This is a genomic window from Streptomyces gottesmaniae (assembly GCF_031845845.1).
Lineage (GTDB): Bacteria > Actinomycetota > Actinomycetes > Streptomycetales > Streptomycetaceae > Streptomyces > Streptomyces akebiae.
Genome location: NZ_JAVRFJ010000017.1, coordinates 57365 through 172707 on the forward strand (window position 1 = coordinate 57365; position 115343 = coordinate 172707).

Annotated in this window: 95 protein-coding genes, 1 tRNA gene and 4 pseudogenes (1 of these 100 cut by a window edge); 49 read left to right on the forward strand and 51 right to left on the reverse strand. The window is 70.8% G+C overall.

Annotation, left to right across the window (positions count from 1 at the left end; genetic code table 11):
* On the forward strand, positions 1-4380 hold the 3' portion of the coding sequence (locus tag RM704_RS20385; protein WP_078937428.1) for a polymorphic toxin-type HINT domain-containing protein. It extends 2484 nt beyond the left edge of the window; the window shows 4380 of its 6864 coding nt (coding positions 2485-6864); its start codon lies off the left edge, out of view; its stop codon occupies positions 4378-4380.
* Positions 4381-4653, forward strand: a complete 273-nt coding sequence (locus RM704_RS20390; RefSeq protein ID WP_033531330.1) for a hypothetical protein — start codon at positions 4381-4383, stop codon at positions 4651-4653.
* 355 nt (positions 4654-5008) lie between these two features.
* On the opposite strand, the gene RM704_RS20405 is transcribed toward RM704_RS20390, so the two are convergent.
* From RM704_RS20405 to RM704_RS20415, 3 genes and pseudogenes are all read right to left on the reverse strand, one after another.
* A complete protein-coding gene (locus RM704_RS20405) occupies positions 5009-5746 on the reverse strand; it encodes a transposase family protein (protein WP_438828931.1) in 738 nt (245 codons plus the stop codon).
* 29 nt (positions 5747-5775) lie between these two features.
* A pseudogene (locus tag RM704_RS20410) lies at positions 5776-6048 on the reverse strand (hypothetical protein); the annotation flags it as partial.
* A gap of 52 nt (positions 6049-6100) precedes the next feature.
* Positions 6101-6505 (reverse strand): ATP-binding protein, encoded by a 405-nt coding sequence (locus RM704_RS20415; protein ID WP_033531331.1) that lies wholly within the window; start codon positions 6503-6505, stop codon positions 6101-6103.
* 201 nt (positions 6506-6706) lie between these two features.
* Here RM704_RS20415 and RM704_RS20420 point away from each other — a divergent pair.
* The 5 genes and pseudogenes from RM704_RS20420 to RM704_RS20440 all read left to right on the forward strand — a co-directional run bounded on the left by RM704_RS20420 (position 6707) and on the right by RM704_RS20440 (position 12068).
* A pseudogene (locus RM704_RS20420) lies at positions 6707-7543 on the forward strand (helix-turn-helix domain-containing protein).
* An 8-nt stretch (positions 7544-7551) separates the two neighbouring features.
* The gene (locus RM704_RS20425) at positions 7552-7743 is read left to right on the forward strand and encodes a DUF397 domain-containing protein (protein WP_033531332.1); all 192 of its coding nucleotides are present in this window, start codon (positions 7552-7554) and stop codon (positions 7741-7743) included.
* A gap of 28 nt (positions 7744-7771) precedes the next feature.
* Complete coding sequence (locus RM704_RS20430; RefSeq protein ID WP_033531333.1) at positions 7772-8197, forward strand: VOC family protein; 426 nt, start codon at positions 7772-7774, stop codon at positions 8195-8197.
* Between the two features lie 80 nt (positions 8198-8277).
* Positions 8278-10539 carry an SF1B family DNA helicase RecD2 gene (gene recD2, locus RM704_RS20435; RefSeq protein WP_033531334.1) on the forward strand — a complete coding sequence of 754 codons (2262 nt, stop codon included), beginning with the start codon at positions 8278-8280 and terminating at the stop codon, positions 10537-10539.
* A gap of 239 nt (positions 10540-10778) precedes the next feature.
* On the forward strand, positions 10779-12068 hold the full coding sequence (locus RM704_RS20440) for a citrate synthase (protein WP_033531335.1): 1290 nt from the start codon (positions 10779-10781) through the stop codon (positions 12066-12068).
* A 778-nt stretch (positions 12069-12846) separates the two neighbouring features.
* Here the strand turns inward: RM704_RS20440 and RM704_RS20445 are convergent.
* From RM704_RS20445 to RM704_RS20455, 3 genes are all read right to left on the reverse strand, one after another.
* Positions 12847-15135 carry a heavy metal translocating P-type ATPase gene (locus RM704_RS20445; protein ID WP_033531336.1) on the reverse strand — a complete coding sequence of 763 codons (2289 nt, stop codon included), beginning with the start codon at positions 15133-15135 and terminating at the stop codon, positions 12847-12849.
* A 37-nt stretch (positions 15136-15172) separates the two neighbouring features.
* Positions 15173-15412, reverse strand: coding sequence for a heavy-metal-associated domain-containing protein (locus RM704_RS20450; protein ID WP_033531337.1), 240 nt, complete (start codon positions 15410-15412; stop codon positions 15173-15175).
* 143 nt (positions 15413-15555) lie between these two features.
* A complete protein-coding gene (locus RM704_RS20455) occupies positions 15556-16137 on the reverse strand; it encodes a TetR/AcrR family transcriptional regulator (RefSeq protein WP_052146463.1) in 582 nt (193 codons plus the stop codon).
* Between the two features lie 359 nt (positions 16138-16496).
* Between RM704_RS20455 and RM704_RS20460 the strand changes: the two genes are divergently transcribed.
* Both RM704_RS20460 and RM704_RS20465 read left to right on the forward strand, forming a co-directional pair.
* Positions 16497-18731, forward strand: coding sequence for an MMPL family transporter (locus RM704_RS20460; protein WP_033531338.1), 2235 nt, complete (start codon positions 16497-16499; stop codon positions 18729-18731).
* A gap of 142 nt (positions 18732-18873) precedes the next feature.
* Positions 18874-19917, forward strand: a complete 1044-nt coding sequence (locus RM704_RS20465) for a zinc-dependent alcohol dehydrogenase family protein (RefSeq protein ID WP_033531339.1) — start codon at positions 18874-18876, stop codon at positions 19915-19917.
* A gap of 41 nt (positions 19918-19958) precedes the next feature.
* Here the strand turns inward: RM704_RS20465 and RM704_RS20470 are convergent, their stop codons facing one another.
* From RM704_RS20470 to RM704_RS20480, 3 genes are all read right to left on the reverse strand, one after another.
* Entirely contained in the window at positions 19959-20534 is a 576-nt protein-coding gene (locus RM704_RS20470) for a GNAT family N-acetyltransferase (protein WP_033531340.1), read from the reverse strand.
* Between the two features lie 69 nt (positions 20535-20603).
* Positions 20604-20807, reverse strand: coding sequence for a helix-turn-helix transcriptional regulator (locus RM704_RS20475; RefSeq protein ID WP_033531341.1), 204 nt, complete (start codon positions 20805-20807; stop codon positions 20604-20606).
* 348 nt (positions 20808-21155) lie between these two features.
* The gene (locus RM704_RS20480) at positions 21156-22073 is read right to left on the reverse strand and encodes a sugar phosphate isomerase/epimerase family protein (protein WP_033531342.1); all 918 of its coding nucleotides are present in this window, start codon (positions 22071-22073) and stop codon (positions 21156-21158) included.
* 125 nt (positions 22074-22198) lie between these two features.
* Between RM704_RS20480 and iolC the strand changes: the two genes are divergently transcribed.
* The 5 genes from iolC to mmsA are packed head-to-tail and all read left to right on the forward strand — an operon-like array spanning position 22199 to position 28344.
* The gene (iolC, locus tag RM704_RS20485; protein WP_033531343.1) at positions 22199-23149 is read left to right on the forward strand and encodes a 5-dehydro-2-deoxygluconokinase; all 951 of its coding nucleotides are present in this window, start codon (positions 22199-22201) and stop codon (positions 23147-23149) included.
* A gap of 44 nt (positions 23150-23193) precedes the next feature.
* The gene (locus tag RM704_RS20490; RefSeq protein ID WP_033531418.1) at positions 23194-24066 is read left to right on the forward strand and encodes a Cgl0159 family (beta/alpha)8-fold protein; all 873 of its coding nucleotides are present in this window, start codon (positions 23194-23196) and stop codon (positions 24064-24066) included.
* A gap of 6 nt (positions 24067-24072) precedes the next feature.
* Entirely contained in the window at positions 24073-24921 is an 849-nt protein-coding gene (iolB, locus tag RM704_RS20495; protein ID WP_033531344.1) for a 5-deoxy-glucuronate isomerase, read from the forward strand.
* The gene (gene iolD, locus RM704_RS20500; RefSeq protein WP_033531345.1) at positions 24918-26825 is read left to right on the forward strand and encodes a 3D-(3,5/4)-trihydroxycyclohexane-1,2-dione acylhydrolase (decyclizing); all 1908 of its coding nucleotides are present in this window, start codon (positions 24918-24920) and stop codon (positions 26823-26825) included. Before iolB ends, iolD begins: the two co-directional genes overlap by 4 nt.
* A gap of 16 nt (positions 26826-26841) precedes the next feature.
* A complete protein-coding gene (gene mmsA, locus RM704_RS20505) occupies positions 26842-28344 on the forward strand; it encodes a CoA-acylating methylmalonate-semialdehyde dehydrogenase (RefSeq protein WP_033531346.1) in 1503 nt (500 codons plus the stop codon).
* Between the two features lie 56 nt (positions 28345-28400).
* Here mmsA and RM704_RS20510 read toward each other — a convergent pair whose 3' ends face one another.
* Positions 28401-28871, reverse strand: coding sequence for a hypothetical protein (locus RM704_RS20510; RefSeq protein WP_033531347.1), 471 nt, complete (start codon positions 28869-28871; stop codon positions 28401-28403).
* A 244-nt stretch (positions 28872-29115) separates the two neighbouring features.
* On the opposite strand from RM704_RS20510, the gene RM704_RS20515 reads away from it, so the two are divergent.
* The 4 genes from RM704_RS20515 (at position 29116) to RM704_RS20530 (ending at position 36508) form a co-directional block, all read left to right on the forward strand.
* Positions 29116-31764, forward strand: coding sequence for an alpha/beta fold hydrolase (locus RM704_RS20515; RefSeq protein ID WP_033531348.1), 2649 nt, complete (start codon positions 29116-29118; stop codon positions 31762-31764).
* Positions 31761-32672 (forward strand): ABC transporter permease, encoded by a 912-nt coding sequence (locus RM704_RS20520; RefSeq protein WP_033531349.1) that lies wholly within the window; start codon positions 31761-31763, stop codon positions 32670-32672. The genes RM704_RS20515 and RM704_RS20520 overlap by 4 nt, the downstream gene beginning before the upstream one ends.
* Positions 32673-32831: 159 nt before the next feature.
* Positions 32832-34460: a vWA domain-containing protein gene (locus RM704_RS20525; protein WP_311590972.1), complete on the forward strand. Its 1629-nt coding sequence runs from the start codon at positions 32832-32834 to the stop codon at positions 34458-34460.
* A 122-nt stretch (positions 34461-34582) separates the two neighbouring features.
* Entirely contained in the window at positions 34583-36508 is a 1926-nt protein-coding gene (locus RM704_RS20530; RefSeq protein ID WP_033531350.1) for an AMP-dependent synthetase/ligase, read from the forward strand.
* A gap of 92 nt (positions 36509-36600) precedes the next feature.
* Here the strand turns inward: RM704_RS20530 and RM704_RS20535 are convergent, their stop codons facing one another.
* Both RM704_RS20535 and RM704_RS20540 read right to left on the reverse strand, forming a co-directional pair.
* Positions 36601-37017 carry a rodlin gene (locus RM704_RS20535; RefSeq protein WP_033531351.1) on the reverse strand — a complete coding sequence of 139 codons (417 nt, stop codon included), beginning with the start codon at positions 37015-37017 and terminating at the stop codon, positions 36601-36603.
* Between the two features lie 216 nt (positions 37018-37233).
* Positions 37234-37647 (reverse strand): rodlin, encoded by a 414-nt coding sequence (locus RM704_RS20540; RefSeq protein ID WP_033531352.1) that lies wholly within the window; start codon positions 37645-37647, stop codon positions 37234-37236.
* Positions 37648-37900: 253 nt separating this feature from the next.
* On the opposite strand from RM704_RS20540, the gene RM704_RS20545 reads away from it, so the two are divergent.
* The 3 genes from RM704_RS20545 (at position 37901) to RM704_RS20555 (ending at position 40019) form a co-directional block, all read left to right on the forward strand.
* The gene (locus tag RM704_RS20545) at positions 37901-38320 is read left to right on the forward strand and encodes a rodlin (protein WP_033531353.1); all 420 of its coding nucleotides are present in this window, start codon (positions 37901-37903) and stop codon (positions 38318-38320) included.
* A 248-nt stretch (positions 38321-38568) separates the two neighbouring features.
* Positions 38569-38826 carry a chaplin gene (locus RM704_RS20550; protein WP_033531354.1) on the forward strand — a complete coding sequence of 86 codons (258 nt, stop codon included), beginning with the start codon at positions 38569-38571 and terminating at the stop codon, positions 38824-38826.
* A 110-nt stretch (positions 38827-38936) separates the two neighbouring features.
* Positions 38937-40019 carry a chaplin gene (locus RM704_RS20555; RefSeq protein WP_033531355.1) on the forward strand — a complete coding sequence of 361 codons (1083 nt, stop codon included), beginning with the start codon at positions 38937-38939 and terminating at the stop codon, positions 40017-40019.
* A gap of 60 nt (positions 40020-40079) precedes the next feature.
* Here the strand turns inward: RM704_RS20555 and RM704_RS20560 are convergent, their stop codons facing one another.
* Positions 40080-41339: an NAD(P)-binding domain-containing protein gene (locus RM704_RS20560; RefSeq protein ID WP_033531356.1), complete on the reverse strand. Its 1260-nt coding sequence runs from the start codon at positions 41337-41339 to the stop codon at positions 40080-40082.
* The gene (locus tag RM704_RS20565) at positions 41339-42640 is read right to left on the reverse strand and encodes a carboxylate--amine ligase (RefSeq protein ID WP_311591002.1); all 1302 of its coding nucleotides are present in this window, start codon (positions 42638-42640) and stop codon (positions 41339-41341) included. Before RM704_RS20565 ends, RM704_RS20560 begins: the two co-directional genes overlap by 1 nt.
* A gap of 179 nt (positions 42641-42819) precedes the next feature.
* On the opposite strand from RM704_RS20565, the gene RM704_RS20570 reads away from it, so the two are divergent.
* Positions 42820-44190, forward strand: a complete 1371-nt coding sequence (locus tag RM704_RS20570) for a glycoside hydrolase family 26 protein (RefSeq protein WP_192829819.1) — start codon at positions 42820-42822, stop codon at positions 44188-44190.
* A gap of 22 nt (positions 44191-44212) precedes the next feature.
* Here the strand turns inward: RM704_RS20570 and RM704_RS20575 are convergent, their stop codons facing one another.
* From RM704_RS20575 to RM704_RS20615, 9 genes are all read right to left on the reverse strand, one after another.
* On the reverse strand, positions 44213-45442 hold the full coding sequence (locus tag RM704_RS20575) for a GNAT family N-acetyltransferase (protein WP_311591004.1): 1230 nt from the start codon (positions 45440-45442) through the stop codon (positions 44213-44215).
* 14 nt (positions 45443-45456) lie between these two features.
* Positions 45457-46125, reverse strand: coding sequence for a YveK family protein (locus RM704_RS20580; RefSeq protein ID WP_033531358.1), 669 nt, complete (start codon positions 46123-46125; stop codon positions 45457-45459).
* Positions 46122-47270: a glycosyltransferase gene (locus RM704_RS20585; RefSeq protein WP_033531359.1), complete on the reverse strand. Its 1149-nt coding sequence runs from the start codon at positions 47268-47270 to the stop codon at positions 46122-46124. Before RM704_RS20585 ends, RM704_RS20580 begins: the two co-directional genes overlap by 4 nt.
* A gap of 7 nt (positions 47271-47277) precedes the next feature.
* A complete protein-coding gene (locus RM704_RS20590; protein WP_033531421.1) occupies positions 47278-47970 on the reverse strand; it encodes a polysaccharide deacetylase family protein in 693 nt (230 codons plus the stop codon).
* 106 nt (positions 47971-48076) lie between these two features.
* Positions 48077-49903 (reverse strand): murein biosynthesis integral membrane protein MurJ, encoded by a 1827-nt coding sequence (murJ, locus tag RM704_RS20595; RefSeq protein WP_311590977.1) that lies wholly within the window; start codon positions 49901-49903, stop codon positions 48077-48079.
* Positions 49900-51318, reverse strand: coding sequence for an O-antigen ligase family protein (locus RM704_RS20600; RefSeq protein ID WP_311590978.1), 1419 nt, complete (start codon positions 51316-51318; stop codon positions 49900-49902). Before RM704_RS20600 ends, murJ begins: the two co-directional genes overlap by 4 nt.
* 2 nt (positions 51319-51320) lie before the next feature.
* Positions 51321-52781: an exopolysaccharide biosynthesis polyprenyl glycosylphosphotransferase gene (locus RM704_RS20605; RefSeq protein ID WP_033531361.1), complete on the reverse strand. Its 1461-nt coding sequence runs from the start codon at positions 52779-52781 to the stop codon at positions 51321-51323.
* Entirely contained in the window at positions 52778-53950 is a 1173-nt protein-coding gene (locus tag RM704_RS20610; RefSeq protein ID WP_033531362.1) for a glycosyltransferase, read from the reverse strand. Before RM704_RS20610 ends, RM704_RS20605 begins: the two co-directional genes overlap by 4 nt.
* Before the next feature lie 39 nt (positions 53951-53989).
* Positions 53990-55165 (reverse strand): hypothetical protein, encoded by a 1176-nt coding sequence (locus RM704_RS20615; RefSeq protein WP_033531363.1) that lies wholly within the window; start codon positions 55163-55165, stop codon positions 53990-53992.
* Positions 55166-55464: 299 nt separating this feature from the next.
* Between RM704_RS20615 and RM704_RS20620 the strand changes: the two genes are divergently transcribed.
* The 8 genes from RM704_RS20620 (at position 55465) to RM704_RS20655 (ending at position 60610) form a co-directional block, all read left to right on the forward strand.
* Positions 55465-55704 carry a chaplin gene (locus RM704_RS20620; protein WP_033531364.1) on the forward strand — a complete coding sequence of 80 codons (240 nt, stop codon included), beginning with the start codon at positions 55465-55467 and terminating at the stop codon, positions 55702-55704.
* 190 nt (positions 55705-55894) lie between these two features.
* The gene (locus RM704_RS20625; RefSeq protein ID WP_033531365.1) at positions 55895-56707 is read left to right on the forward strand and encodes a hypothetical protein; all 813 of its coding nucleotides are present in this window, start codon (positions 55895-55897) and stop codon (positions 56705-56707) included.
* 152 nt (positions 56708-56859) lie between these two features.
* Positions 56860-57150 carry a hypothetical protein gene (locus RM704_RS20630; RefSeq protein ID WP_033531366.1) on the forward strand — a complete coding sequence of 97 codons (291 nt, stop codon included), beginning with the start codon at positions 56860-56862 and terminating at the stop codon, positions 57148-57150.
* A gap of 192 nt (positions 57151-57342) precedes the next feature.
* Complete coding sequence (locus RM704_RS20635; RefSeq protein ID WP_033531367.1) at positions 57343-57840, forward strand: DUF5949 family protein; 498 nt, start codon at positions 57343-57345, stop codon at positions 57838-57840.
* Positions 57840-58499, forward strand: coding sequence for a vitamin K epoxide reductase family protein (locus RM704_RS20640; protein WP_438828932.1), 660 nt, complete (start codon positions 57840-57842; stop codon positions 58497-58499). The genes RM704_RS20635 and RM704_RS20640 overlap by 1 nt, the downstream gene beginning before the upstream one ends.
* A gap of 190 nt (positions 58500-58689) precedes the next feature.
* Complete coding sequence (locus tag RM704_RS20645; RefSeq protein ID WP_033531369.1) at positions 58690-59196, forward strand: hypothetical protein; 507 nt, start codon at positions 58690-58692, stop codon at positions 59194-59196.
* 93 nt (positions 59197-59289) lie between these two features.
* Complete coding sequence (locus tag RM704_RS20650; protein WP_033531370.1) at positions 59290-59760, forward strand: tyrosinase family oxidase copper chaperone; 471 nt, start codon at positions 59290-59292, stop codon at positions 59758-59760.
* Positions 59744-60610, forward strand: a complete 867-nt coding sequence (locus RM704_RS20655; protein ID WP_033531371.1) for a tyrosinase family protein — start codon at positions 59744-59746, stop codon at positions 60608-60610. Before RM704_RS20650 ends, RM704_RS20655 begins: the two co-directional genes overlap by 17 nt.
* A gap of 147 nt (positions 60611-60757) precedes the next feature.
* Here RM704_RS20655 and RM704_RS20660 read toward each other — a convergent pair whose 3' ends face one another.
* Positions 60758-61054, reverse strand: a complete 297-nt coding sequence (locus RM704_RS20660; protein WP_192829820.1) for a chaplin — start codon at positions 61052-61054, stop codon at positions 60758-60760.
* A gap of 312 nt (positions 61055-61366) precedes the next feature.
* Between RM704_RS20660 and RM704_RS20665 the strand changes: the two are divergent.
* A pseudogene (locus tag RM704_RS20665) lies at positions 61367-61642 on the forward strand (DUF2087 domain-containing protein); the annotation flags it as partial.
* Positions 61643-61920: 278 nt separating this feature from the next.
* Here the strand turns inward: RM704_RS20665 and RM704_RS20670 are convergent.
* Entirely contained in the window at positions 61921-62385 is a 465-nt protein-coding gene (locus RM704_RS20670; protein ID WP_311590983.1) for a hypothetical protein, read from the reverse strand.
* 595 nt (positions 62386-62980) lie between these two features.
* Here RM704_RS20670 and RM704_RS20675 point away from each other — a divergent pair.
* On the forward strand, positions 62981-63934 hold the full coding sequence (locus RM704_RS20675) for a pentapeptide repeat-containing protein (protein WP_052146456.1): 954 nt from the start codon (positions 62981-62983) through the stop codon (positions 63932-63934).
* Between the two features lie 5 nt (positions 63935-63939).
* On the opposite strand, the pseudogene RM704_RS20680 reads toward RM704_RS20675, so the two are convergent.
* The 3 genes and pseudogenes from RM704_RS20680 to RM704_RS20690 all read right to left on the reverse strand — a co-directional run.
* A pseudogene (locus tag RM704_RS20680) lies at positions 63940-64133 on the reverse strand (UTRA domain-containing protein); the annotation flags it as partial.
* 44 nt (positions 64134-64177) lie between these two features.
* On the reverse strand, positions 64178-64555 hold the full coding sequence (locus tag RM704_RS45600) for a DUF4760 domain-containing protein (protein ID WP_438828934.1): 378 nt from the start codon (positions 64553-64555) through the stop codon (positions 64178-64180).
* A 498-nt stretch (positions 64556-65053) separates the two neighbouring features.
* Positions 65054-65629, reverse strand: coding sequence for a hypothetical protein (locus tag RM704_RS20690; RefSeq protein ID WP_157856802.1), 576 nt, complete (start codon positions 65627-65629; stop codon positions 65054-65056).
* A 1010-nt stretch (positions 65630-66639) separates the two neighbouring features.
* Between RM704_RS20690 and RM704_RS20695 the strand changes: the two genes are divergently transcribed.
* The 3 genes from RM704_RS20695 (at position 66640) to RM704_RS20705 (ending at position 69287) form a co-directional block, all read left to right on the forward strand.
* On the forward strand, positions 66640-66870 hold the full coding sequence (locus tag RM704_RS20695) for a hypothetical protein (RefSeq protein ID WP_311590984.1): 231 nt from the start codon (positions 66640-66642) through the stop codon (positions 66868-66870).
* A gap of 383 nt (positions 66871-67253) precedes the next feature.
* Complete coding sequence (locus RM704_RS20700) at positions 67254-68504, forward strand: TerD family protein (protein ID WP_033526437.1); 1251 nt, start codon at positions 67254-67256, stop codon at positions 68502-68504.
* A gap of 336 nt (positions 68505-68840) precedes the next feature.
* The gene (locus RM704_RS20705; RefSeq protein WP_311590986.1) at positions 68841-69287 is read left to right on the forward strand and encodes a hypothetical protein; all 447 of its coding nucleotides are present in this window, start codon (positions 68841-68843) and stop codon (positions 69285-69287) included.
* A gap of 175 nt (positions 69288-69462) precedes the next feature.
* Here RM704_RS20705 and RM704_RS20710 read toward each other — a convergent pair.
* Positions 69463-69535 (reverse strand) — tRNA-Arg (locus RM704_RS20710).
* A 271-nt stretch (positions 69536-69806) separates the two neighbouring features.
* On the opposite strand from RM704_RS20710, the gene RM704_RS20715 reads away from it, so the two are divergent.
* The 7 genes from RM704_RS20715 (at position 69807) to RM704_RS20745 (ending at position 79227) form a co-directional block, all read left to right on the forward strand.
* On the forward strand, positions 69807-71483 hold the full coding sequence (locus RM704_RS20715) for a dynamin family protein (RefSeq protein WP_052145946.1): 1677 nt from the start codon (positions 69807-69809) through the stop codon (positions 71481-71483).
* Positions 71484-71662: 179 nt separating this feature from the next.
* Entirely contained in the window at positions 71663-73762 is a 2100-nt protein-coding gene (locus tag RM704_RS20720; RefSeq protein ID WP_438828935.1) for a YfjP family GTPase, read from the forward strand.
* Between the two features lie 204 nt (positions 73763-73966).
* Positions 73967-74446: a single-stranded DNA-binding protein gene (locus RM704_RS20725; protein WP_033526433.1), complete on the forward strand. Its 480-nt coding sequence runs from the start codon at positions 73967-73969 to the stop codon at positions 74444-74446.
* 331 nt (positions 74447-74777) lie between these two features.
* Positions 74778-76211: a Cys-Gln thioester bond-forming surface protein gene (locus RM704_RS20730; protein WP_078937043.1), complete on the forward strand. Its 1434-nt coding sequence runs from the start codon at positions 74778-74780 to the stop codon at positions 76209-76211.
* 245 nt (positions 76212-76456) lie between these two features.
* Positions 76457-78121 carry an energy-dependent translational throttle protein EttA gene (ettA, locus tag RM704_RS20735; protein WP_078937042.1) on the forward strand — a complete coding sequence of 555 codons (1665 nt, stop codon included), beginning with the start codon at positions 76457-76459 and terminating at the stop codon, positions 78119-78121.
* Between the two features lie 6 nt (positions 78122-78127).
* Entirely contained in the window at positions 78128-78538 is a 411-nt protein-coding gene (locus RM704_RS20740; RefSeq protein WP_033526432.1) for an acyl-CoA thioesterase, read from the forward strand.
* Entirely contained in the window at positions 78535-79227 is a 693-nt protein-coding gene (locus RM704_RS20745) for a DUF8010 domain-containing protein (RefSeq protein WP_033526431.1), read from the forward strand. Before RM704_RS20740 ends, RM704_RS20745 begins: the two co-directional genes overlap by 4 nt.
* A 99-nt stretch (positions 79228-79326) precedes the next feature.
* Here RM704_RS20745 and RM704_RS20750 read toward each other — a convergent pair whose 3' ends face one another.
* The gene (locus tag RM704_RS20750; protein WP_033526430.1) at positions 79327-79740 is read right to left on the reverse strand and encodes a globin; all 414 of its coding nucleotides are present in this window, start codon (positions 79738-79740) and stop codon (positions 79327-79329) included.
* A 124-nt stretch (positions 79741-79864) separates the two neighbouring features.
* Here RM704_RS20750 and RM704_RS20755 point away from each other — a divergent pair, with 124 nt between their 5' ends.
* Positions 79865-80845, forward strand: a complete 981-nt coding sequence (locus tag RM704_RS20755) for a methyltransferase domain-containing protein (RefSeq protein ID WP_033526429.1) — start codon at positions 79865-79867, stop codon at positions 80843-80845.
* 97 nt (positions 80846-80942) lie between these two features.
* Here the strand turns inward: RM704_RS20755 and RM704_RS20760 are convergent, their stop codons facing one another.
* The 15 genes from RM704_RS20760 to RM704_RS20830 form a co-directional block, all read right to left on the reverse strand.
* Positions 80943-82733, reverse strand: a complete 1791-nt coding sequence (locus RM704_RS20760) for an FHA domain-containing protein (protein ID WP_078937041.1) — start codon at positions 82731-82733, stop codon at positions 80943-80945.
* A gap of 146 nt (positions 82734-82879) precedes the next feature.
* A complete protein-coding gene (locus tag RM704_RS20765; RefSeq protein ID WP_033526427.1) occupies positions 82880-84226 on the reverse strand; it encodes a vWA domain-containing protein in 1347 nt (448 codons plus the stop codon).
* Between the two features lie 142 nt (positions 84227-84368).
* Entirely contained in the window at positions 84369-85688 is a 1320-nt protein-coding gene (locus RM704_RS20770; RefSeq protein WP_033526426.1) for a PP2C family protein-serine/threonine phosphatase, read from the reverse strand.
* The gene (locus RM704_RS20775) at positions 85689-88496 is read right to left on the reverse strand and encodes a serine/threonine-protein kinase (protein WP_063774466.1); all 2808 of its coding nucleotides are present in this window, start codon (positions 88494-88496) and stop codon (positions 85689-85691) included. It lies immediately after the preceding gene.
* Complete coding sequence (locus RM704_RS20780) at positions 88493-89818, reverse strand: hypothetical protein (RefSeq protein WP_033526424.1); 1326 nt, start codon at positions 89816-89818, stop codon at positions 88493-88495. Before RM704_RS20780 ends, RM704_RS20775 begins: the two co-directional genes overlap by 4 nt.
* A gap of 67 nt (positions 89819-89885) precedes the next feature.
* The gene (locus tag RM704_RS20785; protein WP_311590989.1) at positions 89886-90920 is read right to left on the reverse strand and encodes a glutamate ABC transporter substrate-binding protein; all 1035 of its coding nucleotides are present in this window, start codon (positions 90918-90920) and stop codon (positions 89886-89888) included.
* 35 nt (positions 90921-90955) lie between these two features.
* Positions 90956-92440: a GlnX family signal transduction membrane protein gene (locus RM704_RS20790; RefSeq protein ID WP_192829617.1), complete on the reverse strand. Its 1485-nt coding sequence runs from the start codon at positions 92438-92440 to the stop codon at positions 90956-90958.
* A 275-nt stretch (positions 92441-92715) separates the two neighbouring features.
* Positions 92716-93672, reverse strand: a complete 957-nt coding sequence (locus RM704_RS20795) for an N-acetylglucosamine kinase (RefSeq protein WP_033526444.1) — start codon at positions 93670-93672, stop codon at positions 92716-92718.
* Positions 93673-93758: 86 nt separating this feature from the next.
* Positions 93759-95024 (reverse strand): 6-phospho-beta-glucosidase, encoded by a 1266-nt coding sequence (locus RM704_RS20800; protein WP_033526421.1) that lies wholly within the window; start codon positions 95022-95024, stop codon positions 93759-93761.
* 7 nt (positions 95025-95031) lie between these two features.
* Complete coding sequence (locus RM704_RS20805) at positions 95032-95931, reverse strand: carbohydrate ABC transporter permease (RefSeq protein WP_033526420.1); 900 nt, start codon at positions 95929-95931, stop codon at positions 95032-95034.
* Positions 95928-96872 carry a carbohydrate ABC transporter permease gene (locus RM704_RS20810; RefSeq protein ID WP_033526419.1) on the reverse strand — a complete coding sequence of 315 codons (945 nt, stop codon included), beginning with the start codon at positions 96870-96872 and terminating at the stop codon, positions 95928-95930. The genes RM704_RS20805 and RM704_RS20810 overlap by 4 nt, the downstream gene beginning before the upstream one ends.
* A gap of 6 nt (positions 96873-96878) precedes the next feature.
* Positions 96879-98216: an ABC transporter substrate-binding protein gene (locus RM704_RS20815; protein ID WP_033526418.1), complete on the reverse strand. Its 1338-nt coding sequence runs from the start codon at positions 98214-98216 to the stop codon at positions 96879-96881.
* Positions 98217-98376: 160 nt separating this feature from the next.
* Positions 98377-99621, reverse strand: a complete 1245-nt coding sequence (locus RM704_RS20820; RefSeq protein WP_033526417.1) for an ROK family transcriptional regulator — start codon at positions 99619-99621, stop codon at positions 98377-98379.
* 156 nt (positions 99622-99777) lie between these two features.
* Positions 99778-100611, reverse strand: a complete 834-nt coding sequence (locus tag RM704_RS20825) for a hypothetical protein (protein WP_033526443.1) — start codon at positions 100609-100611, stop codon at positions 99778-99780.
* Between the two features lie 281 nt (positions 100612-100892).
* Positions 100893-101429 (reverse strand): HNH endonuclease, encoded by a 537-nt coding sequence (locus RM704_RS20830; RefSeq protein WP_033526416.1) that lies wholly within the window; start codon positions 101427-101429, stop codon positions 100893-100895.
* Positions 101430-101742: 313 nt separating this feature from the next.
* Here RM704_RS20830 and RM704_RS20835 point away from each other — a divergent pair, with 313 nt between their 5' ends.
* Complete coding sequence (locus RM704_RS20835) at positions 101743-102837, forward strand: mechanosensitive ion channel family protein (protein WP_033526415.1); 1095 nt, start codon at positions 101743-101745, stop codon at positions 102835-102837.
* A gap of 165 nt (positions 102838-103002) precedes the next feature.
* Here the strand turns inward: RM704_RS20835 and RM704_RS20840 are convergent, their stop codons facing one another.
* From RM704_RS20840 to RM704_RS20850, 3 genes are read right to left on the reverse strand one after another with little or no spacing between them, the layout of a single operon-like run.
* A complete protein-coding gene (locus RM704_RS20840) occupies positions 103003-104361 on the reverse strand; it encodes a hypothetical protein (protein ID WP_033526414.1) in 1359 nt (452 codons plus the stop codon).
* The gene (locus tag RM704_RS20845) at positions 104358-105071 is read right to left on the reverse strand and encodes an ABC transporter ATP-binding protein (protein WP_033526413.1); all 714 of its coding nucleotides are present in this window, start codon (positions 105069-105071) and stop codon (positions 104358-104360) included. Before RM704_RS20845 ends, RM704_RS20840 begins: the two co-directional genes overlap by 4 nt.
* A complete protein-coding gene (locus RM704_RS20850) occupies positions 105068-105601 on the reverse strand; it encodes a PadR family transcriptional regulator (RefSeq protein WP_033526412.1) in 534 nt (177 codons plus the stop codon). Before RM704_RS20850 ends, RM704_RS20845 begins: the two co-directional genes overlap by 4 nt.
* Positions 105602-105785: 184 nt before the next feature.
* Between RM704_RS20850 and RM704_RS20855 the strand changes: the two genes are divergently transcribed.
* The 3 genes from RM704_RS20855 (at position 105786) to RM704_RS20865 (ending at position 108585) form a co-directional block, all read left to right on the forward strand.
* Entirely contained in the window at positions 105786-106022 is a 237-nt protein-coding gene (locus RM704_RS20855) for a hypothetical protein (RefSeq protein ID WP_033526411.1), read from the forward strand.
* Positions 106023-108149, forward strand: coding sequence for a 4-alpha-glucanotransferase (gene malQ / locus RM704_RS20860; RefSeq protein WP_311590993.1), 2127 nt, complete (start codon positions 106023-106025; stop codon positions 108147-108149).
* A 184-nt stretch (positions 108150-108333) separates the two neighbouring features.
* Complete coding sequence (locus RM704_RS20865) at positions 108334-108585, forward strand: hypothetical protein (protein WP_033526410.1); 252 nt, start codon at positions 108334-108336, stop codon at positions 108583-108585.
* Between the two features lie 106 nt (positions 108586-108691).
* Here RM704_RS20865 and RM704_RS20870 read toward each other — a convergent pair whose 3' ends face one another.
* Positions 108692-109300: a TetR/AcrR family transcriptional regulator gene (locus RM704_RS20870; protein ID WP_033526409.1), complete on the reverse strand. Its 609-nt coding sequence runs from the start codon at positions 109298-109300 to the stop codon at positions 108692-108694.
* Between the two features lie 109 nt (positions 109301-109409).
* Between RM704_RS20870 and RM704_RS20875 the strand changes: the two genes are divergently transcribed.
* The gene (locus RM704_RS20875; protein WP_078937040.1) at positions 109410-110981 is read left to right on the forward strand and encodes an FAD-dependent monooxygenase; all 1572 of its coding nucleotides are present in this window, start codon (positions 109410-109412) and stop codon (positions 110979-110981) included.
* Between the two features lie 19 nt (positions 110982-111000).
* Here RM704_RS20875 and RM704_RS20880 read toward each other — a convergent pair whose 3' ends face one another.
* On the reverse strand, positions 111001-111519 hold the full coding sequence (locus RM704_RS20880) for a MarR family winged helix-turn-helix transcriptional regulator (protein ID WP_033526408.1): 519 nt from the start codon (positions 111517-111519) through the stop codon (positions 111001-111003).
* 142 nt (positions 111520-111661) lie between these two features.
* Between RM704_RS20880 and RM704_RS20885 the strand changes: the two genes are divergently transcribed.
* The gene (locus RM704_RS20885) at positions 111662-112651 is read left to right on the forward strand and encodes an EamA family transporter (protein WP_033526407.1); all 990 of its coding nucleotides are present in this window, start codon (positions 111662-111664) and stop codon (positions 112649-112651) included.
* Between the two features lie 65 nt (positions 112652-112716).
* On the opposite strand, the gene pepN is transcribed toward RM704_RS20885, so the two are convergent.
* Positions 112717-115332, reverse strand: coding sequence for an aminopeptidase N (gene pepN, locus RM704_RS20890; protein ID WP_033526406.1), 2616 nt, complete (start codon positions 115330-115332; stop codon positions 112717-112719).
* Positions 115333-115343 lie beyond the last annotated feature (11 nt).

The window sequence follows — 115343 nt, forward strand, 5'->3', positions numbered from 1 at the left end:
GACGGCGACCGCACCTCCAAGACCGACCCGACCGCCACCCGCTCCGTGACCGTCGACGACGGCGACAGCGGCCGCCCGCCGGTCACCGACCACGCCTGGCTCAACGGCCAGGTGCTGGAAACCAGTAACCGAGACGGCTCGGGCCAGTCCCACAGGCGCATCTGGCACGAGTACTGGACCTACAACACCGCCCAGTACGACGGCCTGCCCGACGCCCGCTTCGTACGCGAATCCAAGACCACCACCCAGGAGTTGACCTCCACGGGATGGCGCGAGCACGTCGTCAAGGACGAGTACGACACCGCAGAGCCCGCCAGCACCACATACGGCCTGCCGCTGCGCACCAACGACTGGGGCCTGTCCGACACCGACGACAACCGTTGCACCACCTACGGCCGCGCCTACAACACCGACTACTTCCCCGACTCGCCCGTGCAGCGCTGGATGGTGCTGCCCGACGAGACCCGACACTACGCCGCCGACTGCGCCGCCCGAGCCTCCTCCAACCAGGACGCCTACACCGTCACCCTCTACGACGGCGCGACCTCGGTGGACACCAACAAGCCCGGCGACGGCAACCCGACGACGGTGCGCAAGTACACCAACGCCACCAACTACCGCGAAACCAGGGCCTCCTTCGACCAGGCCGGCCGGCAGCTCACCGCCACCGACGGCAAGCAGAACACCACCACCACGACCTACCAGCCGGCGACGTCCTGGCCCGTCAACGGCGTGAAGGTCACCTCACCCGACCCCGACGGCACGGGACCCGGCACACCCCACTCCACCACCACCTGGTACTCCCGCCTGTGGGGTACCCCCTACCGGATCCAAGATCCCAACAACCGGACCACCCGCATCGTCCACGACTCCGTCGGCCGCACCGCGCAGGTCTTCCAGCCCTCCAGGATCGCCGCCTACCCCGACGGCACACCGTCGATCGCGTTCGAGTACACGCTCACCACAGCTGACAACAGCGAAGGCGTGCCCGACCTGGTCTCCACGGTTCCTCCGAAGGTCACCACCAAGACGCTCGTCGATTCCAGCGGCAAGACACAGACCGCCTACACCTACCTCGACGGCTTGGGGCGCACCCGGGAAACACAGGTCCCGGCACCCACCGGGACGGGACGCACGGTCGTCTCCACCCGTTACGACACCTCGGGCAACGTCACCGGGACCAGCGCACCCTTCTACAACTCCGCCACCGCCGGCTCCGGCATGGTCCTGCCGACCGTGGACACCCTTCCCTCCTACACGGACCTGCTGATCGACTTCGCCGGCCGCACCACCGAGTCGCGGATCACTGTGAAGGGCCAGCCCCAGGCGCAGGGCCAGACGATCACCAACTACCACGGTGACTACACCACCACAGTGCCCGCCGTCGGTGAGCGCACCAACACCTACACCGACGTCTTCGGGCAGGTCAGCCGGGTCGTGGAGTTCGGCCCGTCGACGTACTCAACCACCTACGAGTACACCCGCAGCGGGAAGCTGTCGAAAATCACGGACTCCAAGGGCAACGTCACCACCTACACCTACAACTGGCTCGGCGAGCGCAACGGCGGCAAGGACCCCGACTCCGACCCCAACGGCATCGCCGCCACCACCTACGACGCCAACGGCAACATAGCGACGTCCAAGGACGGCAACGGCACCGTCCTGACCCACACCTACGACAATCTCAACCGCCCGCTCACCGTGCAGAACGGGTCGACGGTCCTGACCCGCACCACCTATGACACCGCCCCGGGCGGCATCGGGGAGCTGGCCACCGCCACGTCCTATGCGGGCAGCCACGCCTACACCACCGCCGTCAACTCCTACGACGCCGACGGCAATGTGCAGGAGACGCAGACCACCGTTCCCGCCGACGGCTCCGGCCTGCAGGGCACCTACGCAACAGGCTTCACCTACAACGCCGCCGGTCAGCAGACCAGCGTGACCTACCCCGCCGCCGGAGGTCTGCCGACAGAGACGGTCACCACCCAGTACGACGCCTTCGGCAACCCCGAAAAGCTCACGAGCAGCCTGAACAACACCGTCTACGTCGACTCCACGGGCTTCGACAGCCTGGGCCGCCTGACCGACCGCACGTACGGCACCACCGCCACCACAGGAACCACAGCCCGCCGCGTCTACACCTACGACGACGCCAACGGCACCGGCTGGCTCAAGAACATCACCACGACCACCAGCACCAAGGGAACCGTCCAGAACGACGACTACCTTCGCGACAACGCCGGGCAAGTCACCGACCTGGCCGACCGGATCACCGGCCAGCACCAGTGCTCCACCTTCGACGAGCTCAACCGGCTTTCACGCGCCTGGACCACGGCCGCGACCGGCGGCTGCGCCGGCCCCTTCACTCCCGACCTCACGACCGGTAAGAACCCCTACCAGCTCGACTACTCCTACGACGGCATCGGCAACCTGCAGAAGGTCACCAGCACCACGGCCACCGGCAGCAGCGTCCGCGACTACGCCTACCCCGGCTACTCCGCCGACCAGTCCACCTACACCCCCGGCGCTCCGCGCCCGCACGCCGTCACCACGGTCAAGACACCGGCCGGCACGGACAGCTACACCTACGACGACGCCGGCCGGATGAAGAGCCGCACCGTCGCAGGAGCCACGACCAACTTCGTCTGGAACGAACGCCACCAGATATCCGCCACAAGCGGAGCCGTGACCGCCAGCTACGTCTACGACGCGGCAGGCGCAGTCCTCCTGCGCAAGTCGGCCACCGAAATCGTGCTCTACCTCGCAGGCCAGGAGATCCACAAGACCCCCGGAGCCGACCCGAGAGCCACCCGCTACTACGGCGCGGGCACCGCAACCGTGGCCACCCGCACCGCGACGAGCACCAGCAGCAAGCTGACCTGGCTCCTGTCCGACAACCAGGCATCGACCCAGCTGACCGTCGACACTTCTACGGGCACGGCCGAGCGCCGCCGCTACCTTCCCTTCGGCGCCCAGAACGGCGACACCGATCTACCGGCCGCCACCGACCGCGGCTTCCTCGGCAAACCCGAGGACGACGCCACCGGCCTGTCCATCCTCGGCGCCCGCATGTACGACCCCCAGCTCGGCCGATTCCTCAGCCCGGACCCGCTGGTCACGCCCTACGCACCACAGAACCTCAGCTCTTACTCCTACTCGGTCAACAACCCCGTTGCCTTCAGCGACCCGACGGGACTGCGTCCCGACGGCGCTTGCGGCGGTGCCAGTTCCTCCTGCAACGGAGGAACGGAGACATGGACCCAGACCAACGGCGAGTGGACCTGGAACTATGAGCGGGCGGTGACCAGCCTCAACACGGGTGCCACCACCTACAGCACCATCAGCTACACGTTCGGCAGTGGTACCAGCCACTCCAGCCGCACGGTCGCGCCACCGGCGCCCGAGAGCATCGGATCGACGAGCACCACGAAGAGCCCGTCGGCCTGGGCCATGGCCCTTGACGTGGGCAAGGCCCTCCTGCTTCCGGACACCGAGGAATGGGAGGCCTGCGCCAAGGACATCGGGTTCAATTCTCACTGCGGGTGGGCCCTCACGGACCTGCCTTGGCTCAAGGCCGGGAAGCTCTTGAAGCTGAAGAAGCTTGACGACGTAGTCGACTGCACAAGGTGCTTCCTGGCGGGGACCGATGTGCTCATGGCCGACGGCTCCACGAAGAACATCGAGGACGTCGAAGTCGGCGACGAAGTTCTTGCGACCGACCCGGATACGGGCGAAACAGCACCGCGGGAAGTGACGCGCCTCATCGTCACGGAGGACGACAAGCACTTCAACGAGCTGTCGATCGCCACGGACGAGGGCATCGAAAAGATCACGGCGACCCACGAGCACCCGTTCTGGTCGCCCTCACAGAAGCACTGGGTCGACGCCCAGGACCTCAAGCCCGGCATGACCCTCCTCACCGATGACCGCGACACCGTCATCGTCACCCACAACCGCTCGTACATGCAGCACGCCACCACGTACAACCTCACGGTGGATGACCTGCACACGTACTATGTGTTGGCGGGCGAGACGCCGGTTCTGGTTCATAACTCCGGTCCGGGGTGTGGATCCGTGTGGCTCGATTCGAACAGGGTGCCTCATCATTTCAAACATGCTGCCGACTTCGGGATCACTGCGAAGGAGAGCAAGGCGAGCAAGCAGGCATTCGTGAACGCCTTGGAAGGCTTCGTTAAGGATCCAGGGAACGTTCAGATCGCGGGAACGTATCGCGGGACCCCTGCCCGGCACTATGTGGATCTCAATACCGGTCGTCACGTCTCGGTGGACATTGATTCGGGTGAGATGCTGGGAGCCTGGAAATCGGATGTGAATTCAGACCAGTTCTGGTACCTGACCATGCAAGGGAAGCTGTAAATGGCGACGTTGGAACCCTTCTTGGTGCTTGCGGAGGCTGTATCCGAAGGGCGAATCTCTCCCTCAGAGTTCTCCCTTGTCTGCCTTCCCCTGTACAAGGGGTATGGCGGCCCGTATCCGACAGCCGAGCAGTATGAGGCGGCAACAGATCTCTTCTATGTCGCGCACGACTACGACTCAGCTGGTATCGGTATGCCTGACCTGCTGAACGGTGACCAGGTTCGACTGAAGGCGGCTGATATCGCGCGGCGAATGCGGATGCTCCTGCAGTAGCCAGATTCGAACAAGTCGCGTTGGCAGAGGAATGGGTGGGTCCCCCGGCTCGGAGGCCGGGGGGCCCACCCATGGTTGTTTGACGGCAACGCTGACGGCAACGTCAGCGGACGATGCCTGCCGAGGGCGGCGGCTCTTCGGAGTCCTCGTCCTCGGCCAACATGCTGCCCAGAGTGTCGAAGGTCGTGGAAGCGGATGCGCCGGAGTCCGGCCTTGCGGAGGAGCGTGGTGAAGGTGCGGGTGATGTTGGTCGGGTCGATCGGTCCGCCCTGGGGAGTGGTGAACACGTGCCCGTTGTGCTGCCACGTGGTGCCTGCAGCCTCACGCTCGCGCTGCTGCTGTTCGTGGTGGAGCTTCAGCGACTGGAGGCAGCGGTTGGGAGGGCGATGCGGCACAGCCGGTCAGCAGGGTGACTCGCCACAGTTCGAGCCGGTCCCGGAAGCCGTCCGGGTACCTCGCCTTGGTCCGGGCAGGCCCTGCAGGCGGCCGGACCGGGTGCGAGCCGACATCCGGGGCGTTTGCGGTGCGGGACGACGAGCCCGGTGTTGATGTACGCGCCGTCGCCGAGGACGGTCACCCCTTCGCAGTGCCGGGCCAAGCCGGAGTCGCGCCAGGCCTTCGCGTCAGCGGTGTTGCCGGGCACCGGGCGGGCCGCGGCGACGGCGAGCTTGGTGTCGGCATAGATGATGACCTGCACGTTCGCCGAGAACCGGTAGTTGCGTGAAGACGCCCCGGTCTTCCGGTCACGGACAGGGATGAGGGTGCCGTCCACGATCCACAGCCGTTCCACCGCGTTTGCCGGACGGGCTGCCGGCTCGATGGCCGGCAGCGGCCGCAGCCGTTGGATGACCCGGCACACCGTCGCAGGCGAGCATCCGAACAGCGGGGCGAGCTGCCGCATGGTGAGGTTCGTGCGGTAGTACACGGCGACCAGCAGCACACGGTCGGCCAGCGGCAGGCACCACGGACGGCCGCCACCGGGCCCGTTCCTGCCCCGTTCACGGACCACCTTCAGCAGCCGCTCGAACTGCCGCATCCGCAGTCCCGTGAACGTCTCCACCCACAACGGCTGAGCCCTCAACACCCCACGCATGCAAGGGAAATGCCCGCTTCGCAGCCTTCTGCAACACGCTTTAGCCGGAGGCGCAGTCGCATGCAGTACGTGCAGCCCGGCCGCCAGAAGACGACGGGTCGGCCGTCGACCGCGCTGCGGCGTTGTGCCTCTTGCGCGGCGATGGACTTCGGGAAGATCAGGGGCGAGTTCACGCCTGCGAGCGCCAGGAATGCCGGCAGGAGCGCTGCGGCTGTGCCGGGGTTCCCGTTGACCATCTGCGCAGTCACGACGGCTGAGCCGCAGAGCACGAGCAGCATCGGCAGGATCCAGGCGCGCATCATGGTGACGCAGCCTATCGACGAGTCGAACTGCTTCCCGTCTCCCAAGGACGCCCTACGCCGCCGCCAGCTCGCACCACACGTATTTGCCCGGTTCGCCGAACCTGGCCGACGGCATCCACCCCCAGTACCTCGTGCAGGCCACGACAAGCCCCAGCCCCCGCCCGCTCTCCCGCTCGCCCACCCGCTCCAGCGGCTGTGGCGGTTGCGGCGGTTCGGGATCGGCGTCCCACGCCCCGATCCAGACCACGCCCTCCGCCGACCGCCGCACCCGGAGTGCGGCGGGGCCCTTCGTGTGCCGTACGGCGTTGGAGACGAGCTCGGTCGCGAGCAACTCCGCCGTGTCCACCAGCCCGATGAGACCGTGCATGGTGAGGATCAGCCGCAGGGTGCGACGGCAGATGGTGACGGCTCTGAGGTCGTTGGGGATCTGGAGGGTGTAGTCCCAGGTTTCGGGCATGGGTTGTCAACTCCGTTGGCTGAGGGGGGATTGAGGCGCGGTGGCATTGCCGGCGCCGTCGTGGCAGGACGGGGCGGTGCGCTTCCGTAGCGTGTTCGTGGTGTCACCGAAAGTAGATCTAAATTTAGGGACGCGGCAAGTCGATCCCGTAATCTGCCACCGAACGAGTCGCGCCTGCGGGCGCCTTAGGAGGGCCATTCGATGGTGAAGAGGCGCGAGCCAACGGCACGTCAGATGCGCCTGGCGACGGAGTTGCGCAGGCTTCGCGAGGCGGCAGGGCTTTCCTCGCGTAAGGCGGCCTCACTGCTCGGCGTGAGCCCTGCCCAGATCACTCATATCGAGTCCGCGCTCGCGGGAGTGAGCGAGCTGAGGCTCCGCCGTCTCGCGTCCCATTACGCCTGCACGGACGAGGAGTTCATCGATGCCTTGGTCGCGATGGCCACCGATCGCACACGGGGCTGGTGGGAGGAGTACCGGGGCCTGCTGCCCACGCCGTTCCTCGACCTCTCCGAGCTGGAACATCACGCCCGGTTTCAACGCCACGTGGCGATCCTCTACGTACCGGGTCTGTTGCAGACCGAGGACTACTCGCGTGCCGTGTTCTCGTCCAGGCTGCCCGAACTCACCAGCGAGGAGATCTAGTTGCGCATCCAGCATCGAAAGGCGCGCCAACAGTTCACCATCCCGTACGAGGCGGTGATCCATGAGGCGGCACTCCGGATCAGAGTCAGCGACCGTGGCACATCGCGGGCCCAGCTGGCCCGGCTTGTCGAGCTCTCCGAAGCGGATCACGTCACCATGCGCGTCATCCCCTTCGATCTGGACGGCTTTGCCAGTGCCGCGGGCACGATGACGTACGTGGGCGGGCCCCTGCCCAAGCTGGACACCGTGGTCCGCGATGCGCTTCACGGCTCGGCCTTCATCGATTCCGACGCCCAGCTCAACATCTACCGAACGAGCTTTCGTAAAGTTGAGGACGTGTCACTCGACCCTGAACGGTCGCGTGAGTTCATTCACAGACTGGCGAAGGAGCTGTGAGGAACCCCATGGACAACTGGCGTAAGTCGTCCTACTCGGGCCCCGGAGACGGCAACGAGTGCGTGGAGATCGCGACGAGCCCCACCCACATAGCCGTCCGCGATTCAAAAACCCCCACCACCCGCACCCTCACCTTCCCCGTGCCGGCCTTCACCGCGTTCATCGATGCCCTCAAGAGGCCGACAAGGGTTACGCAGTGACCTTCACCCCCACTACAGTCGACCGGCCATGCCTGATCTCCTCGGAATCAACCATGTGACCCTCTCCACGGCCGACCTCGACCGGCTCGTGACGTATTACACGGAGTTGCTCGGAGCGACGCTCGCGTTCGAGCGCGCCGCGACCCCTGCTGATCCTCGGGTCGCAGTCGTCGATGTCGGCGGAGACGACCACCTGATGATCGTCGAAACCGCTGACGCCCCCACCACCGATCTCGACCCCTTGGGCCGGGCGGGATGGGGACTGCGCGTGGCGACCCACCGACAACTGTGTGAGGTCCGCGAGCAGATCCTGGACGCCGGATGGCCGGTCGGACAGATCGAGACACTGCCCACCCAGTGGACGATGACGGCGCGCGATCCCGACGGACGCCCTGTGGATGTTCGGGCCCATCGCCCCCGCACCGCGGCATCGCCGCCCCCGACCGCTGGTTGACGGCAACTCCGGGGCGCCGGCGCCTCTGTCCGCGGATCAAGTGCCTCCGCCCTGTCACACCTCCCCGGTACCGTCGGATCATGGCTCAACAGGCGGGGAACCCCCCGGGGGAACGACGGCTGGCGGTGCTGGAAGGCGTCCTGGAACGCATCACGTACGCCAACGAGGACAACGGCTACACGGTCGCGCGCGTGGACACCGGCCGGGGTGGCGGCGACCTCCTCACCGTCGTGGGCGCGCTGCTCGGCGCCCAGGTCGGCGAATCCCTGCGTATGGAGGGCCGCTGGGGGTCCCATCCGCAGTACGGCAAGCAGTTCACCGTCGAGAACTACACGACCGTCCTCCCGGCCACCGTCCAGGGCATCCGCCGCTACCTCGGCTCCGGCCTGGTCAAGGGCATCGGCCCGATCTTCGCCGACCGGATCACCCAGCACTTCGGCCTGGACACCCTCCAGATCATCGAGGAGGAGCCGAAGCGCCTCATCGAGGTCCCCGGCCTCGGCCCCAAACGCACCAAGAAGATCGCCGACGCCTGGGAGGAACAGAAGGCGATCAAGGAGGTCATGCTCTTCCTCCAGACCGTCGAGGTGTCCACGTCCATCGCGGTCCGCATCTACAAGAAGTACGGCGACGCCTCGATCGGGGTCGTGAAGAACCAGCCGTACCGCCTCGCCTCCGACGTCTGGGGCATCGGCTTCCTCACCGCCGACAAGATCGCCCAGTCCGTCGGCATCCCCCACGACAGCCCGGAGCGCGTCAAGGCGGGCCTGCAGTACGCCCTTTCGCAGGCCACCGACCAGGGCAACTGCTACCTCCCGGAGGAGCGCCTGATCGCCGACGCGGTCAAGCTGCTCCAGGTCGACACGGGCCTGGTCATCGAGTGCCTGGCCGAACTGGCGCAGCCCGACGAGGAATCCGGCGAGCCCGGCGTCGTACGGGAGAAGGTCCCCGGCCCCGACCCCGGCTCGGACCCGGTCACCGCCATCTACCTCGTCCCCTTCCACCGCGCCGAACTCTCCCTCTCCGCGCAGCTGTTGCGCCTGCTGCGCACGGACCAGGACCGTATGCCCGGCTTCCACGACGTGGCCTGGGACAAGGCGCTGGCCTGGCTGAAGGGGCGTACGGGCACGGAGCTGGCCCCGGAGCAGGAAGCCGCCGTACGCCTCGCGCTGACGAAGAAGGTGGCCGTGCTCACCGGCGGTCCCGGCTGCGGCAAGTCCTTCACGGTCCGCTCGATCGTGGAGCTGGCCCGCGCCAAGAAGGCGAAGGTCGTCCTCGCCGCCCCCACCGGCCGGGCCGCCAAGCGCCTCGCCGAGCTGACCGGCGCCGAGGCCTCCACCGTCCACCGCCTGCTGGAGCTGAAGCCCGGCGGCGACGCGGCGTACGACAAGGACCGCCCCTTGGACGCCGATCTGGTGGTCGTCGACGAGGCCTCCATGCTGGACCTCCTCCTCGCCAACAAGCTGGTGAAGGCGGTGCCTCCCGGCGCCCACCTCCTCTTCGTCGGCGATGTGGACCAGTTGCCCAGCGTCGGCGCCGGCGAGGTCCTCCGCGACCTGCTGGCCGACGGCAGCCCCGTCCCCGCCGTCCGCCTCACCAAGGTCTTCCGCCAGGCCCAGCAGTCGGGCGTGGTGACCAACGCGCACCGGATCAACTCCGGGCAGCACCCGGTCACCGACGGCATGAAGGACTTCTTCCTCTTCGTCGAGGACGACACGGAGGAGGCCGGGCGGCTCACGGTCGACGTGGCGGCCCGTCGTATCCCGGCCAGGTTCGGGCTCGACCCGCGCCGGGACGTCCAGGTGCTGGCGCCCATGCACCGCGGCCCGGCCGGCGCGGGCAACCTCAACGGGCTGCTCCAGCAGGCCATCACCCCCGCCCGCCCCGACCTGGCCGAGAAGCGGTTCGGCGGCCGGGTCTTCCGCGTCGGCGACAAGGTCACCCAGATTCGCAACAATTACGAGAAGGGCGAGAACGGTGTCTTCAACGGCACCGTCGGCGTCGTCACCGCGCTCGACCCGGTCGACCAGCGGCTGACGGTCCTCACCGACGAGGACGAGGAGGTGGCGTACGAGTTCGACGAACTGGACGAGCTGGCGCACGCCTACGCGGTGACGATCCACCGGTCCCAGGGCAGCGAGTACCCGACCGTGGTGATCCCGGTCACCACCGGTGCCTGGATGATGCTCCAGCGCAACCTTTTGTATACGGCGGTGACCAGGGCGAAGAAGCTCGTCGTCCTCGTCGGCTCCCGCAAGGCGATCGGCCAGGCGGTCCGCACGGTCTCGGCGGGACGCAGGTGCACGGCCCTCGACTTCCGGCTCGCGCCACGGCCACTGTGAGTACCTCTCGTGAAGGCGCGTCGCCCCGTGAGTGAAATTTGATCGATCAAACGAGTCGTAAAGGTCACACAGCCCTTCCAGATGTCGGACGGAGGGGGCAGGATGAGCAAGTTGGCGGCACTGAGTGCCGCCGATGGGCCCGATGGTCGACCCCGAGTGCACTCTCCAGAGCCAATTGGGGGATGGTAGAGACAGTCAGGGCACCTCGAAGAAGAGGCACTACGTCGGTGAGGGATGACGTGAGCGACAACTCTGTAGTACTGCGGTACGGCGACGGCGAGTACACCTACCCGGTGATCGACAGCACCGTCGGCGACAAGGGCTTCGACATCGGGAAGCTCCGGGCCCAGACCGGTCTGGTCACCCTGGACAGCGGCTACGGGAACACCGCTGCCTATAAATCCGCCATCACCTATCTCGACGGTGAGCAGGGCATCCTCCGGTACCGCGGCTACCCGATCGAGCAGCTGGCCGAGCGCTCCACCTTCCTGGAGGTGGCGTACCTGCTGATCAACGGTGAGCTTCCGACCGTCGACGAGCTCTCCACGTTCCAGAACGAGATCACGCAGCACACCCTGCTGCACGAGGACGTCAAGAACTTCTACCGGGGCTTCCCTCGGGACGCCCACCCGATGGCGATGCTCTCCTCCGTGGTCAGCGCCCTGTCGACGTTCTACCAGGACAGCCACAACCCGTTCGACGAGCGGCAGCGCAACCTCTCCACGATCCGCCTGCTCGCCAAGCTGCCGACCATCGCGGCGTACGCGTACAAGAAGTCGATCGGTCACCCGTTCGTCTACCCGCGCAACGACCTCGGTTACGTCGAGAACTTCCTGCGCATGACCTTCTCGGTCCCGGCCCAGGAGTACGACCTCGACCCGGTCGTCGTCTCCGCGCTCGACAAGCTGCTGATCCTGCACGCGGACCACGAGCAGAACTGTTCGACCTCCACGGTCCGACTGGTCGGCTCCTCGCAGGCGAACATGTTCGCCTCGATCTCCGCCGGCATCTCCGCGCTCTGGGGCCCGCTGCACGGCGGCGCCAACCAGTCCGTGCTGGAGATGCTGGAGGGCATCCAGGCGAACGGCGGCGATGTCGACTCCTTCATCCGCAAGGTGAAGAACAAGGAGGACGGCGTCCGCCTGATGGGCTTCGGCCACCGGGTCTACAAGTCCTTCGACCCGCGCGCCAAGATCATCAAGGCTGCCGCGCACGACGTCCTCTCGGCCCTCGGCAAGTCCGACGAGCTGCTGGACATCGCGCTGAAGCTGGAGGAGCACGCGCTCTCCGACGACTACTTCGTCTCGCGCAACCTCTACCCGAACGTGGACTTCTACACGGGTCTGATCTACCGCGCCATGGGCTTCCCGACCGAGATGTTCACGGTCCTCTTCGCCCTCGGCCGCCTCCCGGGCTGGATCGCCCAGTGGCACGAGATGATCAAGGAGCCCGGCTCCCGCATCGGCCGCCCGCGCCAGATCTACACGGGCGTCGTCGAGCGCGACTTCGTCCCGGTCGAGGCCCGCTGAACGACCGAGTACCTGTAGGACCTGTAGCAGCAGAGGGGCCCGTACGGAGAGCCGTCCGTACGGGCCCCTCCGCTGTACCTCGCCGGTCCCGTCACGCGCAGTCCCGCTACGTGCCTCGCTACAGCAGAGGGCGCCCTACAGCGAGTGAGCCGAAGGGGCGCGCCTGTGTCGAGAAGTCGAGCGCGCGGAGGCCCGAAGGGTCGAGCACGATCGGCTTCTCGACACAGGCTGAAGCGCCCCGGAGGCGAACCGAGCCAAAAAATAGGAGAAGGCGCCCTGCAACGCTGGTCCCCCCACGGGCCGGCGAGCAGGGCGCCTTCCCATGTCCCGGTGCGGATTCCCCCCACGGGATCCGGCCGGGCGTCTGGTGGGCACAGCGCCTGAATCGCTGAGCTCGACGAGCAGAACTCGTCGTCCTACCTGTATGCATCTGTGGTGCGGCGGTGTGCGGTCTGCCGGGACGCGTACGTACGGGAGGGCCGCTCAAAGCTCCCCGGTGCACGTGCCCCGGCAACGCAATTCCGGGAACGTCCCCCAAGACATCCCCAGATGCCAGTCACGCCCCCCAAGACGCTTCTGACATCGCCAACTTAGACTCACGAACCCCTTCGGTGGTTACGTTCACAACACTGTGATCTGCGTCTCTTGCGTCATGTCCTGAAGATGCACAAGAGACCCGATTCGGCGATCGAGGTCCCAGCGTAAGGATGATGCGCGAGCCTTGTGAAGAGCTTATGTGAGGCTGCTTCCGGACTCTAGAGGGACTTTCGTCCGGCAGTCACGAAAATGTCCTGAGTCGCAAGCTGTTCGTTACCACGAAAACGGACGAAAAGGCCATAGTCGCCCCCGCGATCATCGGGTTGAGCAATCCGGCGGCGGCCAGCGGCAGCGCGGCCACGTTGTATCCGAAGGCCCAGGCCAGATTGCCCTTGATCGTGGACAGGGTCCGTCGCGACAGCCGGATGGCGTCGGCGGCCACCCGCAGGTCCCCGCGCACCAGCGTCAGATCGCCGGCCTCGATCGCCGCGTCCGTCCCGGTGCCCAGAGCGAGCCCCAGGTCGGCCACCGCCAGCGCGGCGGCGTCGTTGACCCCGTCGCCGACCATCGCGACCGTACGGCCCTCGCCCTGGAGCCGGCGTACGACGTCGACCTTGTCCTCGGGCAGCACCTCGGCGATGACGTGCTCGGGGGAGACGCCGACCGCCGCGGCCACGGACCGGGCCACGCGCTCGTTGTCCCCCGTCAGCAGCATCGGTGTGAGCCCGAGCGCCCGCAGCCGTCGTACCGCCTCGGCGCTGGTCTCCTTGATCGCGTCGGCGACCGTGACGACACCGAGTGCCACTCCGTCGCGCAGGACGACGACCGCCGTGTGTCCCGCGTCCTCGGCGGCCTCCTTGGCGCCCTTCAGGGCCTCGGGGAGCGGCTGGCCGGGGAACCGGCCAACCTGGACGTCGCAGCCCTCCACGAGGCCGCGTACGCCCCTCCCGGGCAGGTTCTGGAAGTGCTCGACGGGCGGCAGCGCGCCCACGCGTTCCTCGGCGGCCGCGGCGATCGCCCGGCCCACCGGGTGTTCGGACGCGTGCTCGACGGCGCCCGCGAGGCGCAGCACGCCCTCCTCGGTGACGCCGTCTTCGCCATCGGCTCCGAGGGCGTCACCGGCGACGTGCACCCGCTGGAGCGTCATCCGGCCGGTGGTGACGGTGCCGGTCTTGTCCAGGACGACGGTGTCGACGCGCCGGGTGGACTCCAGGACCTCGGGGCCCTTGATGAGGATGCCGAGCTGGGCGCCGCGACCGGTACCGACCAGCAGGGCGGTCGGGGTGGCGAGGCCGAGCGCGCACGGGCACGCGATGATCAGCACCGCGACGGCCGCCGTGAACGCGGCGGTGGGGTCGTCCGTGGCGCCGAGCCAGGCGCCGAAGGTGGCGACCGCGATCAGGATGACGACCGGCACGAACACAGCCGAGATCCGGTCGGCGAGCCGCTGCACCTCCGCCTTGCCGTTCTGCGCGTCCTCCACCAGCCGTGCCATCCGCGCCAGCTGGGTGTCCGCGCCGATCCTCGTGGCCTCGACGACCAGCCGGCCGCCGGCGTTCACGGTCGCGCCCGTGACGGCGTCGCCGACGGTCACGTCCACCGGCACCGACTCACCGGTCAGCATCGACGCGTCGACGGCCGAGGCGCCCTCCACGACGGTGCCGTCGGTGGCGAACTTCTCCCCGGGGCGTACGACGAAACGGTCGCCCACGGCCAGCTGCCCGACCGGGAGCCGCACCTCCCGCCCCTGCCGGAGCACCGACACGTCCTTGGCGCCCAGCCTCAGCAGCGCCTTCAGCGCGGCGCCCGCGCGACGCTTGGAACGGGCCTCCAGATAGCGGCCGAGCAGGATGAACGCGACCACCCCGGCGGCCACTTCGAGATAGATCGTCGACGAGCCCGCCGTGCGGCTGACGGTGAACTCGAATCCGTGCCGCATGCCCGGCATGCCCGCGTGCCCCAGGAAGAGGGCCCACAGGGACCAGCCGAAGGCGGCGAGCGTGCCGACGGAGACGAGCGTGTCCATCGTGGCCGCGCCGTGCCGGAGGTTGGTGAACGCGGCCCGGTGGAAGGGCAGTCCGCCCCATACGACGACGGGGGCTGCCAGCGTCAGTGAGAGCCACTGCCAGTTGTCGAACTGGAGGGCGGGGACCATGGACATGAGGGTGACGGGCACGGCTAGCAGCGCCGAGACGGTGAGCCGCTGCCGCAGCGAGGCGAGCTCGGGGTCCGCCTCCTCCGCCCGGAGGGGCTCCTCGCGCTCGGTCCGCTCGGGGGCCGGGGGTGGTGGCTCCTCGGCCGTGTAACCCGTCTTCACCACGGTGGCGATGAGGTCGGCGACCTCCATGCCCGAGGGGTAGGCGACCTTCGCCTTCTCCGTCGCGTAGTTCACCGAGGCGGTGACCCCGTCCAGGCGGTTGAGCTTCTTCTCGACGCGGGCCGCGCAGGAGGCGCAGGTCATTCCGCCGATGGTCAGCTCGACCTCGTGGACGGGGGCGCTCGTGGCGGCTGCCGCCGTGGTGCTCGTCATGTCCGTGTCCGTGCCTGTGCCCGTGCTGCTCGGTGCCTCAGGCCTTGCCGACCAGCTCGAAGCCCGCCTCGTCGACGGCGGCGCGCACGGCCTCCTCGTCGAGCGGTGCGGCCGAGACCACGGTGACCTCGCCGGTGGAGGCGACGGCCTTCACGGAGGACACGCCGTCGAGCTGGGTGATCTCGCCCGAAACGGCGCCCTCGCAGTGTCCGCAGCTCATGCCGCTCACCTTGTAGACGGCGGTGACGGAGCCCTGGGTGTCGGTCTCGGTGGTCATGTCGTTACTCCTCATCGGGCGGGTGGATCGGGGTGCAGGGGGTCTGTGTCGGGCTCGGGTAACCCTTCAGGGCATCCACTTTATACCCCCTAGGGGTATGAATCCAAGAGGGGGCCGCTTGGAGAGGCGGGGCGCGGGGGGCTCTAGGGGCCGGTGGGCGGGCGATCGCCCACCAGGGGTTCCAGGTAGCGGAGCAGGATGTTCTTCAGCTCCTGGATGTAGGCCTCGCGCTCCGTGCCCTCGCGGCTGAGCACCAGCTCCAGGCCGGCCTTGTACATGGCCATGCAGACGTGCGCGGTGCGCGTGATGTCGGCGGCCGGTGTGCCGGGCAGGAGGGGGGTGAGCAGCGCCTCGATCCGCGCGACCAGGGCCGTGTGCAGGGCGTCGTGCTGCTCGGCGATCCGGCCGGGGACGTCCGGGCCGTGCATCAGCGTGTAGACCACCGGGTGGCGGCAGTTGAAGTCGATGAAACGGTCGACGGCGGCGGCCACGGCCGTCTCCAGCGGGGTCGCCGGATCCACCGGGGCGAGCGCCTCGCCGTACGTCTCGCGCATCTCGACCATGAGCCGCTCGCTCAGCTCGATCGCGATCGCTTCCTTGTTCGGGAAGAACTGGTACAGCGTGCCCGGCGAGACCCCGGCCTCACGGGCGATGGCGTTGGTGCTGGCGGCGGTGTAGCCGGTCGAGCAGAACACGGAGGCCGCCGCTTCGAGGAGCTGGGCGATGCGGCGCTCGCCGCGCGCTTGACGGCGGCGCGGCTGCTCCTTGGATCGGGACGGCTCTTCGGCCCGGCGCGACTCCTCGGTCCGAGGCGGCTCTTCGGTCCGAGGCGGCTCTTCGGCGGATCGGGACGGCTCCTCGGCCCGGCGCGGCTCCTCGGCCCGGGGCTGTTCCTTCTCCTGGTGGGTGGGCACGCGGTTATCCCCAGCTTTCCGGACGTCATTGACAAACACGAGTGGTCGCTCGCATTCTTGAGAAACGCGAGCGATCTCTCGTGTTTGCCAGTGTATGGCTCGGCGCTTCGCTGCTGCCCGGCTGCGCACAGCACGGATCACAGTGAGTCGGATGAAGGGGACACCGCACCATGACCGAAGTCAACCGGCCACCCCGACGGGGAGGCTGGACCCGGTTCGTGACCGCCCGCCCCCGCCTCTCCCTGCTCGTCGCCCTGGTGCTCACCGCCCTCGCCGTCGTGGCGGGCAGCGATGTGGCCGACCGTCTCGGCAGCGGCGGCTGGGAGGACCCGGCCGCCCAGTCCACCTACGCCACCAAGGCCCTGGAGCGCGAGTTCCCCGACTCCCAGCCGAACTTCCTGCTGCTGGTCGACGCCGGCGAGGCCTCGGTCGACGACCCGGCCGTCGCCGCCGAGGCGAGGAAGCTGACCGAGCGGCTGGCCGCCGAGAAGGGCGTCACGGGCGTCGGCTCCTACTGGCGGACGGGCGCCCCGACGCTGCGCTCGGAGGACGGGAGCGAGGCGCTGATAGCGGCCCGCCTCACCGGCGACGACACGGCCATGAACAAGACCCTGGACCGCATCGCCCCCGAACTCCGCGGCACGCACGGGCCGGTCGACGTCAAGGTCGGCGGCATCCTCGCCGTGCGCCACGAGATGCAGACGATCATCCAGGAGGACCTGCTGCGGGCCGAGATGATCGCCCTGCCGGTGACCCTCGTCCTGCTGGTCATGGTCTTCGGCAGCGCGGTCGCCGCCCTGCTGCCGCTCGGCGTGGGCATCGTCGCGATCCTCGGCACCAACGCGATCCTGCGCGGCCTCACCGAGGTCACCGACGTCTCGGTCTTCGCCCTGAACCTCACCACGGCCATGGGCCTGGGCCTCGCGATCGACTACGCCCTGTTCATCGTGCGCCGCTTCCGTGAGGAACTGTCCACCGGCGCCGACTCCCTGACGGCCGTCGCCACCACCCTGCGCACGGCCGGCCGCACGGTCCTCTTCTCCGCCCTCACGGTCGCCGTCTCCCTCGCCGCGATGATGGTCTTCCCGCAGTACTTCCTGAAGTCCTTCGCCTACGCGGGCATCGCGGTGGTCCTCCTGGCGGCGGCAGCGGCCCTGATCCTCCTCCCGGCGGCGCTCGTCCTCCTGGGCGACCGCGTCAACGCCCTGGACCTGCGCAAGCTGTTCAAGCGACGCAAGGCGCGGAGCGGGGGCGGTGACTCCCCGGACGTGGAGGAAGGCGCCGCCTGGGGCCGCACGGCAGCCCTCGTCATGCGCCGCGCGCCCTACTTCGCCATCGCCACGACCGCCGGGCTGCTCCTCCTCGGCCTCCCCTTCCTGGGAGTGAAGTTCGGCACGGCCGACGACCGCCAGCTCCCCGCCACCGCCGAGTCGCACGTCGTCCAACAGCACCTTCGCGAGGGCTTCCCGGGCACTCCGGGAGGCGGCCTGGACGTCCTGGCGGAAGGCGAGGCGACGAAGGCGGAGTACACCGCCTACAAGGAGCGGCTAGCGGATCTCCCCGAGGTGCTCCGGGTGGAGGGGCCCCTGGTCGAGGGCGACTGGGCCCACTTCACCGTGCAGCCGAAGGGCGAGGCGGTCGACGAGGGCGCGCAGCGTCTGGTGGAGGACATCAGGGCCATGGACGCCCCGTTCGACACCTCGGTGACGGGCACGGCGGCGGTCCTGGTCGACACCAAGGCGGCGATAGGCGACGGCCTGCCCTGGGCCCTCTCCTTCATCGCGATCGTCACCCTGATCCTGGTCTTCCTGCTCACCGGCAGCGTGCTGATCCCCCTCCAGGCGGTCCTGCTGAACGCCCTCAGCCTGACGGCGATGTTCGGCGCGCTGGTGTGGGTCTTCCAGGACGGCCACCTCTCCGGCCTGCTCGCCTTCACCAGCCCCGGCTCCATAGAGACGACCCTGCCGGTCCTGATGTTCTGCGTGGCCTTCGGACTCTCCATGGACTACGGCGTGTTCCTGCTCTCCCGCATCAAGGAGGAGTACGACCACACCGGCGATCACACCGCCTCGGTCCGTTTCGGCCTCCAGCGCACCGGGGGCCTGATCACCGCCGCCGCCGTCATCCTCGCCGTCGTCATGATCGCCATAGGCACCTCCCGGGTCACCAACACCAAGATGCTCGGCCTCGGCATAGCCCTCGCCGTCCTCATGGACGCCATGGTCATCCGCAGTCTCCTGGTCCCCGCGGTCATGCGTCTCACGGGCCGGGCGACGTGGTGGGCTCCGGCCCCGCTGCGGCGGTTCCACGAGCGGTTCGGCCTGAGCGAGGGGGAGTCCACCCCTGTACCGGAGCCGAGCGCCGAGCCGATACCGGAGCCGGTCGCCTCCCGTTCCGGCTCCTGAAGCCGCAGGCCCGAAAGGCCGTAGGCCGGCCGGGGCCGCGGGGGACCGCGCGACCAGCCCCCACCGGACGGACGCTTGGGGGCGGTGCGATGCTGGCCGGGGCCGGCGGTGATCACCGGCCGCGGATCGAAGGGTGGGGCACATGCGCGCAGTCGTGTTCGAGCAGTTCGGAGAGGCGGCCACGGTAAGAGACGTCCCGACCCCCACCCCGGCCCCTCACGGCGTCGTCGTCCGGGTCGAGGCGACAGGCCTCTGCCGCAGCGACTGGCACGGCTGGCAGGGCCACGACCCCGACATCACGCTGCCGCACGTCCCCGGCCATGAACTGGCCGGGGTCGTGGAGGCCACCGGCGCGGCGGTGACGGGCTGGCGCCCCGGGGACCGGATCACCGTTCCGTTCGTGTGCGCCTGCGGTACCTGCGCCGCCTGCGCGGCCGGTGACCAACAGGTGTGCGAGCGGCAGACACAGCCGGGCTTCACCCACTGGGGCTCGTTCGCCGAGTACGTCGCCCTGGACCACGCCGACGTGAACCTGGTGGCGCTGCCCGACGAGCTGTCGTACGGCACGGCGGCCTCCCTCGGCTGCCGCTTCGCCACGGCGTTCCGCGCGGTGGTGGCGCAGGGCCGCGTCGCGGCGGGGGAGTGGGTCGCCGTCCACGGCTGCGGCGGGGTGGGCCTCTCCGCGGTGATGGTGGCGGCGGCGTCCGGAGCCCGTGTGATCGCCGTCGACGTATCGCCCCGGGCTCTGGACCTGGCCCGGAAGTTCGGGGCGGCGCACTGCGTGGACGCCTCGGCGGTCGAGGACACGGCCGAAGCGGTCCGCGACCTCACCGGCGGCGGCGCCCACCTCTCCCTGGACGCGCTCGGCGCCCCGGCCACCTGCGCGGCCTCCGTCAACGGCCTCCGCCGCCGGGGCCGCCACATCCAGGTGGGGCTGCTTCCCTCCGAGACGGGCACCACCCCCGTCCCCATGGCCCGCGCGATCGCCCTGGAGCTGGAACTCCTGGGCAGCCACGGCATGGCGGCCCACGCCTACCCCACGATGTTGAAGCTGGTGGAAGCGGGCGTCCTGCGCCCCGACCTCCTGGTGACCGCGACGATCGGGCTGGACGCGGCCCCGGCCGCGCTCGCCGCGATGGGCACGGCGCCCGGCAGCGGAGTGACGGTCATCGAACCGTGGAGTTGATGTGGCGGGGGCGGTTCGTCCACCCCGGCCCTCCTCGCCCGTCACCCCGCCCGCGGCTCGGGCCACCCCCGATGCGCGGCCCACTCCGGCGCGAGCAGCGACATCCGCACGGCGTCGATCCACCGCCCGTCCTGCCACAGCGCCTGCCGCTCGACCCCCTCGGCCACGAACCCGACCTTCTCGTAGGCGCGCCGGGCCCGGGGGTTGTGGGTGAAGACGTACAGCGACACGCGGTGCAGCCCGAGCCCCTCGAAGGCATGCCCGACCGTCAGCCGCACGGCCTCCGTACCCAGTCCCTTGTTCCGCCCGCCGGGCCCGATCAGGATCCGGAAGCAGCAGCTGCGGTTGGCCTCGTCCCAGTCATTGAGCACGGTCTCGCCCACCAACACACCGCTCGCCCGGTCCACGATGCCGAGGTCGAGCCGGTCGTTCTGCGCACCGCGGCTGCCGTACCAGGCGCGCAGCCGGTCCGGTCCGAACTCCTCGGTCGCGCTGCCGGTGAGGCGGAGGACCTCCGGGTCGGCCAGGATCCGCGCCATCACGGTCGCGTCGTCCTCGGTGAACGGCCGCAGTAGGGCCCTCTCACCGGTGAGCACGGGTTTGACGGAAAAACTCATCCCCGGATCCTCGACAGCCGAGGACCCGGGGACAAGTCAATAAGCGAAGCGACGAGGAACGGGACCCGCTCACTCGACCCTGCGCCCCCGGTTGCCCGGTCTGGAGGCGACCCAGGCGCGGATGGTGTCGGGGTACCAGTAGGGCTTGCCGCCCTCCACCTGGTCCGGCGGCGGCAGCAGGCCGTGTTTGCGGTACGAGCGGACGGTGTCGGGCTGCACACGGATGTGCGCCGCGATGTCCTTGTACGACCAGAGGAGTCGCTCGGTCGTCATCAGTGGCACCTCCCTGCGCGCACCGCGGCGACGGCCGGGAGGACCGTAGGGGGCGCCGGGCACTGCGCTGGCGATCACAGACTTGCGACCGTCCAACGACCCTCGGTGATCGGCGCGAGGCTCCGTGTGCCACGTGTGACGAAAGACTCGCCTACACGTGACACCCGTGACAGAAAGGCGACTTTTGTGACGCGCGTGCCGAGCGCCTCATGACGAGGGCCCGGCGGCTTCGCCCTTCCGGGGCGCGGGGAACCGCGCGACCGGCCACGGACCACCAGCGGCCCGGCGGCGACCCGCAGTTCCCCGACGCCTCTCGGCTGTTCTCGACGCCCGGCCCCAGGGGGGCGACTACGCGCCGCAGGACCTCAGGAACGCCCTGGTCCGCTGGGCGATCGGCAGCGGAGCGTCCGGCTCGCACGGATACATGTCCTGCTCGACGATGGCGAACAGGTCCACGTCCAGCTTCGCGGCGGCGGCCAGCACCGGCCCCAGCTCGGGCACACCCTTGGGCGGCTCGCACATCACACCCTTGGCCACGGCCGGGCCGAACGGGATCTCGTTCGCGCGGACGTCGGCCAGGATCTCGGGGTCGACCTGCTTGAGGTGCAGATACCCGATGCGCTCGCCGTAGGTCTCGATCAGCTTGACGCTGTCGCCGCCGCAGTAGGCGTAGTGCCCGGTGTCGAGGCAGAGCGACACCACCGAGGAGTCGGTGCCGTCCAGGAAGCGGACGACGTTCTCCTCACTGTCGATGTGGGTGTCGGCGTGCGGGTGGACGACGATCTGGAGGCCGTACTTCTCCCGCACCTCCCGCCCGAGCCGCTCGGTCAGCTGCGTGAGGTGCCGCCACTGCTCGACGGTCAGTTCGCTGGGCTCCAGCACCTTGCCCGTCTTGTCGTCCCGCCAGAACGACGGGATGACGACGAGGTGCTTGGCACCCATGGCCTGTGCGAGGACCGCGTTGTCGGCCACGTGCGCCCAGGTCTTCTCCCAGACTTCCGGACCGTGGTGCAACCCGGTGAAGACCGTGCCGGCCGACACTTTCAGGCCGCGTTTGGCCGTCTCCTCGGCGAGGACCGCCGGATCGGTCGGCAGATAGCCGTACGGACCCAGCTCGATCCATTCGTAGCCGGAGGCGGCGACCTCGTCGAGGAAGCGCTGCCAGGGGACCTGCTGGGGGTCGTCGGGGAACCAGACGCCCCAGGAGTCGGGCGCCGAGCCGACTCGGATGCGCGAGAGTGAGGACTGAGGGGACATCGACGTCATGGGAGTCAGCTTCAGCCTCGAACCTGAGGGTGTCAATAGGTAGTCCGAATGTCTGGACAAAGTATTGACAGGGTCGCTCCGACGCGACTAGACCTTGACGGGAACCGGCGCGTGAAGGGAACTCGATGGCGTACGACCTGATCACCATGGGGCGGATCGGTGTGGATCTCTACCCGTTGCAGACGGGGGTCCCGCTGCCGCAGGTGACGTCCTTCGGGAAGTTCCTCGGCGGCTCGGCGACGAACGTGGCGGTGGCCGCGTCCCGTCTCGGCCGCTCCACCGCCGTCATCACCCGCACCGGTGAGGACCCCTTCGGCGACTACCTCCACCAGGCGCTGCGCGACTTCGGTGTGGACGACCGCTGGGTCACCCCGGTCCCGGGCCTCGCGACCCCGATCACCTTCTGCGAGGTCTTCCCGCCGGACGACTTCCCGCTCTACTTCTACCGGCGTCCCAAGGCCCCGGACCTGGAGATCGACGCCCACGAGCTGGACCTCGACGCCATCGCGGCCACCCGGATCTTCTGGGTGACCGGCACGGGCCTGAGCGAGGAGCCCAGCCGTACGGCGACGCTCGCCGCGCTCGCCCACCGGGCCAGGACGGGCACGACGGTCTTCGACCTCGACTGGCGCCCCATGTTCTGGTCCGACCCGGCCGAGGCCCGCCCCTTCTACGAAGAGGCACTGCGGCACACCACCGTCGCCGTCGGCAACCTGGACGAGGTCGAGGTCGCCACCGGTGTCCGCGAGCCGCAGGCGGCCGCCCGCGCCCTGCTCGACGCCGGAGTCGAACTGGCGGTCGTCAAGCAGGGGCCGAAGGGTGTCCTCGCGGTCAACGCCAAGGGCGAGTCCGCCGAGGTCCCGCCCCTGCCCGTCGACGTTCTCAACGGCCTCGGCGCCGGTGACGCCTTCGGCGGTTCCCTCTGCCACGGCCTGCTCGAAGGCTGGGACCTGGAGAAGATCATGCGGTACGCCAACGCGGCCGGCGCGATCGTCGCCTCCCGCCTGGAGTGCTCCTCCGCGATGCCGACCGTGGAAGAGATCGAGGCAGCGGTCGCGGCGGGAGCGGTGCTGTGACCGCCACCCGCCCGGCGGGTCCCCTCGGCCCCGGCCGCGTCGACGTGTCCGCCCTCGTCCGCACCCGGGTCCACCACCCCGAGGCGATCGCCGAGGCCGCCGCCCGCCGTGTCCGGCGCCCCCTGATCGGTGACTCCGGCCGGCTGATGATCGTCGCCGCCGACCACCCGGCCCGTGGCGCCCTCTCCGTCGGTGACCGCAAGCTCGCCATGGCGAACCGCGCCGACCTCCTCGAACGACTGTGCCTGGCCCTGTCACGCCCCGGTGTGGACGGCGTCCTCGCGACCGCCGACATCCTCGACGACCTGCTCCTCCTCGGCGCTCTCGACGGCAAGGTCGTCATGGGCTCGATGAACCGGGGCGGCCTCGCGGGCGCCAGCTTCGAACTGGACGACCGCTTCACCGGCCACCGCCCCGAGGACATGGAGCGCCTCGGCTTCGACGCCGGCAAGCTCCTGCTGCGCGTCGACTACGACGACCCCGGCTCCCTCACCACCCTGGAGTCCACCGCCCGTGCCGTGGACGCCATGGCCGAGCGCGGACTCCCCGTGTTCGTCGAGCCGTTCATCAGCCGCCGCGACCCGGTCACCGGCAAGGTCAGGAACGACCTGAGCGCCGAAGCGGTCACCAAGTCGATCGCCATAGCGGCCGGGCTCGGCGGCACCTCGGCGTACACCTGGCTGAAGGTGCCCGTCACCGACAACCCCGACGACATGGCCCGCGTCATGGAGACCTCGACGCTGCCCGCCGTCCTGCTCGGCGGCGACGTCGGCGAGGACCAGGAGGGCGCGTACGAGAAGTGGCGCGGCGCGCTGCAACTGCCCACCGTGCAGGGACTGGTGGTCGGCCGCTCGCTGCTCTACCCGGCGGACGACGACGTGACCGCCGCCGTGGACACCGCCGTCGGACTGTTGTGAGGCCGCATGACACACAAGACCGAGCTGTACGTACCCAAGGGCGCCACCGCGACCGCCCGGTACGCCGTGGACATCGACCCCGAGCGGGCCGGCTGGACCCACAGCAGCCTGCGCGTCGTGGAGTTGGAGCCGGGCGGCTCGCACACGTTCGCGACCGAGGACAGTGAATGGATCGTGCTGTCCCTCAACGGCGGTTGTACGGTTCAGGTGTCGGAGGAACCGGGCAATTCAGACGGTGGCCGGGTCACGGAGTTTCAGATCCTGGGCAGGGAGAGCGTGTTCGCCGGAGTCTCCGACTTCGTGTACGCGCCCCGTGACGCCCGGGTACAGATCGCCTCCGGCGCGGGAGGCCGCTTCGCTTTGGCAGGAGCGAAGTGCGAGCGACGACTCCCCGCTCGTTACGGCCCCGCGCCGGAGGTCCCCGTGGAGGAACGGGGCAGCGGCACCTGCGCCCGCCAGGTGCGCAACTTCGCCTCCGCCGACGCCTTCGAGTGCGACAAGCTGATCACCGTCGAGGTCATCACCCCCGGCGGCAACTGGTCCTCGTACCCGCCGCACAAGCACGACGAGAACCGGCCGGGGGAGGAGACCGAGCTGGAGGAGATCTACTACTTCGAGATCGACGGCCCGCACGGCTTCGGCTACCAGCGGGTGTCGCCCTCCCGTGAGGGCGGCGCCGAGGTGCTCGCCGAGGTCCGTTCCGGTGACGCGGTACTCGTACCCGACGGCTGGCACGGCCCGTCCATCGCGCAGCCCGGCCACAGCATGTACTACCTGAACGTGATGGCGGGCCCCGGCCCCGAGCGGAAGTGGCAGATCTGCTTCCACCCCGACCACACGGAGGGGTACCGATGAGCCCGACCACGACCACGGCCGCGACCACCACCCGCCTCACGGTGGCCCAGGCGCTGGTCCGCTTCCTCGCCGCCCAGTACACCGAGCGCGACGGCGAGCGGCGGCGGCTGATCGGCGCCACCTGGGGCATCTTCGGCCACGGCAACGTCGCGGGGCTCGGCCAGGCGCTGGTCGAGTACGCCGACGACATGCCGTACCTCCAGGGCCGCAACGAGCAGTCGATGGTCCACGCGGCCGTCGGCTACGCCCGGCAGTCGAACCGGCTGTCGACGCACGCGGTGACGACGTCCATCGGCCCCGGCGCCACCAACCTGGTCACCGGCGCCGCCCTCGCCACGATCAACCACCTCCCGGTGCTGCTGCTCCCCGGCGACATCTTCGCCACCCGCCCCGCGGACCCGGTCCTCCAGCAGCTCGAAGTGCCGTACGCGGGCGACATCAGCGTCAACGACACCCTGCGCCCGGTCTCCAGGTACTTCGACCGGATCACCCGCCCCGAGGCGCTGATCCCGGCCGCGCTGCAGGCGATGCGTGTGCTCACGGACCCGGTGGAGACGGGCGCGGTGACCCTCGCCCTGCCGCAGGACGTGCAGGCGGAGGCGTACGACTGGCCGGCGGAGTTCTTCGCCGAGCGGACCTGGAACGTGCGCCGCCCGGCGGCGGACGTCGCCGAACTGGCCACCGCGATCGACGCGATCCGCGCGGCCCGCCGCCCGCTGATCGTCGCCGGCGGCGGTGTCCACCACGCCCGCGCGGAGGAGGCGCTCGCCGAACTGGCCGGCGCCACCGGCATCCCCGTCGCCTCCACCCAGGCCGGCAAGGGCTCCCTCCGCTTCGACCACCCGCAGGACGTGGGCGGCATCGGCCACACCGGCACGGCGACCGCCAACGAACTGGCCCGCACCGCCGACCTGGTGATCGGTGTCGGCACCCGCTACACGGACTTCACCACCGCGTCCGGCACTCTCTTCGCCGCCGACGGTGTCCGCTTCCTCAACCTCAACATCGCGCCCCACGACGGCCACAAGCTCTCCGGGCTGCCGCTGATCGCGGACGCGCGGGCGGGGCTGGAGGCGCTCTCCGAGGCGCTGGAGATGCACGGCCACCGGGTCGCGGACGCGTACGTCGCCGAGTACGCGGAGGACAAGCAGCGCTGGGAGCACCGCGTCGACGCCTGCTACGAGGCCGACGAACCGGACACCCGGCCGACCCAGGCCCAGGTGCTCGGCCTGCTCGACGAGCTCGTCGACGAGTCCGACATCCTCATCAACGCGGCCGGTTCGCTCCCCGGTGACCTGCACAAACTGTGGCGCACGCGATCCCGGGACCAGTACCACCTGGAGTACGGTTACTCCTGCATGGGGTACGAGATCCCGGCCGCGATCGGTGTCCGGATGGCCGCTCCCGGGCGCCCCGTGTGGGCGCTGGTCGGCGACGGCACGTATCTGATGATGCCGACCGAGATCGTCACGGCGGTCCAGGAGAACGTCCCGATCAAGGTGCTGCTGGTGCAGAACCACGGGTACGCCTCCATCGGCGGCCTCTCCGAGTCGGTCGGCGGCGAGCGGTTCGGCACCGCCTACCGGCACCGCAACCCCGACGACGGCACGTTCACGGGCACCCCGCTGCCCGTGGACCTCGCCGCCAACGCGGCCAGTCTCGGCATGCGCGTCCTGCGCGCCAAGACGGTCCGTGACCTGCGCGCCGCCCTCGCCGAGGCACGGGCGGCCGACACTCCCACATGTGTCTACGTGGAGACCGAAACGGCAGACACAGTGTCGGGCCCGCCTCCCGCGCAGGCCTGGTGGGATGTACCTGTGGCCGAGACCGCGACGCGCGCGTCGGCGGTCAAGGCACGCGAGGAGTACGACCGGCACGTCTCAACCCGACGCCGCCATCTGTAAGCAAGGAGTTTCTGGAATGACGAAGATCGTCAACCACTGGATCGGCGGCAAGACCGTCGAAGGCGCGTCGGGTACGTTCGGGCCGGTCACGGACCCGGCGACCGGCGCGGTCACCACCAAGGTCGCCTTCGCGACCGTCGACGAGGTCGACGCGGCGGTACGCACCGCCAAGGAGGCCTTCGTCACCTGGGGCCAGTCCTCGCTGGCGCAGCGCACCTCCATCCTGTTCAAGTTCCGCGCGCTGCTCGACGCCAACCGTGACGCGATCGCGGAGCTGATCACCGCCGAGCACGGCAAGGTGCACTCGGACGCGCTCGGCGAGGTCGCGCGCGGTCTGGAGATCGTCGACCTGGCCTGCGGCATCAACGTGCAGCTGAAGGGCGAGCTGTCGACGCAGGTCGCCAGCCGCGTGGACGTCGCCTCGATCCGCCAGCCGCTCGGGGTCGTCGCCGGTATCACGCCGTTCAACTTCCCGGCGATGGTCCCGATGTGGATGTTCCCGATGGCCATCGCGACGGGCAACACGTTCGTGCTGAAGCCGTCCGAGAAGGACCCCTCGGCCTCCATCAAGATCGCCGAACTCCTCGCCGAGGCCGGCCTGCCCGACGGCGTCTTCAACGTCGTCCACGGCGACAAGGTGGCCGTCGACCGCCTGCTGGAGCACCCGGACGTCAAGGCGGTCTCCTTCGTCGGCTCGACCCCGATCGCCCGCTACATCCACACCACGGCCTCGGCGAACGGCAAGCGCGTCCAGGCCCTCGGCGGCGCGAAGAACCACATGCTGGTCCTCCCGGACGCCGACCTGGACGCGGCCGCCGACGCCGCCGTCTCCGCCGCCTACGGCTCGGCGGGCGAGCGCTGCATGGCGATCTCCGCTGTCGTGGCGGTGGGCGCGATCGGCGACGAGCTGGTGGAGAAGATCCGCGAACGCGCCGAGAAGATCAAGATCGGTCCCGGCAACGACCCGACCTCCGAGATGGGCCCGCTGATCACGGCGGTCCACCGCGACAAGGTGGCCTCGTACGTGACGGGCGCGGCGGCGGAGGGCTGCGAGGTCGTCCTCGACGGCACCGGCTTCACCGTCGACGGCTTCGAGGACGGCCACTGGATCGGCATCTCGCTGCTGGACAAGGTCCCGACCACGGCGAAGGCCTACCAGGACGAGATCTTCGGCCCGGTGCTGACCGTCCTGCGCGTCGACACCTACGACGAGGGCATCGCCCTCATCAACGCCTCCCCGTTCGGCAACGGCACCGCGATCTTCACCCGCGACGGCGGCGCCGCCCGCCGCTTCCAGCTGGAGGTCGAGGCCGGCATGGTCGGCGTCAACGTCCCGATCCCGGTCCCGGTGGGCTACCACTCCTTCGGCGGCTGGAAGGACTCCCTCTTCGGAGACCACCACATCTACGGCAACGACGGCACCCACTTCTACACCCGCGGCAAGGTCGTCACCACCCGCTGGCCCGACCCGGCCGACGGCCCATCGGCGGTCGACCTGGGCTTCCCGCGCAACCACTGAGCATCGTGGTCCGGTCCTCCCGACGGCGGTACGCGGCGTCGGGAGGACCGTGGGCCCTAGCGGAGGTCCAGCCAGAAGCTGGCCAGTTCGTCCGAGGGGACGGTGACACGGCGCGAGCCGAGGGCGCCGGCCGTGCAGTCGGAGCTCCTGAGCGTCGTCACGGACAGTTGCGCACCGTCCACGAAGCGGGGGTTCGAGCTCTGGACGCCCTGTCGGCCCGGGGCCTCGTTGGTGTGCGCCCGGAGTCCATCGCCGGCCCTGGCCCACTGACCGCCGTTGGTCGGCGAGTACATGTAGCAGACGCTGAGCGCTACGGGGTTGAAGCGGTCCCCGATCGTTCCGCGCTGACTGCCGTCGGTCCAGTTCGTCCAGCCGCGGCCGTTGACGTACACGGACTGGACGTCCGCATTCGCGCGCAGGGCAAGGAAGTGGAAGCCGCCGTCGGCGGAGGCGGTGCCGACGGTCGGGACGAGCGCGGCGACCGTCGCGGTTGCGACCGCTAAGCAGCGTGCAAAGGTTCGACGCATGATCGCGTCTCCTGTCTCAGGTGGGGGGAGCAAGCGGAGTGATCTTTTCCACTTCCCGCGTGCGCTGTCAACTCGCCTATGGAGGGCCGTAGTTGAGGTCATCTGTCCCGGTCCGCCGGTGAGCGGCGTACCGCCGTCGCAGTAGGCCCGCGGGGACCTACCTCCCGGGGAGGACGGAGAGTTCAGTCCCCAGCCGTACGGACTGACAACCAATCGACAGGATTCGCCCTTTACCGTTGAGCGCATGAATCTTCGATTGCCCGGCATGCTCCGACCGCTGCGGCGGTCACGGCGGCTGTCGGCCGCCGCGGCCGCCGTCGTCGTGCTTGCCGGGGCCGGTACCTGGACGGCCACCGCCTCGGACGAAGCGGCGCCGGTGACACGCGCCGACCAGGCCATGGAGACGGCCGACGGCGTGCGCGTCGACACCTCGTACTTCACCTCCGGCGGTGACGGCCGCCGCCCGGCCGTCCTGCTCGGACACGGCTTCGGCGGCAGCAAGAACGACGTCCGCGAGCAGGCCGAAGCCCTCGCCCGCGACGGCTACGCGGTGCTGACCTGGTCGGCGCGCGGCTTCGGCAAGTCGACCGGCAAGATCGGGCTGAACGACCCGAAGGGCGAGGTCGCCGACGTCTCGAAGCTGATCGACTGGCTCGCGACCCGCCCCGAGGTGCAGCTCGACAAGAAGGGCGACCCCCGCCTGGGCATGGCCGGCGCCTCCTACGGCGGGGCGATCGCCCTGCTGACCGCCGGGTACGACGACCGTGTCGACGCCCTCGCGCCCGCGATCACGTACTGGAACCTGGCGGACGCGCTCTTCCCCAACGGCGTCTTCAAGAAGCTGTGGGCCGGGCTCTTCGTCAACACCGGCGGCGGCTGCGAGAAGTTCGAGACGCGGCTGTGCGAGATGTACCAGCGCGTCGCCGAGTCGGGGGCGCCCGACGCGGAGGCCGTGAAGCTGCTCGACGCGCGCAGCCCCGAGGCCGTCGGCGACCGCATCGAGGTGCCCACCCTGCTGATGCAGGGCCAGACCGACTCCCTCTTCCCGCTCGGTCAGGCCGACGCCGCCGCCAAGGCGATCAAGGCCAACGGCGCCCCCGTGGACGTCGACTGGCTCTCCGGCGGCCACGACGGCGGCGACATGGAGACGAGCCGCGTCCAGGCCCGGACGAACGCCTGGTTCGACCGCTACCTCAAGGACGACAAGGGCGCCGACACCGGCTCCGCGTTCCGCGTCACCCGCACCCTCGGCACCGGCTCCGGCGACGGCGAGACCCGCCTCGCCGGCACCACCGACGACACCTACCCGGGCCTGGAGAGCGACCCCACGAAGATCGCCCTCGCCGGCCGTGAGCAGAGCTTCGAGAACCCGGCCGGCGCCAACCCGCCCGGTATCTCCGCCCTCCCCGGCCTCGGCGCCGGCGGCGGCCTCGCCCAGCTCTCCTCGCTCGGCGTCAGCATCTCCCTGGACTTCCCCGGCCAGTTCGCCGCGTTCCAGTCGAAGCCCGTCGCCGACGACCTCCAGATCACCGGCTCGCCCACGGCGACGGTCCACGTGAAGTCGACCAGCGAGGACGCCGTCCTCTTCGCCAAGGTGTACGACGTCGGCCCGGACGGCAGGTCCCAGGTCCTGCCCTCCCAGCTCGTCGAGCCCCTGCGCGTGGAGGGCGCCGAGTCCGGCAAGGACGTCCGGCTCACCCTCCCGGCCATCGACCACGAACTCGACGACGGCCACAGCCTCCGCCTGGTCCTCGCCTCCACCGACCTCGGCTACGCCTCCCCGACGACCCCGGCGACGTACACCGTCTCCCTCAAGGGCGACCTGGAGGTGCCCACGCCGCTCGGCCGGGCCGACCGTACGGACGTGCTGCCCGCCTGGGTCTGGTACCTCCCGATCGCCGGTGCCGTGATCGCCGCGCTCCTGCTGGTCACCGGCCGCCGCCGGATCGTGACCCCGGCCCCCGACCCGGCACTCGCCGAGGTCCCGCTGGAGATCACCGACCTGAGCAAGAAGTACAAGAACGGTGACCGCTACAGCGTCCGCGACCTCTCCTTCCGCGTGGAGAAGGGCCAGGTGCTCGGTCTGCTCGGGCCCAACGGCGCGGGCAAGACGACGACCCTGCGCATGCTGATGGGCCTGATCCAGCCGGACGGCGGCCAGATCCGGGTCTTCGGCCACGCGATCGTGCCGGGCGCCCCGGTGCTCTCCCGGGTCGGCGCCTTCGTCGAGGGCGCGGGCTTCCTCCCGCACCTCTCCGGCCGCGAGAACCTGGAGCTGTACTGGGCCGCCACCGGCCGCCCCGCCGAGGACGCCCACATGGACGAGGCCTTGGAGATCGCCGGTCTCGGCGACGCCTTGGCCCGCGCGGTCCGCACCTACTCCCAGGGCATGCGCCAGCGCCTGGCCATCGCCCAGGCCATGCTGGGCCTGCCCGACCTGCTGATCCTCGACGAGCCGACCAACGGACTCGACCCGCCACAGATCCGCGAGATGCGCGAGGTCATGATCCGGTACGCGGCGGCGGGCCGCACGGTGATCGTCTCCAGCCACCTGCTGGCGGAGGTCGAGCAGACCTGTACGCATCTGGTCGTCATGGACCACGGGCAGCTCGTCCGGGCGGGCCTCGTGAGCGAGATCGTCGGCTCCGGCGACACCCTGCTGGTCGGCACGTCCGAGCCCGTGGACGAGCCGGTCGTCGAGAAGATCACCGCCCTGCAGGGCGTCGAGTCGGCCGTCCGCACCGACGACGGCCTGGTGGTCCGCCTCGACACCGACGGCAGCGCCCAGCGCCTGGTCGCCGAACTCGTACGGCTGGAGGTCCCCGTGGAGTCGGTCGGCCCCCACCGCCGCCTCGAAGACGCCTTCCTCACCCTGATCGGAGAGTCCGCATGAGCACGCTGGCCGAGCGTGCCGAGCACGCAGAACCCGGGCGTACCGAACCCGGACGCAAGGAGCCCGTCGAGGTCGCCGACGGCTACCGCGCGGGCCGCACCCTGCCCTTCCGGGTGGAGCTGGTCCGCCAGCTGAAGCGCCGGCGCACGATGGTCATGGGCGGCATCCTGTTCGCCCTGCCCCTCGTGCTGGCGATCGCCTTCCAGGTCGGCGGCACGCCCGGCGAGGGCAACAACCGGGTCAACCTGATGGACACGGCGACGGCGTCCGGCGCGAACTTCGCCGCGGTGAACCTCTTCGCCGCGGCGGGCTTCCTCCTCGTCATCCCCGTCGCGCTGTTCTGCGGCGACACGGTCGCCTCGGAGGCCAGCTGGTCCTCCCTGCGCTATCTGCTCGCCGCGCCCGTGCCCCGCGCCCGGCTGCTGTGGTCCAAGCTCGCCGTCGGACTCACCCTCAGCCTCGCCGCGCTGGTGCTGCTGCCGGTCGTCGCGCTCGCCGTCGGCATCGCCGCCTACGGCTGGGGCCCGCTGGAGCTGCCGACCGGCGGCGAACTCGGCGCCGGTGCCGCCGCGCAGGCCCTGGTGATCACCGTGGCGTACATCTTCGTGTCCCAACTGGTCACCGCGGCCATGGCCTTCTGGCTGTCCACGAGGACCGACGCGCCGCTCGGCGCGGTCGGCGGCGCCGTCGGCCTCACCATCGTCGGCAATGTGCTCGACTCGGTGACCGCCCTCGGCGACTGGCGCGACTTCCTGCCCGCGCACTGGCAGTACGCCTGGCTGGACGTCGTGCGCCCGCAGCCGGAGTACACCGACATGATCCAGGGCGCCTCGGTCTCCATAACGTACGCGCTCATCCTGTTCGCGCTGGCCTTCCGGGGTTTCGGCCGCAAGGACGTCGTCTCCTAGGTCAACGGAAGATCACCCACCGGTCTCGACGGGCCCCCGCCGTGGCCGCTTCGAGACGCATCCGCAACACCCCGTGGCGCACATCCGGGCCCCCAGCGCCGTCACAGTCACAACAGTCGCCCACAGCGGGGCGACGGACGACGTGGCGAGGGGGCCCGGATGCGCACGTATCGCAGGACCAGTCCGACGAAGAGGCCGCGGACGACGACACCACGACACCGGCGACGGCTGGGCACCGCGCTCCTCGCCCTGTCCGCGGCCGGCGCGCTGCTCCTCACCGGGTGCGGCGGCGGCGCCGACGGGCGGGGCGACTCCTCCTCGTACGACCGGGGGCAGGGCGAGAGCCGCCCCGACGACGGCTTCCCGGCCCCCGCCCCCGAGGGCACCGGCCCCCGCGAACAGCGAGAGGGGCAGACGGACGAGGAGTCCGAGGACATCGCCCCCACCCCCGACGACCACCTGTCCACCTTCGCCCTCGACGTGGACACCGCCTCCTACGGCTACGCCCGCCGCACCCTGGACGACGGCAGCCTGCCCGACCCGAGTACCGTCCGCCCGGAGGAGTTCGTCAACAGCTTCCGCCAGGACTACGAACGCCCCGACGGCGACGGCTTCTCGGTGACCGTCGACGGTGCCCGCACGACCGGCGACAGCGACGACGGGGACTGGTCCCTGGTCCGCGTCGGCCTCGCCACCCGAGCCGCCGGGGGCGACAGCGAGCGCCCGCCCGCCGCCCTCACCTTCGTCATCGACGTCTCCGGCTCCATGGCCGAACCGGGCCGCCTCGACCTCGCCCAGGACGCCCTGCGCACGATGACGAACCGGCTGCGCGACGACGACTCGGTCGCCATCGTCACCTTCAGCGACGAAGCCGAGACCATCCTGCCGATGACCCGCCTCGACGACGACCGGGACGAGGTCCTCGACGCGGTCGACAGTCTGGAGCCCACCGACTCCACCAACCTCGCGGCCGGCGTCGAGACCGGCTACGAGACGGCCGTCGACGGCCTGCGCAAGGGCGCCACCAACCGGGTCGTGCTCCTGTCCGACGCCCTCGCCAACACCGGTGCCACCGACGCCGACACCATCCTCGAACGCATCGCGAGCGAACGCCGCGAGCACGGCATCACCCTCTTCGGCGTCGGTGTCGGCAGCGACTACGGCGACGACCTCATGGAGCAGCTCGCCGACCGGGGCGACGGCCACACCACCTACGTCTCCACCGAGGAGGAGGCCGAGGAGGTCTTCTGCGAGGAACTCCCGCGCCACGTCGACCTCACCGCCCGTGACGCCAAGGTCCAGGTCGCCTTCGACCCGACGACGGTCGAGGAGTTCCGCCTGATCGGCTACGACAACCGGCAGGTCGCCGACGAGGACTTCCGCGACGACCGCGTCGACGGCGGCGAGGTCGGCCCCGGCCACACCGTCACCGCCCTCTACACCGTCCGCACCGAGGAGGGCGCCGAAGGCGGTCACCTCGCCACCGCCACCGTCCGCTGGCTCGACCCCGACACCCGCACCCCGCACGAGGAATCGGCCGGCCTGGAGACCTCGGCCCTCCACGGCGACCTGTGGGCCTCTTCACCGTACGGCCTCCGCGTCGCCGCCGTGGCCGCCTACTTCGCCGACTCCCTCCGCGGCCTGGACACCCGTCGGAGCGACCTCCCCGCCCGCCCCAGTCTCGATCAACTCACCCGCCACGCCTACGACTTGGCGCGGTCCCGCGAGGACAGGGACCTGTACGACCTGGCCGAGTCGATCAGGACGGCGGACACCCTGCTCGGCTAGCGCACCGCGGTCCGGCCGCCCGCCCGGCCCCCCGGAGTCGTCCGAAACCATTGAAAATTTCTTACGCGCCGGTAAGTTGACTCGTCGGTAATGAAGCGGTCGTGGGGCCTCGGGGAGTGGTGATGGGCGTACGCAAGGACTTGAAGCAGGCGAAACAGCGCGGCGTCCTCGCCGACCGCGTCGAGGTCGAGGTCGTCAGGGACGCGCAGGGCGTCGTCCGGGAGGCGCGCGCCCCCGTCCTCGCTCCCCGCCTGAGCGGCGGCAGCATCGCCGACCTCCCGTACGTCAACGCGACCGAGGCCCCCGACGCGGTGGTGCTGCGCCGCGCCGACCGCCACGGCGGCTACCACCCGGTCACCTCCACCGACTTCGCCCGCGAAGTCACCGCCACCGCCAAGGGGTTGATCGCCGCCGGGCTCGAACCCGGCGGCCGGGTGGCGGTGATGTCCCGCACCCGCTACGAGTGGACGGTCCTCGACTTCGCCGTCTGGGCCGCCGGCGGTCAGTCCGTCCCCATCTACGCCACGTCCTCGCCCGACCAGATCGAGTGGATCGTCCGGGACTCCGGCGCCCGTTTCGTGGTCGTGGAGACCCCCGAGAACGCGGAGGCCGTCGCCACCGCCACCGCCCGCCACTCCCAGCCCCCGCACGTCTGGCAGATCGACCGGGAGGCCCTCGCCCACCTCGCCGACCTGGGCCGGGGCGTCCTGGACGACGAGGTCCCCAAGCGCCGCGCCGCCCTCACCCCCGACACGGCCGCGACCATCTGCTACACCTCCGGCACCACCGGCCGGCCCAAGGGCTGCGTCCTCACCCACGCCAACCTCTACGCGGAGGCCGCCAACACCGTCGAACTGCTCCACCCCGTCTTCCAGGAGGTCACCGGCCAGGTCGCCGCCACTCTCCTCTTCCTCCCGCTCGCCCACATCCTCGGCCGCACGATCCAGATCGCCTGCCTCATGGCCCGCATCGAGATCGGCCACTGCCCGAGCATCAAACCCGACGAACTGCGGCCCGCGCTGAAGAAGTTCCGCCCCACCTTCCTGGTCGGCGTCCCGTACCTCTTCGAGCGGATCCACGCCACCGGCCGCGCCACCGCCGAACGCCTGGGCCGGGGCGCCTCCTTCGATCGCGCCCACCGCCTCGGCGTGCGCTTCGCCCGCGCCCACCTGGACAAGTTCCTGGACCGGGGCCCCGGCCCGACCCCCGGCCTGTACGCCGCCTGGGCCCTGTACGACCTGCTGGTCTACCGCCGCGTCCGCAAGGAGCTCGGCGGACGGCTGCGCTACGCCATCAGCGGCGGTTCGCCACTCGACCGCGACCTCAACCTCTTCTTCTACGCCGCCGGGATCATCGTCTACGAGGGCTACGGCCTCACCGAGACCACCGCCGCCGCCACCATCGTCCCGCCCCTCAAGCCCCGCCCCGGCACCGTCGGCCAACCCGTCCCCGGCACCGCGATCCGCATCGCCGAGGACGGGGAGGTCCTCATCAAGGGCGGCATCGTCTTCGGCACCTACTGGAACAACCCGGTCGCCACCGACGCCGCCCTCACCGACGACTGGTTCGCCACCGGCGACCTCGGCGCGCTCGACGACGACGGCTATCTCACCATCACCGGCCGCAAGAAGGACATCCTCGTCACCTCCGGCGGGAAGAACGTCTCCCCGGCCGTCCTGGAGGACCGGCTGCGCAGCCGTCCCCCGGTAGGGCAGTGCATCGTCGTCGGCGACAACCGCCCCTTCGTCGCCGCCCTCATCACCCTGGACCCCGAGGACGTCACCCACTGGCTGCACGTCCGCGGCATGTCCCCGGAGACCCCGCTCTCCGAGATCGTCACCGACCCCCGGATGCGCGCCGACGTCCAGAAAGCCGTCGACTACGCCAACCGGGCCGTCTCCCGCGCGGAGTCCATCCGCGAGTTCAAGCTGGTGGAAGGGGAGTTCACCGAGGAGAACGGCCTGCTCACCCCGTCCATGAAGGTCAAGCGTCACGCGGTCACGGCGGCGTACGCGGCGGCGATCGAGTCGCTGTACGCCAAGAAGTGAGCGGCGGGCGGAACGCGCGTCCGCACACGTGAGAGCGGGCCGCCGACGCGATCGGCGACCCGCTCCGCGCTTGCCCGGTGGTGGCGTGGAGGCTACTTGCCGTTGCCGCCGTTGCCGCCGTTGCCGTTGTCCGAGAGGATCGGGATGTCGGACAGGATGTGCGACAGCGGCTCGTCACCCTTGGCCTGGGTGGAGTTCTCGGTGCACTGCTGGTTCTGCGGGGCCGAGAGGATCGGGACGTCCTGCAGCGCGGAGACGCCGATGGCTCCGATGCCGCCGACGTTGAGCTTGGCCGGCAGGCCGATGCAGGGCTTGTTCAGCGAGCCCTGGACCAGCGAGAGCTGCGGGCTCATGTCGCCCTTGGTCACCGAGTTGCCGAACGCCTGGCTGGCACCGTTGCCGCTGAACGACGTGGTCCCACCGTCGTCCGCGAGCGCCTGGGGCGCGGTCGCGGCACCGAGGCCGGCAATGGAAGCGGCAACAGCCGCGGTGGCCCACAGCTTGTTCATGTTGGATCCCTTCGGAAAGCGGACTCCGTTGCGGAGTTGCGCCCTGATCAACAGGACATCCGGCCAACGGTTGCGTTGATTGCCCCTATTGGCGCAATAGGTGGCTTATCGTCGTACGGAGGGTGGTGCGGAGGCTCGTGCGGAGATGGCTGGGCGGGCGGTGCGGCGGGTCGCGGAGGCGGTCGGCGGCCCCACCCGGCCCCGGTGGCGTGGGGGTTACTTGCCGCCGCCGTTGCCGTTGCCGTTGTCCGAGAGGATCGGGATGTCGGACAGGATGTGCGACAGCGGCTCGTCACCCTTGGCCTGGGTGGAGTTCTCGGTGCACTGCTGGTTCTGCGGGGCCGAGAGGATCGGGACGTCCTGCAGCGCGGAGATGCCGAGGAGGCCGATGCCGCCGAGGTTGAGCTTGGCCGGCAGGCCGATGCAGGGCTTGTTGAAGGAACCCTGGATCAGCGCCATCTGCGGGCTCATGTTCCCGTACGTGGCCGAGTTGCCGTACACCTGATGGGCGTCGTTCCCGCTGAAGGTCGTGGTGCCGGCGTCGTCGGCGAGCGCCTGGGGGGCGGCGGCGGCCGAGGCTCCGACGACGGAGGCGGCGATCGTCGCTGCGGTCATCATCTTCTTGATCACTTGCGATTCCCTTCTGGAAGAACCCCGTTTCCACCGGAGCGCACTGGACAACTTCCTAGGGACTCCCCGGTTGCTGCGATTCACTCCGTCGGCCCATGCGTCGGAGTGAAAGCGGGGCGTGCGAGGTTTTGTCGATGCTCCGGAATTCGCCGGTGCGAGCGGGCCGAACGGGTGATGTGCCGAAACCGCTGCGGGTGCACCGCCGTTGCTGCCTGAGCAGGGACCTGCGGGTCCGCCAGGAAAGGAACGCGAAATGCTCAAGAAGGCAATGGCCGCAGTCACGGTCGCCGCTTCCATCACCGGCCTCGCGGCCGCCGCCGCGCCCCAGGCGCTCGCCGACGACGGGGGGACCACGTCGTTCAGCGGCAACGGTGCCAGCCAGGCGTTCGGCAACTCGGTGACCAAGGGCGACATGAGCCCGCAGCTCTCGCTGGTCCAGGGCTCGCTGAACAAGCCCTGTGTCGGCCTGCCGGTGAAGGGCAACATCGGTGGCCTCGGACTCCTCGCCGGAGTCTCCGTGCTGCAGGACGTCCCGATCCTCTCGGCCCCGCAGAACCAGCAGTGCACCGAGAACTCCACCCAGGCCAAGGGTGACGAGCCGCTGTCGCACATCCTGTCCGACATCCCGATCCTCTCGGACAACGGCAACGGCGGCGGCAACGGCAAGAACTGATCGGAAAATCATCGAACGGCTCGGGTCGCGCGCGGTGCGTTCGGCCCGAGTTGTTCGTCTGTTTCCGGGTGTGCCATTCGGGTGGCGCCGATATGCCTTTCCGACAATCTCGCGGGGCGATTGGGTGAATTACCCCGCGCTCCGCGTTCGGAAGTTTCTTCCGATGTCTATTCCTCGTTTCACAGGCTGCAGGTCATGATGCGAGCCGTCCATGCTGTGCTCGCTCGGTTTCGGCCGTCAATCAAGGCATGACCGCAGAGAAGGGAAATGACGTGAAGCTCAAGAAGAGCGCTGCCGTCGTCGCCGGCGCGATCATGGCCGTGAGCATGGCCACTCCGGCCTTCGCCGACGCCGAGGCCAAGGGTGCCGCCTTCGGGTCCCCGGGTGTCCTCTCGGGGAACGTGGTGCAGGTCCCCGTCCACATCCCGGTCAACGTGTGCGGTAACACCGTCAACATCGTCGGGCTGCTCAACCCGGCAGTCGGCAACGTGTGCGTCAACGACTGACGTCGTAACGCCTCGCGCCAGCCGCTCGGCTGTGCCTCAGCCGGTCTTGGAGTGTCCTCAACGGCTCCAAGGCCGGCTTTTCCCACTTCTTCGAGCAGGAAGAACACACGATGCGCCACACCCTGCGCAAGAGAATGGTCGTAGCCGCGGCGACGACGGGCCTGCTGTCCCTCTACGGCACGCCGGTCCTCGCGGACACGGGCGCGCACGGGGCCGCCGGGAACTCGCCCGGCGTAGCCTCGGGCAACGCGGTCGAGGTGCCGGTGACGATTCCGGTGAACGTCTGCGGCAACACCGTCGATCCCGCGGCCCTCGGCAACCCGTCCGTCGGCAACGCGTGCGGCAACACCAGCGACCACGCTTCGCAGAGCCCCAAGAGCCCCAAGAGCGCCCCGGAGCGTCACACCGCCCCGGTCGCGGAGCCCGTGTACACACCGGCCCCCGCGTCCGGGCCCGAGGAGTCGGTCTCCCCGGCGGCGGAGCCCGAGGACTCCTGGGCACCGGCGTCGTACGAGGAGTACACGGAGCCCGACGCGCACCAGGGGCCCGCCGATCACGGGACGTACGACCAGGGCACGGCGTACGACGAGGGCACGGCGTACGAGGAGCACACGCGGGACTGGGACGACGGCGGTTACGGACACCACGACGACGCCCCGAGCGGTTACGGCGACCAGCCGCACGACGAGGAGACCGAGGGCGGTTACGGCGACCAGTCGCACGACGAGGAGACCGAGGGCGGTTACGGCGACCATCCGCCGACCAACCCGCCCACCGAGCCCCCGCACCCGACGAAGCCGCCGACGAGCCCGCCGACGAAGCCTCCGCAGCCCACCAAGCCGCCGACGAACCCGCCGACGAAGCCCCCGCACTCGACGCACCCGCCGACCAAGCCGCCGACGAGCCCGCCTACGCGGTCGCCGCATCCCACGAAGCCCCCGCACTCGACGAATCCGCCGACGAAGCCTCCGCAGCCCACGAAGCCGCCGACGAAGCCCTCGCACTCGACGCACCCGCCGACCGAGCCCCCGCACTCGACGCACCCGCCGACGATGCCGCCCACCAAGCCGCCCATGCTCCCCGAGACCGGCAGCGACCGTGAGGCGCTGCTCGCCGCCGGGGCCGCCAGCGTCGCGCTGATCGCGGGCGGGGCCATCGTCTACCGGCGGGGCCGGGCCGCATCCGGCCGATGACCGGGCGGTGACCGGCTCCGGGTGCCGGAGGCGCGCCGCGCCGCCCGGCACCCGGGCCCGTCACGACCCGGCGGTGGAGGCCAGGTCGGCCCGGGCCCCCGGCACCGGGATCCGGCCGCCGGGCGCCCCTGAGCGCAACCGCCGCCTCACCCCTCGTACGAGGGTGGGCGCCGTGAACGACGCGCCGTGCACGAAGCGCATCGCGGGGCCGAAGCCGGCGGCGGTGGTCAGGCCCGCGAGGAACAGACCGGGGACCGTCGACTCGAAGTCCCGCCCGACGGCGGGCGAGCCGTCGGACAGGGGCACGAGGTCCGCGCGCACCTCCGGCGCCAGCAGGTCCAGCCGGTCGCAGCCGGCCCGGAATCCCGTGGCCGCGATGACGTGTTCGGTGTCCAGCGAGGTCAGCTCACCACCCCGGCCCACCGTCTCCAGACGTACGGCGTCGCCCGTCTCGTACGCCACCGCGACCTCCTGGCCGAGCAGTACCTCGACGGTGCGCTCGACGCGGTCGCGGACCCACCAGGCACCCGCGGGTCCCAGCGCCTCGGCGGCGACCCGCACGCGTCTCGCCTCCGGCAGACGGCGGTACCAGCCGGGCCGCTCCGCGTAGAACCAGTTGCGCCAGCCGCAGCCCAGGCCGCTGTGCGGGGAGCGGACCGAGTGCCGCCAGGAGCGCACCAGCGGGGGTGGGACGTCGTTCCAGCGGAGCTGGGGGGAGCGAGCCAACACCCGTGCCCGGGTGCCTTGTTCGGCGAGGAGCGCGGCTGTTTCCAGCGCCGCCTGACCACCGCCGATCACGGTGACGTCCATGCCCCGGAACCGGCCGAGGTCGTGGTGGTGGCTGCTGTGGGAGATCCGGGAGGCGGGCAACTGGCGGAGCACCGGCGGCACTTCGACGAAGGGCAGCACACCGACGGCGAGGACCACCGTGCGGGCGCGGACCATCTCGCCGTCGGCCAGGAACGCTTCGAAGCCGCCACATCGGCGCTCGACGCGCGCCACCATTCTCTCGTCGACGGGCGGAACGGCGTTCCGGGCGAACCACAGGCCGTACGAGGCGAAGGTGCCGACCGGGATCGGCAGTCCGTGGCGGGCCTCGACGCCCCGCTGCGCGCAGTACACGTCCAGGCGCCAACGCCCTTCGGGGTCGGAGAGGTTGGAGGCCCACGGCTCGGACTTCAGGAACATGCCGGGCGGCATGTGGTCCCGCCAGGACGCCATGGGACGGCCGTGGACGCGCAGGCTCAGCCCCGCCGCCGCGGCGTGGGACGCGATGGACAGGCCGTACGGGCCGGCACCCACCACCAGCAGGTCGTACATCAGGCGGTGCTCGCTTTCTCGTTCTCGACGCGGTTCTCGGCGCGGTTGTCCGCTCGGTGGTCGGGGACGCGGTGCTCGGGGGCGCGCTCGTGCCGGGCGGGAGCGGACGGGCGGGGCGCCAGCAGCCGGCCGAGCGCGTGGCGGGGCCACAGCGACCACAGGGCGAGGCCGGGAGCGCGGTCGTCCCGCGCGTACCAGGCCAGCTCCCGCGCCCCCAGCCCAGGCGGCGGACAGGGGTGCGGGCGGGGGCGCAGCGCGGTCAGCGGCGCGTAGTTCTCCACGACGAAGGTTCGGCCCGGCACCGGCGCCCCGTCCGGCACCCGACGCCCGGTCAGGTCCAGATGCAGGGCACGTACGACGTCGACTCCGGCGGTGTCCGTGAAGAGCCGGAACTGGGCGCCGGGACGAGGGTTGAAGTCGAGCAGGTGATAGGTGTCGGTCCGGCCCTCGCGGCGGAAGTCGAGGTCGAACACACCCCGGTAGCCGAGCCCGCCGGTGACCCGCTCGGCCAGGGCCTGGACCTGCGGATTCGGTGTCCAGCGGCCGACAGTGGTCAGACCCGCGCCGGGCGGCCAGGCGCCCAGCTTCCGGCCGGGCCCGCCGCAGCGGACGACTCCCGCCCGGTCCACGTAGCCGTGGAAGAACCAGTCGCGGTCCAGACCCGGCGGCAGGAAGGCCTGGAGCAGCAGCCGGCTGCCCGCCCGCTCCGAACGCCGGTACAGGGCCGCCGCCTCCCCGGCCGAGCGCACCACCACCGTGCTGCGCAGTCCCGTGCCGGCGGGCAACAGCCACGGACGGCTCCACTTGGCCACCACCGGCAGACCCAGCTCGCGGGCGGCGGCCTCCGCCTCCGCCGCGCTGTCGGGGACCGAGGTCGCGGGGTGGGCGAGGCCCAGACGCCCGCACAGCGCGGCGAGTTCGGCCTTGTCGGCGACCTGCTCGGCGAGAGCGGGAGGCGCCGACGGCAGCAGGAAACGGCCCGTCAGCTCCGCGCGCAGCCGGGCGGTGGCCACCGCGCTCGCGTCGTCCAGGGCGATCAGGACGGCCGGACGGCCGACCCGGTCAGCCACCCGGCGCAGGACGTCAGCGAACTCGTCGAGACCGGCCCCCGGACGGGGCGGGGTGTGGGTCGCGCGGAGGAACCGTGAGCTGCGCACGGGGCTCGCCGAGCAGTCGGCGACCAGATGCACCTCCACCCCGGCCCGGCCCAAGGACCGTACGGCTCCCAGGGTTCCGTGGTGGAAGGGATTCCGGTCCGTCCGCAGCAGTACGGCCGGAACGCGGGTGTCGAGCGGCGACACATTCATTTCGTCGGGGTCCTCGCACATTTCTTTGACGCCGGGTCACCCGTGCGGGCGATTCGGGCACCCGAAGGCCGGAGCCCCAGTTGGCGGAATTCATATTTGTGTGACTGATTGTCAGTAGGTGGAAATCGGCGGCGGAAAGCAGTGAAGTGAAGAAAGCGGAGAGGGGAGCGGACATGGCTCCACAACAGCGGCGGTATCGGCACAGGAGGCCGCGCGGCAGACGGCTGGCGCTCGTCGCGGCCGGCGTGGTCGCGTCGTTCGCCCTCGCGTCGGTCCCGGTGTACGCCGGGGGCGCGCAGGTGGTGGTCCGGGCGACCGACCCACCGGCACCGGCGGCATCGGCCACCCCCGCGGCATCGGCCACGCCCAAGGTTCCGGCCCCCACGGTTCCGGCCGCACCGACCACGCCACCCCTCGTCCCGAGCGCGTCCGTCGCGCCGCCGGGCACCTCGCCCCTGCCGGCCACTCCCTCCGAGGCCCCGAAGCCTCCCGAGCAGTTGCCGGCCATCGGCGCCTATCTGCACTACGGGCCCCGCGGCGTGGCCCGGATCGCCGAGCTGAGCGACTGGCTGGGCGGCTCCGACCTGCGGGTGGGGCACACCTACCTGCCGGGCGACCGCTGGTCCAACATCGAGGGACTGCCCGGCTTCCTGGACTCCTGGGCGGACTGGCGGCGTGACGAGGACGACCGGATGTTCGTCCTCAACGTGCCCATGATGGAGCGCAACGAGGAGGGGGTCTCCGACGGGGAGGTCCGCGCGCTGCTGCGCCGCGCCGCCGCCGGTCAGTTCGACCACCATTACCGCCGACTCGCCGAGCGTCTGGTCGAGTTGAAGATCCCGGACACGGTGATCGTGCTCGGCTGGGAGATGAACGGCATCACGTACACCCATCGCTGCGGGCCCGACCCGGAGAGCTGGAAGAAGTACTGGAACAGGATCGTCACCACGATGCGCGCGGTGCCGGGTCAGAAATTCAAGTTCGACTGGACCCCGAACCGCGGTCGTGACGCCATTCCCTGGACGCAGTGCTATCCGGGGGACGACACGGTCGACATCATCGGCATGGACTCCTACGACCAGCCGCGCGGAATCACCTTCGACGAGCAGGTGAAGGAGCCGTACGGCCTGCAGGCACACGTCGATTTCGCGAAGGCGCACAAGAAGCCCATCTCATATGCGGAATGGGGACTGTTCCGCAACGGCGACAACCCGGAGTACATGCGGCGCATGCTCGCCTGGATGGACGAGCACAAGCCGCTCTACAACACGCTCACGGACTACTGCCCGCACGGTGTCTGGCAGTGCGCGAGCAACCCGAAGGCGGCCCAGGTGTACCGGTCGATGCTCTTCGGCCGCGACACGGACGCGACCGCCACGCCGAAGCCGACACCCACGCCCACCCCGACCCCCACGCCGAAGCCGGCTCCCACCACGCCCGTACGCCCGCCGAACTGCTCGCCGCTGGAACTGGGCGACTGGGTGGAGTACTGGCTCGGCGGGAAGCTCTGCATCCGCACGGACTGGTGGGCGCGCTACCGGTGACCCGCGACCGGCGGCGGGCCGCTCACCGCCCGCCGCCGCCACCGCGGTCCTTCCGGTCCGGCCGGTCCTTCCGGTCCGGCCGGTCGCCTCGGTCCCGGTTACCGTCCGGGGTTCGCGCACCCGCCGCGTTCTTCGCGCTCTCCTGGCTCTTCGCGTCCTTCCGCGCACGCCACCGGCGGACCAGTTCCCTGCCCTGGCAGCGGGCCGCCGCGTCGCAGGCGGCGGCCGACAGCAGCGGTGCGGTGCGGCGGCGGGCGAGCAGCAGCCGCTGGTTGACGACGGTCTCCGGGCGCCAGCGCAGTTTGTACGGCTCGGCGCCCCGCAGCAGGCTCAGCACCTGCTGGGCGCCGGAGCCGACGTGCCCGGCACAGGCGTCGAGCAGCATGGTGGCGACATCCGCCTTGCGTTCGCGCAGCCGTGGGTGGGCGCCGTAGAGGTAGCCGCCCGCCAGCCGTCGCGACAGCAGGGTGACGTCGACGGCCAGGACGTCGCCGCCCAGCCGGAACTCGGTCACCACGGCGTCCCCCGAGCGCACCATCGGCCCGACCGAGCGGACCAGATGCTCGGAGAAGCGGGGCCGCATGTGCTCGGTCGTCACCTTGCGGTCCTGCCACTGGAGCCGGTGCAGGTCCAGCATCGTCCGCAGCGCCGCGTCCACCTCGTCCGCGCGCACGGCACGTGGCTCGATGCCGAGGTCGCCGAGCTTGCGGAGCTTGGCGCGCACCCGCTGGGCCCGGGAGCTGGGCAGCCGCTTGAGCAGCTCGTCCATGGGCTGGGCGGGCAGCTCCAGACAGACCGAGTCGGCCACCTTGCGGCGCGGGCCCCGCCAGCGGTCGTAGATCCGTTCGATGGCGGCGCCCGGTCGTACCTCGCGGAAGTCGATCAGCGCCGTCCGGGCGACGGCCGACAGCCCCTCGGCGAGCGCGGCCGACGCCTGCTCGGTGTACTCGTCGTCGAGGAGGACGTCCGCGAAGTCGGAGATGGGACAGCCGAGCGGGACGAGGGTCGGCAGGGGACGCCGCACGAGCATCAGCGGGGCGACCGCGCGCAGCTCGGCCCCGTCGCGGACCAGGACCAGACGGAGTCTGCCGGGGGTGCCGTACGACAGCCACCAGGAGTGCAGCCAGGCGTGGTTCTGGAACGGGGTGGCCGCGCCGCACCGCCGGTACAGCCGGTCCCAGGCCTCGGAAAGCTCGCCGAACTCGCGCTCGTCGGTGCAGAGTTCGGCGCGCAGGGTGGTGCTCGCCCCCATGTGCAGGGTGCTGGTCACAGCTGACCGTGGGTGTCGGCGGCGAGAGCGGGTCCCGGTACGGACGCGGCGGGTGGGGGCTGTGGGGTGCGCCGGGGCCGGGCCAGCAGGGCGAGCCCGCCGAGCAGTCCGCCGGCGGCCGTGCCCACCAGACCGGTCACCGTCGACGACGCCGAGGACGCCTCGGTCGGCTTGGTCGCGCGGGCGAACTCCTGCAGTTCGACGCGCGTCGACCGCGCGGAGTCGTTCGCGTGCCGGGTCAGCGCCCGTGAGACGGCGTTGGCCATGTCGACGGCGAGGTCCGGCCGCGCGGACGTGGCCGACACGGCGACCATCGGCGCGTCCGGCGAGGTCGCCGTCCGCACGTTCCTCCTCAGTGTCCCGATCGGCACGCCCGCCCACACCTGGGCGTCCCCGAGCACCGCGACCTGCGTCGCGACCCGCCCGTAGGCCTGGGCGAAGCCGAGGGCCGACTGGGGGTCCGACCCCTCGGCCGGCACGACGACGACATAGCTCGTGGCGGTGTACGCGGGCGCCTTCACCACACCGTACGCGCCCCCGGCCAGCCCACCGAGCAGGGCACCGGCGGCCAGCAGGGACCAGGGGGGCAGGGACCTGGCGCGGGAGGCGGGAGCTGACCCACGGGTCGTGCTGTCGGTCGGGCGTTCGGGCGTACGGTCGGTCATACGGAACTCACTCCCAGGGGCGGGGTCGGCGGGGGCGTGCTGGAGACGGCGGCCGCATACACGTCCATGAGCTGGGCGGCGCTGCGGGTGATGCAGTAGTGCTGAGCGGCGGCGGGGACGGCACGGGAGCGCTCGCCCTGCGCGCGGACATCCAGCAGGGCGCGTACGAACGACTCCGCGCCCCCTTGGACGCGTCGGGCGCCCACGGTCGAGTCCGTCGGCAGGTCCTCGATCGCCGGGCAGGAGACATAGAGCACGGGCAGCCCGGACGCCATCGCCTCCACCACCGCGAGCCCGAAGGCCTCCTCGGCGCTGGGGGAGGCGAGCACGTCCATGGCGTTCATCAGGGAGGGCAGATCGGCGCCGGGGGCCCCCGCGGCCGGGCGCTCCCCGGTGAGCAGCACCCGGTCGGCGACCCCGGCCCGCTGGGCGGTCCGCCGCAGCACGCTCTCCTCGGCGCCACCGCCGACCAGCAACAACCAGCAGTCGTCGGGCAGTTGGGCCAGGGCGCGGATCAGAACGTCGAACCGCTTGCTCGCCGCGAGTCGGCCGACACCCCCGACGACGTACGCGTCCTCCGGCAGCCCGAGCCGCCTGCGGGTCAGCTCCCGCAGGTCCGTGTCGAAGCGGAAGCCCGCGAGATCGATGCCGTTGGGCACGACCTCGATCCGGGGGGCCGGCACCCCCCAGCGCTTCAGCCGGTCGGCGACGGTCGGCGAGACGGCGACCGTGGACCGGCCGAGACGCTCGCTGGCGAGGTAGAGGGCGCGGACCCCGGCGGAGAGCCTTCTGCCCTCCATCTGCGAGTCGCCGAGGGAGTGCTCGGTGGCGACGACCGCGCGGACTCCCGCCAGCCGGGCGGCGATCCGGCCGTACACGCAGGCCCGGTAGAGATGGGTGTGGACGAGGTCGTAGCCGCCCTTGCGGATCACCCGCACCAGCCGGGGGAGGGCGGCGAGATCGCGGTTGCCGGTCATGCCGAGGTGGGTGACGCGGACGCCGTCGGCCGTGAGACCGTCGGCGACCGGACCCGGATTGGTCAGCGTCACCACGTCACAGTCGACCGGCAGATGACGCAGCAGCAGCCGCAGTTGCTGTTCCGCGCCGCCGACGCCGAGACCGGTGATGATGTGCAGCGCCTTCACGTCGGCCTCAGACTCCCTCGACGGGACGCCGGCGCAACCGGTGCAGCTTGCGTTTCAACAGCAGCCGCAGGGCCGTGTCCTCCTCGCCGATGTGCACCCGGGGCAGCGCGTACGGGCCGTTCAACGGGCCGGGGTCGATGGCGCAGGCGTAGGCGTACCCGGCGTCCCGCACGGCGTCGGCGGCGCGCTGGTCGACGGTGCCGTACGGATAGCAGAAGCCCTGGACCGGCGCACCGATCAACTCCGAGAGCAGCGCTCTGCTGTCGGCGGTCTCGGCCCGCAGGGTCTCGTCGTCCGCCTTCGTGAGGTCGACATGGGTCAGGCCGTGCGAGCCGATCTCGATGCCCTCGGTCCCGGCGGCCACCCGGATGCCCTGCTTGTCGAGGAGCGGCCTGCGCGGGCCCAGCGGGTCCCAGGCGTTCTCGCCGCCGAGCCGCCCGGGCAGCACGAAGAGCGTGGCCCCGCAGTCGTGCGCCCGCAGCAGTGGCAGGGCGCTGTCGACGAAGTCGGCGTACCCGTCGTCGAAGGTCAGCCCCACCAGGTCCCGGCCCTCGCCCCGGGCGCGGGCGGCGAGCAGCTCGGCCATGGCGACCCCGCGCAGCCCCCGGCGCCGCAGCCAGCCGAGCTGCGCGTCGAGGCGGTCGGGCGAGACCGTGATGCGGTACGGGTCGTCGGAGCAGTCGCCCACCGAGTGGTACATGGCCACCCAGAGGTGCGCGGCGGCGGACCCCGCCGGTCCGCGGCCGGCGGGGACGGACGGGCGGCCGCTGGGGACAGGGGTGCGATCGGCGGGGACGGACGGGCGGTCAGCGGATACGGACATCGGCAAGCCTTCGTGTGACGGAACGGAGGGCGGGTGTGACGCCTGCGGCGCCCATGGCCCGGGCCAGCAGGACGAAGACGAAGGCGACGACCGCGCCGCCGACGGCGAGACCGAGGACGGGCGAGTCGAACCGGTCGGCGCAGTACATCCCCGCCACACCCGCGGCCACGGCCGCCCGTACCGGCCGGCTCATCTCGGTCACCACCTGCCGGGTGCGGATCGGTACCGCCCGGCCGCCCATGCCGTACAGCAGGAGCAGGGCCGTCAGGGTGATGCCGACGGCGTTGGCGGCGGCGATGCCGAGGACGCCCCAGGAACCGACGGTGGCCGCGCCGATCCACGAGGTCGCGACGATCCCGGCGGCCATGGCGACCAGCGGGTACCAGGTGGGCCGGCCGGCCGAGAAGTAGGAGCGGACCAGCGCGCTCACCAGGGCGTGGCCGAGCAGCCCGAGGGCGTACACCCGCATCACGGCGGCGGTGGCGGCCGTGTCCCGCGCGGTGAAGGCGCCGCGCTGGAAGAGCAGTTCGATGATCTGCGGGCCGCACGCGAAGATCGCCGCCGCGCCGAGCAGCACGATGCACGACACCAGCGCGAGGTCCTTCTCCACCCGGCTGCGGGCCCGCTCGGTGTCGCCCTCCGCCATCGCCTGCGCCACCACCGGGAGGGTGACGGTGCACAGCATCAGCGAGAACGTCATCGGGATCTGGGCCACCTTCTGCGCGTAGTTGAGATGCGAGATGGCCCCGGAGGGCAGCGTCGAGCCGAGGAAACGCTCGATGAGGACCTGGGACTGACGGCAGAGCGCGAAGAGCAGGACGGTGCTGATGAGGGTGAACTCGACGGGGCGGGCGGTGACGGAGGGGGTGGCGTCCAAGGGGGACGCGGTGAGGGCGGTGGGCGCCGCGGGCATCTTGGGCACCTCGGGGGCCGGGGGTGCCTCGGACGGCTCGTGCGGTTCGGATGCCCGGCTCCCGCGGCGCAACTGGCGCAGCAGCGAGGGCAGCTGAGTGATGATCATCAGCACGCCGCCCACCGCGACGCCCACGGCCGCGGCCCGCACCCCCCAGCGACCGCCGAGCACGAACATCGCCGTGATGATCCCGACGTTGTAGGACACGTAGATCGCCGCGGGCGCCACGAACCGGCGGTGGGCGCGCAGGGCCGCGCTGCAGTAGCCGGCGAGGCCGAAGGAGAGGGCGCAGGTGCCGGTCAACCGGGTGCAGTCGACGGCCAGTCGGGGGTCGGGGAGACCGGGGGCGAGCGCCTCGACGAGGTAGGGCGCGCCGACGATCAGCAGCATGGCCGCGGCGACGAAGGCCAGCGTCAGCCGGGGCAGCGTCGAGGCGACCAGGGAGCGGACCGGGTCGCCCACACCACCCCGGGCGCGGCGGGCCACGGCCACGCTGAACGCCGGCACCAGCACGAACGCCATGCCGTCCTCGATCAACAGCGTCGCCGCGAACTCCGGCACCGTCCAGGCCACCAGGAAGGCGTCCGTCTCGCTGCCGGCCCCGAACAGATACGACAGCGCCTGGTCGCGGCCCAGTCCCAGCAAGGCGGCCGCCGCCGTGAGCGCCGCCGTGACGAGCGTGGCCCTGGCGAGGAACCGGCCCGTGGGGGGCGCGACCTCCGAGAGGTCGGCCTCACGGGCGCCCGGCACCGAGGGATCGGCGGCCGGGGAGGCCGGCGGCACCGGGGCCGCGGGGCCGGAGGCCGGGGGCACGAGCCCGGCGGGGCCGGAAGCCGTCGGCGCCTGCGAGGGTGGCTGCGGCGGTGTCCCGCGCGGAGCGCGAGGAGGCGTCGTCATCGTGCTCCGGCCTCCTCCGGAACGCGGGTCGTGGGGGCGCCGACCGGAGCGGCGCCCGTGGCCGTCCGGTCCGCCAGGGCCCACCACGCCACCAGCCCGAAGCACACGGCGGTCAGCACGGTCGTCGGCCCCCCGATGTCCGCGTACACGAAGTCGACCAGCATCCACGCGACCAGCCCGCAGGCGACGAGCCCGCAGTCGACACCACCGGGTCGGCGGTCGGTCCCACCGGTCCCGGGGACGATCCCGTCGGCTCCACGTCCGCTCACACCGTCACGGCCACGGTCACGGCTACCGCTGTCGTGTCGGGCCCGCGCCAGCCCCCGTGCCCCGCACACCCCCAGGGCCAGCCAGCTCCCCCCGAGGGTGAGCAGGCCGATCAGACCCTGTTCGCTCAGGACCAGGAGGTACATGTTGTGCGGGGAGAGCAGGGACTGCTTCTGGTAGGCCGTGCCGGCGCCGGCGATGTCGCTGCCGGAGGAGAGCGCCAGCGAGGCGTGGCTGTCGCGGTGCTCGGGAAAGCCCTTCAACCCGACGCCGGTCAGCGGCTGTTCGCGCCACATGCCGACGGCCGCGGCCCACATGGTGTACCGGTCGGTGACGGACTGGTCCGGCGCGTCGGCGACCCGGGTGATGCTGCTGATCCGGTCCTGGAGCATCGCGGACCCGATGCCGAGCCCGCCGACGAGGACGACACCCACGGCGGTCACGGCGGCGAAGGTCACCACCGCCCGCCGCAGCCCGGCCAGCACCACCTGGAGCCCGCACGCCACGGCCGTGGCGATCCACGCGCCCCGGCTGAACGACACCGCGAGCGGCAGCACCAGCAGCGCCGAGCAGACCAGGGCCCAGGCCCGCTGCTTCGCCGTCGCGGGCGCCAGCGCGAGACCCACCGCGCACACCAGCCCGAACGACACCACGGTCGCCATCCCCATCACGTCGCCGGCCCCGAAGGTCCCCACGGCCCGGATGTCCTCACCGGCGTAACTGGCCCCGGTGCCGGTGACGTACTGGTGCGTCCCGACCGCGCCCTGCCACAGCGCGAGCCCCACGAACGACCAGGCCACCACCCGGAAGTCGGACCGGCCCCGGACACAGAGCAGGACCGCCGTCGGCACCAGCACGAACACCTGGAGGTACCGGCCGAGTCCGGCGACCCCGGCCCCCGGGTCGCCCGCACCGGCCGCGGCCAGCGCGAGCCCGACCACCGGCAGCCCGAGGACCACCGCCGCCGTACGGGTCAGGGGGCGCCGCCGGTCCCGCAGCAGCCGTACGGCGCACCACAGCACGAGGAGGCCGGAGACGGCGTCGGCCGGGGTCGCGCCGCCCTCGGCGTCCGCCGTGATCGGCAGCGCGAGCGCGGCGACCACGGCGACCACGGGCAGGACGGGCGCCGCCACGCGCGGAGACGTCACGGTCAGCTCCCCGTCGGACGGACGAGGGCGGCGGCCGTGCGGACCAGGATGCAGAAGTCCTGCCACAGCGACCAGTTGTCGATGTACGCGTTGTCGAAGCGGGCCCGGTCCTCGATGGAGGTGTCCCCGCGCAGGCCGGTGACCTGGGCCAGCCCGGTGATGCCGGTCCGCATCCGGTGCCGGGCCGCGTAGCCCGGGTAGCTCTGCCCGAACTTGGCCACGAAGTAGGGCCGTTCGGGACGCGGACCGACCAGGCTCATGTCGCCGCGCAGCACGTTCCACAGTTGGAGCAGCTCGTCCAGCGAGGTGCGGCGCAGGAAGCGGCAGAACCAGCCCATCTCCTGCTCGTTCGCCACGCTCCACCGGGTCGCCGCCTCGTGCGCGTCGGCCGGCCGGTGGGTGCGGAACTTCAACAGCGTGAACGGCAGCCCGTCCCGCCCGATCCGCTCCTGCCGGAACACCACGCCGGGTCCGTCGCTCAACCGCAGCACCACCGCGCACACCAGCAGCAGCGGGCTCACCAGCAGCAACAGCGTCCCGGACACGACGATGTCCACGAGCCGCTTGCCGAGGGTCTCCTGGCGTCTCGTCAGTTCGAGCCGACGGCAGGCGAACCCGGCGAGCAGTTCGGTCGAGCCGTCCCGGTCGTACGAGGGGGACTCGGCGTCCACCTCCCACAGCGCGCAGCCGCCGTCCTCCAGCGTCCGCAGCAACGGGGCGCGTTCGGTGCGGGTGTGGGAGCCGACGACGAGCACGCACCGCACACCGTTCTGGAGGGCGGCCCGCCGCACCTCCTCGGCGGTGGTCAGCACGGGCAGGCCGTCGGTCTGACCGCCCTGGTCGGCGACGACACCGACGGGCCGGATGCCGCACCCCGGGTGGCGCAGGAACGCGGCGGCCACGCGCTGCGCGCCGGCCGCCGGGCCCACCACCAGGGCCGTCGAGGGGCGCCGGACGAGCGCCCGGCGCCGGTGCCAGTGCACCGTGCCCCGGCCGACACAGGCCGCCGCCGACTGCAGGGCGCAGCCGAGGGCCAGTTCATGGGCGGTGAGCGCCTGATCGGGGGAGTGCGCGGCCACACCGGCGCCGAGCACGCACCAGCCGAGCACGATCCGCCCGCACACGGCGGGCAGTTCGTCGAGCACGGCGGGCACGGCGGGCGGCCGGTAGAGGCGCGCCCGGGTGTTCAGCCACGCCACGGCCAGCGCCAGGGCGGCCGCCATCAGGGGGCGCCCGGGAGTCGTGCCGCCGGTGATCACCAGCACCGCGAGCAGGGCCGCGCCGCCGTCCACGGCGAGCAGCGGCAGCCCTGAGGGAGGCCGGGCGACGGGTCGTCGGCCGGCCGGGAAGGTCAGGCCGCCGGCGGTCTCGCGCGGCGTGGCCACCGAGACGGACGTGCCGCCGAACTCGCGTTGCTGTCCACCGGAGGAGGGGACGGTACTTTCCGTACGTTCCGCAGTCACGTGTGGATGGACTCCCTGTACTCGGTGGCTTCCCCGCGCCGCCCGTCCGCATCGCCGAGCAGTTCGCGGTACACGCCCGCGACGGCCTCGTTCGTGTGCCGTACGTCGCGCGTGGTCAGTACGTGATGGCGCCCCTGGTGGCCGAGCGACTCCCGCAGCAGCGGGTCGAGCAGCAGACGGGCGACGGCCCCGGCGAGCGCCGCGGGGTCCTCGACGGGCACCGGCTCCTGGCCGGGCGGCAGGCTCTCCCGGGCCCCGTCCACGTCGGTGAGCACGACCGGCCGCGCGCACGCCATGGCCTCCAGCGGCGCCAGTGCCATGCCCTCCCACCGCGACGGCAGGACGACCAGATCGGCCGCCTGGTACCAGGGCACCGCGTTCGCGACGGCTCCGGCGAACAGCACGCTCCCGGGCGCGAGGGTCCGCAGCCGCTCGCCCTCCGGTCCGTCCCCGACCAGCACCAGACGCGCCCTGGGCACCCGCCGCAACACCGCGTCCCACGCCGCGAGCAGCACGTCCTGCCCCTTCTGCCGGCACAGCCGGCCCACGCACACCACCAGAGGCGCTGCCGGATCGACCCCGGACAGCAGCGGGATCTGGGCGCGCACGGTGTCGACGGCGGCGGGGTGGAAGCGCCCGGCGTCGACCCCGTTCGGGATCACCGTCCAGCGGGCACGCACCCCGGCCCGCTCCCCGGTGATCCGTTCCGACTCACTGACGCACACCACGCGCGAGGCCCAACGCGCCCCCGTTCGCTCCCATCCGAGCGCCAGCGCTGCCATCGCGCCGTCCACCGCCTCGAACGACCAGGCGTGCGGCTGGAACACGGTCGGCACGCGCCCCCGTACGGCGAGCCGGCCCGCCAGCCCGGCCTTCGCGCTGTGCGCGTGCACCAGGTCGGGCCGTACGTCGTCGAGGATCCGCCGCACCCCACGCACCTCCGACAGCAGCGCGGGCCCCGGCGACCGGGTGGCCGCCCAGTGCCGTACGTCGGCGCCGAGGGCGCGCAGTTCCGGGGCGAGCGGACCGTCGGGGCAGGCCACGGCGACGCACAGACCTTCGGCGAGCTGGGCCCGCACGAGGTCCGTCACGACACGGGCCACGCCGCCGTCGACCGGCTGGGTGAGGTGCAGGACCCGCGACGGAGGGTCGGATGGTGACAGTTGCATGCGGGTTCCTCGCTCAAGGGCGGCGCCGGGCGGCGCGCGTCACGGCTTGGCGTCGACGGCGACGAAGAGCGCTCCGACCCAGGCCGCGTCCCGCTGCGAAACGAGCCGGAAGGCCAACTGGTCACCGCCGCGCCGGATTTCGTCGTCCAGTTCGAGAACGTCCGAGTCGTATCCGAGGGTGTTCGAGTACGCCGGCGTACGCCCCGCCACGACCGCCCCCGGCTGGCTGATCGTCGAATTCAGAACGTCGTCACGGGGGTTGGCCGCGTCCCCGAGCGCGACGGCAGGACCCTCCCCGGTCGAAACGGTGAGCGAGTCGCCCGTACGCCCGCGATCCCCGTCGTAGGCGACCAGCCCCACGGTCCCGCGAGCCCGCTCCGGCAGCGCCGCACCGCTCAGCCGGACCTGTTGCTCACCATCCGTCAGAAGGGCGTCGGCGCCCGGCGAGAGCGTGTCGAACCCGTCCCACATCGCCAGGTGCCGCAGCGGTTCCGCCGGGTTCTCGTAGGCCACCGTCAGCGTCCAGCCGCCCCACGCCCCGGCCGCCGAACGGCCCATCGCCACATTGACCTGAGCCACCGTGTAGAGCCCCGAACCGCTCGACCGCACCAGCTCCGTGACGTCCGCCGAGGCCTGGAACGCGTCCGCGTCCCGCGTCACCCGGTGCCCCACCATCGAGTCCGCGAGCACCTCCTTGTACGCGCCACCGGGCTCCGCGATCAGCACCCGCCCGTTGTCCTTCGGCGGCTTCTGTTCGCCGACCCGCAGGTTGCCGCCCCAGTACAGCCGCGCGTACGACACCCGCGCGCCCGGCGGCAGCCGGACCTCGCCCCGGCTGGAGTTGTAGGTGTTCGGGTCATGGTCGACGTCGATGTAGAACATGTCGAAGTCGTCGTTCACGGCGGTACGCCCCCCGCGCGCGTCGGCGCACGACGGCGTGGCAGCCGGGGACGCGGAGGTCGAGGGGGACGCGGAGGTCGGGGGCGCGGCCGGCCGCGTGCGGCAGGTGATGGAGGAGTTGGCCGCGCGGACGATGCCGCCGTGCTGCAGTGCGCGGTAGCGCTGGGTGAGGGCCAGGCGCTCGGCCTCGGGCGAGGGAACGGGTGGGGGAACGGGTGGTGCGGCCGTCGCGGCAGCGCCGGGCGCCCAGAGGGCGACGAGAGCGCAGCAGCCCACCCCTGCGCGGCGCAGTAGAGGACCCGGTTGAATTCGCATGACCGTCGGTGCCCTTTCGGGAGCTCGTTCGGGTGCTTGTCGGGGTAATTCCGCAGACCGTCGAGGTGTCGAATATCTGCGGATCTGATAAAGGCCGCGGCGGCCTGGGGAGGTGCGCAACTCTAGCCCGCTGTTCGTATGTATTCGCGGAACATGCCAACTGTGTCGGAACGGTGAAGCAAGAGATTCGGGAGATCACCCCTTTGGAGGCACAACCCCCGGTGCATGCCGCGCGTTGACTTCAGCGCCGGGCATCCCCGCCCGAGTGTCTTTGCATCAACTCCAAGGAGCACCTCTCCATGTCGCGTATCGCGAAGGGCCTGGCCCTGACCTCCGTTGCTGCCGCGGCCGTGGCGGGCACCGCCGGCGTCGCCACCGCCGACAGCGAGGCGAAGGGCTTCGCCGCCCACTCCCCGGGCGTGCTGTCGGGCAACGTCGTGCAGGTTCCGGTTCACGTGCCGATCAACGTGTGCGGGAACACCGTCAACCTCGTCGGACTGCTGAACCCGGCGTTCGGCAACAAGTGCTTCAACGACTGACGTTCGAAAACTGACGTCCCCGGACTGACGTTCGCACGTTGACACACGAACCGGCCGTCCTCCCCGCAGGGAGGGCGGCCGGTTCGTGTTGCCCCGAATGGGGCCCCTCGGTTGCAGACGGAGAACACCGATTTCACGGTGAAAAGACAAGGTGAAAAGACAATCCGTCGCACCGTTGAAAGGAACATTCATGCGTGCTCTGTCCGCACGGCGTCTCGCGGTCCCCGCCCTCTGCGCCACGCTCCTCCTCGGAGTCACCGCCCCCGCCGCCCTGGCGACCGACGCCGAGACGGCGCGTGACCACGCCGCCCGGTCGGCGTCCGCCCCCGTCCCCGGCGCGGACGCGCTCCTCACCCAGCTCAAGGGCCTGGGCGACCTCGGTGGCGTACTGAAGCCGGTGACCGATCTGCTCGACGCCGCGCTCAAGGCGGACAACGGTCAGCTCTCCGCCGAACAGGTGGCCGAGTTGGGCAAGGCCGTCCGGGATGCCATCGACAAGGCCAAGGCGGCGGCACCTGCGACCCCGCCGGCCGCCCTGCCGGTGGACCCGGCCGCGCCCGCCCTCCCCGTCACGCCGGCAGAGCCGGCCGTCCCCGCGGTACCCGCCACACCGCCCGCGCCCGCCGTGCCCCAGGCGCCGCCCGCCGCGGCGACGCCCACGGTCCCGGCGGCGCCTTCGGTGCCGGCCGCGCCACAGCTGCCCGTCACGCTGCCGGCGTACGACCGGGGGCCGGCGCAGCCGGTCGGCAGACTCGCGGCGAGTCCGGTGACCGACGCGCTCACCGCCCTGCAGACGGCGGTCGACGCCCTGCTCAAGGCGGTCACCTCCGGCGACCTGGCCCAGGTCCTGCCCACCGTCACCGGGGTCGTGACCGCACTGGTCAAGGTCATCGCCGCCATCCTGGTCGGCAGCGGTCTCCCCGTCCCGGCCGATCTGCCGGTGGTGCAACCGTCGGCGGAGCTGCCGGCGATGCCGCCCACGGGCACGCTGCCCGTGCGGTAGGAGGACCGAGGGGCAGGGGGTCGGGCCGACCGATGGTTCGTATGACCTGTCGTTCGGCGTCAGATATGACCTGTCCGGTACGGGGTTTCCGCCGGCGTGAGGGCTCGTTGGACACGGCGCAGTGCTTCCAGTATTCCGAGGAGAGGAACGCGATGAAGTCCCTGAAGGCCGCCGCTGTCGTTGCCGGGTCCATGGTCATCGCTGGTGCAGCCGCGCCGGCCTTTGCCTACGACGCCACGGACGTCACGCCCACCAGCCTCAACGGCGCGGTGAACACGCTCTTCAAGGAGCCCATCTCACCCGCACCCCTGCAGCAGCAGTCGAACGCGCTCGACACCGAGAACAAGGACTCCGTGCTCCACACGGTGAGCGGCGCGACCAAGTCCCTCAACTCCTCCGGCGGTCCCGGCCAGCTCCTCGGCGGTCTGCCCCTCCAGCGCTGACCCTCCTCGCGGTCTCACGGGGCCGGTTCCGCGAAGCCGCGGGACCGGCCCCGGTCGTTCCCCCACCCCTCGGGAGAGGGAACTCCCCGGTGTTCGAGGCGTGTCCCTCGTTCGTGTGGTCGGTCGTCGGCTGTCGCCCGGTCGGGTGAAAAGGCGGCAGGGTCGTTTGGCGGGCGTGGATAGGGTTCCGCGGTGACTTCAACTTCCGCTGAAACCCGCCCTTTCCGCCCCGCAGACCTCGGCACGCTCGTCGTCATGGCGTGGAGCGGAGAAGCCCCCGACGGGGACATGCCCTACCTGCTCGCCTACACCCTGGGGGACGGGCAGAGCGGTCCCGAGGGCTCCACGGCCGCCGTCGCGGATCTGCTGAGGAGCCTCGGTCTGTCCATCGGCGAGAAGGTCGTCGACGGTGCCGCCCATCCCAGCCTCCCGGTCACCCTGCTCGTCGAGGCGGGCCAGGCCGTCGTCACGATGCCGCAGCTCAACGCCCAGTGCCCCGCTCCGCCGGAGTGGCTCGACGCCGTCGGCCGACGCGGCTTCGCCTACCTGCTCTTCGCGACCCGCCCCTGGCCCGAGGCTCGGCCCGGCACGCCCGTCGAGCCCGAGGCCCTCGCCGCCTTCGCCGGTGACGCCGAGACGCTGACCAGCGCGGCACACGTCCTCCTGCCGGCCCGCAGCCTGCGCGGCTGATGGCCGCCCCGGCAGGGGGGTCGGCGGGTCGGGCCGGTACGGCGGGTGCCGCCGGTTCGGCCGGCGTGGCGGGCACATCCCGTACGGCGGGCGGCAGTCGTGCCTTCGCGATCCTGCTGCTCATCACCGGTGCGGCCGGGCTGCTCGCCTCCTGGGTCATCACGCTCGACAAGTTCAAGCTGCTGGAGGACCCGAACTTCACCCCCGGGTGCAGCCTCAACCCGGTCGTCTCCTGCGGCAACATCATGAAGAGCGACCAGGCCTCCGCCTTCGGGTTCCCCAATCCGATGATCGGTCTGGTGGCCTACGGCATCGTCATCTGCGTCGGCATGAGTCTGCTTGCCGGGGCGGCCTTCCCGGGCTGGTACTGGCTGACCTTCGACGCGGGCGCGCTGTTCGGGGTCGGCTTCGTGACCTGGCTCCAGTTCGAGTCGCTGTACCGGATCAACTCGCTCTGTCTGTGGTGCTGCCTGGCCTGGATCGCCACGATCGTCCTCTTCTGGTACGTGACCTCGTTCGTCGTCCGCAACGGTTTCCTGCCCGCGCCGGCCGGGCTGAGGAGCTTCCTGGGCGAGTTCACCTGGGTGTTCCCGGTGGTGCACCTCGGAGTGATCGGGATGCTCATCCTGACCCGCTGGTGGGATTTCTGGACCAGCTGACCAGCTGACCACTTGACCACCTGATCACCCGACGACCGGACCACCTCACCAGCCGACCAGTGGGCCGATAGGCCTCTCGGACTATTGCGGCAGTCGGGCGAATCTTCTGCTGAGGGAGATCTCCGGATCGTTCACCGAGTACGGACGCCGAGCCCCGGATCCGCCCATTGCCGAAAGGGACCGTACCGAGATGAAGCCGACCACCCGAGGAACCCTTGCCGCCGTCGTCACCGGTGTGGCGGCCGCGGTGGGCGCCTCCGCAGCCCCCGCCGTCGCGGCCGAGACGGTACCCGTCCCCGTACCGCTCGAAGGGGTGGAGCACTCCCTGAACGTGAAGATGCCCAGGCTGGGTGGGGAACTGCCGCTGCTGGCGCCGGGCGCCCCCGACGGGCCCAAGTACGTCGAGGGCCGACTGCTGCCCGCCAGTGCCCTGCCGCAGGTGCCGCTCGGCGCCGCGCTGCCGGGGCTCCGGGCCGAGACCCCGCTGCCCCGGATCGTCGGGGAGGGCTTCGAGCGGGTCGGCGTCGACGCCCCCGCCGCGGACCTGCGCACCCTCACCCCCGGGCTGAACGTGGACACCCCGCTGACCGCGCCCAACCCCGACGCGCTGGGCCTGCCCAGCCTCAAGGACCCCCAGGCGGCCGTCCTCACCCCGGTGCTGCGGACGGCGCCTACCGCGAACCTCGGGCTCGTCTGAGCCCGCGGCGACACGGAGGACGAGGCCCGGGCCACGTACGCGCCCGGGCCGGCCGCCCCGGGGGTCACCGCTACCGAACACGACGAGGAGAGAGTGTTGTTCGTCGGCAGAGTGACGAGCAGAGTGACGGTGGACCCCGACGCCGGCCGGAGGAGAACGCGCCGCAACGCGCTGCGTGCCCTCGGTGTGTCGGCCCTCGCCCTGGCCGTGGCCCCCGTCGTCGCCGCCGCGTGGCCACGTCGGTCGGCGCGCCCGGAGGAGTCCGACTTCGACGAGACGTACCGGGGCCACCGTATCCGCGGTGCCCAGGCCCACGCGGGCCAGGCCGCCTATCTGGGCGCCCGGACGCCCGGCGTCCACCCATGGGACGTCACCGTCGACGGACGCCCGCTGCACCTGATGCGGCGCGCCGACGGCACGTATCTGAGCATGATCGACCACTACCGCTCGTACCCGACGGCCCTGGAGGCGACCCGCGCCGCCGTCGACGAACTGGGCGCGGGCCGGCACCTGCGGGTGGCGGCCATGGTGGAGGGGGCGGTCGGCCATGGCCTACACGCGTAAGGACGTCAGCACCCTCACGCGCGGCGAGCGGCGGCGGTTCGTCGGAGCCCTCTTGGAGCTCAAGCGGCGCGGTGAGTACGACGAGTTCGTGCGCATGCACATCGACCACTACGTCTCCGACGGCGACGGCGGTCTGCGTACGGCCCACATGGCGCCCTCGTTCCTGCCCTGGCACCGCCGGTTCGTGCTGGAGCTGGAGAAGGCGCTGCGCCGGATCGACGACTCGGTGACCGTGCCGTACTGGGACTGGACCCGGGACCGTACGACCACCTCGGTGCCCTGGACGGTCGACCTGCTCGGCGGCAACGGCCGACGCTCCGACAAGCGGGTGATGACCGGCCCCTTCGCGTACGGGACGGGCAGGTGGACCATCACGGAGGGGCTCACGGACACCGAGTACCTCACCCGTGACTTCGGCTACCCCCGCAACCCCGTCGGTCTGCCCACCGCCCGTGACCTGGACGCGGCGCTCGCCGAGCCGGTCTACGACAAGGCTCCCTGGAACTCGGTCACCCGCGGGGGGTTCCGCAACCGGCTCGAAGGGTGGGGACAGGGGACCGGCAACGGCTCGTGGCTCAACCACAACCGGGTGCACCGGTGGGTCGGCGGGCACATGGTCGGCGGTGCCTCGGTCAACGACCCCGTCTTCTGGCTGCACCACGCCTTCATCGACCTGCAGTGGACCCGCTGGCAGCAGCGGCACCAGGGCGCGCGCTACCTCCCCGCCAAGCCGCCGGCCCGGGGCGACTCCCAGCGGGGGCGGATCCTCGCACGGGACGAGCGCATGCCGCCGTGGAACGTGACGCCGGGGCAGATGGAGGAGATCGGGAGCGTGTACCGGTACGCGTGACCGGTGCGCGTACCGGTCACGCGTGAGTGGTACGGGTGACCGGTGCGGGTAGCCCGTCATGGGCTCCGGGAACGGCGAGAAGCCCCCGGCGGTGAGACACCGTCGGGGGCTTCCTGGTACTGCCGTGCCGCTCGGGGTGCCGCCCCGTCAGTGGCCGTAGCCGGACGGGCCGGGGCTGCCGGCGTTGCCCTTGTGGTGGTCGCCGCCGTTGTTGACGCAGACGTTGCCGAAGGCCGGGTTCAGCAGGCCGACGATGTCGATCGTGTTCCCGCACAGGTTGATCGGCACGTTGACGGGAACCTGGACGACGTTGCCCGACAGGACACCCGGGGAGCCGACGGCCTTGGCCTCGGCGCCCGCGTCCGCCGAGGCCAGGCCGGCGCCGCTGAGCACGACGGCGGAAGTGCCGAGCGTGACGACGGCTGCCTTCGCGATGCGAGACATCACGTTCTCCTTCTTGATCGGTGAGCACGACCGCTTCTTGGTGGCCGCACGCCCCTTCAACGCGCCCGCGCACCGGGGGTCACGGCGTTCATGGGCGGATCACCCATTCCGAACCCGAGTGTGGCCACGGCCCCTTCACGCGCTCCGCGCGGGCCGGAAATCCCGTGCGCGCACGGGAGCCGGTGGCTACCCTCCGGGCGACGGGCGGCAGCCGGCCAGCGAGACAGAGGAGCCAACGGCGTGGAGAAGCGGACGGCAGTACGGGACTCGGGCGCTACGAGGGCTGAAGGGGCCGAGGCACCGGAACAGACCGATCCCGTCCTGCGGACCTTCGTGCGCGACGGACGTCTCGTCCGGCTGCCGGCCCGGTGGCAACGGAAGCTGGTCGTCCTGCGATACGTGGCCGAGCGGACCTTCGAGCCGGGAGTCGACTACCCCGAGCGCACCGTCGACGAGAAGCTGCGCGCCTGGTGCGAGAACACGCCGGTGGACCATGTGACACTCCGCCGCTACCTGGTGGACCTCGGCCACCTCCGCCGCCAGTCCGGGGCCTACTGGGTCCCCGAGACCACCACCCCCACGACCTGACCTCACCGACCCGACGAAGCCCCGGCGACAGCCCGAGCCCTCACCCCTTGGTTCTCTTCGCCATCCAGGCTCGGCACCTCCACCGTGCGAGGCCACCCCCGACCAGGGACACGAGGATGGCGCCCCAGTCGATGACGTGAGGCAGCCCCGGAGAGAACCCGAAAAAGGCGAGCACAAGGGCCATGCCGACGAGGAACGCGACATTCCCGACTCGCCGACGCCTCGCTTCCTGACGCTGCAATGCGCTCTGCCCGTCTTGTCGGTCGACCATGAACGACTCACTTCGTGATGTGGTGGCACTGGCTCACACGCCGCACACCGTTGACCTGGAGATGGGCGCACGCCTTCCCATAACGAGGCAGCGTCTGAGGAGAGTTGTTCCTCATCGGGTCGATCTTGCATTCACTGTGAGTCCTGCCACGCGAAGTGCGATAGATCCGATTGTTCACGTCCGCGTAGGTGAAATCGATGCGCCAGTTGCAGAACCCACTGCTCAACGCACCCACGAAGGCGCAGTCCACCCCTGCGTTCTGGTAAGTGATCTTCCTTCCGCTGCCGCGGATGACGTGCGTGAACATGCACCCCGTCGGCACCTTCACGGTCAGGCCGCCCACGGTGTATTCGAAGGTGCGCACGGGGGTTGATCCGATCGCGGTGGCGTGTGCCCCGGACGGAGTCGTGAGAACGAGTGCGCTTGCGGCTACCAGCGTCGTGAGGAGGCGGGCGATGCGCGACGTGGCCAAGATGGTCCCCTTGTGGTGATCTTCTGATGAGCACCTGGGACAACCGTGCCCCGCCGTCGGCGGTTACTTGATCTTGATACGTTCACCATCAAGTGTGATCAAGGCTTGAATGCGCAGTACATCCTGTCGACCCCTTCGATGTGCGGCACGCTGGGGCGTCGGCTGATTGCTCAGCGTGGTTGCGGGGTGGGGTGGACCGGCCCCGGACAGCAAAAATGCCCTCCGGAGGAGGGCGGGGTAGGGGCGCCCCCGGCAGGACTCGAACCTGCGGCCAAGCGCTTAGAAGGCGCTGGGTGGGTCGCGTGTCCCGCCCCTGCTGAGCTGCTTCTCTTCCGACGTTGGGCTCTTGTCGAGCGGCCTTCGGCACAGGGGCCGAGCTAGGGCCAGGGCGTCTCGTTTGATCAACAGGTAGACCTGGGATTGTCTCCCCGGAGTAGTAAGTGTTGCTGCCACTCGGCTTGCGGGATGCGATGGGTGGGTGGCTAGGAAACTGAGCGTTGATGAGCTTCGTCGTAGTGCCCATCGTCGCCGTGGCATAAGGCGGCGTCGACACCGTGGCCGTTCGGCGAGGTCCAGGTCTGAGGGCCGTGACCGCATGCAGATGGTCGCTCTGATCGCAGCCAGCCTGCCCGGGCTCGCGGCTCTGGGCGCGCTGCTGTTCACCTGGATGCAGGTCGGACAGGCCAGCAAGGAACTGCGGATCTCCGAACATGGGCAGATCACCAGCCGGTTCAATGCCGCTGTCGGCAATCTGGGATCGCAGTCCCTGGACGTCCGGCTGGGTGGCATCTACGCCCTGCAACGCATCATGCAGGACTCCGTCCGCGACCACCCCACGGTCGTATCCGTGCTGGCTGCCTTCGCGCAGCGGCACGCCGGATCGAGTACCAAGAGCCTCAAGGAACCACTGGCTGCCAGCCGCGACGATCACAGACCCAAGGCTGACGTCCAGGCGGCGATCGCCACGCTGGCCAGACGCCCCTCAGAACGGGACGGCGGGGCGATCATCGACCTGACTTATAGCGACCTCCGAGGCCTCCGTTTCACCGGCAAGGCCTCCATCAACCTCCCGGAAGCCGACCTGTCCGACGCCGATCTCCGCTGGGCCACTCTGAGTGGCGCAAACCTCCGCAAAGCATCCTTGAGCTACGCGAACCTAGAGAGTGCTTATCTTGATGGGGCCTATCTCAGGGCGGCGGATCTGACGGCGGCGAGCCTCGTCGGCACGGTTTTCACAGGCGCGAACCTTCGCGAAGCAGACATGACCTGTGGGGGCGGCATTCTTTCGGAGACCGGTCAGGAGATCGAGCCAGCATTCTGCGTGGACCTGCAGTACGCCTGGCTGGACGACACAGATCTTCGGAATGCCAAGATGAGCAACGCGGACCTTCGTGAGGCAAACCTGGCAGGTGCGGACCTTCGTCACGCGGATCTGACGAACGCGGACCTGGCCAAGGCGGACCTCACGAACGCGAACTTCCGTGGCGCCAAGCTGACCGGCGCGAAATTTCAGGATGCAAAGCGGACCGGTGCGCGCGGGCTCCCGTGAGAGGGCTAGTGGTGGCGATCGATCGGGATCTCATAGACGATCTCGCGGTGAGCGGCGGGGACCACGATGTCCGCCGTCTCCACCGGACGCCCCTGCTTGCGGTAGTACGTCCGTCGGATGTGCGTCACGAGTGCGGCCTTCTGGATACGAGAAGTGATGCCTCCTCGGCGGTCGCCTGCCTTGGCTCCGGCTGCTCCGCGGTCAATTCAGTCGCAGGTGTGGAGCTGACGCGCACTCCGTTACTCACAGGACGTCCTGCCGGTCCCAGTAGCCGGCTCCAAGGACGGGGGAGTTGTGGTAGTGCTGAACCAACCGTTCGAAATGGACCCCTTCAAGGGGAGAAGCATGAGTGCGCCGACCCACGATGTAAGGCTCGATGGCGGCCCAGACCTGCGGCGGGGAGCGGTGGAAGCAAGCTACTACGAGGTCGAAAGCCAACAGTCTTTGCTCGACCAGGACTCCCAGCATTTCGAGTTGATCGTGAAGTTGCCAGAAGGAGTGGAAATCTTCGGTACTCATACGGGCCGGATCAAAGTGCTCAGGCGATCCGAATTCACCACTGATGAGGCGACGTCGAAAATGGCGCGCTGCCTGCGAGTGATACTTCTCTTGGAAGGAGATGAGGAGCTAGACATGCCTTGAAAGGCGCGCCTCCTTGATCTGCGAGTACGCGAAAAACGAGGCAGTTATGATGAACACGGTTCCGACTGCGGCGCTAATGGCGCTGACGGCTGCCCACACATCCCCCATGTCCGCAGTACAGCACTTTGTCGAGCCCTTGGCTAGGTGGCGGCGACGCCCGCCAGCCCATGACGTAGCTCGGTGCTGGGACAGGCTTACTCGTCTCTGCTCCTAGGGGTATCTCCGGACGCGTCCATTCCGGTGAGCGCGCTGGACAACCACACTGGGAGAGAGACTGAGCGGTAGGGCAGATGACCTGTGGTTTCGTGGGTCGAGTCTGTAGGCGCGGTCACCTCCGTCGGCCTCCCTGGTTGACCGTAGCGACCCCCTGTATCTGGCACGGCTATGGCACGCGCAACTGCCCTCACTGCGTCGTTACCTCTGATCCGACCGGCACGAGGTCGGGACTCGGAAGGTGTTACGCAGTCCACACCTTGCTCAAAAGGATTCCGATGGCACACGTAGGCCCGGGCAGATTTTGGCTTTGTGTAGACGGGAAATAAACGGATCCCCGTAGCTCTCCTGATGGTCCTTCAATGTCCGGCAAACGAAAGAGCCGTCAGCGAAAACGCCAATCAGGGCATTGCTCCATGCTTTGAAGGCATGCGGGTCCGAACCCTTCGGAGTCGGCTCGCCGATCTCTGGATATTCAGAAGGTGGGTACTTGCCGAATATGTAATCGTAGAAGTCGATGATATAAATCGAAAGCAAGTCCGCTTTTGCTGTGCGCTCGGCATCGGCTTTCGACTCGTCGAGATAGCGCGCTTCGGCATCCCCCGGTTTTGCTGTGACGGCCTTGTACAGAAGTGGATCTTGCAGCGTTACCTGATCGAAGTCCAAAGTCTTTTCGAAAATATCCTGATTGTCGGACTGGTCGATCGTGGCTTCTAGTGATTTATTCTGCTCACTCATCTCGCAGGATTGCAGTCCCAAGAATAAAAGCGCGATGATTGCTGCTGGAGCAGAAAAGACCTCAACCCATTTTTTCGTGGTATCTAAATCGAAACTCGACAAAGCGCTTCCCCCGGCCCTCAGAGATAGGCTGCGGAGTAGATTTTCCCGATCCATGAGCGGCCGGTCTAGGGCGCATGGCGGCATTCACCGGATTTGAGTGCCAGTGGCAACGGCTTTCGGTTGTGGTGCAGGTGCACGAGTCTGTTGTCGAACAGCGCAGGGGTGATCCGCGAAGTCTGCGCTCTAGCGCAGACCCGAAGTTGGCGGTTCCGGTGCGGGTATGTAGTCCTCAGACGTCTCAGCGATGGGGGGCATATGAGTGGGATCGTGGACCAACTACCGACGCTGTTGGGCGTTGTAGTTGGTGGCCTGATGTCCTATGTGGTCGGGGCGCTCGCCGAGCGAAGCCGATGGCGTAGGCAGCAGGAGACACGCTGGGATGGCCAGCTCCTTCAGGCTTACAGCGATTACGGCCATGCAGTGAAGGAGTGCGCGACTCGCTACTTACGGCTTGCCGCCTACCGCGGTCTCACTGATCATCCGGCGCCCCTTGAACCGTCGGACGCGGAACTGGAGCAGGCAGCGGCCGCTGAAGGTCGGCGGTCGGCCATGGTGGAGGCTCTGAGGCTCCTAACCAACGCTGAGACCGCTGAGGCGATGCAAAGACTCAATCGTTGCGTTTGGCATCTCGAGTGGCTCGCCCGCGGCCAGTTGGCGGGCGAGCCATCGTCGTGGGCACAGGCTTTCAGTGACTACCGAGCTGCGCGGGTCGAGTTTTACGAGCGTGCTCGACGGAGCCTGCATATAGCAGAGATGGGGCCCTTGCGCGACGCACCCTGGCCTCCCCCTTGGCGGCCGGTCCGAGACCCTTCTGATCCGTAGCTCTGGATAGATCGGTCATTGGGGGGCATAGAGACTGCGGGGATAGCCGTGAGGGTTGCTGGCGGTTGCTGGGGTTGCTGTACTTCGTTGCTGCACAGCAGGATCGGCAGATGTCCCGATCAGTGGGCGCACATACTGCCGACCTGTGCCCTCAGTGTCTCGTCGAAGCGGCCCGTCCGGGCAGATCGATGACTGTTGAGAGGTGCGATGTGGTCGGCTACCTCTGCGATCACTGTTCGAACGAGTGGGCTCTGCCTGTCGAGGATGACCTGGACGTCCACGACGTCGTCAGGGTAGACCTCCGCAACGCCACGCTCTACGGCGAGGTCTGGCAGGTGGAAGGCGACCGCGTCCAGGTCCGCGGTACGGGCGGTGACTGGCTGCTGTGGGTCGAGCGGTGGAGAGTCATCGTTTGCTGAAGATCCTCCCTCCCCGTGCCCCAAATCTTCCCCGTTCTCGGGGAGCACCGGGCTTGCCGGCCTCGGTCGCGACCAAGGCATCGCCGCAGGGACGTGCACGCTTTCCAACTGTGTTGGTGGGGTGCTGAGGTGTGTGCGGGGGCGTTCACCTGGGTTCATGGGCGGCTGGCCGCACTGGCGGCGGCGCTTCCCGGCCTCGTTCTGAACGGCCGTGAACGGCGCTGAATGAGACGGAAACTGAGACGGGCCGCAGTACTACCGCGCACCTTGCCACCTCAGGAACATGATCACCTGGAGGGTGCTTAACCACAGGAAATCACTGTTTGTCCTACACGGACCGACTGGGGGTACCACCATGTACGCACCACTGTGAGAGGGCACTTATGACTACCACCCTTGCCAAAGGCGGCAACGCTGTCTTGTCCGCAGCGGTCTGCCGCGTCACCCTCACCTCGGTCACTACAGGCATCGACGTTTCTGCTGTTCTGCTCGGGCAGGACGGCAAGGTGCGGAGTGATGACGATCTGGTCTTCTACAACCACTCGTCGCAGGACGGGGTCGCATTGAACGGGCAGACGATTGTTGCGGATCTGGTCGCGATCCCTACGACAGTCGACTGCGTTGCGGTCGTCGCCAGCATTGACCCTGAGCTGCGGACTACCCACTTCGACGAGAGCAACACTCCTCACGCGGTCATCGAGTGTGGGAGCGCACGGATCACGTTTACGCCGCCGCCGCTCAGGCACCGGGAGACAGTGGTCATCCTCGTTGAGCTCTACAGACGGGCAGGCGGTTGGAAGGCAAGGGCAGTAGGCCAGGGGTGGGACACGGGGCTAGCGGGTCTAGCCTCGGACTTCGGCATCGTTGTTGATGACCCCGGGCCGTCCGCGGCGCAATCTCAATCTGCGTCGACGGGCGCGCAGACCCCGCGCACGCCTACTGTGCCGCCACGACCCACCTCACCGGGGTCTGCGCCAGTGCCGCAGACCCCAGCGACGCGCCCTCTCGTCCCGCTTGGCAAAGTCGCCCTCACCAAGGCCGGCCAGGCGACCATTGACATGCGCAAGGACGATCCGAGCCTCGTCGTGACGGCCACACTCGAATGGAATGGCGGGAGCGCAACCCGAAGACAAGCTGGCGCTGACCTCGACCTGTACGCCCTCTATGTTCCTGGAAGTCTTGTCACCCCGCTTGGCAAGCGACCGAACAAGTCAGATCAGGTGGTCTACTACCGGCAACTCGGGTCGCCTTTCGCGCCGCCCTACATCGCCCTGGATGGCGACTCCCGGGTGCCTGGCCGCGAGACGATCACGATCCGTCGCCCCGACCTCCAGGGCTACGTCCTCCTGTGTGCCTATAGCGCGGTGGAAAACGGGACCGGTTCGTTCAAGTCCTACGGTGCTCGGACAGTCGTTGCCGACGGGCGGGGTTCCACAGTGACGGTGCCGCTGTTCAACAACCGCCACTTGTCCTACTGGGTCGCCATCGCTTTGATCGACTTCACCGTTCCCGGCGGTGCCCAGATCCGGCACGTAGAGAAGTACAGCGGCAACCATGTCGAGGCCCGCCCTACCCTCTACTCGAACGGGAATTTTCGCATGAGCACTGGAAAGGTCGAATTCAAAACGAGATAGCCGGAAGCAAGATCAGATCCATCCTCAAGTGGCTGGCGCCTCCTGGGCTCCCGCATCTGGAAGATCTGAGCTTGGGAAGCTGAGGTGATCTAGGGCTTACTGTGAGCCTGACCTGGGGCGGGAACATGCTGGCACCCGGTTGGCCGGTTCCTGGCGTTCCCCGCAGTTCCCCGTACGATCTGGCACGCGGCCACCCCGGTGAATCCGCGCTCGCCGCCACCATCCACCGCGATCTGCGACTCAACCGCGAAACAGCCCGCGAAGCCCTGCGCGCCGAAGGGAGCACAGCATGACCACAGCCGTCTGCTCACGCAGCATGCTCACCCTCGCCGAGGTGTGCGACGAGCTGAGCACTACGACTGGCGGGCCAAGCGGCGCGCGCCCGTCCGCATTCTGCGGCAGCACATCGAGGACGAGGAGCTGAAGCCCGGTGATCTCCTCTTTCAGGGTGAGAACGGTGGCGTCGTTGCGGGATCCGTTATCCGTCGTGCCTGGCGCAGCGCTCGGCAAGCCGTGTTGCCACCGCACGTCTTCAACTCGCCGACGGGCAGGCGGGTCTACGACGCCACACACGCCTCACCAAGTGGCTCAATGACGGCATACCGCCTGCTCAGGCCCGACTGGGCTGGCAACAGTGTGCCCGTGCTGCTGGCCACCTACGCCCGGTGCGTCGGCGGGCAGCTGCCTGACCTGAAACGGCGGCTGGAAGCCGTTGGAGATCTGCCGGATCCTGTCGAAGATCAGTTCGCTGATCCTCGCGCCGCTCGCCGGGAATCCTCCTGAGCGGCACCGACAACTTCGACACGTATGCGACACGGCGACCCGCTGGATCCCACTGACAGCCGTACAGCCCCGGAACCACACCCTCTGCCATGGAGGGGGTTCCGGGGCTCTCTGCCGGGTCCCGGTTGGCGTCCGACCAGCAAAAACGCCCTCCCGGAGGAGGGCGGGGAGTGGGCGCCCCCGGCAGGACTCGAACCTGCGGCCAAGCGCTTAGAAGGCGCCTGCTCTATCCACTGAGCTACGGGGGCCGGGTGTGGTGGCCTCTGTCGTGGTGCCCGGGTGTGGGCTGATCCGTGACGTTGCCGGGGACAAGGATAGGGCTCCCGAGTCCTTGTCCCTGTTGCTTCGCCTCCGTGGCTCAATGTGGAGGTTCAGTGAAGCGGTCCTGATAATCGCAGGCAGGTACGAATCGTGCACCTCTTTTGCGGCCTCGGGCCCCGGGTGTTGTGCACTCGTTATGCCTGCGCCCCTCTCGTCCCCTCCGTCCCGTGTGTCCTGTCGGCGCGCAGGCGTGCTTATATGCTTCAGAAAGTCCACAAAATTGGGCATTCTTCGCATGTGGTGACCTTGGACGTACGGCCTCAGCTGCTCGACGCGCTCTCCGCCCTGCGCGACCGTGTCGCCGCCGCGCGCTTCCCGCTGCCCCTGGCAGGGGCCCCGCGCGCGCGTGCCAACCGCGACGAACTGCTCGCGCAACTCGACGACTACTTGGTGCCCCGGTTGCGACAACCCGAAGCGCCGCTGCTCGCGGTGGTCGGGGGGTCCACCGGAGCCGGCAAGTCCACTCTCGTCAACTCGCTGGTCGGACGGAAGGTCAGCGAGGCAGGCGTGCTGCGTCCGACGACCCGCACGCCGGTACTGATCTGCCATCCCGAGGACCACCACTGGTTCAGCGGCATGCGGGTCCTGCCCAACCTCGCACGCGTGTGGGTGCCGCCGCACGAGCCGGGCCAGGACCCGGGAGACGAGTCGTTCCCAGCGGAGGGCGACGGTGGCGGCGGCAGGAACGGCGAGCGGTTCCTGCGCATCGAGACCGCCGACAGCCTCCCGCCCGGCCTCGCCCTCCTCGACGCGCCCGACATCGACTCCCTGGACGCCGACAACCGCGTACTCGCCGCCGAACTCATCTGCGCCGCCGACATCTGGGTGATGGTCACCACGGCTTCCCGCTACGCCGACGCCGTGCCGTGGCATCTGCTGCGGTCGGCGAAGGAACACCGGGCGACTCTGGTCACGGTGCTCGACCGGGTGCCCCACCAGGTCGTCTCCGAGGTCTCCCGGCAGTACGGCGCGCTGCTGACGAAGGCCGGACTCGGCGACGTACCCCGCTTCACCGTGCCCGAACTCCCCGAGTCCGCCTGGGGCGGCGGGCTGCTGCCGGGCACCGCCGTCGCACCGCTGCGGACCTGGCTCATCCAGCAGGCGACCGATCCGGGAGCCCGCCACCAGGCCATGGCCCGCACCGCACACGGGGTCCTCGACTCGCTGCGGTCCCGGATGCCCGAGCTGGCGAGCGCGGCGGCCCAGCAGTACTCCGCCGCCCTCCGGCTCACCGCCGCCGTCGACTCGGCGTACGACAGCGAGCACGCGCGCGTGAAGGGGCGTCTGCAGGCCGGGGCCGTACTCGCGGGTGACGCCCTCAAACGGTGGCGCAGTTACCCCCTCGACTGCACCGCCGGCGAACTGCTCGACGCCCTCGTCGAGAGCCTCGGCACCCTGCTGCTGTGCGCGGTCACCGCCGCCGACGAGCGCATCGGCGAGGCCTGGAGCCGGGAACCGGCCGCTGTGGAAGCCGGACTGATGGAACGTGACACCACCGGGGAGAGCGTCGAACACCGCATCGGGATCACCGTACGGCGCTGGCGGCGGGTCCTGGAGGAGTACGCCGAGGAGGAGGTGCGCGACCTCGATCGGAGCGTTGCCCCGGACGCCGAGGTGGTGGCCGCCCTGGGCGCCACGGCCCTGCTGGGCGGCCGTCGGGCCCGGTCCGCTGGGGAGGGGCTCGCGGAACGGATCGGCGCGCACGGCGCGCTGCGGCTGCGCGACCGCGGCGGAAGGCTGCTCACCGACTATCTCGAACGCGCCCTCGACACCGAGCGGGACCGCCGGCTCGCGCCGCTCGACGCCCTCGACGTCCACCCCGAACCGCAGGCCCAGCTCATCGCCGCCCTGTCCGTACTGCAGAAGGAGAGGTGACCGCCGTGACCGCCGTCACTGATCACACGGATCAGACCGGGGACGAAGTCCCCGAGAAGGGTGACGACAGGCCGGCCCGTCAGGAGCCCGGCAAGGAGTTCGACGAGAAGTTCCACGAGAAGTGCCACGAGAAGTTCGGCAACGACGTCGGCGCGGCGTTCGGCAAGAAGGTCGGCAAGATGGTCGATGAGAAGGGCGAGGGCCGCGCGGGCGGCCTCGCCGCCGGGGCCGGGCGTACGGAGCGGTCCGAGGAACGAGGGGCGATCGGGGGTCGGGACAGGACGACCGCCGGTCCGCCGGTCCGCCCGAGCCGTGAACCGCGTCCTGGGGGCGGCGAGAACGACGTCCACGCGCGCGTGGACGACCGTTTCGGCGACCGCGTGTCCCGCCATGAGTTCCGTGGCGCGTCCGGCGGTGAGTCCCGGGGCACGTCCGGTGACGGGTCCGCCCGGCCGGACTCGGACGCGTCCGTGCGTACGAAGCCGGACGTGTCCGCGCGCCCGGAATCGGGTGCCTACGCGCGTACGGAGCCGGGCGCCCACGCGCGTACGGAATCGGGTGCCGCGCGTACGGAGTCCGGTGATCCCTGGGACGACGGGCTCATCGCCCGGCGTGCCAACGAGACGGGGCACGCCGAACGGGTGCCGACCGTGGAGACCAGGACGCCGGCCGCGCAGTCGGTCGTCCCGCTCGCGTACGACGGGCAACTGCGGTCCCGGCTCGACGCGCTGCGGGAACTGGTGGGACTGTCGCGCACCCGGCTGGACAGCGCCACCCTCGCGGAGGCGGGGCGGGTGCTGGACGAGGCGGCGGCGCGGCGCAGGCTCTCCGGGCAGCACACGGTCGTGGCCATCGCGGGCGCCACCGGCAGCGGCAAGTCGACACTGTTCAACGCGCTCGCGGGGGTGGCGATCTCGGAGACGGGCGTACGCCGGCCCACCACGGCTGCGCCCATCGCGTGCAGTTGGAGCGACGGCGCGGCGAGCCTCATCGACCGGCTGGGGATTCCGGGAAGGCTGCGGCGGCGGCCGTTGCAGAGCGCGGAGGCGGAGGCGCAGTTGCGTGGCCTCGTCCTGGTGGATCTGCCCGACCACGACTCGGCGGCGGTGCAGCACCGCGAACAGGTCGACCGGATCCTGGCGCTGGTGGACGCGGTCATCTGGGTCGTCGACCCGGAGAAGTACGCCGACGCGGTCCTCCACGAGCGCTATCTGCGGCCCCTGGCCGGTCACGCCGAGGTCATGTTCGTCGTCCTCAACCAGGTGGACCGCCTCCCCGGGGACGCCGCCCACCAGGTGCTCGACGATCTGCGGCGGCTGCTCGACGAGGACGGCGTCGCGCTGGGGGAGCACGGCGAACCCGGTACCACCGTGCTCGCGCTGTCCGCGCTCACGGGGGACGGCGTGGGCGAACTGCGCGACGCGCTGGAGCAGTTCGTGGCCGAGCGGGGCGCGCCCGCCCGCCGGGTGCGCGCCGATCTGGACGTGGCGGCCGCGCGACTGTGGCCGGTGTACGCCAATCAGCGGCGCGCGGGGCTCAGTGAGCGGGCGCGCGACGAGTTCGCCGCGCGCCTCGCGGACGCCGTCGGCGCCACCGCGGCGGGTGAGGCCGCCGAGCGTGCCTGGCTGCGCAACGCCAACCGCGCCTGCGGCACACCCTGGCTGAGGTTGTGGCGCTGGTACCAGGACCGGAGCGAACCCCCCACGGGGCGGCTCGCCCTGACGGCGCCCGTGGACGAGGAGGCCACCGCCCGGCAGCGCGTCGAGCAGGCCGTGCGTACGTTGTCGGAGCGCGCGGCGAGGGGGCTGCCCCTGCCCTGGGCCCAGGCGGTGCGCGAGGCGGCCGTACGGGGGGCGCAGGGGCTGCCCGAGGCGCTGGACGAGCTGGCGGTGCGGGCCGGGGCTCCGGCGGGGCGGCCGCCGCGGCCGGGCTGGTGGCCGGCGGCGGTGCTCGCGCAGGCCTCCATGACGTTGGTCCAAGTCGTGGGAGGGCTGTGGCTGTTGGGCCAGATCATCGGCTTCATGGCACCGAATCTCGGGGTGCCGGTGCTGCTGATGGTGATCGGCATCGTCGGCGGTCCGGCCGTCGAGTGGGGGTGCCGCCTGGCGGCACGTGGTCCGGCACGGCGTTACGGCCATGAGGCGGAACGGCGGCTGCGGGAGGCCGCCGCCGGGTGCGGGCGGGCCCGGGTGCTGGAGCCGGTGGCCGCCGAGCTGCTGCGGTACCGGGAGGTGCGGGAGCAGTACGGACGGGTGTTGGGGGCGGCGCCGGTGAGGTGAGGGTTCACCCCCTCGGGTGACGGGGTTTTCCACAACCGGCGAGTAGCACACAGGGCTCAGCGGGCCCGGCCCGACGGCGGCAGTCTGAACACGCGGCGATCACAGCACCGCCGCACGACGGGCGCAGCAGCCGTACGGGACGGGCCCGTACGCGTGCCCGGTGCCGTCGGCGTCCGACGCCGGCGTGAGGGAGGGGTTCGCGAGATGAACGAGACGATGGTGTGCGTGGTGGGGAACGTGGCGACCCAGCCGGTCTGCCGGGAGTCGGCGACGGGTTCGTCGGCCCGGTTCCGGCTGGCGGTGACCTCGCGGTACTGGGACCGCGAGAAGAACGAGTGGACCGACGGGCACACCAACTTCTTCACGGTGTGGACCAGGCGCACGCTCGCCGCGAATGTGGCGTCGTCCGTCGCGGTGGGTGATCCGGTCGTGGTGCATGGGCGGTTGAAGGTGCGCACCGAACAGCGGGACGGGCAGAGTCGGGTCTCGGCGGACGTCGACGCGGTCGCCGTCGGCCACGATCTCTCGCGGGGCACCTCGGCGTTCCGTCGGACGCCCAGGGGCGAGGCGCCGATCGCGGCTCAGTTCCCGGCCCAGCCGGAGCCGGCCTGGGAGACACCTCCGCCCGGCAGCCGGCTCGACACCACCGCCGAACTCCGGCCGGAGCCAGCCGGTGTGACGTGAGCTCAGGCACAGCCTCAGGAGCGCGGCTCGTGATCGGGACTCGCATCAGGACGTTGGATCGGGGGTATCGGACGCCGGGATGTCGGATCGTGCTCCCTCGGCGAACGTGCTGTGAAGAGCCTGTGCGCACACTCCATCGACTTGTCGATAAGCGCTGTTCGCGAGCTGTGCAACCGATAACGATTCCGATTCGGATCGGTTGTCCGACGATACGACTGGGAAGAGTGGTGCGCCACATCCCTAGGATGCCGGGCATAGCTCACGGGGCTTCTGATTCTGCTGGTGGGACCACACCCCCCACATCAACGGGTCCTGCTCGAAAGGAAATTCTGTGGTTTCTTGGTTCTCGGCGTCGGTCTCCGGTCGGTCCGGGCGCGCCGCGCGCAGGCGATCGGCCGGCCGTCTCGCCGCCGTCTCGCTCGCGTCCGGTCTTGTCGTCGCGGGTGTGATCGGCACCGCGAGCCCGGCCGCCGCCGACGAGACGCCGCAGAGCTCCGGCGGGGCGACCGCGACCATAGGCGGCCTCAAGACGTACGGGACGGCCGTGCTCCGCACCGACGAAGGCCAGGAACAGCAGCTTCCCGCAGGGCTGTTCGAGATGTTCGTCGACGGCGGCGGCACCCTGCAGACCTACTGCGTCGACGTCCAGAACCCGACACAGAAGGACGCCAAGTACCAGGAGACGCCCTGGAGCGGCACCTCGCTGGGAGCCAACAAGGACGCGGGCAGGATCCGTTGGATCCTGCAGAACTCCTACCCGCAGGTGAACGACCTCGCGGCGCTCGCCGGCAAGGCCGGGGCCAAGGGCCTCACCGAACAGGACGCGGCGACCGGCACACAGGTGGCGATCTGGCGGTACTCCGACGGAGCCGACGTGACGGCCCTGGATCCCGAGGCGGAGAAGCTCGCGGACTACCTGGAGAAGAACGCGCGGAACCTGACGGAACCGGCCGCCTCCCTCACCCTCGACCCGCCGGCGGTCTCCGGTCGTGCCGGCGAGCGGCTCGGTCCGGTCACGGTGCGCACCAACGCCGACGGCGTGACCGTGACCCCGCCCTCGGAAGCGACCGCGGGCGGCGTCCGGGTCGTCGACGCGGACGGTGAGCCCGTGACGTCGGCCGGTGACGGCGGCGAGCTGTACTTCGAGGTGCCCGAGGACGCCGCGGACGGTACGGCCGAACTGACCGTGCAGGCCTCGACGACGGTCCCGGTCGGCCGTGCCTTCGCCTCCGAGACCCGCAGCCAGACCCAGATCCTCGCGGGCTCCAGCGAGTCCACGGTCTCCGCGACGGCGACCGCGCACTGGGCCGAGAAGGGCGCGATACCAGCACTGTCCGCCGAGAAGAACTGCGCCGAGGGCGGGCTGGACATCACCGCCGCCAACGAGGGCGACAAGCCCTTCACCTTCGAGCTGATGGGGATCAGGTACACCATCGAGGCGGGCGGGACCAGGACGGTGACGATTCCGCTGCAGGAGGACCAGGCGTACGACTTCACGATCGAGGGGCCCAACGGCTACGCGAAGCAGTTCCGGGGCGTGCTCGACTGCCGCACCGAGACCGAGGCGGGCGTGAGCGGTGACTCGGTCCAGACGCTGAGCGAGCCGAGCCCGGCGACGGTCGGAGGCGGCACGGTCACCGACACCGGAACCGACCTCGCCGAGACCGGCAGCTCCGGTGCGACCCCGTTGATCGGCGGCATCGCCATCGGGCTGGTCGTGATCGGCGGCGCGGTGATGATCATCCTCCGCAAGCGGAACCCCTGAAGAGTCTGCAGAGATCGCAGGACGCGGCGGCGAGGAACCGTCGGGGGAGAGCTCCTTGGCAACTCAACAGTGAGTGACCGCTCGGTGACACATACGGTCTGAAGCGGCCCCGGTACGCCCCCGAGGCGCCGGGTCCGCGTCGCCGCTGCGGTGGCTTCACCATCCGGTTTCCGTCGAGGGCTGGCCGTGCGGCAAGATGGGTGGTACTGCCCACTGCCAGATCTCAAGTTGCCGGACGGTTTCTCTTGGCTGAGTACATCTACACGATGCGCAAGACACGCAAGGCGCACGGCGACAAGGTGATCCTTGACGACGTCACGCTGAGCTTCCTGCCCGGCGCGAAGATCGGTGTGGTCGGCCCGAACGGTGCCGGTAAGTCCACCGTCCTCAAGATCATGGCGGGTCTGGAGCAGCCGTCCAACGGTGACGCGTTCCTCTCGCCCGGCTACACCGTCGGCATGCTCCTGCAGGAGCCGCCGCTGGACGAGTCCAAGACGGTCCTGCAGAACGTGCAGGACGGCGCCGCCGAGATCATGGGCAAGCTCAAGCGCTTCAACGAGGTCGCGGAGCTCATGGCGACGGACTACTCGGACGCGCTCCTGGACGAGATGGGCAAGCTCCAGGAGGACCTGGACCACGCGAACGCATGGGACCTGGACACCCAGCTGGAGCAGGCCATGGACGCCCTCGGCTGCCCGCCCGGCGACTGGCCCGTCACCAACCTGTCCGGTGGTGAGCGCCGCCGCGTCGCCCTGTGCAAGCTGCTGCTCGAGGCGCCCGACCTGCTGCTGCTCGACGAGCCCACCAACCACCTGGACGCCGAGTCCGTGCAGTGGCTGGAGCAGCACCTCGCGAAGTACCCCGGCACCGTCGTCGCCGTCACCCACGACCGGTACTTCCTCGACAACGTCGCGGGCTGGATCCTGGAGCTCGACCGCGGCCGTGCCATCGGCTACGAGGGCAACTACTCCACGTACCTGGAGACCAAGCAGACCCGTCTCAAGGTCGAGGGCCAGAAGGACGCCAAGCGCGCCAAGCGGCTCAAGGAAGAGCTGGAGTGGGTCCGCTCCAACGCCAAGGGCCGCCAGGCCAAGTCCAAGGCGCGTCTGGCCCGCTACGAGGAGATGGCCGCCGAGGCCGACAAGATGCGGAAGCTGGACTTCGAGGAGATCCAGATCCCGCCGGGCCCCCGACTGGGCAGCGTGGTCGTCGAGGTCAACAACCTCAGCAAGGCCTTCGGCGAGAAGGTCCTCATCGACGACCTCTCCTTCACGCTGCCGCGCAACGGCATCGTGGGCATCATCGGCCCGAACGGCGCCGGCAAGACGACCCTGTTCAAGATGATCCAGGGTCTGGAGGAGCCCGACTCCGGTTCGATCAAGGTCGGCGAGACCGTCAAGATCTCCTACGTCGACCAGAGCCGCGAGAACATCGACCCCAAGAAGACGCTGTGGGCCGTCGTCTCCGACGAGCTGGACTACATCAACGTCGGTCAGGTCGAGATGCCCTCCCGGGCCTACGTCTCCGCGTTCGGCTTCAAGGGCCCGGACCAGCAGAAGCCGGCCGGGGTGCTCTCCGGCGGTGAGCGCAACCGCCTCAACCTGGCGCTCACCCTCAAGCTCGGTGGCAACCTGCTGCTCCTCGACGAGCCGACCAACGACCTCGACGTCGAGACCCTGTCGTCGCTGGAGAACGCGCTCCTCGAGTTCCCCGGCTGCGCCGTGGTCGTCTCCCACGACCGCTGGTTCCTGGACCGGGTGGCCACGCACATCCTCGCCTACGAGGGTGAGTCCAAGTGGTTCTGGTTCGAGGGCAACTACGAGTCGTACGAGAAGAACAAGATCGAGCGACTCGGTCCGGACGCCGCCCGTCCGCACCGTGCCACCTACAAGAAGCTGACCCGGGGCTGATCGATCTTGCGGCACATCTACCGCTGCCCACTGCGCTGGGCGGACATGGACGCGTACGGCCACGTCAACAACGTGGTCTTCCTCCGCTACCTGGAGGAAGCCCGTATCGACTTCCTGTTCCGCCCGGAGAAGGACTTCAAGCAGGGGTCCGTGGTGGCACGCCATGAGATCGACTACAAGCGGCAGTTGGTCCACCGGCACCAGCCCGTGGACATCGAGCTGTGGGTCACGGAGATAAGAGCGGCGTCGTTCACGATCACCTACGAGGTGAAGGACCCGGACCAGGTCTACGTCCGCGCCTCGACGGTGATAGTGCCGTTCGACTTCTCGACGCAGCGGCCCCGCCGGATCACCTCCGAGGAACGTGAGTTCCTGGAGGGGTACAGGGATGACGAGGAAGAGGCCGTCGCCGCATGACGGTGCTCCACCTCGCCGACGAGGGGGAGGCGGCGGATCTCGCGGCCTTCCTCTCCCGGCTGCTCCACTACGACCGTGGTGCCGCGGTACGTCTCCAGGCGGCCGGCACCGCACTCGCCGTCTTCGGCCGGCCACCGTCCTTCGAAGTCCTGGCGATCCGGGCAGTGCGCCTCGCCAAGCCCTACGAGGACGGGATCGACGTCACGCTCGACGTGACCGTGTCGGCCGGCGAACTCCTGGAGTCGATCGACGAGTCCGGGGCCACGGCGGTCGTCCCGGAAGCGGTGACCGGACCGCCGTGGGCCGGGGTGCTTCCCCCGCGCGGCGGCTGGCGGCCGGAGACGGGGCTGCCCGCACCGGACGCGCTGCGGGCGATGGTCTCCGCGGCGGTGCGTGAATTCCGGTCCCGCACCGAGGAACTGCCGCCCGAACGCCGGACACGGGCCGAGTTGGACGGGATCGGGCGGGAGATCTGGTCCCGGGTGGTCGGGGACACGCCCCTTCCGGTGCGCGCCGTGCACGCGGCCCAGTCGCTGGGCTTCCTGCGCCCGCCGCGCGGGTCCGGCACGCCCGAGACGGCGACACCGGAGCTGTTCTCGTCGGGGGCGTGGCTGAGACTGCGCACACCGTACGGATCGATCGCCGTACGCAGGGCGGGACTGGGAACGCTGGGCGTCAGCGTCCGCTGAGTCCCCGGGACGTCGCCGCGCGAGTGGGCAGATCACGGCCGTGAGGGCGAAGAGGAGGGCAACGCCCTGGCCGAGTGCTGCCGCCCGCGCGCTGCTCGTCTAGCCCGGGGCGTTCACCATCGAGGCGGCCGCGTAGGTGAGGTAGTTCCACAGGGTGTGCTCGTGTTCCTCGGAAAGGCCGAGGTCGTCGACGGCGTCGCGCATGTGCTTCAGCCAGGCGTCGTGGGCGGCGCGGTCGACGGTGAAGGGGGCGTGGCGCATGCGGAGTCGGGGGTGGCCCCGGTTCTCGCTGTACGTGGTGGGCCCGCCCCAGTACTGGATCAGGAACAGGGTGAGGCGGTCCTCGGCCGGGCCCAGGTCCTCCTCGGGATACATGGGCCGCAGGATCGGATCCTCGGCGACACCCTCGTAGAAACGGCGCACGAGGCGCCGGAAGGTCTCCTCGCCACCGACCTGCTCGTAGAAGGTCTGCTCCTGAAGCGTGCCGCGCCGAATCTCATTCACGTTCCCCATGGTCTCAGACGCGGCGGCGGAGGACCTGAGGCTTAGGACCATCACGAAGAGGGCGAACCGGCTGATTCCGGAACGAAGTGGCGCGGTGCTCGCCTCTTGCGGCGTCCGGCCGCACAGTGGAGGTATGGGCACGCACACTGTGGACCACGACTTGGAACGTCTCGCCGCCGAGGCGCGGTCGGCGCTGGTGCGTGAGATAGAGGCCAGCGGGGCGTGGGACGCCGCCCCCGAGTGGCGGAAGGCGTTCGAGAGCGTCCCCAGACATCTCTTCGTCCCGTACTACTACGTGGGCGTCCAGGGCGGCTTCGAGCCGCTGTGGGGCGAGGAACGCGACCCCCGGCGGCGGGCCCGCTGGGTGCGTGGTGCCTACGCCGACACGCCACTCGCCACGCGGGTGCGGGACGGGGAGCTGATCTCCTCCAGCAGCCAGCCGTCGCTGATGGCGAAGATGCTGGCCGAACTGGAGGTGGAGGACGGCGACCGGGTGCTGGAGATCGGCGCCGGCACCGGTTACAACGCCGCCCTGCTCGCGCACCGGCTGGGGGACGACCTGGTCACGACCGTCGATCTGGACGCCGACATCACGGAGGCGGCGCGCAGGCATCTGGACGCCGCCGGATACCACCCGACCGTCGTCACCGGGGACGGCGCGCGCGGGGTGCCCGAGCGGGCGCCGTACGACCGGATCATCGCCACCTGCACACTGCACTCGATCCCGCGCGCCTGGCTCGCCCAGTGCACTCCCGGCGCCCGCATCCTGACGCCCTTGGCGACGGGGCTGGTACGGCTTCGGGTCGAGGACGCGGAGCACGCGGAAGGGCGCTTCCTGCACACCTCCGCGTACTTCGTGCCCCTGCGCGGGGGCAGTGGGCCGGAAGCGGTGCATCCGCATCTGGGCGGACTGCCGCACCGGGCCAGGGACCACGAGCTCTTCCGGTTCCTGCTGGCTCTCACGTCGGCCAGTCTCGACCCGCACGAGGCGCTCGCGCTGTGGCAGCGCGAGGGGATGCCGTCGCGGGAGCGGTACGGCATCACGGTCCGCGGCGAGCACGCCTGGGCCTGGCTGGACGACCCCGAGGGGCCGTACGCCTGGCCGCTGCCATGACCGCGCCCCGGGCGGGCACCGCCGGGGGAGGGCGACCGACGGCTCAGGGCCGACCGATGTGCTCGGTCGGCCCTGACAGTGGCGCTGCCGCGGAGCGTCAGCCCCGGCGGATCGTGATCGTCGTCCACGCGCCCACATGGACCCGGTCCCCGTCCTGGAGGGGGATCGGGACGAAGGGCTGGATGGGGTCCTCGGAACCGTTGACCGTGGTGCCGTTCGTGGAGTTCTGGTCGACGACCGCCCAGCTGCCGTCGGGCTGCTGCACCAGTACCGCGTGCTGGTGGGAGACGCCCGGGTCCTCCGGCGGCACCGAGAGATCGATGTCGGGGGTGTCGCCGGTGGAGTGGCGGCGCCGTCCGATGGTGATCTGGTTGCCGGTGAGGGCGCGCCGCTGCTCCGGGGAGTACGCGGGCAGGTTCAGGCCCGCGGCCTCGGGGCCCGAACGCTGCATCATCGCCATGAAGTAGTCACGATCAGGGCCGATGGTCGCGCTCCAGGTCGTCGGCGCCTGCGGGTACGCGGGGCCGGGCGGGGCCTGGGTCGCACCGGGCTGCGGGTAGCCGTAGCCACCCGGACGGGTACCCGCACCGCCGGGGCCGCCGGGGCCCGCAGGTCCACCGGCACCACCGGGGCCGCCCGGGCCGGTCGACGGCGGGGAGATCACCCAGTCGTCGTCACCGCCGAACGAGGGGCCGGCACCGGAACCGGGGCCGCCGGGGCCGCCGTGACCTCCGGGCTGGGGTCGCCGGGTCTCCTGCGGGAAGGCGGGCGGGGCGTGAGCCCCAGCCTGCTGGAACCCCTGCGGCGCCCCGCCGGGACCCTGACCGCCACCGGGACCCTGACCGCCGTGGCCGCCGGGCCCACCGGGGCCGGAGCCGCCGGGGAAACCGGACCCGCCAGGTCCGCCAGGTCCACCGTGGCCGCCGGGCCCACCCGGCGTAGGGCCGGGCGGCGGCGGAACCGGTCGTGAGGGGTCGCCGCCGAAGCCTGAGGGTCCGGGGCGTGAAGGATCGCCGCCGAAGCCCGAGGGGCCGGGGCGCGAAGGGTCACCACCGAAGGCCGAAGGCCCAGGGCGCGAGGGATCACCGCCGAACGCGGACGGACCGGACTGCCCCGGGCCGGACTGCCCCGGCCCCGGCTGCCCTTGACCCGGCTGTCCCGAAGGTCCGCCGCCGAAGCCGGAGGAACCCCCCGGCCCCGACGGGCCACCGGGGCCACCCGGACGTCCGGGTCCGCCGGGACCCTGACCGCCATGGCCTCCGGGCCCACCGGGCCCGCCCGGACCAGACGGCTCGCCGCCGAAGGGCGGCCCCGGCGGGATCGGCTCGGCGGGACGGTTCACCTGGGAGGGGCGGGAGCTCTGGTAGTCGTAGCCGTCACCACCGCCGCCGTAGGACGGCGGAGGCGGCTGCTGGAAGCGGAGCGCCGGATTCCCCCCGGCGCCGGGACCGCCCGGGCCGGGGCCTGGACCTCCGGGGCCGGGACCGCCGGGACCGGGGCCACCCGGCCCCTGTCCGGGCGCCGGAGGCCGCGGTGCGGCCGGTGTGTACGTGGTCGCCGTGTTCGTCAGGAAGTTCCACCGGCACTCCTCGCAGAAGGGCGCGCCGCCCTCGCGGGGTGTGCGGCACTGCGGGCAGAGTTCCGGTTCGGCGGCGAGGTGCGGGCGTCCACCGGGACCCCCAGGTCCCCCAGGTCCCCCAGGTCCGCCGGGTCCCCCGGGACCGCCCGCGCCCGGAGGCGGGGGAGGGGAGCCGGGCGGCGGGTATCCGTAACCGGCGCCCGGGGGCGGCGGTGGTGGCGGCGGGGGTACGGCACCGGCCATACGGTGACCGCAGACCTCGCACCAGTCGTCGGAACCCGACTGGTGTCCGTTCGGGCAGGTCGGCATGTCGGCGCTTCCCCCTCTCCTTTCCGGCCTCACGGCCGGTTCCTGTGGCCGCGACGGGCCGGTGTGGCCGGTTCAGCCCGGATCCCCGGTGGGGGAGCCAGGCTCATGTGCAGCGGTGTTTCCGGGTTTTGCTTGTTTGCTTACAGCTACTTCTTTACACGAACAGTCTTGGTCGACCGTGTCTCGAGAGTCATCTCGTCGGCCTCCGTGACCTTCGCCTTCAGTCGCACAGTACCTGTCGCCGCGTCGACCACGTCCACCACCTTCGCAAGCAGTTTCGCAGTATCCGCGTTCCCCGAGGCGCTGGCCAGCTGAACGGCCCGCCCCAGCTTTGCCGTTGCTCCGTCGAAATCGCCGGATTTACGGGCATCCAAACCTTGCTGGATGACTTGTGCCAGTTCAGCCTGGCCCGTGTAGTGCGCGACCTGGGGATTGATCGACGTGGACGCGACCATGTCGTCGGTCCACACGGCCTTCACCAGGCCTTGGGCGCCGAGGTTCTGCGCGGTGCCGTCCGGCTGTGGGATGACGAGCGAGACACGGGCGGCCAGCATCTCCTGGCCGACGTTGGCGGCCGGGACCTCGACGCACACGTGGTAGTCGCGGGACTCGTCCCCCCACGAACCGGTCGGGTAGTCCCCGGCGCGCGGTCCGACGTCGGTACGACGGTCGGTCAGCTCCTCGACCGTGGGCGCCACTTGCTTCACGAACTTGATCCGCGTGCCGACCGGGGTCCACAGCCGGAGCGCGACGTCCGCGACCTCCTTGCCCATGGCCGCCTCCATCATCTGTGTGAAGTCCGCGGACAGGGCGGCCGGGTCGGCGACGATGTCGGCGGTGCCGAGCAGCGCGGAGGCGATGGCCGTGACCTCTTTCACTTCCCAGTCGGTGCCCACTCCACGCGCGTCACAGGTGAACCGTCCGGCACAGGCGTCCAGCGCGGCCTTCAGATCCTCCGGCGACTCGTGCTCGTTGCGGCCGTCGGTGAGCAGGATGCCGTGGCGGATGGCGACGTCCGCGGAGGCGAGCAGGCGGTCGGCGAGCTTCAGCCAGGTGCCGATGGCGGTACCGCCGCCCGCGCTGAGCCGGCGCAGCGCCTGCTTGGCCTGGTCCCGGGTGGCGGAGTCGGCGACCGCGAGCCGTCCGCCGCCGGGGTAGACCTCCCGGGCCACATGGGTGCCGTCGATCACGGCGAAGTGGACGCCGTCGCGCAGGGTGTCGATCGCGGCGGCCGTGGCGTCCCGGGCGTTGCGCATCTTGGTCGGCGGGTAGTCCATCGACCCCGAGCAGTCGACCATGAGCGCCACGGCGGCGGACGGACCCTGGCCGGGCGAGTACAGGTGCGGCGCGGCGACCGCGCTGCCGATGGTGCCGCCGCCGGTGGCGCTGACCGTGACGATGGCGTTCACCTCACGGCCGCCCTCGGGCAGGTACTCGTTCTGGTACACGTCGACCGAGAACTGTGGCACGTTCGACTTCGAGAAATTGGCCATGCCTACTCTGATCCCCCTAGCGGCCCCACAGCACGTGGGGTGATGACTGTGCGTGCCCGTACCCGGACCGGTCCCCTCCGGTCCGTCGGCCCTTCCCGTCCGGCCGCCGGGGTGCCCGCGAACATCCCGCCCGCGCGCACCCTCAGGCCGATCCTGCCCCCTGAGGAGGCGCCGGGAACGGCAGGATCGCCACTGTTACGTTGTCGTGGCCACCTCCGTCGAGAGCGCGGCCGACGAGGACCTGCGCGCAGTGCAACGGCCGCTCGGCCGCGTCCAGGGGCACGGCCTCGGCCATCTCCTCCGCGGCTTCCGCGTAGTTCCACAGCCCGTCGGTGCACACCACCACTACACCCGGCCGGTCCGGCTTGAAGGAAGCGGTGTGCGGCTCCAGTTCGTACGCGTCCGCGCCGAGCCAGCCGGTGATCGCGTGGGCGCGCTCGTCGGCGTACGCCTCGGCTTCGTTCATCAGTCCCGCGGACACCATCTGCGCCGCCCAGGAGTCGTCCTCGGTGAGCCGGGCCGGGGGCGCGCTGCGGTCCACCGGCACCCAGTAGGCGCGGCTGTCGCCGACCCAGCCGACGACGAGCAGGCTCGGGGTGACGACCGAGCCGACGATGGTGCAGGCCGGCGCGTTCTGGTGCGGGGCGTGCTCCTGGGCCGTCTCCGGCTCCTCGGCCAGGGCGTTGACGGCGCTCGCGGCGGCGACGATCGCGTCGTGCATCGCCTGCTGCGGGTGGGTGCCGCGCGGCAGCGACTCCAGCACCGTCTCGTTGGCGGCGCGGGCCGCGGCGAGCGAGGCGTCGTCGGGGCGGGTCGCGGAGGACACGCCGTCGCAGACGATCGCGACGACGGCGGGGGAGCCGTCCGGCAGCGCGGTCGAGGAGATCGCGAACGAGTCCTCGTTGCGGTGGTGGCGCAGGCCCCGGTCGCTGACCGCGGCGACCGCGCCCAACTCCAGTTCCATGTGGTCGCGCTCGCGGGGCTGGGCGTGTCCGCAGTTCTCGCAGTAGCCGTCCCGGTCGACGTGGCCCGCGCGGCAGGCCACGCACAGCTTCGTACCGGTCGGCGGGGTGGCGAGGTCGGTGGTGCGCGGGTCCGGCGGCTGGGGCGCGGCCAGCGGGTACTCGTCGGGCTCGTGGTGCCGGTCGAACCGTACGCCCCGCCCCGGTCCGGGGAGTTCGCCGCCGCCGGAGTCGGTGCCCTGTATGTCGGTGGGTCGGACCACCGGCGGGGGCGTGTCGGTGCTGGGTTCGGAGGCGACGGGCCAGTCCACGGGGGTGGCCTCGTCGGGCGCGGTGCCCGCCGTCCCGTTCATGGTGATGGTCGGCTGGTCCTCCGGCGGTGCGGGGACCGTCGAGAGGTCGTGGCCGCACGCACCGCAGAAGCGGTCGTCCGAGGCGAGGGGCCACTCGCAGATCGGGCACTTCGTCAGCGCGGTCGGCTGGGGCATCTGCGACATCAACTACACCCACGTCCGGGGGCGGTAACGGTTGGCACGTTCCACCAGGTCGATCCTCTCCTCGCCGCCTTGGGCGAGCCGGGCCAAAGTGCGGTACGACCGCTCCAGTCCGAAGCGGAGTCCGCGCTCGTCAAGCGTGCTGCCGAGCAGCACCCGCTCGCCGGCCGGGGGCGCGGCACCCTGGCTCCCGGAGAGTACCCAGTCCAGGGCGCAGCCAAGGACCTCTGTGGACAACTGCTCGCGACGCACCGCGTCCAGACCGTACCCGCCGAGCGCCTCGACCTGCCCGGCGGCCGCCGTCAGATCGTCCAGGAAGGGGGCCGCCGACGCGGCTCCGCCCGCCGTGGCTCCCGCTCCGAGCGTCGCCTCCGTACGGTGTCTGAGCCGTGCCCGTACGGCGGCGACCCGGGCGGCGGTGTAGTGGATCGACGCCTCCGGTACGGACTCCAGGGTCCGGACGGCGTTCTCCCGGTCCCCGGCGGTCAGCCGCACCCGGGCCAGCCCGAACGCGGCGCTGACGAAACTGGGGTCGGTCGTCCACACCAGGCGGTAGTACTCGGCGGCGTTGTCCAGCTGCCCCAGCACCTCGGCGCACAGGCCGAGGGCCAGCTTGGGGGCCGGCTCGCCCGGGAAGGCGTCGTAGATCGCGTCGAAGGAGAGCGCGGCGTTCTCGTGGTCGCCGGTGGCGAGCGCGGCCACGCCCCGGTACCAGACCACCCGCCAGTCGTCGGGGTGGTCCCGCTCCAGGGCGTCCAGGGTGGCCAGGGCGATGGTGAACTCGGCCATCTCCAGCCGGGCCCGCAGCTCGCGCAGCCGCAGCTCCAGCGAGCCGCTGGGGGCGGCGTGCAGAGCCGTGATCAGCTCGGTCGGCGCGGAGGTCATCAGCCCCGCCAGGAACCCGGCGTTCGGGTCCCCCGGGTCCACGCGCGGGACGGGCAGCGCGAGGGCCGCGGCGGCGGTGTCGAGCGGGCGGGTGAGCCGGGTGGGGACGGCCGCGCCGGCGGTCAGCAGGGCGGGCGTACCGGAAGGCGAACCACCGTTCCCGGCCAGGGAGGCGGAAGGTGAACCGCCGTTCCCGGCCAGGGAGGCGGAAGACGAACCACCGTTCCCGGCGAGCGAAGCGGAAGGCGAACCGCCGTTCCCGATGAGGGAAGTGGAGGGCGAACCACCGTTCCCCTCAAGGGAGCTGAAAAGCGAACCACCGTTCGCCGGCAGCGATCCGGAAGCCGAACCCCCGTTCCGCGCGGCAGCCGCCCTGCCTCGCCACAGCCCCCTCCCCACCGGAACCACCCGCGTCCCCAGCCTGGACACATCCCCGTCCAGTTTCGCGAACAGCTCTGTGTCCGTGACCCTCACCTCGGGCCCGAAGATCGTCGACAGGGCGGGACGGGCCCGTCCCGTCTGGAGGGAGACGACCTCCCGCAGCACACCCGTCAATTGCTCCGACATCTCCTGCGCGGAGGCGAACCGACGGGCCGGGTCGGGGTCGGTCGCACGGACGAGCAGCCGGTAGAAGGACTCGTACTGGCGGAAGACCTCGATGTTGTCGGGATCGGGCAGCGAGTCCACGAACACGTTCGTGTAGCCCTGGAAGTCGAAGGTGAGGACCGCGAGCGTCCGGGCGACCGTGTAGAGGTCTGAGGCGACGGACGGGCCCACGTCGGCGACTTCGGGCGCCTGGTAGCCGACGGTGCCGTAGATGGCCGACTCGTCGTCGTCCATCCTGCGCACCGCGCCCATGTCGATCAGCTTGAGCTGGTCCTCGGTCTGGATCGCGTTGTCGACCTTGAAGTCGCAGTACAGCAGGTTGCGGCTGTGGAGGTGGCCGAGCGCCTCCAGGGCCTCGATGCCGTACGCGCAGGCCTGCTCGACCGGCAGCGGATCGCGGCGCCCGTCCGCCGTGCGGCGGCCGTTGGCGATCTCCTTCAGCGACTTGCCGCCGACGTACTCCATGACGATGTACCCGTCCAGCGAACCGGTGCGCTGGTCGAGATGCTCGACGAAGTTGTAGATGCGGACGATGTTGGAGTGCTCGATCTCGGCGAGGAAGCGGCGCTCGGAGATCGCGGCGGCCATCGCGTCCTGGTCGCCGGTGTCCAGCAGGCCCTTCAGCACGACCCAGCGGTCCGACACGGCCCGGTCTATGGCCAGATAGATCCAGCCCAGACCGCCGTGCGCCAGACAGCCCACGACCTCGTACTGGCCGCGCACGATGTCGCCCGCGTGGAGTTTCGGCACGAAGGAGTACGGATGGCCGCACTTGGTGCAGAAGCCCTCCGTGCGCCCGGGCCGCTCACCGCGCGCCCGGCCGACCGGCGCCCCGCAGTCGGAGCGCGAGCAGAACCGCTTCCGCTCGGGCACCTCGGCGGTCTCCAGCACCATCGAGCGCGGGTCGGGGCGTGGTACGTCCGGGACCTGCACCAGACCCACGCCGAGCCGCGCCCGCCCCGAGGTGCCGGAGGTCTTGCCGGAGCTGCGCACCGACACCGAGCGGCCCGTCGACCGGCCCGACAGGGCACGGGAGAGCCGGCCGGAGACCGAGCGCCGGGACTGCGAGGAGCGCGCGGACGAACGCGAGGAGCGCGTACTGCTGGAACCGGAGCCGCGCGAACCCCGACCGCCCCCGGTGATGCCGGTGGGCGGGGAGTTGACCATGCCGCTCGCCGAGACGACCGGCGCCAGACCGCACTCGTCGCAGTACAGCTCGCCGCCGCCCACGTCCTCGTACGAACCCGAGCAACCGGGCCGCTGGCACGACTGCCGCGGCGCCTCTTCGCCCGCCGGGCTCTCGCTCTCCTGTGTCCCACTCACGGCTGTTCCTCCCTTCGGTCCTGGGGCGCACGCTGGGGCGGCACCGACTGGCCCAGCAGTTCGGCGGCCGCGTGCTGGTAGCGCAGCACCGCCATCTCGGCGACACGCAGATCGCAGGGGGCGCTCCACAGCATGCGCCGCGCCGCGTCGTACCGCTCGACCAGCAGCGAGTCCTCCGCGAACCCGTGCCGGGCGACCTTCGCCTTGTACGCGTCGAGCCGGCCGCGCAGCTCCGCGCGGATCGCCAGCGGCGCGGTGACCGCCGTCAACGACTCGCGGGCCCGCAGCAGTTCGTCGTCCGCCTTCTGCTCCAGGGACTCCAGGAGCGGGGAGAGCCGGTGCCACTGCGCGTGTCTGCGGTACTCCGCCGCCATCGCCAACTGCTCCTGCAGCACCGTCGGCGGGCCGCTCACCACGGGCACCTCCGTCGCGGCGATCTTCGCCAGCACCTCGCCGCGCGCGCTGCGCGCCTCGGCGAGCGTGCGGTCCGCGCGGCTGAGGACGTCCCGCAGCTTCACCAGCCGGGCCTCCGCGTCCTGCCGGACCGTCAGCACGGCGTCGATCTCCCGCCGCACGTCCTCCAGGGCCCGTGCTTCGCGGTCGTACGTGGAGGTGTCCGGGCGGCCGCCACCGGGAGCCGAACTGCCCGGCGCGGGCACCCAGAAGGCCAGCGGGTCCGAGACGACCTGCTCACGGAGCCGGGTGAGGGTGCGGGTGATCCGCTCCAGGTCGTCGCCGGCCGGATGCTCGCCGGGGCGGACGCCCACGGAGTGCGCGAGGTGACGGGTGCGCTGGAGCTCGGCGGCCAGCAGATCGATTCTGGCGGGCAGCGCGGACCACACCGCGTCGGCGGCCACGACCATGTCCAGCGAGGACGCGTACAGGTCGTTCATCCGGTCCACCAGCGTGACCAGCGAGAACTGTTCGCTGAGCCGGGTGGTGCCCTGCAGCGTCGGCGCGTTCGCCATCGCCGTCGCGGAGCCGGCGACCGTGACCGCCTCCCCGCGCAGCAGTTCGGTCAGCTCCACCAGGTCCTCACGGCTGGACCAGCGGCGCCGCGAACGGATCTCCCGGGCGCTGCGCAACGCGTCCGAGTACGCGTCGAAGTACGCCCACAGCAGCGTGATCGACGCCTCCGCGGCGCTCCAGCGCTCCTTGGTGACGCCGGTCAGCTCGGCGCCTTCGAGCAGCCTGCGGCCCGCGTGGTCCTGAAGTGCGAGCAGTGAGGTCTCGATGGCCTCGTGCTCCGCGCCGAGCCGCGCGAGCGCACGGTCCACCTCGTCCCGGTCCATCACCGGCCCGGTGGATCCCGCGACGCCCATCGATCACCTCTCGCTGCTGTCGGTGTCCGTCAGTTGAATGCGGCCCTCGTACGTCGGTCCCGGTCGGTCAGTCGCTGTACTGCTGGGGGGAAGGCGGCCGGGACTGCGCCGAGTCGTCGCCGAGCGTCCCGGACAGCCACGTGTCGTACGAGTCCTGCCAGCCGTCCTTGAGGTAGTCCACCAGCACCTGATTGACCCGGCGTACCAGATCCACGTCCTTCAGGTTCATCGCCACGCCGTAGTACTCGGTGGTGAACGGAGCGCCCTTCAGATCCACCGTCGGATCCTGCGCCGCCTGACTCGCGGCGAGCGCTCCGTCGGTGACCACGGCGTCGACCTCGCCGAGTTGGAGCCGTACCAGGCAGTCGAGTTGGTTGGGGACGGTCAGGGAGATGTCGGCGGAGGCGGGCAGCTCGCCCGACTTCTTGCCGGCCTCGAGGGTGGACCAGGCGGTGGAAGTGGCCGCCGTGCAGATCTTCTTGCCCGCCAGCGTCTTGCCGTAGCCGTTGATCGTCGAGGACTTGGGGGCCAGGACCTGCTGCCCGGTCTTGAAGTACGGCTGGGAGAAGGCGACATCCTGCATGCGGTCGCAGCTGATCGTCATGGTGCGGACCACCATGTCGACGATCCCGTCCTGGAGCGCGGGAATGCGCTGGCTGGTGGGAATCGCACGGAAGCGAACCTTGTCCCGGTCGCCCAGTATCTCCTGGGCGATGCGGCGCACGATGTCGATGTCGAAGCCCTCCAACTCGGCCTCGTCCTTGCTGCTGTTCGGGTCGCGATAGCCCCAGCGGAAGCTGTTCTGGTCGACGCCGACCGTGAGGACGTCGTTGTCCCTGATCCGCTCGATCGCCGGGCCGGACTCGTCCGAGGAGGGCCTCAGGCTCTGGTTCTCCGGATCCTTCATGGTGTCGCACTCGTCCGCCCGCGCCTGCGTGCCCCGGGCCAACCCCTGACCCCCGGTGCCCGTCGCGCCGTCGCCGCGGGTGCCCTTCACCGGCAGCACCAGGGCGAAGACCAGGGTCAGGGCGCAGAGGACAGCCATCGCGCCCACGCCGCCCCAGCCCTTGAGACCGGCCCGCAGGCGCCGTACCGCGTTCATCGCTCCTCCTTCCACCGAGTCTCCTCCCGCCGTCGTCACCGGTACTCCGAAAGCCTGCGCCCGATGCCCAGCACCGCGCCGGCCGCGCCCAGCACGGCCAGTACGGCGGCACCCACGGGGAGCCCGAGCATCGCGTCACGGCCGCCCTGGGCCGCCGTGAGGAACTCCCGCTTCTCGTACGCGCTCGCGATGCCCAGGTTCTTGTCGACCTCGTCGAAGCACTCACCGGTCGGCTTGTCGCCGTCCGGGCAGTCGGGCGTGGACCGGCCGCCGATCACCTGGTCGAGAGCGCACTGGTAGTCGCCCTTGTCGTCGGCGGCGCGGGCGTTGTCGTGCCGGTCGAGCCACTCCTCCATGCCCGCGCCGGCGGCCCGTACGGGGTTCTTGCCGCTGTCGTCGTCGGCGAGTCCCTCGGCGGCGGCCAGCTGCTTCTCCAGGGCGGCCATCTCCAGCCCGAAGTTGTGGTCGAACTCGTCCACGGCACGGGGTTCGCCGTCGACCGTGATCTCGGTGGTCTGCGCACCCCGGCTGATCAGCGTCAGGTTCTCGTTGCCCCGGGCTCTGAGGGAGGCGATGCGGGCGTCGTTCAGCGCGGTCAGCGAGCGCACGCCGCTGTCGTAGGAGTCGTTCAGGCCCGAGCGGGCGACGGTGTGGCCCACGGCCAGCCAGAGCAGGACGACCGTGGAGGCGGCTGTCGCGGCGACCATGCCGTGGTTCAACACACGGTTGGTGCGACGGTAGTTGCGTCGCTGCGCCCAGACCAGGCCACCGATGGCAACCGCACCGAGAGCGATCGCGGCCCATGGATACGACGTGGCGTCGGCGTAGTCGTCGCGCAGCCGCTCGTTCTCGTTGTCGTAGATCTCCTCGGCCTTCGGGAGCATCTGGTTCTGCATCTTGTCGTTGGCGTAGCGCAGGTAGGCGCCGCCCAGCGGATAGCCCAGCCGGTTGTTGGCCCGGGCCCGTTCGACCAGGCCCTTGTACTCCGGGAGCAGGGCGTTGAGTTCGGCGACGCGCTTCTCGGAGTTCGAGCCGGGCTCCGAGGCCGAGGCGGCGATCGCCAGGTTGTCGGCCGCCTCCTTGATCTCCCGCTCGTACTCGTCGCGGGACTGCTTCGTCTCCTGCCCGCCCGCGAGGAAGCCGCTGGATGCGGCGGTGTTCGCGTCGGCGAGGGAGCTGTAGATGTCGGCCGCCGCCGAGCTGAGCGGCTGGCTGCCGTGGAGCACGTCGTCGGCGGCGGCCGCGCGGTCGTTCATCTGCCAGGCGGTGACGGAGCCGAACGCGACGACCAGGAGCGCGAGGACGGCGCCGATGATGCGCAGGCGGCCCGGCTCGGTCGTCGCGGCGGCGCGCAGCCGGTCGACGCCCTCGGCGAACGCGGTCCGGCGGGGCGGCCCGCCGTCCGGGGCCGGAGGCGGCACGGGGGACCTCGACCCGGGTGCGGCCTGAGGCGGCACGGTGGGACCCGGGCCCGTGGGTGGTGCCGTCGGTGCCGCGCTGCCCTCCGGCGTGAATGTCACCTGACCTCCCCCTGGTCATCCGTCCATCGCTTCCGCCCGCTCGCACGGACAGAGGTGCACGGCCGCCAGTATCGCCGTCGGGACTGACAACGCACAGACCTTGACTCGATCTTGTTCCCCGATCGTGTCCGTAGGCGCTGTCCTTGTCGAATTCCGGCGCGGCACAAGGCTTCCCGCACCACCCCCTGCCCATGAATACGCGCCTCGTCGGGGTTCGGTTCCCTGGGGGTTCGAACGTGTTCGAGGGGAGATCGGGAGGGTGGCGCGGGAGCGGGTCAGCCTCTTTCGTAGTGCGCCCGCACGCGCGCGTGCACCCCGCGCGGCGCGCCCACGTGGTCGAGGCCGAGCAGCGCCGCGCCCAGCACCGGGGCGGCCGTGACGACCCGGGGAACGGCCTTGGGCGCGGCGGCGGCCAGCGCCTCGCGGATCCGGGCGTCGAGGAGGGGGTGCCGGGCGGCGAGGACACCGCCGCCGAGGAGGACGGGGGTCTCCTCGCCGAGGAGGTCCAGGCGGGTCAGGGCCACCGTCGCCATCGCCACCACCTCCTCGGCCATGCGGTCCACCAGCGAGCGGGCCACCGGGTCGCCGCCGGTCGCCGTGGTGAAGAGGACCGGGGTCAGTTCATGGCGGCGGACGGCCGGGATGTGTCCGAGGTGCAGGGCCTCGACCAGGGCGTACACGGACTCCAGGCCGAAGTGCGCGGGCAGCGTCTCGGCGAGTGCCGTGGGACCGCCCCGGCCGTCCTCGGCGCGGGCCGCGTGCCACATCGCCTCCTCGGCCAGGCCCCAACCGCCGCCCCAGTCCCCGGAGACGCGTCCCAGCGCGGGGAAGCGGGCGGTGCGGCCGTCCGGGCGCATGCCGACGCAGTTCACGCCGGCACCGCACACCACGGCCACGCCCCGGGGCTCGGCCACGCCGGCCCGCAGGATCGCGAAGGTGTCGTTGCGGACCTCGACGGTCGTGCCCCACGCGCGCGTGCGCAGCGCCGCCGCCAGTCCCCGCTCCTCCACGGGGAAGTCGGCGTTCGCGAGGCACGCCGAGACATGGTCGACCGAGCCGACGCCGGCCTCGGCGAAGGCCCGCCGTACGACCTCCGCGAGGCCGTCGACCGCCACGGTCACCCCGACCGTCGGCGGCTGGAACCCGCCGCCGCGCGCCGCGCCCAGCACCTCCCCGTCGGGCGCGATGACGGCCACGTCGGTCTTGCTGTTGCCCGCGTCGACGGCGAGCACGCTCCCGCGCCCGCCGTCACGCCCGCGTACGCCCGCGCCCGGATCGGGGTGGGTGCCCGCGGTCGAACTCCCGCGCACGCCGTCGCTCATGCCCACGCGAGGTGCTCCCGGTTGTGTGCGAGCAGCCGGTCGGTGAGGGTCTCGGCGTACTCGTACTGGCCGATCAGGGGGTGGGAGAGCAGGGCCCGGAAGACCCGGTCCCGGCCGCCGCGCAGGGCCGCGTCGAGGGCCAGGTCCTCGTAGGCGGTCACGTTCGCCATCAGGCCCGCGTACAGCGGGTCCACGGTGGGTACCGGCAGCGGCTCCGCGCCGTCCGGGCCCACGGCGGCCTGCACCTCGATCACCGCGTCCGAGGGCAGGAACGGCAGCGTGGATCCGTTGACGGTGTTGACCACCTGGTACGGGCTGCCCCCGTCGCCCAGCAGTGACGCGGCGAGGTCCACGGCCGCCTCCGAGTAGAAGGCCCCGCCCCGCCGGGCGAGCAGCGCGGGTTTCTCGTCGAGCGCCGGGTCGGCGTACATCTCCAGCAACTCCCGCTCCATCGCGGCCACCTCGGCGGCCCGTGAGGGCTTTGCCCCCAGCTCCCGTACGACCTCGTCGTGGGCGTAGTAGTAACGCAGGTAGTAAGACGGGACCACACCGAGGCGGTCCAGGACCGGGCGGGGCAGGCGCAGGTCGGCCGCGATCGCCTCGCCGTGGTCGGCCAGCAGCTTCGGCAGGACGTCCTCGCCCGTGGGGCCACCGAGGCGGACCCCCGTCTCCCAGGTGAGGTGGTTGAGGCCCACGTGGTCCAGGTGCACCTCGGCCGGCGCCACACCGAGACGCGCGGCGAACTTCCGCTGCAGGCCGATCGCCACGTTGCACAGGCCGACCGCCTTGTGGCCGGCCCGGAGCAGGGCGCGGGTCACGATCCCCACCGGGTTGGTGAAGTCGATGATCCAGGCGTCCGGGTTGGTCCGGCGCACTCGCTCGGCGATGTCCAGGACGACCGGGACCGTGCGCAGCGCCTTCGCCAGGCCGCCCGCGCCGGTGGTCTCCTGCCCGACGCAGCCGCACTCCAGCGGCCAGGTCTCGTCCCGCTCCCGGGCGGCCTGGCCGCCGACGCGGAGCTGGAGCAGCACGGCGTCCGCGCCCTCGACGCCCCGGTCCAGGTCATCGGTGGTGACGATCCGGCCCGGGTGCCCCTGGCGGGCGAAGATCCGGCGGGCCAGCCCGCCGACCAGCTCCAGCCGGTCGGCGGCCGGATCGACGAGCACCAGCTCCTCGATCGGCAGCGTGTCCCTGAGCCGGGCGAACCCGTCGACGAGTTCGGGTGTGTAGGTCGAGCCTCCGCCGACCACGGTGAGCTTCATAGCTGTATCAACCTTTGACTCCGGTCAGGGTGACGCCTTCGACGAACGCCTTCTGGGCGAAGAAGAACACGAGGATCACGGGGGCCATGACCAGGACGGTCGCGGCCATGGTCAGGTTCCAGTCGGTGTGGTGCGCGCCCTTGAAGGATTCCAGGCCGTAACTGAGCGTCCAGGCGGCCGGGTTCTCGGACGCGTAGATCTGTGGTCCGAAGTAGTCGTTCCAGGCGTAGAAGAACTGGAACAGGGCGACGGCCGCGATACCCGGCTTGGCCATCGGCAGGACGACCCGCAGCAGGGTGCGCAGTTCGCCGCAGCCGTCGACGCGGGCCGCGTCCAGGTACTCGTCGGGGATGGTCATCAGGAACTGCCGCAGCAGGAAGATGGAGAACGCGTCCCCGAACGCCATGGGGATGATCAGCGGCCACAGCGAACCGGACAGGTCCATCTGCTTGGCCCAGAACAGGTACATCGGGATCACCACGACCTGCGGCGGCAGCATCATCATCGAGATGACCAGCATCAGCACCGGACCACGGCCCCGGAAGCGGAACTTGGCGAGCGCGTACGCCACGGGGAGGGACGACACGACGGTGAGGACCGTGCCGAGGCCCGCGTAGACCAGGGTGTTCCGCCACCAGGTCAGGAAGCCGGGGGTGTCGAGGACCTGGCGGTAGTTGTCCCACTCCCAGGTGTCCGGGACCAGATCGCGGGTGAGTGCCTGCTGGTCGCTCATCAGCGAGGTCAGCACGACGAAGACGAAGGGCAGGGTGAAGAAGAGCGCGGCGGCCACACCCAGCGAGTGGACGGCGATCCACTCCAGCAGCGCCCGGCGGCGGGCGGTCCGCTCGCTGTCGGGGGCCGCCACCGTCGTGACGGGCTCGTCGCGTACGTCCAGTACCTGGGTCATCGGTCACCCGCTCCGATCAGTCCGCCCCGGCGCCGCATCAGCAGCGCGGTGAACACCATCGACAGGGCGAACAGCACGAGGGCGACCACACAGGCGGAGCCGTAGTCGAAGCGCTGGAAGCCCAGGTTGTAGACCAGCTGCGGCAGCGTCAGGGTCGACTTGTCCGGGTAGCCCGGCTCGAACTGCTGCCCGGAGCCGCCGATGATGCCGGAGGCGACCTTCCCGGCCACCAGGGGCTGCGTGTAGTACTGCATGGTCTGGATCACGCCCGTGACCACGGCGAACATCACGATCGGCGAGATGGTCGGCAGCGTCACGAACCGGAAGCGCTGCCAGGCCGAGGCCCCGTCCAGTTCGGCGGCCTCGTACTGCTCCTTGGGGACGTCGAGCAGCGCGGCCATGAAGATCACCATCAGGTCGCCCACGCCCCACAGCGCGAGGGCGGTGAGCGCCGGCTTGGACCAGGCCGGGTCGGTGAACCAGCCGGGCGTCGGCAGGCCCAGTCCGTCGAGGACCGAGTTGACCGGCCCGGTCCCGGGGTTGAGGAGGAAGACGAAGGCCAGCGTCGCGGCGACCGGCGGGGCGAGGTACGGCAGATAGAAGAGGGTGCGGAAGACACCCGCCCCGGTCTTGATCTTGGTGATCAGCAGACCGACGCCGAGCCCGAAGAGCACCCGGCAGGTGACCATGATCAGCACCAGCCAGAGCGTGTTGCGCAGGGCCGGCCAGAACATCGGGTAGTCGTGGAGGACGTAGGACCAGTTGCCGAGGCCGCGGAACCGGGGGGCGCCGAAGCCGTCGTACTTCATGAAGGAGAAGTAGACGGTGGACACCAGGGGGTAGGCGAAGAAGACGCCGAACCCGATGAGCCACGGTGCCAGGAAGGCCGCCGTTCGAAGCGCCGACCTGCGGCGCTTCGCGCGGAGAGTGAGCGTGGACACCGGGGGCTACTTCGCCTGCGCGATGTCGGTGTCGATCTGCTTGGCGGTCTTCTCCAGGCCCTTCTGGAGGTCCGTCACCTTGCCGGACTCGTACTGGTAGCCGAAGTCCTGCAGCGTCGTCTGGTACGTGGAGCCGTTGACGGAGGCCGGCGGAGTGTTCGAGTGCTCGTTCTGGGCGATGTCCAGGAAGGTCTGGAAGCCCTCGTCCACCTTCAGGTCGGGCGACTTCAGGGCCGCGAACGTGGACGGCACGTTGTGGATGGCGTTGGCGAAGTTGACGACGGCCTCGGTGTCGGTCGTCAGGTACTTCACCAGCTCCCAGGCGGCGTTCTGCTTCTCGCTCTGCGGGGCGATGCCGATGATCGTGCCGGAGAGGAAGCCCTTGCCGTACTCGTCCACCTCGTCGTCGGCCACGGGCATCGGCGCTGTGCCGATCTCGAAGTCCGTCCCGGCGGCTTCGGCCATCCCGAGCCGCCACTCACCGTCGAGCTGCATGGCCACCTGACCCGTCTGGAACGGGTGCTTGGCCCCCCACTCGTCACCGAAGGTGTTCCGGTACTTCTCCAGCTTCGCGAAACCGCCGAGCGATTCCACCAGCTTCTTCTGGTACGTGAACATCTCCGCGAACGCCGGGTCCTTGGCGATGTTCGACTTGCCGTCGGCGTCGAAGTAGGCGTGGTCCCACTGTGACATGTAGTGGTCCACCACCGTCTCGTAGCCGTGGTAGTTCGGCATGAAGCCCAGCTGGGAGTAGCCGTCGCCCTTGGTCTTGGTCAGCTTCTTCGCGACCTCCGCGAACTCCGACCACGTCTTCGGCGGAGCCTTGACGCCGGCCTTCTCGAACGCGTCCTTGTTGTAGTACAGCCCGTACGCGTCCCCCAGCAGCGGCAGCGCGCACCGGGTGCCCTCGAACTGCGTGTAGTCCAGCATCGGCTTCGGGATGATCTCGTCGAGGTCGAGCTTCGACTTCTCGATGAAGGGCTTCAGGTCGGCGAAGGCCCCGGAGGAGCAGAACTTGCCGATGTTGGACGTGGTGAACGAGGACACGACGTCCGGCCCGTTCGAACCGCCCGCCCGCAGCGCCTGGTTGAGCTTGTCGTCGTTGATGTTCCCGACGACCTTCACCGTGATGTTCGGGTGCTTCTTCTCGAACCGGTCCACATTCGCCTGGATCGCCTTCGCCTCGCCGGGCGCGCTCCACCCGTGCCAGAAGGTGATCGTCGTCTTGGCGTTCGGGTCGTCGGAGGCGGTGGACCCGGACTGCCCCGTACAGGCGGTGGTGAGGAGCGCGAGGGAGGCGGTGGCGGCGAGGGCGATCGCCGCGTTCTTGGATATTCCGGACATGGCGGGGTCTCCTGAGGGAAGGAAGGGTGATCTGAGAGGAGGAGGGCGCGCCCCAGGCGATGCAGGGGCGCGGGGCTGTGTCGATGTGCGGCTCCGCCGCGTGGGCGCGACCCGCCACGACGGACCGCCGGTCTGTGGACGACCTGGAGGGCGCCCGGGCTCAGCGGAGCGTCAGCGTGTCGAAGACTTCGTCGCGGGTCGTCGCGAGGGCGCTCTCCAACGCCCCCCGCAGCACGGGCTGTTCGCGTACGGCACCGAGGACGAGCCGCGGCCGGGCAGCGGCCAGCTCGCCCAGCTCGGCCTCCACGAGAGCCCGCAACGGCTCTCCTCCGGAGACCAGCGCCGAGCCGCTGAGGACGATCAGCTCGGGGTCGAGCACGGACACGAGCGAGGCCAGACCGGTCGCGACGCCTGTGGCGTACGTGGCCAGAAGTTGACGGTGGGGGCCGGAGTCGATCTCGGCCGCCCGGGCGACGAGCGCCGCCGCGACCTCGGCGTACGGCCCCTCGGGGAGGTCGGGGATCCCCAGCTCGCGCGCGAGCCGGGGAATGATCTGCGAACCGGCGAGTTCCTGGAAGCCGCCGCTGTTCGCCTTGGTGACATGGCGGACCAGCGGCACCCCGGGGACCGGCAGGAAGCCGACCTCGCCGGCACCCCCGGTGAACCCCCGGTGCAGCCGCCCGCCGAGGACGACCGCGGCGCCGAGGCCCCCCTCGTTCCACAGCAGCACGAAGTCGTCGTGGCCCTTGGCCGCGCCCAGCCGCTGTTCGGCCAGCGCGGCGAGGTTCACGTCGTTCTCGTACTCCACCGGCATCGGCAGGGCGGCGGCGAGTTCGTCGAGCAGGGCGGGGGAGTGCCAGCCGGGCAGGTGCGAGGCGTACCGCAGCCGACCGGTGGTGGGGTCGAAGGCGCCCGGCGTGCCGATGACCAGCCGGCGCACGTCGGACCGGGTGAGCCCGGCGGCCTTGACCGCCCCGTCGAGGGCGGTGGTGACCTGCCGTACGACCGGTTCGCCGGGGTGGCGTCCGGGGGTGGGGACGGCGTGCTCGCCCACCGTGCGGCCGGTGATGTCGGCGACGGCGGCCAGGACGCGTTCGGGGGTGACGTCGAGGCCGGCGACGTACGCGGCGGTCGGGTCGACCGCGTAGAGCTGGGCGTTGGGGCCGGGGCGGCCCGTACCGGATCCGCTGCCGCCGGGGCCGCCGTCGCGGGCGCCGTCCCCGCCGGTGCCCGTGGCGACCACGAGTCCGGCGGCTTCGAGGCGGGCCAGGAGCTGTGAGGCGGTCGGCTTGGACAGCCCCGTCAGCCTGCCGAGCCGGGTCCGGGAGAGCGGTCCGTGCTCCAGCAGCAGATCGAGTGCGGCGCGGTCGTTCATGGCGCGCAGTACGCGAGGGGTTCCTGCCATGGGTCCGCCACCTGCCCAACTGTTAGGAAAGTTTCCTATCGGATGCCAGGACGATAGGACTAGACCAGGCGAGCGTCAATATCCGGCCATGAAAAAGCCCCCGGGCGGCGGAGAAACGTCTCCCGGGGGCCGGCGCCCGCGTCGCGGGCGGTGGTGCTACTTCACGTCGACGTAGTCCGCCGCGGACGTCTTCGCCGCGGTGGTGGACGTACCGGCGAACTTGTAGCGGTACGAGCCGTCCTTCGACGCCTTCACGGTGGTGGACAGGGCCCCGCCCGTGCCGGAGGTCACCGTCTTGACGTCGGTGTAGGCGGTGGCGCCCTTCGCCTTGAACTGCAGGGTGACCTTCTGGCCCTTGTAGCCCGCGTACGTACCGGTGTTCCAGTCGGCGCGGGTGAGCTTGCCCTTGACGGTCAGGGTGCGGCCCTTGACGGCGGGCTCCGGGGTGGCGTTGACGGTGACCCTGGAGATCCGCTGGAGCTTGGCGGTGCCGAGGTTGCCCCACAGGTCGATGCCGGTGTGGAGGCTGATGTGGCCGTCGGACTCGTCGAGGTCGATCGCCGTCTCGCTGTAGAGGGCGGCGGCCTTCCAGGTGGTGGCGTCCGCGGCGGTGTAGAGGTTGTCCCGCGGGTCGATGGTCAGTTTCGCGGCGCAGGACTCCGTCACCGTGGTGTCCGTCGTCGCGGTCGTGGTGCAGACGGGCTTCGAGCCCGCCTCGACGGCGTTGTCGGTCTCCACCAACGGGCCCCGGTAGAGGGCGACTATCAGGAAGTTGTTCTTGTAGTCGATGACGAGGTCGTCCGGCCTGGTGAAGCTGTACGTGACCGGCACGGTCACCGCGGCCTTGGTCCCGACCGCGATCGGCTTGCCGTTGTTGACCGTGACCGCGCCGAAGGTCAGATCCGGCGAGTCGGCCGACGCGGCGGGCGCGGCCAGGCCGGTGAGTGCCAGGGCGCCGGACACGGCGGCGCTGATGGCGAGCTTGCGCATGAATCCCCACATTCGAGGCGGGCCCCTGGGCGTTGCGCTCCAGAACAAGGGCCCGCTGTTGGGGTGACACTAGGCGATCATGGGTGCGGAGGGAATGCGGGGTACCTGTGAAGGCGGCGAAGAAGACGCAGGTCAACTGGACGCGTGTGTTCCGGAAGGCTCCGCGCCCATGACCGACGGCCGGTGACCGGTGACCGGTGACCGACGGTAGAAGGCCGACGACCGCAAAATGCCGGGTGCCCCCGCGGCGAGGGCGCCGGGCCATGCAAAAACCCGGACCGTCAGGCGGAGATGCCGTCGATCCGGGCCAACGCGTCGTCCGCGCCGTACGGCTGCAGGTAGGGCAGCCAGCGCGGGTCCCTATGGCCCGTGCCGATGATGCGCCAGGCCAGCCCGGTGGGCGGTGCGGGTTTGTGGCGGAGCCGCCAGCCGATCTCCACGAGATGGCGGTCGGCCTTGACGTGGTTGCAGCGACGGCACGACGCGACGACGTTGTCCCAGACGTGCTTGCCCCCGCGGCTGCGCGGGATGACGTGGTCGACGCTGGTTGCGACGCCACCGCAGTACATGCACCGGCCCCCGTCGCGGGCGAACAGCGCCCTACGGGTCAGAGGAACGGGCCCCCGATAGGGAACCCGGACGAATCGCTTGAGCCGGACCACGCTGGGTGCGGGGACTGTGACGGTCGCGCTGTGCAGATAGGCGCCGGATTCTTCCAGGGAGACGGCCTTGTTCTCCAGGACGAGGACGAGCGCGCGGCGGAGCGGTACGACGCCGAGCGGCTCGTACGACGCGTTGAGGACCAGGACGTGCGGCACGGATGCCTCCTTGTACGCCGGCGGCGCGTGGCTCGCGCCGTGGACGATCCGTAGTCAGTCTCCCCTCCGGCCTGGTGGAAGCGCCACCATGTCCCGGTAACGGGCTGGGAGTGTTTTCGACCACACCTCATTCATCCCCCGCCGCGTGCGCCCTTCACTCCCTGGTGAGCGCCTTGTCTCCCTCGAACATGGCGACGACCTCCACACAATGCCCCGTTAGTGTGGTGGGTCTGCCCGTCCGGTGACCCATCCGTGACCCGACGGATCTTGACCCCGTACCGGAGGGCAGATATCGCACCTGGAGGTATCCGCCGTGTCGTCCGTTTCTTCCCTGCCCCTCCTACTGGCCGCCGCCACGCCGTCGCCGTCCCCCTCGGAGACGACGACGACACCGGCCGTGCCGTCGCTGGAGGACGCCCAGGAGAGCGCGACCAACGCCGCCAGCTGGGTGGAGGAGAACTGGTCCACATGGCTGGCCATCGGTCTCCGCGTCCTGCTGATCGTGGTGATAGCGGCGGTGCTGAGAGTGTTCGTCCGGCGGGCGATCACCAAGTTCATAGACCGGATGAACCGCTCCGTCCCCGGCGTGGAGGGCGGCACCCTCGGCGGCCTGCTGGTCAACGTCGAGCGCCGCCGGCAGCGCTCCCAGGCCATCGGTTCGGTGCTGCGCTCGGTGGCGTCCTTCCTGATCCTGGGCACGGCGGCCCTGATGGTCCTCGCCACCTTCGAGATCAACCTCGCCCCGCTGCTGGCCTCCGCCGGTGTCGCGGGCGTCGCCATCGGTTTCGGCGCCCGGAACCTGGTCACGGACTTCCTCTCCGGTGTCTTCATGATCCTGGAGGACCAGTACGGCGTCGGTGACACCGTCGACGCGGGCGTCGCCTCCGGCGAGGTCATCGAGGTCGGCCTGCGCGTCACCAAGCTGCGCGGCGACAACGGCGAGATCTGGTACGTCCGCAACGGCGAGGTCAAGCGCATCGGCAACCTCTCCCAGGGCTGGGCCACGGCCGGCGTCGACGTCACCGTCCGCTACGACGAGGACCTCGACAAGGTCCGCCGCACCCTGACGGAGGTCGGTGAGGCGATGAGCAAGGAGGAGCCCTGGAACGAGCTCCTGTGGGGCCCCATCGAGGTCCTCGGCCTCGACGACGTGCTCCTGGACTCGATGGTCGTCCGCGTCTCCGCCAAGACGATGCCCGGCAAGGCCCTCACGGTCGAACGCGAGCTGCGCTGGCGCATCAAGAAGGCCTTCGACGCGGCCGACATCCGCATCGTGGGCGGGGCGCCGGTCGCCGTGGCCGACGACGGGGACGACCCGAGCGCCGCGGTCGCCGCCCCGTCGGTCTACGCCAACACGGCCTCGCCCCAGTCGGAACGGGCGACGCCGATCGCCCCGGCGGCGAAGTAGGCGGCAGAACGTCCGGTGCCGCCGCCGCACCGGTTCAGCACGTTCGTTCGACGGCGTCCCAGGAAGCCCCCCGTGGCCTCCCGGGACGCCGGGTCCGATGCGCCCGCCGTAGTGCGCCTGCCGTCGTGCGCCTGCCGTCGTGCGCCTGCCGACGTGCGCCCGCCGTCAGGCGTACCGCAGCTCCGTGGGCCGGATCGTCCGCCTGAGCAGCGGCAGGGAGGTGGCCGCCGCGAGGAGACAGGCGCCGTAGATCGCGACGGGCACCAGCAGCGCCTCGAACGGCAGGACCGAGGTGCCGCCCACGGACGTGGCGTACACGAAGGCGATCGTCGTGCCGCCGGCCCCGCCCACCAGCACCGAGGGCGCCAGCGGCAGCGCGGTCTCCAGGAGCAGGGCCCGGCCCAGCACCTCGTACGGCACCCCGGCGGCGACCTGCGCGGCCAGGCCCCGGCGGCGGGTGGCGAGCGACTCGGCGGTGCCGACGGCCAGCCCGAACAGGGTGACGGCGAAGCCGACGAGGATGGCGGCGGCGGTGAAGTTCAGACCGGTGATGTAGAAGTCGTCGTTCTCGGACAGGTACTTCTGCGAGCTGATCTCCGCGAGCAGCGCCTGCCGTACGCCGATGTACCCGCTGCCGACCACGGCCCCCATGATGACGGCCGCGTGGGTGCGGGCCGCCGCCCACGGGTCGTCGCGCAGCCGCTCGGCGGCGATCAGGACCGCCGCGTTCTCGGCGCGCGCGGCGAGCAGCCGCCCGGTGAGTGTCGAGACGATGCCGGACAGCAGCACCGCGCCCGCGCCCACCGCGAGCAGCGCGCCACAGACGATCAGCGGAGCCTGGCCGGACGAGTAGGCCATGTTCCGGGTGGTGTTGGCGACGGAGAGGACCGCCACGAGCACCAGCAGCGTCACCGCTCCCAGGAACACCCACACCGGCCCCCGGCCCGTGCTCGGGCCCACCCGCCGCACCCAGCCCAGCGGCGAGGCCACCACCCGGCGCAGCGCCAGCACGCTCACCAGGGCGCCCAGCACCGGCACGCCCAGCGCCACCAGCACGATCACGCTCCAGGCGACGAGGGTGGGACTCCGCCACTCGCTCAGCAGGAACACCACGAAGGCGACCGTCGTGACCAGTGAGCCGGCCAGGCAGGCCAGCCCCGTCTCCAGCGCCGCGATCCGGCGCACCTGGCGCGCCGACGCACCGGCCAGCCGAAGTCCGGCCAGCCGCCGGTCCCGGTGGACGGCGCCCACCCGGGTGCACTGGCCGAGGAAGCCGAGGACCGGGACCAGCAGGAACAGCAGGGTCACGATCACCCCGGAGCGTTCCCCGGGGTTGTTCAGCAGCCCGGCGGCCATGTCCACGTGGTAGCGGCCCGTCAGGGAGGCCAGCACGCCCGCCGCCAGGCCGAACGCCGTCGCCAGCGCCGCCCCCGTACCCGTGAGCGCCACCCGCCACCACTCCCGCCGGTCCGAGCCCCGCGTCAGCAGGAGCGCCAGGCGCAGATCGTTCCTCAGCTCCTTCACCGGGACACCTCCAGCGCCACGTCGGCCTCCGACACCACGACGCCGTCCTTCAGCGTGACCTCCCGGTCCGCGTACGCCGCGGTCTGGGCGTCGTGCGTGATCAGCAGCACCGCCGTACCGGACTCCCGGGCCGCGTGCGTCAGCGCCGTCATCACCTGCTCGCTCGCCAGGGAGTCCAGCGCGCCGGTCGGCTCGTCCGCGAACACCACCTTCGGCGCGGTCACCAGCGCCCGCGCCAGCGACACCCGCTGCGCCTGGCCACCGCTCATCTCCCCAGGACGCTGCTCCTCCTGTCCCCGCACACCGAACCGCTCCAGCCACTCACCGGCGCGCTCCCGTGCGGCCCTGCGGTCCGTCCCGGCCAGCAGCAGCGGCAGCGAGACGTTGTCGACGGCCGTCAGCTCGGGTATCAGCTGCCCGAACTGGAAGACGACTCCGAAGTCCGTCCGGCGCAGGACGCTGAGTTCCTTCTCGGGGAGTTGGTCGAGCCGCTTCCCGGCGTACGCCACCGAGCCCTCGTCCGGCCGGACGATGCCCGCCAGGCAGTGCAGCAGCGTGGACTTCCCGCTGCCGCTGGCTCCCGTGACGGCGAGGATCTCGCCCTCCCGCAGCTCCACCGAGGCACCCCGCAGCGCCCGGGTCCTGCCGTGCTCCTTGACCAGTTCGCGGGCCGTGAGCAACGGCGCGGGACGGTCGTTCTGCTCGTTCATGCTGCGTCTACCTCTGCGGTCAGGGTGGTCAGCCGGGCCGCGGTGGTGTTCATCCAGCGGAGGTCGGCGTCGAGGTGGTTGAGGGCGTAGTCCGCCGCGAGCACGGTCGAGAGGTCGGCGCCCGGCGCGGTCTTCACGGCGGTCAGCTCGCGCATGCGTGCCATGTGCGCGGCGCGCTGCGCCCGTAGGTAGGCGGCGGGGTCGCCGTCGGAGAGGATCGAGACGACGAGCTTGGCGAAGATCTCGTTCGTCACGAACGGTGCGGGCGCGGTGATCTCCCCGGCCCACTTGGCCAGCTCGCGCGCCCCCTCGTCCGTCGAGCGGTACATCGTCCGCTCCGGACCGCTGTCCGCCTCGGTGCCGTCGACCTCGGCCAGGCCGTCGCGGACCAGACGTTGCAGGGTCGTGTAGACCTGCCCGTAGGCCAGCGGTCGGGCCTGCGGGAAGCGTTCGTCGTGCCGTCGCTTGAGGTCGTAGCCATGGCTAGGCCCCCCGGCGAGCAGCCCCAACAGGATGTGACGGGTGCTCATGCCCTCCAGTATGCACTGAGTATATGTACTGAGTGAATAGAGGGCCGGGGGTGGATCTCGACCACGCCTACGAGTGAGCAACACCACGATGTCCGCCCACCCACGTCTGCGGCGCCGCCCACTGGGTAGGGCTGGAGTACCCCGGACCCGCACCCCATCGCCGTACGACGACTAGGAGGCCCCCGTGGCCACGTTCGCCCCCCTCCCGACCCAGGCCCGCTCCAAACGCGAGGCGGAGCCCTACGAGCTCCACGAGCCCCACGTCTGTGTCTTCAGCGCCGAGGGGCCCTGCGCCGACGTTCCTCTCACCAGCGAGCCGCCGCTCCCGGACGCGGCCCCGCTCACCAGCGAGCCGCCCCTCGCCGACGCGGCTCCCCTCACCAGTGAACCCACGTCCCACGGCGCCGCATCGGGGGTCTAGATGACAGAAGATCCAGGGGGTTCGAGCCCCGCGCCCGGAACCCCGCTGGCCCGGCTCGCCGCCCTGCACGGTGTGGCCACCTCCTACAGCCCCTCACCGGACCGTACGGTCGCGGCCTCGGACGGCGCGGTCGTGGCCGTCCTCGCCGCGCTGGATGTCGACGCGAGCACCCCCGAGGCCGTGCGCACCGCCCTCGCCGCACGCGAACGGGAGCTGGCCGCACGGCTGTTGCCGCCCACCGTGGTTCACTGGGCCGACGGCGGACCCCCCGCCGCGCTGACCGCCCTCCCGGAGGGCACCCGGCTGCGCGTCGAGACAGAAGAGGGGGAGATCCGCTCCACGGCGGAGGAACTGCCCCCGGGCGTGCACACCCTGCGCGCCACCGCCCCCGACGGCCGCACCGCCGAGGCCCACCTGGTCGTGGCCCCTGCCCGGCTGCCCGCCCCGCCCGGCCGTACGTACGGCCTCCTCGTCCAGCTCTACTCCCTCCTCTCGCGGCGCAGCTGGGGCATGGGCGACCTCGGTGACCTCGCCGAGCTCTCCGCCTGGGCCGGCCGCGCCCTGGGCGCCGGATTCGTCCAGGTCAACCCGCTGCACGCGGCCGTCCCCGGCGCCCCCCCCGACCCCTCCCCCTCCCGCCCCTCCTCCCGCCGCTATCCGGACCCCGTGCACCTGCGCGTGGAGGACGTACCGGAATACCCGTACGCCCTGTCGGAGGCCGCCGGCGCCGCGTCCCCCGACGACCGCGACCGCCTCGGCGCGCTGCTGGAGCGGGCCGCCCGCCTGCGGGAATCCGTTCTGGCCAAGGGCGAGCTGATCGACCGGGACGCGGTGTGGGACCTCAAGCAGGCGGCGCTGGAACTGGTGCGCGCCGTACCGCTCGGTCCCGGGCGGCGGGCCGCGTACTGCGACTTCCTGGCCGAGGAGGGCCAGGCGCTGGAGGACCATGCCACCTGGTGCGCGCTCGCCGAGGTCCACGGCTCCGACTGGTCGCGCTGGCCCACGGGCCTGCGTGACCCGCGCTCCGCCGAAACGGCCCGCGCCCGTGCCGAGTTGATGGACCGCGTCGACTTCCACACCCGTCTGGCCTGGCTCACCGACGCCCAGCTCGGCACCGCGCAGCGCTCCGCGCGCGACGCCGGCATGCCGATCGGCCTGGTGCACGACCTGGCGGTCGGGGTCCACCCCGGCGGCGCCGACGCCTGGGCCCAGCAGGAGTACTTCGCGGCCGGCATGTCCGTCGGCGCGCCCCCCGACGCCTTCAACTCCCGGGGCCAGGACTGGGGCCTGCCGCCCTGGCGCCCCGACCGCCTCGCCGCGTCCGGATACGCCCCCTACCGGCGCCTCCTGCGCGCCCTGCTGCGCCACGCGGGCGCCCTCCGCATCGACCATGTCATGGGCCTGTTCCGCCTCTGGTGGGTCCCGCAGGGCGAGGCCCCGACCGAGGGCACGTACGTCCGCTACGACGCCGACGCCATGCTCGCGATCCTGGTCCTGGAGGCCGAACGGGCCGGCGCCCTGGTGATCGGCGAGGACCTGGGCACGGTCGAGCCCGGCGTACGCGAGGCGCTCGACGCCCGCGGTGTGCTGGGCACGTCCGTCCTCTGGTTCGAACGCGACTGGGACGGCACGGGCCGCCCCCTCCCGCCGGAACGCTGGCGCGCGAACTGTCTCGCCACCGCCACCACCCACGACCTCCCGCCCACCGCGTCCCGGCTGACCTGCGACCACGTCGATCTGCGCCACGGCCTCGGGCTGCTCACCCGCTCCCTGGACGAGGAACGGGCGGAGGCGGCCGCCGACGCGGGCGAATGGCTCGCTCTCCTCGCCCGGCTGGGGCTGCTGGACGGGGCCGGTGGCGGCATCTCCTCGACCTCCGAGGAGGCCCAGATCCAGGCCCTCCACCGCTTTCTGGTCCGCACTCCCGCCCGCATGATCGGCCTCTGGCTCCCCGACACGCTCGGCGATCGCCGCCCGCAGAACCTGCCGGGCACGTGGGACCAGTATCCGAACTGGCGCCTGCCGATCGCCGACGCGGCGGGGCGGCCGGTGACGCTGGAGGAGCTGGCGGCGTCGCCTCGGCTGCACGCGCTGGTGGATGTGCTGCGGGGTGGGGGTGCCCACTAGCTCGGGGGTGCGGGGGCACGGGCACGGGTGCGGGTTCGTCGGCGGGTGCGGCTGAGTGGGGGCTGGTCGCGCAGTTCCCCGAGCCCCTGAAAAGCAGGGGCTGCGCCCCGTGCTTTTCAGGCCCGCAGGGACCTAGGCGCCCCCCGCCCGCGCGCGGCTCACCCACGTTCGTTACCTTTAGCGCGTGGACAAGAAGAACGCCCTGCGCGCCGGCGCCCTGGCTGCCGGTACGACGCTGATGATGCTGCTCATGTCGTCCCCCGCCCTCGCGCTGACGCCCGACGACGGCGACGACCCGGGCCCGGGCCTCAGCGTGTTCGAGACGCTCGGCCTCTTCGTCGTGGCCCCGCTCGCCCTGTTCGCGGTGATCACGGGTCTCGTCATGGTCCTGGACAGGTCCACGGACCGTCAGCCGAAGGCCAAGGCGAAGGCCTGACCGCCTCCGCTCCCTCCTTCTCCATACGTTTCCACGAGGGCATCCCTCGGCGCACCCGTGCGCCGAGGGATGCCCTCGCCGCGTTCGGCCCCTCCGGCCTCCGGGTCTACGCCCGGTGCGCCGTGAGATACCGCTGCACCGTCGGCCCCATCCACTGCACGATCTCCTCGCGGCTCAGCGCCACGGTCGGTCCGAAGCGCAGGACGTAACGCGTCAGTGCAAGCCCCAGCACCTGTGACGCACAGAGGGCCGCCCGGGTCGCCGCCTGCTCCGGGTGGGGGCACACGTGCCGGGCGAGCGGCAGCAACTGGTCCCGGAAGACCCCCTGCATCCGTTCGGCGCCCGCCTGGTTGGTGGTGCCCACCCGGAGCATCGCGGTGAGCATCTCGTTCTCCTCCCAGAGGTCGAGGAAGTGGCTCACCAGCAGCCGCCCCACGTCCCGCGCGTCGAACGCGTCCGGGTCCGGCAGCCGCAGATCGACGTCGAGGGCAGCCGCGTACAGCCCCTCCTTCGAGCCGTAGTACCGCATGACCATCGACGGATCGATCCGCGCGTCCTTGGCGATCGCGCGGATGGTGGCCCGGTCGTACCCGTCGGCCGCGAACCGCTCGCGCGCCGCCTGGAGGATCGCGTGCCGGGTGGTGTCGGAGCGGCGGGGGGCTCGTTCGCGAAGTGCTGCTGGTGGCGCTGAGGGCGCGGGTTCCGTGTCGGTCATGCCAACAAACGTAGGCCAACACCTGTTGACAGTCCAGGGATGGCTCTCTACGTTGACAACAGGCGTTGGCCAACAACCGTTGACCAACATGTGTTGGCAGGAGGCCGCCATGAACGGCAAGCGCGACGACAACACCTCTCGTAGCCCCCACACCCAGGACGCACAACACGCACAGGACGCCCAGGACCCGCGGGGCGTCATCGTGGTGGGCGCCGGTCCCACCGGACTGCTGCTGGCCGGCGACCTCGCCGCCGTCGGCGTCCCCGTCACCCTCGTCGAGAAGCGCGAACACCGGATCAGCAACCTCTCCCGGGCCTTCGTCGCGCACGCCCGCACCCTGGAGCAGCTCGACGCCCGGGGCATCGCCGACGCGCTGGAGGCCAAGGGCCGGCCCCTCGACCGCATCGCCCTCTTCGGACGCCTCTCCGTCCGCCTCGACACCCTCCCCTCCCACTTCAACCACCTCCTGGTGATCCCGCAGTACGAGGTCGAGAAGCTCCTGGAGCGGCGGGCGGTGGAGGCCGGGGTGCGGTTCCGGTACGAGACGGAGGTGACGGCGGTCGAGCAGGGCGGGAGCGCGGGCGGAGTCGGGGACGCCGGTGGTGTCACGGTCGACGTGCGGACGGCGGGCGGCGGGACGGACCGCCTGACCGCCGCGTACGTCGTCGGGACGGACGGGCACCGCAGCGCGGTACGCGAGGCGGTAGGGCTGCCGTTCCCGGGGAAGTCCGTCATCCGTTCCGTGGTCCTCGCGGACGTACGGCTCGACGAGCAGCCGGACGAGGTGCTGACCGCGAACGCGGTCGGCGACGCCTTCGCCTTCATCGCGCCCTTCGGTGACGGTTACCACCGGGTCATCGGCTGGCACCGGGGGCGCGACGTCCCCGACAGTGAGCCGCTCGACCTCGACGAGGTCAGGGAGGTCACCCGGCTCGCGCTCGGCCGCGACTACGGCATGCGGGACGCCCGCTGGATGTCCCGCTTCCACTGCGACGAGCGCCAGGCCCCCGCGTACCGGGTCGGCAGGGTCTTCCTCGCCGGTGACGCGGCCCATGTCCACACCCCGGCCGGCGGACAGGGCATGAACACCGGCCTTCAGGACGCCGCGAACCTCGGCTGGAAGCTCGCCGCCGTCCTGGGCGGCCACGCGGACCCGGCTCTGCTCGACAGCTACGAGGCCGAACGTCACCCCGTCGGCAGGGCCGTGCTCCGCAGCAGCGGCGGCATCGTCCGTCTCGCCATGGCCAAGTCCCCCTGGGCCCTGGCGCTGCGCGCCGCCCTGACCACCTTCGTCAACCACGTGCCCCCGGCCCGCACCCGCGCGATCGGCCAGATCACCGGCATCGGCTACCGGTACCCCGCCCCGCGCGGCGCCCACCGCCTGGTCGGCACCCGCGTACCGGACGTCGCCCTCAGCACCGGCCGCCTCTACGAGTCCCTGCGCGGCGGCCGGTTCGTCCTCATCGGCCCGCGCGGCGCGGACGGGACCGGCGCCCTCGGCGCCCTCGGCACCCTTGGGGACCGTCTCGCCGTGGCGACCTGGACGAGCGAGCGCCGTACCACCGTGCTCGTCCGTCCCGACGGCTACGTGGCCTGGGCCGCGGAGGGCGCGGACGACGCGGCGGTCGGGGAGGCGCTGGCGGAGTGGCTGGGAGCGGCCGCGCTGGGCGCGGCCGCCTGACGGGTGATTCGGGCGGCGCTCAGGACCCCGTGCCCACCACCAGCAGCCTCAGCAGGTCGGCCAGTTGGCCGGCCTGTTCGTCGTTCAGGTGGGCGAGGGCCTCGGTCTGGACGGCGAGGCCCGCTCCGACGGCCTCGTCGGCCAGGCGCAGGCCCTCGTCGGTGAGGGTGACCTGGAGGGCGCGGCGGTCGTGCGGGTCGGGGGAGCGGCGCAGGAGGCCCGCACGTTCCAGCTTGTCGAGGCGGCCGGTCATGCCGCCGGTGGTGAGCATGAGGGTGGCGGAGAGCTGGCGCGGCGAGAGCGTGAACGGCTCGCCGGACCGCCGCAGGGTCGCGAGCACGTCGAACTCGCCGCGCGAGATCCCGAACTGCCCGTAGACCTTCTCCATCCGGTCGCCGAGGGTGCGCGAGAGCCGGTTGACGCGGCCGAACACCTCCATCGCGGTGGTGTCGAGGTCGGGCCGCGCCGCCGCCCACTGGTCGATGATCGCGTCGACGGGATCGCGGAGGGGTCGGCCGGGCTCGGAACGCGGGTTCATGGGGTGAGTATCGGACGGCGACGGGTCGGCCGCAAGAAAGTAGCTTGACGGAAAGTTGCTTACCGCTAAGCTAATCGACAGCAAGCTAACTCGGCCGATCAAGTACCTCCTTACCTCTCCCACGCCGCGAAGGACGCGTCCCATGACCGCGCACACCGCGCACGCCTCGCAGACCGCGAGCCGTCTCCCTGTCATCGCCCTGACCGCGCTCGCTCCCATCTCCTGGGGCACCACCTACGCGGTGACGACGGAGTTCCTGCCGGCCGACCGGCCCCTGTTCACGGGCCTGGTGCGCGCGCTTCCGGCGGGACTGCTGCTCCTGGCGATTCCGCGCACGCTGCCGCGCGGGGTCTGGTGGGGGAAGGCCGCGGTGCTGGGCGCGCTGAACATCGGTGCCTTCTTCCCGCTGCTCTTCCTCTCCGCGTACCGGCTGCCGGGCGGTATGGCGGCGGTCGTCGGCTCGGTCGGCCCGCTGTTCGTCGCGGGCCTGGCGACCGTGCTGCTGGGGGAGCGGCCCACCGTCCGCACGCTCCTCACCGGGATCGCGGCGGCCCTCGGCGTCAGCCTGGTCGTCCTGAAGGCGGCGGGGGCGCTGGACACGGTCGGCGTGGTCGCGGCGCTCGCCTCCACCGCCTCCATGTCCACCGGAACGGTTCTCACCAAGCGCTGGGGCCGCCCCGCCGGGGTCGGCCCCCTCGCCCTGACCGGATGGCAACTGACCGCGGGCGGCCTCCTGATCGCCCCGGTCGCCCTCCTCGTCGAGGGCGCGCCCCCGGCCCTGGACGGCCGCGCGGTCGGCGGCTACCTCTACCTCGCCCTCGCCAACACCGCCGTCTCCTACTGGCTCTGGTTCCGCGGCATCGGCCGGCTGTCCGCCACCCAGGTCACCTTCCTCGGCCCCCTCTCCCCCCTGACGGCGGCCGTGGTCGGCTGGGCGGCCCTCGGCCAGGCCCTCACACCCCTGCAGCTCCTGGGCATGGCCGTCGCCTTCGGCGCGACCGTCCTGGGCCAGCTCCGACCGCGCCCCACCGGGCTCCTGGCACCCCCGACCCCGATGCCCTCCCCGTCAGGCGGACGACGGCCGGGAGCGCCGCTCGTCGCTCGTGCCGACCGGGACCGCACCCACCGGTGACGACGAACGGCGGGGGCGCCCGGTGACTTCACCGGGCGCCCCCGCCGTCGTGGCAGAGTCCCTCGTCACTCCGAGGGCGCCGCCGCGTCCGCGGCCTGTGCCCGCAGGGCGCGTTCGACGCCCGAGCGGGACTCCGAGACCAGACGGCGCAGGGCCGCGTTGGGCTCGGCCGTGGTCAGCCAGGTGTCGGTCTTGTGGAGGGTGTCCGTCGAGACCTGGATGGTCGGGTAGAGGCCGACCGCGATCTGCTGGGCGATCTCGTGGGAGCGGGAGTCCCAGATGGACTTGACGACCTCGAAGTACTTGTCGGCGTACGGGGCGAGGAGGTCACGCTGGTCGGTCTGGACGAAGCCGCCGATGACCGCCTCCTGGACCGCGTTGGGGAGCTCGTCCGACTCGACGACCTGGGACCAGGCCTCGGCCTTGGCCTCGGGCGTCGGGCGGGAGGCCCGGGCGGTGGCCGCGTGACGCTCACCGGCGGCCGTCCTGTCGCGCTCGTACTCGCCGGCGATCTCCGCCTCGTCGTAGCGGCCCACCGCCGCGAGCCGCTGCACGAACGACCAGCGCAGCTCGGTGTCGACGGCCAGCCCCTCGATCGTCTGCGTGCCCTCCAGCAGGGCCTCCAGGAGGTCCAGCTGCTCGGGGGTGCGGGCGGTCGCCGCGAACGCACGGGCCCACGCCAGCTGGTGGTCGGAGGCGGCCTCGGCCGCGCGCAGGTGCGCGAGCGTGGCGTCCGTCCAGCGGGTCAGCAGCGCCTCGCGGGCCGTCGGGTCGGCGTACAGCTCGATCGCCAGCTTCACCTGACGGTGCAGCGACTGCACGACACCGATGTCGGACTCCTTGCCGATGCCGGAGAGCACCAGGGACAGGTAGTCGCGGGTCGCGAGTTCGGCGTCGCGGGTCATGTCCCAGGCCGAGGCCCAGCACAGCGCACGGGGCAGGGAGGACTCGAAGTCCCCGAGGTGCTCGGTGACGAAGGCCAGCGACTGCTCGTCCAGGCGGACCTTGGCGTACGACAGGTCGTCGTCGTTGAGGAGGACCACGGCCGGGCGGCGCTTGCCCACCAGCTGCGGCACGGCGGTCAGTTCACCGTCGACGTCCAGCTCGACCCGCTCCTCCCGGACCAGCTTGCCACTGTCGTCGTCCAGTTCGTACAGGCCGACCGCGATGCGGTGCGGGCGCAGGGTCGGCTCGCCCTTCGCGCCGGTCGGCAGCGCCGGGGCCTCCTGGCGGATCGCGAAGGAGGTGACGACGCCGTGCTCGTCCGTCTCGATCTCGGGGCGCAGGACGTTGATGCCGGCCGTCTCCAGCCAGGCCTTCGACCAGGCCTTCAGATCGCGGCCGGAGGTCTCTTCCAGGGCGCCCAGCAGATCGGACAGGCGCGTGTTGCCGAACGCGTGTGCCTTGAAGTACGCCTGCACGCCCCGGAAGAACTCGTCCTGGCCGACGTACGCGACGAGCTGCTTCAGGACGGAAGCCCCCTTCGCGTAGGTGATGCCGTCGAAGTTGACGAGCACGTCGTCCAGGTCGTTGATCTCCGCCATGATCGGGTGCGTGGACGGCAGCTGGTCCTGCCGGTACGCCCAGGTCTTCATGGAGTTGGCGAACGTGGTCCAGGAGTGCGGCCAGCGCGAGCCCGGGGCGTCCGCCTGGCAGGCGATCGACGTGTAGGTGGCGAACGACTCGTTCAGCCACAGGTCGTTCCACCACTCCATCGTCACCAGGTCGCCGAACCACATGTGGGCCAGCTCGTGGAGGATGGTCTCGGCGCGGACCTCGTACGCGGCGTCCGTCACCTTCGAGCGGAAGACGTACTGGTCGCGAATGGTCACCGCGCCGGCGTTCTCCATCGCGCCCGCGTTGAACTCCGGTACGAACAGCTGGTCGTACTTCTCGAACGGGTACGCGTAGTCGAACTTCTCCTGGAACCAGTCGAAGCCCTGCCGCGTGACCTCGAAGATCGCGTCGGAGTCCAGGTACTCGGCGAGCGACGGCCGGCAGTAGATGCCGAGCGGCACGCTCTGCCCGTCCTTCTCGTACACGCTGTGCACGGAGTGGTACGGGCCGACGATGAGCGCCGTGATGTACGTCGAGATCCTGGGCGTCGGCTCGAAGACCCAGACGTCGTCCTTGGGCTCCGGCGTCGGCGAGTTGGAGATGACGGTCCAGCCGCTCGGGGCCTTCACGGTGAACTGGAAGGTGGCCTTCAGGTCCGGCTGCTCGAACGACGCGAAGACGCGGCGGGCGTCCGGGACCTCGAACTGGGTGTACAGGTACGCCTGCTCGTCGACCGGGTCGACGAACCGGTGCAGACCCTCACCCGTGTTGGTGTACGCGCAGTCGGCCACGACCCGCAGGATGTTGCGGCCCTTCAGCAGGCCGGGGAGCGCGATCCGGGAGTCCGCGAAGACCTCCGCCGGGTCCAGCGCGTCGCCGTTGAGGGTCACCTCGTGGACGGTCGGGGCCACCAGGTCGATGAAGGACGTGGCGCCGTTCTCCGCGACGTCGAAGCGCACCGTGGTCACGGACCGGTAGGTGCCTCCCCCACTCTCGGCCTCGCTCGAGCGGGAGGTACCCCCACCCTGCGCGCCGGAGAGGTCGAGATCGATCTCGTACGAGTCGACGCTGAGCAGCGCCGCCCGCTGCTGAGCCTCGTCGCGGGTCAGGTTTGTGCCAGGCACGCGGTCATCTC

Coding starts and splice junctions, on each gene's coding strand:
- RM704_RS20820 (WP_033526417.1), bottom strand. CDS start 99,621: ATGGCAGGAACCCCTCGCGTACTGCGCGCCATGAACGACCGCGCCGCA.
- RM704_RS20430 (WP_033531333.1), top strand. CDS start 7,772: ATGCCTGATCTCCTCGGAATCAACCATGTGACCCTCTCCACGGCCGAC.
- RM704_RS20640 (WP_438828932.1), top strand. CDS start 57,840: ATGGCCGCCCCGGCAGGGGGGTCGGCGGGTCGGGCCGGTACGGCGGGT.
- RM704_RS20750 (WP_033526430.1), bottom strand. CDS start 79,740: ATGGGGAACGTGAATGAGATTCGGCGCGGCACGCTTCAGGAGCAGACC.
- RM704_RS20525 (WP_311590972.1), top strand. CDS start 32,832: ATGCGCACGTATCGCAGGACCAGTCCGACGAAGAGGCCGCGGACGACG.
- RM704_RS20800 (WP_033526421.1), bottom strand. CDS start 95,024: ATGAAGCTCACCGTGGTCGGCGGAGGCTCGACCTACACACCCGAACTC.
- RM704_RS20725 (WP_033526433.1), top strand. CDS start 73,967: ATGAACGAGACGATGGTGTGCGTGGTGGGGAACGTGGCGACCCAGCCG.
- RM704_RS20390 (WP_033531330.1), top strand. CDS start 4,381: ATGGCGACGTTGGAACCCTTCTTGGTGCTTGCGGAGGCTGTATCCGAA.
- RM704_RS20530 (WP_033531350.1), top strand. CDS start 34,583: ATGGGCGTACGCAAGGACTTGAAGCAGGCGAAACAGCGCGGCGTCCTC.
- RM704_RS20850 (WP_033526412.1), bottom strand. CDS start 105,601: ATGAGCACCCGTCACATCCTGTTGGGGCTGCTCGCCGGGGGGCCTAGC.
- RM704_RS20535 (WP_033531351.1), bottom strand. CDS start 37,017: ATGAACAAGCTGTGGGCCACCGCGGCTGTTGCCGCTTCCATTGCCGGC.
- RM704_RS20825 (WP_033526443.1), bottom strand. CDS start 100,611: ATGCGCAAGCTCGCCATCAGCGCCGCCGTGTCCGGCGCCCTGGCACTC.
- RM704_RS20480 (WP_033531342.1), bottom strand. CDS start 22,073: ATGACGTCGATGTCCCCTCAGTCCTCACTCTCGCGCATCCGAGTCGGC.
- RM704_RS20875 (WP_078937040.1), top strand. CDS start 109,410: ATGAACGGCAAGCGCGACGACAACACCTCTCGTAGCCCCCACACCCAG.
- mmsA (WP_033531346.1), top strand. CDS start 26,842: ATGACGAAGATCGTCAACCACTGGATCGGCGGCAAGACCGTCGAAGGC.
- RM704_RS20660 (WP_192829820.1), bottom strand. CDS start 61,054: ATGTCTCGCATCGCGAAGGCAGCCGTCGTCACGCTCGGCACTTCCGCC.
- RM704_RS20815 (WP_033526418.1), bottom strand. CDS start 98,216: ATGTCCGGAATATCCAAGAACGCGGCGATCGCCCTCGCCGCCACCGCC.
- RM704_RS20745 (WP_033526431.1), top strand. CDS start 78,535: ATGACGGTGCTCCACCTCGCCGACGAGGGGGAGGCGGCGGATCTCGCG.
- RM704_RS20645 (WP_033531369.1), top strand. CDS start 58,690: ATGAAGCCGACCACCCGAGGAACCCTTGCCGCCGTCGTCACCGGTGTG.
- RM704_RS20805 (WP_033526420.1), bottom strand. CDS start 95,931: ATGACCCAGGTACTGGACGTACGCGACGAGCCCGTCACGACGGTGGCG.
- RM704_RS20715 (WP_052145946.1), top strand. CDS start 69,807: ATGCTTCAGAAAGTCCACAAAATTGGGCATTCTTCGCATGTGGTGACC.
- RM704_RS20580 (WP_033531358.1), bottom strand. CDS start 46,125: ATGACCGACCGTACGCCCGAACGCCCGACCGACAGCACGACCCGTGGG.
- RM704_RS20425 (WP_033531332.1), top strand. CDS start 7,552: ATGGACAACTGGCGTAAGTCGTCCTACTCGGGCCCCGGAGACGGCAAC.
- RM704_RS20415 (WP_033531331.1), bottom strand. CDS start 6,505: ATGCCCGAAACCTGGGACTACACCCTCCAGATCCCCAACGACCTCAGA.
- murJ (WP_311590977.1), bottom strand. CDS start 49,903: ATGACGACGCCTCCTCGCGCTCCGCGCGGGACACCGCCGCAGCCACCC.
- RM704_RS20520 (WP_033531349.1), top strand. CDS start 31,761: ATGAGCACGCTGGCCGAGCGTGCCGAGCACGCAGAACCCGGGCGTACC.
- RM704_RS20590 (WP_033531421.1), bottom strand. CDS start 47,970: ATGTACCACTCGGTGGGCGACTGCTCCGACGACCCGTACCGCATCACG.
- RM704_RS20870 (WP_033526409.1), bottom strand. CDS start 109,300: ATGACCGACACGGAACCCGCGCCCTCAGCGCCACCAGCAGCACTTCGC.
- RM704_RS20675 (WP_052146456.1), top strand. CDS start 62,981: ATGCAGATGGTCGCTCTGATCGCAGCCAGCCTGCCCGGGCTCGCGGCT.
- RM704_RS20845 (WP_033526413.1), bottom strand. CDS start 105,071: ATGAACGAGCAGAACGACCGTCCCGCGCCGTTGCTCACGGCCCGCGAA.
- RM704_RS20460 (WP_033531338.1), top strand. CDS start 16,497: ATGACCGAAGTCAACCGGCCACCCCGACGGGGAGGCTGGACCCGGTTC.
- RM704_RS20760 (WP_078937041.1), bottom strand. CDS start 82,733: ATGCCGACCTGCCCGAACGGACACCAGTCGGGTTCCGACGACTGGTGC.
- RM704_RS20555 (WP_033531355.1), top strand. CDS start 38,937: ATGCGCCACACCCTGCGCAAGAGAATGGTCGTAGCCGCGGCGACGACG.
- RM704_RS20560 (WP_033531356.1), bottom strand. CDS start 41,339: ATGTACGACCTGCTGGTGGTGGGTGCCGGCCCGTACGGCCTGTCCATC.
- RM704_RS20755 (WP_033526429.1), top strand. CDS start 79,865: ATGGGCACGCACACTGTGGACCACGACTTGGAACGTCTCGCCGCCGAG.
- RM704_RS20550 (WP_033531354.1), top strand. CDS start 38,569: ATGACCGCAGAGAAGGGAAATGACGTGAAGCTCAAGAAGAGCGCTGCC.
- RM704_RS20765 (WP_033526427.1), bottom strand. CDS start 84,226: ATGGCCAATTTCTCGAAGTCGAACGTGCCACAGTTCTCGGTCGACGTG.
- malQ (WP_311590993.1), top strand. CDS start 106,023: ATGACAGAAGATCCAGGGGGTTCGAGCCCCGCGCCCGGAACCCCGCTG.
- RM704_RS20880 (WP_033526408.1), bottom strand. CDS start 111,519: ATGAACCCGCGTTCCGAGCCCGGCCGACCCCTCCGCGATCCCGTCGAC.
- RM704_RS20630 (WP_033531366.1), top strand. CDS start 56,860: ATGAAGTCCCTGAAGGCCGCCGCTGTCGTTGCCGGGTCCATGGTCATC.
- RM704_RS20510 (WP_033531347.1), bottom strand. CDS start 28,871: ATGCGTCGAACCTTTGCACGCTGCTTAGCGGTCGCAACCGCGACGGTC.
- RM704_RS20450 (WP_033531337.1), bottom strand. CDS start 15,412: ATGACCACCGAGACCGACACCCAGGGCTCCGTCACCGCCGTCTACAAG.
- iolC (WP_033531343.1), top strand. CDS start 22,199: ATGGCGTACGACCTGATCACCATGGGGCGGATCGGTGTGGATCTCTAC.
- RM704_RS20610 (WP_033531362.1), bottom strand. CDS start 53,950: ATGCAACTGTCACCATCCGACCCTCCGTCGCGGGTCCTGCACCTCACC.
- RM704_RS20695 (WP_311590984.1), top strand. CDS start 66,640: ATGACTGTTGAGAGGTGCGATGTGGTCGGCTACCTCTGCGATCACTGT.
- RM704_RS20545 (WP_033531353.1), top strand. CDS start 37,901: ATGCTCAAGAAGGCAATGGCCGCAGTCACGGTCGCCGCTTCCATCACC.
- RM704_RS20625 (WP_033531365.1), top strand. CDS start 55,895: ATGCGTGCTCTGTCCGCACGGCGTCTCGCGGTCCCCGCCCTCTGCGCC.
- RM704_RS20720 (WP_438828935.1), top strand. CDS start 71,663: ATGGTCGATGAGAAGGGCGAGGGCCGCGCGGGCGGCCTCGCCGCCGGG.
- RM704_RS20445 (WP_033531336.1), bottom strand. CDS start 15,135: ATGACGAGCACCACGGCGGCAGCCGCCACGAGCGCCCCCGTCCACGAG.
- RM704_RS20515 (WP_033531348.1), top strand. CDS start 29,116: ATGAATCTTCGATTGCCCGGCATGCTCCGACCGCTGCGGCGGTCACGG.
- RM704_RS20780 (WP_033526424.1), bottom strand. CDS start 89,818: ATGGGCGTCGCGGGATCCACCGGGCCGGTGATGGACCGGGACGAGGTG.
- RM704_RS20885 (WP_033526407.1), top strand. CDS start 111,662: ATGACCGCGCACACCGCGCACGCCTCGCAGACCGCGAGCCGTCTCCCT.
- RM704_RS20405 (WP_438828931.1), bottom strand. CDS start 5,746: ATGCGTGGGGTGTTGAGGGCTCAGCCGTTGTGGGTGGAGACGTTCACG.
- iolB (WP_033531344.1), top strand. CDS start 24,073: ATGACACACAAGACCGAGCTGTACGTACCCAAGGGCGCCACCGCGACC.
- RM704_RS20655 (WP_033531371.1), top strand. CDS start 59,744: ATGGCCTACACGCGTAAGGACGTCAGCACCCTCACGCGCGGCGAGCGG.
- RM704_RS20570 (WP_192829819.1), top strand. CDS start 42,820: ATGGCTCCACAACAGCGGCGGTATCGGCACAGGAGGCCGCGCGGCAGA.
- RM704_RS20470 (WP_033531340.1), bottom strand. CDS start 20,534: ATGAGTTTTTCCGTCAAACCCGTGCTCACCGGTGAGAGGGCCCTACTG.
- RM704_RS20575 (WP_311591004.1), bottom strand. CDS start 45,442: ATGGGGGCGAGCACCACCCTGCGCGCCGAACTCTGCACCGACGAGCGC.
- iolD (WP_033531345.1), top strand. CDS start 24,918: ATGAGCCCGACCACGACCACGGCCGCGACCACCACCCGCCTCACGGTG.
- recD2 (WP_033531334.1), top strand. CDS start 8,278: ATGGCTCAACAGGCGGGGAACCCCCCGGGGGAACGACGGCTGGCGGTG.
- RM704_RS20785 (WP_311590989.1), bottom strand. CDS start 90,920: ATGAACGCGGTACGGCGCCTGCGGGCCGGTCTCAAGGGCTGGGGCGGC.
- RM704_RS20700 (WP_033526437.1), top strand. CDS start 67,254: ATGACTACCACCCTTGCCAAAGGCGGCAACGCTGTCTTGTCCGCAGCG.
- RM704_RS20620 (WP_033531364.1), top strand. CDS start 55,465: ATGTCGCGTATCGCGAAGGGCCTGGCCCTGACCTCCGTTGCTGCCGCG.
- RM704_RS20465 (WP_033531339.1), top strand. CDS start 18,874: ATGCGCGCAGTCGTGTTCGAGCAGTTCGGAGAGGCGGCCACGGTAAGA.
- RM704_RS20475 (WP_033531341.1), bottom strand. CDS start 20,807: ATGACGACCGAGCGACTCCTCTGGTCGTACAAGGACATCGCGGCGCAC.
- RM704_RS20615 (WP_033531363.1), bottom strand. CDS start 55,165: ATGCGAATTCAACCGGGTCCTCTACTGCGCCGCGCAGGGGTGGGCTGC.